This window comes from Dysosmobacter acutus (assembly GCF_018919205.1).
In the GTDB taxonomy this organism is placed as follows: Bacteria; Bacillota; Clostridia; order Oscillospirales; family Oscillospiraceae; genus Oscillibacter; species Oscillibacter acutus.
The window spans coordinates 1-114,941 of the sequence record NZ_JAHLQN010000001.1 but is presented as its reverse complement, the minus strand read 5'-3'; the positions used below and the strand labels follow the sequence as shown (position 1 = coordinate 114,941).

Genomic DNA, 114,941 nt, shown 5'->3' with positions numbered 1-114,941 from the left:
ATCAGGAGCTTGGGGATGCGGAAAAAGGCGTATTGCTCGGCGTCCATGCCGAGATGGTATGCAAAGATCGCCTGCGGCATATCTGACACCTCCGTTCTGCCACAGTTTTTATATATCTCTCAACGGCGGTCTGTGGTATAGTAAAAGGGAGCATTGACGCGCAATGCTCCCTTACCGTAACCGGACCTGCCGGTGGATTCTTATTCAGTTTGACTTAACACATCACTGTCAGCCGTTTGTCAAATAATTGTGTTTCCCGCATGGGGTTTTCCCTTGATTTTGCCCTTATCAGCTCACGCGGTCAAGGGTAACAGCGTATAAAAGAAGATAATTTCGGGTGGTTTTGATTTCTCAATAAACCCAGTGATTTCAATGCTTTGCGCCGTTTTTGACGGTTGCTTATAACCGCTAATACCGGGTGAAATATTTGGGTAGTGCGAATTCCGGTTTTCCCCCAGAATATAGATGGTCTCGTCGGACTGGAAGATGTGGTTGGGGCCCGGCATGGGCTCCAGGAGGCCGCCCCGCCTGGTGGCCAGGATGTTGATGTGGTATTTCTGGCGGACTGCCAGCTCGATGACTGACCTGCCCATCCAGGCGGAGGGGACGGCTGTCTCAAAGATGGAGTAGTCCTGCGTCAGCTCTATGTAGTCAAAGATGTGGTCGCTGCTGTAGCGGACCGCCGCCCATACGGCCATTTGCTTTTCCGGATACACCACATCGTCCGCACCGTTTCGCAGCAGGAATTTGGCGTGGACGTCCCGGGTGGCCCGGGAGAGGACAAAGGGGGCGCCCTGTTCCTTCAGCAGCGCGGTGGTCTCAAGGGAGCTCTGAAAGTCGTCGCCGATGGCCACGACGCACAGGTCAAAGTTCCGCACCCCCAGGGAGGCGATGAAGTGCTCATCCGTCCCGTCTCCGATCTGGGCGTTGGTCACATAGGGCAGCGCGCTGTTGACCCGTTTTTCATCCTTGTCCACGGCCAGCACCTCGTGGTGCAGGTCATTGAGCTTCTGGGCCATGTGGCGGCCAAAGCGCCCCAGGCCGATCAGCAATACGGATTTCATGAAACTGCTCCTTTCTTGTCATCCCACAGTGACCCGCTCCTGGGGGAACTGCGTCATGGGAACCGGGGTTCCGGAGGTCACGGCGTAAATCATGGTAAGCCCGCCCACGCGGCCGAAATACATCAGGATGATGAGAATCAGCCGGGAGGGGGAGGACAGCCCCGGCGTGATGCCCAGGGAAAGGCCCACGGTGCCGATGGCGGATGCGGTTTCAAACAGCGCGGCCATCAGCGGCACGCCGTCGATGATGGAGATCAGGACTCCACCCGTCAAAAACAGCAGCAGGTAGAGAAGCAAAATGGCCGCCGCGCTGCGCAGCGTCTCATCGGGAATCCTGCGCCCAAAGCACTGGGCGCTGCCCCGGCGCCGGAAAACCGCGTAGGAGCTGAGCAGCAGGACCGCCAGAGTGGTGGTCTTGAAGCCGCCCGCCGTGGAACCCGGCGAGCCTCCGATCAGCATCAGGAGAATCATCATCAGCTGGCCTGGCTGGCTCAGCCGCCCCAGGTCCACGGTGTTGAACCCGGCGGTTCGGGGCGTGACGGACTGGAAGAGAGAGGCCGCCGCCCGCTGGCCAAGGGAGAGATCCTGCCACTGGGGCTGGCGAAACTCAAAGAGGAATAAATAGAGAAACCCGCCTGTGATCAGGGCAAAGGTGGTGGTCAGAATCAGCCGGCTTTGGAGGCGGTAGGACCGGAGGCGCGGGCCGTGCTCCCTAAAGTCGTGCCAGGTGAGAAATCCCAGCCCGCCCAGCACGATCAGCGCGGCCACGGTGCAGCTGACCAAAAAGTCCCCCGTGTAGCCGGTGAGGGAGGAAAAGGCGCTGCCGCCTGCGCCCATCAGGTCGAACCCGGCGTTGCAAAAGGCGGAGACGGAGTGGAAGAGTCCGTACCAGAGGCCTTTAAAGAATCCAAACTCAGGACAAAAGCGCAGCGACAGCAAGACCGCGCCAGCCGCCTCGATCAAAAAGGCGGTTTTCAGGATAAACCGGGTCTGGCGGACAATGCCGCCCACCTGGGGCGCGGAGATGGACTCCTGCATGATCCAGCGCTGGCGCAGGCCGATTTTTTTCCCGGTGAAGATGGAGATGGCCACCGCCATGGTCACAACCCCCATGCCGCCGATCTGGATCAGCAACAGGATCACCGCCTGGCCAAAAGACGACCAGTAGAGGGCCGTGTCGTGCAGCACCAGCCCGGTGACGCAGGTGGCCGACGTGGCGGTGAACAGAGCGTCCAGGAAGGAGGCTCTCTCCCCTCCGCTGACGGCAAAGGGCAGCATCAGCAGCGCCGTGCCCGCAAGAATCAGGGTAAAAAAGCCAAGGATGATGATCTGGGCCGGCGTGACGCGGTCATTTTTCCAAAACGGCATGGGACTCCCTCCCGGATGATCCGGGTTTTGGCTCGCCCGGCTTCATGAAACGCATCCAATCTGAATTGTCCCCATTGTACCATCTGCCGGATGAGGATGTGGTTAAAGAAACCGGCAGGGCATTAATGCCGCATAAAGATTGATCTTAATGCAATCTTAATGGTTGGAGAAAAAAGAAAATGCGGCGCTGATGGGACGTGTGCTATACTGTAGGCGTAAGCATAAGGAGGTGTGAAATGGAGCAGAGAGGACCGGAGATTCAGGCCCCGGCCTGGGAGGATTGGCGGCTGGAGGGGCGCGGACCCGGAAAGCTGAAGATCTTTTTCGGCTATGCGGCCGGCGTGGGCAAGACTTACGCCATGCTGGAGGCGGCACACCGGGCCAGGGATGGGGGCGTGGATGTGGTGGCCGGGTACATCGAGCCCCACACGCGCCCGGAGACCATGGCTTTGCTGGACGGGCTGGAACTGCTTAAGGCAAGGGAAATTACCTACAGAGGCATCCGTCTGCGGGAGTTCGACCTGGACGGCGCTCTGCGGCGGCGGCCTCAGCTGATCCTGGTGGATGAGCTGGCCCACACCAACGCGGAGGGGTGCCGCCACGTCAAGCGGTACCAGGATGTGCAGGAGCTGCTGCGCGCCGGGATCAACGTCTACACCACCGTCAACGTGCAGCACCTTGAGAGCCTGAACGACGTGGTGGCCTCCATCACAGGCGTCACGGTGGCCGAGCGGATTCCGGACCACGTTTTTGACTCCGCCAGCCAGGTGGAAGTGGTGGATCTGGAGCCCGCCGATCTGCTGGAGCGGCTGCGCTCCGGGAGGGTTTACGGGAAACGCCAGGCCAGCAGCGCCATGGCCCATTTCTTTACGGAGAAAAACCTGGCGGCCCTGCGGGAGATCGCCCTGCGCCGCAGCGCCGACCGGCTGGAGAAGACCCCTGTTTCGGAGGGCGGGCGGGTCAAGGCCGGGGAGCACATCATGATCTGCCTTTCCGGCGCGCCCACCAACGCCAAGGTTATCCGCACCGCCGCCCGCATGGCGGAGGCATTTCACGGGGCGTTTACCGCGCTGTATGTGGAGACGCCGGCCCTTGCCGCGCAGAGCGAGGCGGAGAGCGGACAACTCCGGGCCAACCTGAGGCTGGCGGAGGAGCTGGGCGCCCGGATCACCACCGCCTACGGGGACGATCCGGCGGTGCAGATCGCGGAGTACGCCAGAATCAGCGGGGCCTCCAAAATTGTCCTGGGCCGGAGTCCTCAAAGGAAGAATCCCTTCTTTCCCGGCAAAAGCCTGATGGACCGGCTGGGAGAGCTGGCCCCGGACCTGGACATCCATATCATCCCGGACCAGCCCCGGCAGATGAGGCGGCGTCCCCCCAATCCCCACCGGGAGCGCTTTTCCCTGAAGGATGCGCTGAGGACGCTGGGCATTCTGGCCGTGTGCACCGCGGTGGGATACCTTTTCAAGGGGCTGGAGTTCACCTCAGCCAACATCATCATGGTGTATATCCTTGGGGTGCTGGTGGTTTCCATGGTCACCACAGGACGCAGCTACAGCCTGAGCGCCTCGGTTTTGGCGGTTTTGATTTTCAACTTCTTTTTCACCCATCCCTACTTTACGCTGATGAGCGACCCAAGCTATATTGCCACCTTTGGCGTCATGCTGACGGTGGCGCTCCTGAGCAGCTCTCTGACCACCCGGATCAAACGGCAGGCCATTTTGAGCGCCCGCAAGGCCTACCGCACGGAGGTGCTCCTTGAGACCAGCCAAAAGCTTCAGAAGGCGGAGGACGCCGAGGCCATTCTGGCGGTGAGCGCGGCGCAGCTGGGCAAGCTCCTGGAGCGGGATCTGGTTTTGTACCCGGTGGAGGACGGCAGAAAGCTGCTGAAGGCCAGGGCCTTCCCGATCTCCGGGGACAGCGACCTGAGCGGCTGCCTCACCGGCGCGGAGCGGGCCGTGGCCCAGTGGGTCATGCAGAACAACAAGCACGCCGGCGCCACCACCAATACGCTGCCCAGTGCAAAATGCCTCTACATGGCCGTGCGCGGCTCCGGACGGGCCCTGGCCGTGGTGGGGATTGCCATCGGGGCGGGGGAAAAGCTGGACACGTTTGAAAAAAACCTGATGGTGGCCATCCTGGATGAATGCGGCCTGGCGCTGGAAAAGGAGGAGATGACCCGGGCAAAGCAGAAGATCGAGGAGAGCGCCCGGCAGGAGGCGCTGCGGGCCAATCTGCTGCGGGCCATTTCCCACGACCTGCGCACTCCGCTGACAAGCATCTCCGGCAGCGCCGGAATTCTGATGGAGCGCAGCAGCATCCTGGACCAGGACAAGCGCAGGGAGCTGTACTGCTCCATCTATGACGACGCCATGTGGCTCATCAACCTGGTGGAGAACCTGCTGTCCATCACCCGCATGGAGGACGGCACCGTCCGGCTGAACATGCAGCCGGAGTTGTTGGACGAGGTGTTTCAGGAGGCCCTGGCCCACCTGGACCGCAGCGCGGACAAACACCATATCTCCGTGGAACTTGAGGACGACCTGCTGATGGGCGACCTGGATGCCCGGCTCATTGTGCAGGTGGTCATCAACATCGTCAACAACGCCGTCAAATATACGCCGGAGGGGTCCTGCATCGTGCTGAGCGCCAGACGGGCCGGGCAGGATATTGAGGTCCGGATCGCGGACGACGGGCCGGGCATCCCCGACGAGGCCAAAGGACGGCTTTTTGACATGTTCTACACGGCGGACAACGCCCGGGGAGACGGCAGACGGGGCCTGGGCCTGGGGCTCTCCCTCTGCAAATCCATCATCGCCGCCCACGGGGGCGCCATCTCAGTGACCGACAACCAGCCCCACGGGGCGGTATTTGGCTTTACACTGCATGCATCGGAGGTGAATGCGCATGAATAAACCGCAGATTTTGGTTGTGGAGGACGACATGGCCGTGGGCAACCTGATCGCAACCACTCTGGAGACCCAGAATTACCAGTACCACCGCGCCAGAAACGGAGCGGGCGCGGTGATGGACGCCCTCTCCTACCGGCCGGACGTGGTGCTGCTGGACCTGGGCCTTCCGGATATGGACGGCGTGGAGATCATCCGGAAGATCCGGGCCTGGAGCAATATGCCCATCATCGTGGTGTCCGCCCGCAGCGAGGACGCCGACAAGGTGTCCGCCCTGGACGCGGGTGCCGACGACTACCTGACCAAGCCTTTTTCCGTGGAGGAGCTGCTGGCGCGGCTGCGGGTGGCCCTGCGCCGGGTGCGCTACGACAGTGAGAAGATCAGCGAAGAAGCGGCCGCCTATGAAAACGGGGAGCTGAAGATCGACTATGCCGCCGGATGCGTCTACCGCGGCGGAGCGGAGATCCACCTGACGCCCATTGAGTATAAGCTCCTGTGCCTGCTGGCCAAGAACACCGGAAAAGTGCTGACCCACAACTACATCTTGGGCAAGGTATGGGGAAGCGCCTCCGCGTCCGATACCCCTTCGCTGCGGGTATTCATGGCCACGCTCCGTAAAAAGCTGGAGGCGGACCCCAGCCATCCCCAGTATATCCAGACCCACATCGGAGTGGGGTATCGGATGCTCCGTCAAAAGCCGGCGGGCGGCCGGGACGGGGGCGAATGAATTGAGCGGCCCCACCCTGCGCAAAGGGAGCCGCTTCAGCGCGTGAGCGGCTGATTGCCGGCACTGTGAAACCATGTCCAATCACGCGTTTGCTGAGCGCGTTTTTTACGTTGGATTCCCGGGTCGGCTGTTTCCGGCCCGGGAATCCAATTTTATCTTTTCAGAAAAAGCGGTTTTTTCTTTTGAAGAGTACCGTACAATAAATGGGAGCCGGGTTTGTACTCCGTGGCCAAAGACGGCCGCAGGCGCGTCCAGCCTGCAAAAAGAAGAATTTTACAGCTGTTTAGCGGGGAGAACAGCGGGAAAACAGTTGCACCAGAAGGCATTTTGGTCTATACTATTAAAATCTATTGGTATGAGTATTTCGCCCCGGGGCCTGCCTCTGGACGGAAATCAGGGAGAAAAAGAGATGAACAAAAAGATTTCCCGGCTGCTGGAGCCGAACATGAAGCTCTATTTCTTTGTCCTGCTGGCGTTTTCCGCGGCGGCGGTGGTGGTCAAGCCTGCGGTGGGCGTGATCCAGTGCGCCGTCACCGTGGTGCTGTATGTGTATTTCCGCAACACCAATCAAAAGCGCAAGCAGGGGATTTTGCAGTACATCGACAGTTTGACCGGCAGCGTGGAGACCGCCAGCAAATCCACGCTGATCAACTCCCCGCTGCCCATGATGGTCTACCGGCCGGATACCGGCGAGGTGATCTGGAGCAACGAGGGCTTTTTGCAGCTGGCCGGCGTGCGGGAGCACCTCTTTGAGATCAAGGTGGCCGACGCCGTGCCAAACTACTCCTCCCGGTGGCTTCTGGAGGGGAAGCAGGAGTGCCCGGAGCGGGTGGAGATGAACGGACGGCTGTTCCGGGTCTACGGCAATCTGGTCCGCACCGGAAAGGGCCAGGGCCAGGGACTGCTGGCCACTACCTATTGGGTGGACACCACCGATGCCGACCACATCCGGGACCGGTATACGGCCACCCGCCCGGTGGTCTCCATCATCACCATCGACAACTATGAGGACCTGATGAAGGCCTGCCCCGACGCCACGCGCAGCGCGGTGCTGGCCCAGATCGACGAGAAGATCAACACCTGGGCCTCCGCCGCCCGCGGCATGCTGGTGAAGGCGGACCGGGACCAGTATCTCTTCCTCTTTGAAGAGCAGTACTATGCCCAGTTTGCCGCCGACCGGTTTTCCGTGCTGGACGCGGTGCGGGAGATCAAGGTGGGGGACAGCTTTCAGCCCACCCTTTCCATCGGCGTGGGCCGGGACGGCGACAGCATGGCGGACCTCTACAAATACGCCTCCCTCTCCGTGGAGATGGCCCTCAGCCGGGGCGGCGACCAGTGCGCCGTGCGCAACAAGATCGACTTTGAGTTCTATGGAGGCCGCTCCAAGAGCACGGAAAAGAGGACCAAGGTCAAATCCCGGGTCATGGCCAATGCCCTTGGCGAGCTGATCGCCGACGCCAAGCAGATATACATCATGGGCCACGTCAACGCCGACATGGACTGCCTGGGCGCGGCGGCCGGACTTTGCAGCATTGCCCGCAAACGGGGCAAGCGGGCCCAGATCGTTATGGATGTGGAGCGCAACTCCGCCCGGCCCCTGTTGGCCCGCTTTCAGGACCTGCCGGAATATGAGGACGTCTTTGTCTCCGGCAGCGAGGCCTTTTTGAAGATGCAGGCGGGCTCGCTGCTGATTGTGGTGGACACCAGCCGCCCCGAGCGGGTGGAGCACCAGCAGCTGCTGGAATCCTGCAACCGGGTGGCGGTGATCGACCACCACCGCCGGGCCTCCAGCTACATCGAAAACGCGGCCCTCAACTTCCACGAGCCCTACGCCTCCTCCGCCTCGGAGCTGGTGACGGAGCTGCTGCAATACCTGATGGAGCCCACGGACCTTCTGCGGGCGGAGTCCGAGGCGCTGCTGGCCGGCATTGTGTTAGATACCAAAAACTTCACCATGCGCACCGGAGGGCGCACCTTTGAGGCCGCGGCCTTCCTGCGCCGCTCCGGCGCGGACACCGCCGAGGTGCAGCGCCTCTTCCAAAACGACCTCTCGTCCATGATCTCCCGCTACGCCATCATCCGCCAGGCGGAGCTCTACCGGGACGACATCGCCATCGCATCGGTGGAGGAGGATGGGGTGGAGCGGGTCACCGCGGCCCAGGCCGCCGACGAGCTGCTGACCCTCAAGGGGGTGCAGGCATCCTTTGTTCTCTATCAGGCCGGCAGCGACGTGTCCATGTCCGCCCGTTCCCTTGGTGAAATCAACGTGCAGGTGATTGTGGAGGCTTTGGGCGGCGGAGGAAACTCCACCACCGCCGGCGGCCGGATTGCCGACACGGATGTGGAGAGCGTGCATCAGCAGCTGATAGACGCCATTGACCAGTATTTCGAAAAATAAGGAGAAAACGCCATGAAAGTGATTTTACAGCAGGATGTGAAGGGCCAGGGGAAGAAGGGACAGCTGGTGGAGGTGTCCGAGGGCTACGCCCGGAACTTCCTCCTGCCCCGGAAGTTGGCAGTGCCCGCCACGGCGGACGCTATCAACACCATGAATTTGAAGGAGAAGGCCAAAAAGGCCGAGGAGGCCCGCCTGAAGGCCCAGGCCGAGGAGATTGCCGAAAAGCTGAAGGAGTGCCAGGTGCGCGTCACCGCCAAGGCCGGCAACGGCGGACGGCTCTTCGGCGCCGTCACCACCAAGGAGATCGCCGAAGCCCTTGCCCAGCAGTATCAGCTGGATGTGCCCAAGCAGAAACTGGCCTTAGATGAGCCCATCAAGAGCTTCGGTACCTTCCAGGTGAAGGCCAAGTTGGGCTATGAGGTCACCGGAACCGTCTACGTGCTGGTGACGGAGGAGAAGTAAGAAAGCCGCTGAAGCGTACTTACGCCGCCGATCAGGCGCGTGAAACCGGAGTTGGAGGTGAGGAGAAATGGCAATGGAGGAGCTGCTGCTGCGGCAGATGCCCCACTCCCTGGAGGGGGAGCAGGCGGTCCTGGGCTCCATGCTCATCGATTCAGGCTGTGTGAAGGATGTGATGGAGAAGCTGCGGCCGGAGGATTTTTACCTGCGGCAGAACCGGGAGATCTTTGAGACCATCTACTCCATGTTCATCTACTCCAAGCCCATCGACGGCATCACCGTGGCGGGGGAGATGCAGAAAAACGGCACCTTTGACCCTGACACCACCCGGGATTACCTGATCCAGCTGATGGACATCACCCCCACCTCCGCCAACGTGATGGAGTATGCGTCCATTGTCCGGGACAAGGCCCTGCTGCGCTCCGTGGCCACCGCGGCCTCGGAGATCACCGCCCTGGTCCAGGAGGGAACCGGCGAGGCCCGGGAGACGCTGGAGGCGGCGGAGCAGAAAATCTATGCCATCCGCCGGGGCAGAAGCGCCCAGGACATGGTTTCCATTGCCACGGTGCTGCCCGGCGTGCTGGACCACCTCTCGGAGATGAGCGAGGCCGGAGGGCAGAAGCTGCCGGGCCTCTCCACAGGCCTGAGCGCCGTGGACGCCAAAATTTCGGGCCTCAACAAGTCCGATCTGGTGCTGCTGGCGGCCCGCCCTGGCATGGGCAAGACCTCCATGGCGCTGAATATGGCGCTGAACGTGGCCAAGGCCTCGGGCAAGACCGTGGCCATCTTCTCTCTTGAGATGTCCCGGGAGCAGCTGGCCACCCGGCTTTTATCCAGCGAGGCGCTGGTGGAGAACACCCGGCTCATCACCGGAAGCCTCCGGGAGACGGATTGGGTGAAGATCGCCGACGCCGCCTCCGCCCTGAGCCAGACCGACATCCGCATCGACGACAACCCCCTTTTGACGGTGGCGGATATGAACGCCAAGTGCCGCCGGCTGGAGAACCTGGGCCTTGTGGTCATCGACTATCTCCAGCTGATGACCTCGGCGGGCAACAAGGGCTATTCAGGAGAAAACCGCCAGCAGGCGGTCTCCGATATCTCCCGTATGATGAAGATTATGGCAAAGGAATTGGATGTGCCGGTTCTGTGCCTGTCCCAGCTCTCCCGCGCCAATGAGAAGCGGGACGACAAGCGGCCCATGCTCTCCGACCTGCGCGAGTCCGGCGCCATCGAACAGGACGCGGACATTGTGCTCTTTTTGTTCCGGGAGGACTACTACAGCGAAGACAGCGACAAACACAACATCGCCGAGTGCATTGTGGCGAAAAACCGCCACGGCGAAACCGGAAAGGTGGAGCTGCGGTGGATGCCGGAGTACACCACCTTCGGCACGCTTGAAAACCGGTATGAGGAGTAAGGACGCTGAGCGGCTGATTCGGCTGGCCTGGCCCTGCCTGGACCGATGGCGGCCCGATATGGGCGGAGCCGTGGTCTGCGCGGTCTCCGGCGGAATGGACTCCATGTGCCTTCTCCACCTTTGCGCGGCCTGGGGCGCCGAACGGGGCGTAAAGGTCATCGCCGCCCACTTCCACCATGGTCTGCGGGGCGAGACTGCGGACCGGGACGAGGCATTTGTCCGCCGCTGGTGCAAAGAAAGGGAACTTCCCTTTACAGCGGGCCGGGGCGATACCGCCCAGTGGGCCAGAGAGCACAACCTGACGGTGGAGGAGGCGGGGCGGAACCTGCGCTACTCCTTTTTGCACCGCGCGGCGGAGGAGTCCGGCGCCGGGCTGATCCTCACCGCCCACCACGCCGACGACAACGCGGAGACCATTTTGCTGAATCTGTGCCGGGGCACCGGCCTTGCGGGGTTGACGGGCATTCCGCCCCGGCGGGGTAATATCGCCCGCCCCCTGATCGAGGCGACCCGGGAGGAGATCGAGGCCTATGCCGCCGCCTGGTCCATCCCCCATGTGGAGGACGAGACCAACGAGTCGGATTTTGCGGCCCGGAACCTGCTGCGCCACCAGGTGATGCCGGTTTTGCGGCGGATCAATCCAAGGGCGTCGGAGAACATGGCCCGCTGTGCCGCCATTGTCCGGGAGGAGAGCGACGCCCTGACCGCTCAGATGCAGCAGCTGCTTGGCAGGGCTCAGTATCAAAACGGCGGCGTCCGGCTCCCGGTGGGAGTGCTTTTGAGCGCGCCTGAACCGTTGCGGCCCCGGCTGCTGCTGGAGCTGTGGAAGGGACTAAAGGCCGGCCGCAAGGACCTGGGCAGCGTACATCTCCAGGGCATGATCGAACTTTCAGAGGGCGGGGAGATGGATCTGCCCCACGGATTTACCGCCGTCCGCCGCCAGGGGGTTCTGGAGCTGATGCCCAGGCGGCGCTCAGAGGGGGAGCGCCCTCTGAAGGTGGGCTCCACGCTGGAGTGGGGAGACTTTTTGATTACCTGCCGCACGGCGGAACCCGGTTTGCAGGGAAAGGGGTCACTGCTTCTGAGCTGGGACGGCGAGGCGCTGAGCGTGGGTCCCTGGCGCTCGGGAGACAGGATGGAGCTGCCCGGCACCCGGGGCAATCGCGGGGTGAAGCGGATTTTCGCGGACCGGGGGATTCCGCCCCGGCGGCGGGACCTGCTGCCCGCCTTTTATGCGGATGGACGCGTGGCCGCCATCTGGGGCCTGGGAGTCGACAAAGGCTTTCTGCCCCGGAAGGGCAGAGGGGCCGTGGAGATAGAAATCAAGGAGAAGGGGTACAAAACATGGGAAAAAGCATGATGGACCGGGATATCCTGAAGGTCCTGTTCAGTGAAGAGGAGATCCAGGCGCGGGTGGAGGAATTGGGCGGCGAGCTCTATGAGCGGTTTTGGGATAAAAATCCGCTGTTCCTTGGGGTTTTGAAGGGCTCGTTCGTCTTTATGGCCGACCTGGTCCGCGCCTGCCAGATCAAGAGCGACCTGGAATTTATCGCGGTCTCCTCCTATGAGAACGCCACCGTCAGCTCCGGACGGGTCCAGATCACCCGGGATTTGCAGCAGGACATCACCGGCAGGAACCTGATCGTGGTGGAGGACATCCTGGACTCAGGCAACACCCTGGCCTTTTTGAAGGACTATTTTATGACCAAGGGCGCGGCCTCCGTCACCATCGTGACGTTGTTAGATAAGCCCTCAAGGCGGACAAAGGCCATTAAGCCGGACCTGACCGGCTTTGTGGTGCCGGATGAGTTTGTGGTGGGCTATGGCCTGGACTACGCGCAGAAATACCGCAACGTCCCCTATATCGGCGTTTTAAAGCCGGAGGTATACAGCAATTGACGGCTTCACGCCGCAAAGAGGAGGAAACCCGGTTTGAAAAGCAATAAAACTTCCAATCTGAGCCTGATGCTTCTGCTGTTGGTGATCGTCTTAGGCTTTGCCTACCTGTGGAACGCAAACGATCAGCCGGATCCCCTGCAGTACTCCCAGGTGGTTCAGCTCTTCCAGCAGGAAAAGGTGGAGAGCTTCCAGATTGAGGATAACAGGCTGACCATGCAGCTGCGGGAAAAGGTCAACGGCAGCAACACTGCCGTGGTGGAGCTGTACGACTTTGACCTGTTCTACGACGATCTCAACGACCTGGTCCGGGACCAGTACGCAAGAGGCGTCATCACTACCTATCAGTATTACGCGGATCACTCCACCCCGTGGCTGGAGCTGCTGCTGCCCTATCTTCTGATGGCATTGATGATCGGCCTTTTGTGGTTCTTTGTGCTGGGCCGCACCGCCGGCGGTGGCGGCGGCGGGGATAAGATGGCCCGCTTCAGCTCCGCCCGGGTCAAGACCCTCCAGGACCGGGGCGGCAAGGTCACGTTTCAGGATGTGGCCGGCGCGGAAGAGGAAAAGGAGGAGCTCCAGGAGATCGTGGAGTTTTTGAAGGACCCGCAGAAGTATATCTACTTGGGCGCCCGGATTCCCAAGGGCGTGCTCCTGGTGGGTCCTCCGGGCACCGGCAAGACCCTGCTGGCCAAAGCGGTGGCCGGAGAGGCGGGCGTGGGCTTTTTATCCATCTCCGGCTCCGACTTTGTGGAGCTGTATGTTGGCGTTGGCGCCAGCCGTGTCCGGGACCTTTTTGAGCAGGCCAAGAAAACCGCGCCCGCCATCGTCTTCATTGACGAGATCGACGCCGTGGGCCGTCAGCGCGGCACAGGCCTTGGCGGCGGGCACGACGAGCGGGAGCAGACGCTGAACCAGCTGCTGGTGGAAATGGACGGCTTCGGCTCCAACGAGGGCGTGGTGGTGCTGGCCGCCACCAACCGCTCTGATGTGCTGGACCCGGCCCTGCTGCGTCCGGGCCGCTTTGACCGCCAGATCTATGTGGGGCTCCCCGATATCCGGGGCCGAGAGGAGATTTTGGAGGTTCACGCCCGCAACAAGCCCCTGGCGGAGGATGTGGACCTGTCCACGCTGGCCAGAGCCACCCCCGGCTTCACCGGCGCGGACCTGGAGAACCTGGTCAACGAGGCGGCGCTGCTGGCCGCCCGCCGGAACCAGAAGTTCATCCACATGCAGGAGATGCAGGAGGCCGTGATCAAGGTCATCGCCGGACCGGAGAAGAAGAGCCGGGTGATCCCGGACCACGAACGCAGGCTCACCGCCTATCACGAGGCGGGCCACGCGGTGGTCAGCCACGCGCTGCCCTACTGCGACCCGGTGCGTCAGATCAGCATCGTGCCCCGTGGAAGAGCCGGCGGCATGACCATCTACCTGCCCGAGGAGGACCGCTCCTATCTCTCCAAGAGCTACCTTGAGGACGAGATTGCCTCCCTTCTGGGCGGCCGGGTGGCGGAGCAGCTGGCCATAGGAGATATCTCCACCGGAGCCTCCAACGACCTTCAGCGCGCCTCCCAGATGGCCCACAAGATGGTGGCCTCCTATGGAATGAGCGAAAAGGTGGGGGCCGTTTCCTTTGAGTCGGGCCACGATGAGGTGTTCATCGGCCGGACCATGAGCCAGGGAAGGAGCTATTCCGAGCAAGTGGCCGCCGAAATCGACCAGGAGGTCAAGCGTATCATCGGCGCCGCCTACAAACGCTGCGAAGAAATCCTCACACGGGACCGGGAGAAGTTAGAGCGGGTGGCCCGTTACCTCTTGGAGCACGAGGTCATGGAGAGCGAGGAATTCGAGGCCGTCTACCAGGCTTTGCCGGAAGCCGACCCCTCGTAAGAATAAAAGGAAGCAGGCCGAAATAGCCTGCTTCCTTTTTTGCGCCCGGAATAGTCTGACGCACCGCTGCCGCCGGGGACTTTCTGCAGAGGCGATGTGCTGTCCCATGCGTATGCCGCCGGGCAATGGGCCCATTTGGTCCGGTAGGGATACGCGAAAATTAGAACTATTACACAGATGAAAAGCTGGAAACTTAGATTACATTGGGCGAAATGACGGAAAAGATTGTGCGCCGGTGAGAGACAAAAATCAGGGAATATTTGGTGCCGCGACGGCAAATGTATTTGATACAGAGACAAATGACTTTTAATCAAAGAGTAAATTGGAAGCACAGCCCGCAAAACAGCAAAATCTTTCTGTGGAAAATACCTCTTGAAAAGGGAGGAGGTTTCTCTTAGAATGCAATCACCCCCTTGGGGAAATCTGGATGCCGGCCGTCCTGGGGAAGAGAGGAATGCCGGCCAAATCAGGAGGAAAGAAGCATGAGAAAAGTTCTTGCACTGTCCCTGGCGCTGATGATGGCGCTGAGCCTGGCCGCATGCGGCGGCTCGGGCGGAAGTTCCGGCAGTTCTGATAAAGTGGTGAAAATCGGCGTCTATGAGCCCCAGTCCGGCGACAACGGCGCCGGCGGCAAGCAGGAGATTCTGGGCATGCAGTATGCCCACAGCGTGCAGCCCACCGTGGAGATCGGCGGGGAGACCTACGACGTGGAGCTGGTGATCGTGGACAACGAGAGCTCCAACGACAAGGCCGTGGGCGCCGCCAGCAAGCTGATCTCCAACGGCGTGTCCGTGGTGTTAGGGTCCTATGGCTCCGGCGTGTCCATCGCCGCGTCCGATACCTTTAAAAATGCCGGCGTGCCCGCCATCGGTGTCACCTGCACCAATCCCATGGTAACTGCGGGCAACAGCCATTATTTCCGTGCCTGCTTCATCGATCCCTTCCAGGGGCCTGTGCTGGCCAACTACGCCTATGGCAACTTGGGCGTGCAGAAGGCCTATTGCCTCTCCAAGTTGGGCGATGACTACTCCGGAGGCCTGGTCAGCTACTTTGCCGAGGCATTTGAGGCCCTGGGCGGCCAGGTGGTGAAGGCGGAGTTCCCCGACGGCAACAGCGACTTCACCTCTTATATCACCAGCGCGGTCAACGAGGGCTGCGGCGTGTTCTTCTCCCCCACCTCCACGGAGGCCGCGCAGCTGATCATCAACCAGGCTGCCAGCCAGGGCATGAAGATGCCCATTCTGGCCGGCGACACCTGGGATTCCAACGTGATTTTGGAGGCGGCAAAGGGCACCGACGTTCAGGTGACCGTCACCACCTTCTATGCCGACGGCACCAACCCCGAGTTTGAGGCCAGTTTCAAGGAGTGGATCAACAGCGATCCCACCAACCTGAAGAACAACAACGACAACGATACCCTGGCGGCCGTGTCCGTCATGGGATACGACTCCTACTTCCTGGCTCTGGCGGCCATTCAGGACGCCGCCTCCACCGATCCCGCCAAGGTGATGGAAGCGCTGCCCTCCGTCAGCTATGACGGCATCACCGGCCAGATCGCCTTTGATGAAAACGGCGACGCCATTGTCAAGACCGCTTACGTGAAGACCGCCGACAACGCCACTGGCGCCTGGATCGGCGGCGGCTCCGTGACCATCGACCAGTAATTTTGAAATAACACGCGTAACAGCGGCGGGGGCCGTTTCGACCCCCGCCGCCCAACGTCCCTATGCGTCATGGGCGTCAGAGACTTTACTCTCGCGAGGAGGAAGAGAATGAAATTCGTACAGGAAAACCTGCCGTTTTTGCTGGCAGGAATCTCCGTGGGCGGGCAGTACGCGCTGATTGCCATTGGCTACACCATGGTCTATGGCATTTTGCGGCTGATCAACTTTGCCCATGGCGATGTGTTTATGGTGGCGGGCCTGGCCATGATCTACCTGTCCAGCGCTATGCCGCTCTATGCCGCCATCCCCCTGGTGATCGCGGCGACGGTGGCGCTGGGCGTGCTGATTGAAAAGGCGGCCTACAAGCCGCTGCGCTCGGCGCCCCGGATGTCGGTGATGATCTCCGCCATCGGCGTCAGCTACCTTTTGCAGAACCTGGCACTGTACATCACCGGAGGCCTGGCCAAGGTCTACCCCAGCATCCCCTGGCTCTCGGACCGGGTGAGCGTGGCCGGCGCGTCCACCAGCCGGGTCACCATTGTGACGCCGGTGCTGACGATCGTGCTGGTGATTGGGCTGAACATGCTGATCCGCCACACAAAGATCGGCATGGCCATGCGGGCGGCCTCCAAGGACTTTGAGACGGCCCAACTCATGGGTATCCGGGTGGACCGGGTGATTTCCACCACCTTTGTCATCGGCTCCTTTCTTGCGGCCATCGGTTCACTGCTGTACTTTACCAACTATCAGTCCGTCATCCCCACCTCCGGCGCCATGCCGGGGCTGAAGGCGTTTGTGGCCGCGGTGTTCGGAGGCATCGGCTCCATTCCCGGCGCGGTGCTTGGTGCGTTTGTCATCGGCATCTGCGAAAACATCATCAAGGGCCTGGGCTGGACCACCTTCTCCGACGCCTTTACCTTCGCTCTGCTGATCATTGTATTGTGCGTCAAACCCACGGGACTGTTTGGCGAAAAGTCCACGGATAAGGTGTGAGGAGGGGTAAGATGCATCAGAAGACAAGAATTTACCGGACGCTTGCGGCCATCGCCGCGTTCTATATCCTCCTGTTCGTATTGGAGCGGGTGGTGCCCTCCTATTCCATGCTGTTCCCCGTGCTGAAAAAAACGGCGGTCTATGGCCTTGTGGCGGTGTCCATGAATTTGCTCAACGGCTTTACGGGCCTTTTTTCCCTGGGGCAGGCGGGCTTTATGCTCTTAGGCGCCTACACCTACGCCATTTTCATGATTCCGGAGGCATCAAGGGAGAGCGTCTACCGGATGTTCGGCGGCGAGCACTGGATCACCTTTTCCTTAAGCGATGTGTTCGGCTCCCAAGGGGCCGGGGCGGCTGTGGGCATGGTCATCGCGCTGGCCCTGGGAGGACTGGTGGCGGCGCTGTTTGCCTACCTCATCGGCCTGCCGGTGCTGCGGCTTAAAAGCGACTACCTGGCCATTGCCACACTGGGCTTCGCGGAGATCATCCGGGCCTTTTTCCAGTGGGATAAGTTGGGCCCGCTGACCAACGGCGCCAATGTGCTCAACGGCTTCCCCTACTTCAGCTCCGTGCTCCCCTTCTATCTGGTGGCCGGCGGGTGCATCGCGGTGATTGTTCTGCTCATCAACTCCACCTACGGCCGGGCGTTTAAGGCCATCCGGGACGACGAGGTGGCGGCGGAGGCCATGGGAGTCAACCTGGCCCGCCACAAGATGGCCTCCTTTGTCATCAGTTCCTTTTTCGCCGGTGTGGGCGGCGGCCTTCTGGCCATGTACCAGTGCATGGCCCAGGCCAACAACTTCAAGACCAACATGACCTACGAGATTTTGCTGATCGTGGTCATCGGCGGGATTGGGTCCATCAGCGGCTCCGTGCTGGCCAGCTTCCTATTCACCGCCTGCAACGAGTGGTGGCTGCGGTTTTTGGACGACGAGTCCCTGGGCATTCCGCTCTTTCGCGGAGGCTTCCGCAAGGTGGTGTTTGCCCTCATCATCATGGTGATCGTGCTCTTTTTCCGCAGGGGCATCATGGGCGATAAAGAGCTGCCCGATGTGCTGCGCGGGATGCGGGGTAAGAGACGTCCCCGGAAGGGAGGGAGCGCCCAATGAGTGAGAGGGTATTGTATGTGGAGAACGCCACCATGCAGTTTGGCGGCGTGGTGGCGGTGGACAATCTGAATCTGGAGGTTTATGAGGGGGAGATCGTGGCCCTAATCGGACCCAACGGCGCGGGAAAGACCACCGCCTTCAACGTCATCACCGGCGTATACGCGCCCACCAACGGCCGGGTGGAGTTCTGCGGCCGGACCATTGTCCGCAACCACCCCCAGGGCAAAATGCGGAAGACCTATGCGGGGATGAATCCGGAGCTGTATACCGGCGAATACAAATTGGAGCCGCTGAGCGGCGAGAGCGACGAGGCGCTGGAGTCGCGCAGGGCGCTGGAGCGCCAGCGGGATGTGGACGCGTTTACAGGCCGCGTCCTGTCGCCTACGCCGGATCAGGTGACCGCGCTGGGCATGGCCCGCACCTTCCAGAACATCCGGCTGTGGAAGAGCCAGAGCGTATTCACCAACGTGCTCATCGGCACCCACCTGCGCCGCACCAGCAACCTCTTCTCCGCCACCTTCCGCCTCAATCAGAAGGAGGAGCGGGCCCAGCGGGAGAAGGTGGAGCATCTTTTGGACATCGTGGGACTCTCCGATGTGAAGGACGAGCTGGCCACCTCGCTGCCCTATGGCAGGCAGCGGCGGCTGGAGATCGCCCGGGCCCTGGCCACGGAGCCGAAGCTCCTGCTGTTAGATGAGCCGGCGGCGGGCATGAATCCCCAGGAGACCGACGAGCTGACGGAGTTCATCGGCCGGGTCCGTAAGGAGTTTCACATGACCATACTGCTCATCGAGCATCACATGGACCTGGTCATGGATATCTCGGAGCGCATCTATGTGCTGGACTTCGGCAAGCTGATCGCCCAGGGCACGCCGGCGGAGATTCAAAACGACCAGCGCGTCATCGACGCCTATCTGGGGGTGAGTGAAGATGCTTGAGATCAAAGACCTGCACGTGTCCTATGGCGGCATCCGCGCCCTGCGGGGCGTCTCGCTGGAGGTGCCGGACGGGAAGATCGTCACCCTCATCGGCGCCAACGGTGCCGGCAAGTCCACGCTGCTGCGCACCATCACGGGCCTTGTAAAGGCGGAGTCCGGCTCCATCCGCTGGGATGGGAAGGAGCTCCGGGGCAAGCCCATTGACCGGATCATCGGCGAGGGCATTGCCATGAGCCCGGAGGGACGCCGGGTGTTTACCGACCTGACGGTGTTGGAGAATTTGAAAATGGGCGCGTACCTGCGCAATAACAAGGCGGAGATCGAGTTGGATGTCAACTGGGTCTACGAGCTCTTTCCCCGGCTGAAGGAGCGCTCCTGGCAGTTAGCGGGCACGCTGTCCGGCGGCGAGCAGCAGATGCTGGCCGTGGGCCGGGCGCTGATGAGCCGGCCCAGGCTGATGATGCTGGATGAACCCTCTTTGGGCCTTGCGCCGCTGGTGGTGCAGGACATCTTCTCCATCATCCGGGAGATCAACCGCCAGGGCGTCACCGTGCTGCTCATAGAGCAAAACGCCAATATGGCGCTGAAGATCGCGGACCTTGCCTACGTGCTGGAGACCGGCAACATCACCCTCAGCGGCACGGGAGCGGAGCTGCTGGCCAACGAGAGCGTGAAGGAGGCGTACCTGGGCAAGCGGCGATAAACGGCGGATGCGCCCCACCCCTTCGCATTAGAGCAGGAGAGAACGTTCCGGCGGACGCGCATATGCGCCGGGTTGAGGAGAAGTCGTATGAAAAAGAGACTTGTTTTGATTGCGGTCCTGACTCTGCTGCTGACCGCCTGCGCCCGGCAGCCCAGCCAGGGTAGCCCGTCTTCCGCGGGGGAAAGAGGCGGGGGGAGCAGCGCCTCCGAAGAGCAGGCGGACTCCTTTGGTACGCCGGAGAGTCTGGGCCGGGAGGAGACCGCCAGCCTCTCCATCACCTTGGAGGGACTGACTGAGGAGATACCCTCCACGCTGTTTATCGGGGATGGCTTTTCCCTCTATGTGCCCGATGAGGGCTGGGAGAAGACCTGGGTCAGCGGCTGGCAGTCCGTCAATCATCCGGATGTGGAGATTCGGGTGGAGACCCACACCGGCAAAAGCGTGGAGGAAGTGGCGGACTCCATCTCCGGCTATGCCCCCAGCCCGCTAAAGGATGAGGAGGGCAGCGCGGAGGGGGAACAATGCCTCTACCTCCGGATCATAGAGGGACCGGGCGATCGGGTCTATGCAGTTCTTGGCAAATATCCGCAGGAGGTGGAGGAGGGATTCGGCGCCCGGCTGGAGGCCATTGGCTGGAGCGTGGAGGCCAACGAATTCGCATCCACAGTCATAGAGTAATGGAATACCAGGTGAAAGGGAACGGTTCAGCCGTTCCCTTTTTTTGCGTTTGGACGGAATTCCATTTGACGTTCATGAAGTTTTTTTCCCAAATTGGAAAAGCCGCGCATGAAAACGGAAAAAGAAGAAACCCTAACCCATGAGCAAAAACAAAGGAGTGAACGATTTGGAAACCGCGATTCATAATACCTCTGAAATCGGCCGGCTGCGGCGGGTGCTGCTGCACCGTCCGGGACAGGAACTGGAAAACCTGATGCCCGAGTATATGGAGCGACTGCTCTTTGACGACATTCCCTACCTTCAGGAGGCCCAGCGGGAGCACGATGCCTTTGCCGACTGCCTGCGCCAAAGCGGGGCGGAGGTGGTGTACCTGGTGGACCTGGTGGCCGCCTCATTGACGGACGACGCGGTGAAGCAGGAGCTGGTGCGCCAGTTCTTAGACGAGGCGGAGGTCCGGGAGCAGCGGGCCCGGGAGATGCTATCGGAGCTGTTCCTCTCCCTGCCCAACCGGGAGATGGTCTCCCAGATGATGGCCGGCGTGAGAAAGTCCCAGCTGCGTGAGACGGACCAGGCCCGGCTGAAGGATTACCTGGCCGCCACGGCCGGGGACTATCCCTTTGTCATCGATCCCATGCCCAACCTCTATTTTACCCGCGATCCCTTTGCAACCATCGGCCGCGGCGTCTCCATCCACAAGATGCACACCAAGACGCGCAACCGGGAGACGCTGTTTGCCAAGTTTATTTTCAAATACCACCCGGAGTACAAGAGCGTGCCCCGCTGGTACGACCGGGGCGAGACCACCTCCTTGGAGGGCGGCGACATCCTGATCCTCTCCCCCGAGGTTTTGGCGGTGGGCATCTCCCAGCGGACCCAGGAGGACTCCATCGACGCCCTTGCGGACACGGTTTTGACCGACAGCCCCACCTTCAAAAAGATATTGGCCTTCAACATTCCCAAGACCCGTTCGTTCATGCATCTGGATACGGTCTTCACCATGGTGGACCGGGACAAGTTCACCGTTCACCCCAATATCCTCAACGACATCACCGTGTATGTGATGGAGCTGGACGAAAACCGCAAAATGAAGATCCGCCAGGAAGAGGGACGGCTGGAGGATATCCTGAAAGAACACCTGGGCCTGGACAAGGTCACGCTGCTGCGCTGCGGCGAGGGCGACGAGATCGACGCGGCCCGGGAGCAGTGGAACGACGGCAGCAACACCCTGGCCGTGGCGCCGGGCGAGGTGGTGGTCTACGCCCGCAACTATGTGACCAACCGGCTGCTGGAGGAGCACGGCATCAAGATCCACACCATCCCCAGCGCCGAGCTCAGCCGGGGCCGCGGCGGCCCCCGGTGCATGTCCATGCCCCTCTGGCGGGAGGACCTGTAGTAAGCGCTTGCCGGCATCGGTCTGAACGTAAAAAACAACAAAAGGAGAACCATACGATATGGCTGTGAATTTAAAGGGAAGAAGCTTTTTGACACTGATGGATTTTACCCCCGGTGAGATCCGCTATATGCTGGATTTGGGCCATGACCTGAAATCCAAGCGCAGGGCAGGCATCTGCGACCCCACGCTCAAGGGCAAGCACATTGTGCTGCTCTTTGAAAAAACCTCCACCCGCACCCGCTGCTCCTTTGAGGTGGCCGCCACACAGGAGGGCGCCCACGTCACCTACCTGGATTCCGGCAGCTCCCAGATGGGCAAGAAGGAGAGCCTGGAGGATTCCGCCAAGGTGCTGGGCCGCTTTTTCGACGGCATCGAATACCGGGGCTTTGACCAGAAGGTGGTGGAGGACCTGGCCAAATACTCCGGAGTGCCGGTCTGGAACGGCCTGACGGACCTGGACCACCCCACTCAGATTCTGGCGGATATGATGACCATTGAGGAGCACTGCGCCAAGCCTCTGAACAAGGTGAAGGTGGTCTTTCCCGGCGATGTGCGCAACAACATGTGCTACGCCTGGATGATCGGCGCGGCCAAGATGGGCATGCACTTCGTTGGCCTTGGCCCGGAGGAGCTGGCAAGGGAGATGGACCACCAGCTGACCAAGAAGATCTTTGAGGTGGCCCGGGAAAACGGCGGCCTCATCGAGATCACCGACGACATGGGATGCCTGAAGGACGCCGATGTGATCTACGGCGACATCTGGGCCTCCATGGGCGAGGAGGACCTGATTCCCAAGCGCTCGGAGCTGCTCTCCCCCTACCGGGTGACGGAGGAGACGCTGAAGGCCACCGGAAACAAGGACGTGCTCTATATGCACTGCCTGCCCTCCTTCCACGACTTTGAGACCAAACTGGCCAAGGAGTGGAAAGACAAGGGCGTGGACATTCGGGAGGTCACGGACGAGGTGTTCCGCGGCAGGCACTCCGTGGTATTTGACGAGGCGGAAAACCGGATGCACTCCATCAAGGCCGTGCTGGTGGCAACGCTGGCATAACCGGAAAGGAGGGGACTATGTCCCGATTCAAAATGCCCACGGCGTACACGATCCTCTTTTCGCTGATCATCGTGGTGGCCGTGGCGACCTATCTGGTGCCGGCGGGCCAGTACGACTACCAGGACGACGTGCCCGTGGCGGGCACCTACCACGCGGTGGAGCAAAATCCCCAGGGCGTGGGAGATGTGGTCCTGGCGGCCTTCAACGGGTTCTATGACGCGGTGGATGTGTGCCTGTTCATCCTGATGGTGGGCGGCTTTTTAGGCGTGGTGATGAAGACTGGCGCCGTGGATGCGGGCGTATCCAATGTCATCAAAAAGTTGGGCGGCCGGGAGAAGTGGCTGATCCCCATTTTGATGGTGCTCTTCGGCCTGGGCGGAACCTCCTATGGCATGTGGGAGGAGACCATGGCCTTCTACCCGCTGCTCATCCCCATTTTCCTGGCCGCGGGCTACGACGCGGTGGTGGGAATCTCCGTCATCCTCTTAGGAGCCGGAGCCGGTGTGATCTGCTCCACCGTAAATCCCTTTGCCACCGGCATCGCCGCCGGGTTTGCCGGCGTCTCCCTTGGAGAGGGAATTTTGCTGCGCATCGTCCAGTGGGTGGTCTTTGAGGGCGCGGCCATCTGGTATGTCATGGCCTACGCGGCCAAGGTCAAAAAGCACCCGGAGCTCTCCGTGGTGGGGCGGGGCCACGAGGTGCTGCACACAAAGGCGGAGGAGGCGCCGGAGCTCACCGGCAGGCGCAAGGGCATTCTGGTGCTTTTTATGCTCACCTTCCTTGTGATGATCTACGGCGTGATCCCATTCTCCGATATGGGGCTGCCCCTGCCGGAGCTGGGGTGGTGGTTCCCGGAGCTCTCCGGCCTCTTCCTGGTGTCCGCCATCCTCATCGGCCTCATCGACCGCATGGCCGAGAGCGCCATTGCCGAGGAGTTTGTCACAGGTTCCGCGGACCTTTTGGGCGTGGCCTTTATCATCGGCATCTCCCGCGGCATCACCGTGCTGATGAACGAGGGCCGCATCACCGACACCGTGCTCCACTGGGGCGAGGACGCCCTGACGGGCACGGGCTCGCTGGCCTTTATCCTGCTGGTCTTCCTGCTGTACCTGCCCCTCAGTGTGCTGATTCCCTCCTCTTCGGGCCTTGCCACGCTCTCCATCCCCATTGTGGCGCCTCTGGGCAAGTTCGCTGAGGTGTCCGGCGCCCTGGTGATCACCGCCTTCCAGTCCGCCTCGGGCCTTGTGAACATCATTACGCCCACGGCGGCGGTGGTGATGGGCGCGCTGGCCCTGGGCCGGGTGTCCTATGACAGGTGGGTCAAGTATGTGTGGAAGCTGATCGTGCTGTTCGTTCTTTTGACCATGGCATTTTTGGCCGTGGGCGCACTGCTTGGCATGTAACTTAAGGGCCGGCAAATCCATTGGATTTGCCGGCCCTTAAGTCTGCGGGAAAATCCGCTCCGGCGGGGGGAGCGTCCCGCTTTACAATATCTCTGCACAAATTTGTCAAAACGACGGTTGACTTTTCGGCGCAAACACATATAATAATCGCGAGTAAACGATATCCTGTTCACCGGAGTCTCCGGTTTGATTTTTTGCGGATGGATGGAGAGCGGCTATATGGATGAAGAAACGGTGAAAGAGCCGGAGCGGGAAAAGGAAACGGATCACAGGCAGTGGGAGACGGAGCAGCTTTTGAACTTCTGCTGCGAGATGGGCAAGCAGCTCATCCGCAACGGCGCGGAGATCTACCGGGTGGAGGAGTCCGCGGACCGGATGCTGAGCGCCTATGGGTACCGCGACACGGAGGTGTTCGCCATTCCCTCGTGCATCATCATCAACATCCAGGGAAACGAGCGGAACCACACCAAGTCCGTCCGCATCCGCAGCTCCTCCAACAACCTGGACCAGCTGGACAGGCTCAACGCCCTGTGCCGCCAGGTGTGTGAGAAAAAGCCCGCCGTGGAGGACGCCATGGAGGAGCTGAAGCGGATTGTGGGCGCACCGCCCTACTCCCAGCTGATCCGCTATCTGGCCTACGGATTTGTGGCCTCCTTTTTCACCCTCTTTTGGGGCGGAACGGCTCTGGACGCGCTGGCCGCCTTTCCCAGCGGACTGGCGGTGAAGGTCATTGTGGGCTATATGAGCAAGGTGAATGCCAACGTCTTTTTCACCAACGTGATCGCCAGCGTCTTTCTTGCCCTGATTCCCCTGACGCTGTACTATCTGGGCTGCCCCCTGCACACCGACAAAATCATCATCGGCTCCATCATGCTTTTGGTGCCGGGAATCGCCATCACCAACGTGATGCGGGATGTGCTCTCCGGGGATTTTCTTACGGCGCTGACCAAGTTCGCGGAAGTGATGATCGTGGCCATGGCCATCGCCATTGGAATCGCCATTCCGGTCGGAATCGGCAGGATGCTGTTTGGGGTGATTTGAGTTGGAGAGGTATCTTCCCTGCCTGTATGCGTTTTTGGCCTGTATGGGCTTTTGCTTTATTTTTGAGGTGAAAAAGCCGCTGTTCATCTTTTTAGCCAGCCTGACCGGGGCGCTCTCCTGGGCGGCGTTTCTGCTCTGCACCCACCTGGGTTCTGAGATCGGACAGTATTTCCTTGCCACTGTGGTGGTGTCCATCCTCTCGGAGGTCCTGGCCAGGATCATGAAGGCTCCGGCAGCGATTTTTCTCATCATCGGCATTATCCCGCTGGTGCCCGGCGGCGGACTCTACTATACCATGGACGCCCTGATCAACGGCGATATGCAGCTCTTTTTGGAAAAGGGAATGTCCACGGCGGCCTATGCCGGGGCGATTGCCGTGGGCGTCTCCATGGTCACCTCGGTGTTCCGGATTTTCTTTTGGAAAAGGCGGCCCGGACAGCAGGAATGAAATAGAGGAGCCGCCTCCCTTCGGGGGGCGGCTCCTTTTTCTTATCCCTTGGCATGGGCCGCGAAATAGGGGCGCAGCACCGACAGGCTTTCCTCCCGCAAAACGCCGGAGGTGACCTCCGGACGGAAGGGGGAGTGGTCAAACACCATCTTGCTGCAATTGCAGCCCTCCTCACCCAGAAGGCCGGCAAGATCCGAATTGCCGGCGCCGTAGACCAGCCGCCCAAGCCGCACCCAGACCAGGGCTCCGGAACACATGAAGCATGGCTCACAGCTGGAGTACAGCGTGTATTCGCGCAAATCGGTGATCCCGGTTTCTCCGCAGAATCTTCGGATCAGCCCCGCCTCCGCGTGGAACGTGGGGTCGGTGGCGGAGTAGATCTGGTTTTCATTGGTGTATACGACCTGTCCATCCTTGACCAAAACCGCGCCGAAGGGTTCGTTTCCGTGGGCCGCCGCTTTTGCTGAGAGCGCGATCGCCTGTTTCATAAAGAGCTTGTCTCTGTCCATATACATCCCTCCCAAGTGGATTCATTGTACCATACCCGTTTAAGCCCGGCAAGCGGCCAGAGGCTTAAGTTGCAAAGGACTGCCTTTTAAGCTATAATAAAACTGATTACTAAGTTCCTGCATTTGCCCCCACAGGGGGACGGCCGCCATAGCGGCGGCCGCACTGCGGAGGAATCAAGGGGTGCGTGATGGAGAGAAAAAAACTACTGCTGCTTGGTCAGACGGAAAAGCTTCGCACAATCCTCTTCGACTATGAACTGTGTGAAGGGATACAGAGAGATACGACGCCTTTTTCGGCGGTGGTTTTGATGCTTCCCGCGGCCGAGGAGGAGTTGTGGCTTCTGCGCAGCGGCAGCCACGATCTGCCGGTCCTGGTGGTAACCGAGCACCCAGAGGAGCGGGAAGAGGTGCGGATGCTGACCCTGGGGGTGGATGACTACATCCGTCTCTCGCCGGGGCTGGTGCGCTGCCGGGTGGATAAGGCCGTCCGGCAGTACGAGCAGAGGGGAGCCCTGCCGGAGAGCGTGGTGAGGGAGCTGCGCCACCGGGCGGAGCACGACGCGCTGACCGGAATTTACAACCAGACGGCCTTTTACCGCACCGCAGCCCAGCTGCTGCAGAACACCTCCGCCTCCTATGTACTGGTGCGCTGGAATATCGAGCGGTTTAAGCTGGTCAACGATATGTACGGCATCCAGGCGGGCAATGGGATTTTGTGCGCCATGGCGGAGGTGCTCTCCAGGGAACTGCCGGAGGGGAGCGTGTATGGACGGCTGAACGCGGATCATTTTGCCGCCTGCGTTCCCGAGGAGTCCCTGTGCCTGAAGGAATTGGTAGAGTCGCTGCAAAAACAGGTGGAGGTGTTCCACGTGCGGCAGGCGGTGACCGTCAGCGCCGGAATCTATCGGGTGGAGGACCCCTCCTTGCCGGTGGACCAGATGTGCGACCGGGCCAACCTGGCGCTTCAGACCATCAAGGGCAATTACAAGTGCCACATCGCCTGGTACACAGAGCAGATGTGGGAGGATATGCTGCGGGAGCAGGAGATTCGCTCCACCATGGAGGAGGCGCTGCACCAGCGCCAGTTCCAAGTCTATTTGCAGCCGGTCTACAGCCTCTCTGAGGGCAGAGCGGTCAGCGCGGAGGCGCTGGTGCGCTGGGTCCGCCCAGGGGGAGAGGTGGTCGGCCCGGATACCTTTATCCCGCTGTTTGAAAAGAACGGGTTCATCGCGGAGCTGGACCTCTATGTCTGGACGGAGGTCTGCCGGTACCTTCAGGAGCGGCAGCGCAGAGGTCTTGCGCCGCTCCCCATCTCCGTGAACATCTCCCGGGCCAGCCTGTATGTTCCAGAGACCTGTGGACGGATCTGCGACGTGACAGGACGATTTGGCATCGCGCCGTCCCTGTTCCGCCTGGAGATCACGGAATCGGCCTATGTGGAGGAACCGGAGCGGATTCAGGAGGCCGCGGAAGAGCTGCGCGGGAAGGGCTATCTGATTCTGATGGATGATTTCGGCAGCGGCTATTCCTCACTCAACACGCTGAAGGACCTTCCCATGGACATCATCAAGTTAGACACCAAATTCCTGGAGGGCTTTGAACGGGGCGGCCGCGTGGGAACGGTGCTGGTCTCCATTTTGCGGATGGCCCGGTGGCTGAACCTGCCTGTGATCGCAGAGGGCGTGGAGACGCAGGAGCAGGTGGATTTCCTTTACAGCGCGGGGTGCGACCGAATTCAGGGATATTGCTTTGCCCGGCCCATGTGCACCCGGGAGTTTGAAAAGCAGATTCTGATTCCGATTCCGGAGAGAAAGGGAAATGCCTTGCCCGGCCGTGTGAACCAGGCGGATGTCAATATCCTCCTGGGCGGCAATCCGGTGGTCAACCGGCTGTTGGACGGCGCTTTCGGCGGCGTGGCCTTTTGCGAGATGCACGACGGCTGCCTGGAGGTACTTCGGGTCAACGATGGCTTCTACCAGATCATGGGCTGCACGCCAAAGTCCTTTGCAAAGGACTCTGACAATCTGTGGGAGGTGCTGGCGGAGGAGGACCGGGAGATGTCCCGGGAGGCCTGCGCGGAGACCGTGCGCACGGGAAAGCCGGTGCGTCAGGTGGTCCGCTGCACAAACCGGGCGGGGAAGCTGCTGTGCCTGGACTCCATATACAGCTGTCTTGGCAGCGACGGTCAGCGTGCGCTGATCTGCGTGGCATTCAATGATATCGCCCAGCAGCTGAAGACCGAGCGGGAGCGTCAGGAGGCCCAGCAGCAGTTGATCTACCGGGACCAGCTGTCCCAGATCCTGTTGGCCGAGTCGGACACTCTCAGCTTTGACTACTCCATCCAAGAGGACGCCATGGTGTTCAACTTCCTCAACCGCAAGGGGGAGCGGGCCACCCGCCGGATCCGCCGCTATCTCGCCTTTGTGGAGCGCTCGTCCATCATCGAGCCGGAGTACCGCCACGTGGTGCGGGAGACCCTGGAACGGGGAGGGCGGCATCCCATGAGCGGCACCTTTGAATTCGTAAGCGACTATACCGGCCGGGGCTACCGGTGGTATAAGGCCACCTATGTCAGCATCGGGGACAGAGAGGGCCGGGTGTTCCGGATCGTGGGCAAGGCGGTGGACGTAACAGAGCAGAAGAGCATCCTGTGGCAGGAGGAGAATGGGTTCTCCCACGCCTTTGAGACCGGTCTCGTGGAGAGCTGCCTGGTGAACCTGAGCCGGGGCGTCATTGAAAGCTGCCGCAGTCAGAAGCGAAAGATCGACCAGGCGGTGGGGAAGGCGTTTACCTGCGAGAGCTTCGCGGCATACTGCAAAGGCCTGATCGCGGACGAGAGCCTGGGGCGGGAGACCTATGAGAGGATGAACCCCCAGGCGTTGAGCGCCGCCTATGGGAGAGGGGAGCAGACCGCCCAGGTGGAGTTTCCAATTCTGGAGAAAAGCGGCGAACTGTGCTGGATGCGGCTGGAAGTGCGGCTGATGAAGAATACGGCCACCGGTGACCTGATTGCAAGCTATCACCTCTGGGACATCAACACCCGGAAGGTCTCACAGGAGATTGTGGAGACGGTGGTGCGGCTGGACTACGACTTTCTGGCACGGATCAGCATTAAAAACCAGACCTACGCCCTCTATGGCGTCAAGGAGTGCGCGGGCGCCTGTCCCGCGGACAGCGGCGGATACGAAGCGGCGTGCCGGAAAAGCGCGGATACGTTCATCCACCCCGAGGACCGCACCTTCTTCCTGGAGCAGATGATGCTGCCCCACGTGCTCCACGAATTGGAGACGGAGGAGCGGTTTACCTTTACCTACCGCCTGATGGATCAGGATGGCTCTGTACGTCATAAGCGGATGACATTTTCCCATCTGGATCCCTCCTATCTGATTGCCACCAGAGCCGACGTCACACGGGAGACGGAGGAGGAGAACAGGAAGAACACGGAATTGCGCCAGGCGTTGGAGGAGGTCAGAAAGGCCGACGATGTAAAGGGGCGCTTTCTCTCCCGCATGAGCCGGGAGATCCGGGCGCCGATGGACGCCATATTGGGCATGGCCGAACTTGGACGCCGGCAGCCGGACCTGAGCGTCGCGGCCCGGGAGTATTTGAAGAAGATTCAGGAAACCGGCGAATACATGCGCGGGCTGGTCAACGACATCCTTGATGTCTACAGCATCCAAAGCGGAACCTTCCGCCTGCGCCTCCAGCCGGTCAAGGTCCGGGAACTGCTTGAGCAGCTGCAGGCGATGATCAAGCCCACCATGGTGGGCGGCGGGCTTCTGTTCACCATGAAGGTGGCGGGGCTGAGGCGGGAGACGGTTCTTGCGGACCCGTTCCGCCTTCAGCAGGCGCTGATGAATCTGCTGACCAACGCGGCAAAGCGCACGCCTTCCGGCGGACGGGTCTATCTGAGTGTCCGGCAGATGAGAGGGGAGGAGAGTCCGGTGCGGCTCCGATTCCGGATCCGGAATACCGGCGCGGGACTGGAGCCGGACTCCTGCCAGCCCTTAGAGCAGGAGGACGGCCTGGGTCTGACGCTGGTCAGGGAGATTGTGGATGCCATGGGAGGCACGCTGCGCACCGACCTCCAGAAGGACCGGGGGTGCTGCTGCACCGTCGACATTGCGTTCCAGGAGGCCCGGCAGCCCCAGGCGGCATCGGAGCAGCTGGCGGAGCCGGGGTTTGACTTCCGCGGTAAGCGGGCGCTGGTGGTGGAGGATATACCGCTGAGCGCCGAGATCACAGGGAAGCTGTTGGAGAGCCGCGGCTTTGCGGTGGAGTACGCCATGGACGGCCGGGAATCGGTGGAGAAGGTCGCGGCCGCCACATCCGGCTACTACGACGCGATTTTGATGGATATCCGCATGCCGGTGATGGATGGGCTGGAGGCAACGCGCCGGATCCGGGTCCTGCGCCGCTCCGACGCCCGGCGGCTTCCCATTGTCGCCATGACCGCCGGAGCCTTTGACAGCGATATACGGGCCTCTTTTGAGGCGGGGATGGACGCCCATTTGGAAAAGCCGGTGCAGCCGGAGCGGCTGTTCCAGACGCTTGGGGCGCTGATTTTCTCTCGTAAGACCGCCCGCGCCGCCGGGAAAAAGGGAAGCGCCGCCCACATCTACCAGATGCTGATGACAGACAGCCGCTCCCAGGTCTTTGAATACAGCGTGGACAATGACATTATGACCTATTCGGATATCGGCGAGGACGGGGTTCACAGCGTGCGTTCCGTACCCGACTTCTGCGCCTTTGTGGAAAACAGCGGGCGGTTCCGGGATGCGCAGAGCCTGCTCCGGACCATCTCAAACTTTGAACACGGCACCGGGCGCCATGAGCTGCTGTTCCAGGCGAGGCTGGATGAGAGCGGCTGGCGCTGGTACAGCGCCCGCTGCAAGTGCGTCAGGGACAGTCACGGCTGCCGGGTGGTGGGAAAAATAGAGGATGTGGACGAACAGACACGCCGCACCATTGCCCTGCGGGAGCGGGCGGAGTTCGACCAGGTCACCGGGCTCTACAACCGGGCCACCTTCCAGGAGATGGTGGAAAACGCCGTCAACGACAGCCGGGCGGAGGCGCTCAACGCCTTCATCGAGTTTGATCTGGACAATTTTAAGCAGGTCAACGACACCTTCGGCCATCTGGCCGGAGACGAGTTGCTGTGCGCTGTGGGCAAGGCCGTCACCAGCTGCTGCCGGCAGGAGGACATCGTGGGCCGTCTGGGCGGCGACGAGTTTGCCATCTGGATTGGAGATGTGGGGAGCCGGGAAAACGCCATGGCAAAGGCGCGTCAGGTAGCGGAAGCTCTCAGCCGGAACAGACAGGATATCTCCGCAAGCTTCGGCGTCGTGGTGGCGCAGGGGAAGAACAGCTTCCGGGAGCTCTTTCGCAAGGCGGATGCGGCCATGTACCAGGCAAAGCGTAACGGGAAAAATGAATGCTGCCTCTATGAGGAGCGGGATTGAAAAAAGGCCTCCGCTTTTATAGCGGAGGCCTTTTCCCTCTCCGTTCTGCCGCGCGTTCTGAGCCGCTGATTCCTTCACCCATCCGGACTGGTCCCCCGTTGTTAAAATCAATACGGCGGCGGAGCGCACAGAGCATTTGACAGGTGCCCGCGGGCGCGGCGGAGAGGCGTCTGAAACAGGGAAGGGCCGGACGATCGTCCGGCCCTTCCCTGTTGTTATGAAAAAACAGATGGGAAAATGAAGCGTTACTTGTGGTCCACAGAGGACATATACTTGATGAGCTCCACCACCTTGTTGGAGTAGCCGATCTCGTTGTCGTACCAGGAAACCACCTTTACAAAGGTGTCGGTGAGGGCAATGCCGGCGGTGGCGTCAAAGATGGAGGTGCGGGGATCGCCTAAGAAGTCGGAGGAGACCACGGCGTCCTCGGTGTAGCCTAAGATGCCCTTCAAACTGGTTTCGGAGGCCTTCTTCATGGCGGCGCAGATCTCCGCATAGGTGGCGGGCTTTGCCAGGTTGCAGGTCAAATCCACCACGGAGACATCCAGGGTGGGGACGCGCATGCTCATGCCGGTCAGCTTGCCGTTGAGCTCGGGGATGACCTTGCCCACGGCCTTGGCCGCGCCGGTGGAGGAGGGGATGATGTTGCCGGAAGCGGCCCGGCCGCCTCTCCAGTCCTTCTTGGAAGGGCCGTCCACCGTCTTCTGGGTGGCAGTGGTGGAGTGAACGGTGGTCATCAGACCCTCGGTGATGCCGAAATTGTCGTTGAGGACCTTGGCGATGGGGGCCAGGCAGTTGGTGGTGCAGGAGGCGTTGGAGACAAACTTCATCTCAGAGGTATAGGCCTCGTTGTTGACGCCCATGACGAACATGGGGGTGTCGTCCTTGGAGGGGGCGGACATGACCACGTGCTTCGCGCCGGCGTCGATGTGGCCCTGGGACTTCTCCTTGGTCAGGAAGAGGCCGGTGGACTCCACCACGTACTCCGCCTCTAACTTGCCCCAGGGAATCTCGGCGGGGTTCATGCAGGCGTAGACCATGACGCGCTTGCCGTTGACGGTGATGGACTCCTCGTCATAGCTGATGTCGCCCTGGAACTGGCCATGCATGGTGTCGTAACGGAGCATATAGGCCATATAGTCGGGGGTCATGCCCGGGTCGTTGATGCCCACAAACTCCACTCCGCCCTGCTGCAGTCCGGCGCGAAACACCAGACGGCCGATGCGGCCGAAGCCATTGATGCCGATTTTGATCGTACTCATAGAAACGAACTCCTTTCCATTATACCAGGATGCCGCCGGATGGCAAAAAAAGGACACTGTGGGTGGCATCACTAAAAAACGTTTGCGTAAACGATTACTGTAAAGATTGTATCATAGGGAAAAAATAGATTTCAATTGACAAAACGGACAATATTGTTGAAAAATTTTGTTGCTTATATATAGTATATTTGAGAATGAAACCGGAAAAGTGAAGGGTTGCTTGACACTCCCCGCTCTCCGCTCTATAATGGCAAAAAAGGCGGAGAAAAGGTTTGCGCAAAATCCGCCTTGTTGCGCAAGGAGAAGAAACGGATGAAGGTAACGATCAGTGACGTGGCAAAGCTGGCTGGAGTGTCCACCGCCACGGTTTCCCATACAATCAACCATACACGATATGTCTCCGAGGAGACCCGTGACCGTGTGATGCACGCCATTGCGGAGCTGGGATATACGCCCGACGCCTCTGCCAGAAGCTTCCGGACCGGAAAAAAACGCACCATTGGGTTTATTGTGCCCGATATTTCAAATAAATTCTTTGCAACTTTGGTGGAGACGCTGGAGGAGTACCTTGCCCAGCGGGATTACCATCTGGTGATCGCCAATACCAAGGAGAATATGGACCGGGAGGAGACCAACATCCGGCTGCTCTCCGCCGGCCTGGTGGACGGGCTGCTGGTGGCTTCCACCATGGAGGAGTTCGACCGGTTCGACCAGCTGATTCCCGCCGCCTTCCCGGTGGTGCTGGTGGACCGTGTGTTTCCGGTGAAAAAGTATGGCTCCGTCTCCGTGTCCAACTTTCAGCCCATCTACCGCAGCGTCTGCCGTCTGGCCGGGAAAGGCGACCGCAGGGTGGGCTTTATCGGCGGCCCTGAGCGGCTCTCCACCACCCAGGAGCGGCTCTCGGCCTATCGCCAGGCAGTGGCGGACTGCGGCCTGGCGGACGAGGAGCTGCTGGTGCAGTACGGCGACTTCAAGGACAACAGCACCCTGCGCTGTCTGGACGCGCTGCTCCAGCAGCAGTGTGACGGATTGATCGTGGCCAACGGCCTGATGGCCACGGAGATCATTATGTACCTTCAGCAAAAGGGGATTCAGATAGGGAACGGAATCGACCTGGTCAGCTTCATTGACTACAATTCCAGCTTCAACGAGGTCTATGCCAATGCCATGGACTCCATTGTCCAGCCGGTGGATGAGCTGGGCCGTGCTGCCGGTGAACAGATCCTCCGGCGGATTGAGGAGCCGGAGTCCCCCGTGGTAGAGCAGGTGCTCTCCAGCACCTACCACCCCCACACCATGCCCATCTCCTGGAACCACTCGGACCGGTGAGCCGCCCGCCCCGGAGGACCATTCCTCTGGGGCATTTCCTGCTTCGGGTATCCGGACCGGGAATGGAGCGCTTACCGTATCATACGTACACTGAAGCCAAATTTGTGAATGGAGGAGTACCATGCGCCAGCGTGTAGAGCACGATACCATGGGAGAGGTCCTGGTGGACGCCAACCGCCATTGGGGCGCCCAGACCCAGCGCAGCCTGGAGAACTTCCGCATCGGCACGGAGAAGATGCCCCGGGAGATCATCCTTGCCTTTGCGGCGCTGAAGGAGGCCTGCGCCCGGGCCAACGCCGATTTCGGGAAACTGAGCTGCCGGCAGGCGGAGGCCATCGCGGCGGTATGTGAGAAACTGCGCAAGGGAGAGTATGAGGAGGAATTCCCCCTCTTGGTCTGGCAGACCGGCAGCGGCACCCAGACCAACATGAACGTCAACGAGGTGATCGCCCACCTGGCCGCCCGGGAAGGGGTGGCGCTCCACCCCAACGACCACGTGAACGCCTCTCAGAGCTCCAACGACACCTTCCCCTCGGCGCTGCACATTGCGGCGGCGCTGGCGGTGGTGGAGCAGGTGCTGCCCGCGGCCGGGAGGCTGGAGGAGACCTTTGCCCGGCTGGAGCGGGAGAACGGGGATGTGATCCGCATTGGCCGCACCCACTTGCAGGATGCCACGCCCCTGCGCTTTTCCCAGGAGATCTCCGGCTGGCGGGAGCTTGTGGCGACGCCCTGCCGGATGCTGCGGGCCGCCCTGCCGGAGCTCTGCGCCCTGGCCATCGGCGGCACGGCGGTGGGCACGGGACTCAACGCGCCCCAGGGCTACGACCGGGCGGTGTGCCGGGAGCTGGCCGCCCTGACCGGCGTGGACTTTGTGCCGGACGAAAATAAGTTCCACGCCCTCACCAGCAAAGACGCCCTGACCTTTGCCCACGGCGCCCTGAAGGCCCTGGCGGCCAACCTGATGAAGATTGCCAACGACATCCGCTGGGAATCCAGCGGCCCCCGCTGCGGCATGGGGGAGATTCATATCCCGGAGAACGAGCCCGGCTCCTCCATCATGCCCGGCAAGGTGAACCCCACCCAGTGCGAGGCAGTGACCATGGTGGCGGTGCAGGTCATGGGCAACGACGCGGCCATCGGCTTTGCCGCCTCACAGGGCAATTTTCAGCTGAACGTATTTTTGCCCGTGTGCGCCTATAACTTCCTCCAGTCCGCCCGGCTGCTGGCCGACTGCATGGACTCCTTCCGGAAGAACTGTGTGGAGGGGATCACCGCCGACCGGGAGCGGATGGCCTATAACCTGAACAACTCCCTGATGCTGGTCACCTGCCTCACGCCGGAGATCGGCTATGAGCAGGCGGCCCGGTGCGCTAAGAAGGCGCTGCGGGAGGGGATCACGCTGAAAGAGGCGGTGGTGTCCTCAGGACTGCTCAGCGCCAAGGAATTTGACGAGGCCGTTCGGCCGGAAAAGATGGTGTGATATGTTGGGACTGCGGCCGTATCAGATCGGCGACGCCGCCTATGTGACCGGATGGGTCAAAGACCGGCGAACGCTGCTCCTGTGGTCGGGCCGGAGGTTTGCGGACGAGGAGCTCCCGCTGAAGCCGGAGCGGTTCCACGACCAATATCTGGCCCGGGCGGAGGAGCCGCTGTGGCCCATGACCGCCTTTGACGAGACCGGGACGCCGGTGGGCCATCTGAATCTGCGCTGGCCGGACGCCTCCGACCGGAAGACCGTGCGCATCGGGTTTGTCATAGTGGACGCGGCCTGCCGGGGGCGGGGCGTGGGCCGGGAGATGGTGTCCATGGCCTGCCGCTACGCTCTGGACTACCTCAGGGCGGAGCGGGTGACGCTTGGGGTGTTCGCGGATAATTCTGCGGCCCTCCGCTGCTATGAGTCCATCGGATTTGAACGGATCGGCAAGAGCGAGTACCCCATTGGGGAGGAACGCCTCCCGGGGATCGAGCTGGAATATAAACACAAGAAAGGATAGCCGCCGAAGGCGGCAGGTGCTGCAATGGATTATGCCAAGGAATCACTGAGACTGCACTATGAGTGGAAGGGCAAAATAGAGATGACCCCCCGGGCGGCGGTGGACAGCCGGGAAGCCCTGTCCCTGGCCTACACACCGGGGGTGGCCCAGCCCTGTTTGGAGATACAAAAGGACGTGGACAAGTCCTATGAGCTGACCCGCCGGTGGAACACGGTGGCCGTGGTCACCGACGGCTCCGCCGTCCTGGGACTGGGCGACATCGGACCCGAGGCCGGTATGCCGGTGATGGAGGGCAAGTGCGTTCTCTTCAAGGCCTTTGGCGGCGTGGACGCCATTCCCCTTTGCATCAGGAGCCACGAGGTGGATGAGATCGTCAACACGGTGGCGCTGATCGCCGGCTCCTTCGGCGGCGTGAACCTGGAGGACATCTCCGCGCCCCGCTGTTTTGAGATTGAGCGCGCCCTGAAGGAGCGCTGCGACATCCCCATCTTTCACGACGACCAGCACGGCACCGCCGTCATCACACTGGCCGGACTGACCAACGCACTGAAGGTGGTGGGGAAGAAGAAGGAGTCGGTCCGGGTGGTCATCAACGGCGCCGGCGCGGCGGCGATCTCCATCGCGCGGCTGCTGCTCAGCGCGGGGTATGGGGACATCATCCTCTGTGACCGGCGCGGCGCCATCCACGAGGGCCGGGAGCAGGGCATGAACTGGATCAAAGAGGAGATGGCCCGCCTCACCAACCGGGACAGGCGCTCCGGCTCCCTTGCGGACATGCTGGCGGGGGCGGACGTTTTTATCGGCGTGTCCGCGCCGGGTATGGTCACCCGGGAGATGGTACAGACCATGAACCGGGACGCCATTGTGTTTGCCTGCGCCAATCCCACGCCGGAGATTTTCCCGGACGAGGCCAAGGCCGGAGGCGCGGCGGTGACGGCCACCGGCCGCAGCGACTACCCCAACCAGATCAACAATGTGCTGGCCTTCCCCGGCATCTTCCGGGGTGCGCTGGACGCCCGGGCCAGCGACATCAACGACGATATGAAGATCGCCGCCGCCACCGCCCTGGCCGGTCTCATCGAGGAGGACCGGCTCTGCGCCGACTATATCATCCCCGCCGCCTTTGATCCCCGGGTCCGCCAGGCTGTGGCGGCGGCGGTGGCCCAGGCTGCCCGGGAATCCGGCGTGGCCCGGATCTGATCGCAGGAGCATGAAAGATTTCTACAAACGCCTCTGAGCTGCGCCCGGCGCTTCCCATTGGGGCGCCTTTGCGGCTGGCTCTGCATAAAAATGAATACAGCTAAATATACAGAAAATAGTGCATATCTCCGGGAGGTATGCACTATTTTCTATGAATTTTTTAAAAATATGCAAAATTATCCAGACAGACTCCAAAACATTGTGCAAATTGCGTATTGCATATTTATACACTATAGACGTATAATTCAAACATCATCAAACACGGAACAAAAACGGAGGCAATTGATTATGAGCAAGAAAGAGATCAAAAAGATCGTCCTGGCCTATTCCGGCGGCCTGGACACTTCCATTATCATTCCCTGGCTGAAGGAAAACTACAACAATCCTGAGATCATCGCCGTGGCCGCCGACGTGGGCCAGGGCGATGAGCTGGAGGGACTGGAGGAGAAGGCCATCAAGACCGGCGCCTCCAAGCTGTACATAGCGGACCTGGTGGACGAGATGGTGGACGACGTCATCATCCCCTCCCTGAAGATGGGCGCAAGCTATGAGCAGTACCTGCTGGGCACCGCCTTTGCCCGCCCCATTATCGGCAAGAAGCTGGTGGAGATCGCCAAGCAGGAGAACGCCGACGCCATTGCCCACGGCTGCACTGGAAAGGGCAACGACCAAGTCCGTTTTGAGCTGGCCATCAAGCGCTTTGCGCCGGAGATGACCATCATCGCCCCCTGGAGAACCTGGGACATCAAGAGCCGTGACGAGGAGATCGACTACGCCGAGGCCCACAACGTCCCCCTGAAGATCAACCGCGAGACCAACTACTCCAAGGATAAGAACCTGTGGCACCTGAGCCATGAGGGATTGGACCTGGAGGACCCCGCCAACGAGCCCCAGTATGAGAAAAAGGGCTTTTTGGAGATGGGCGTCAGCCCCGTCGACGCGCCCGACAAGCCCACCTATGTGACCATCGACTTTGAACAGGGCGCGCCCGTTGCCTTGGACGGCCAGAAGATGAAGGCCAGCGACATCATCCGCAAGCTGAATCAGTTGGGCGGCGAGAACGGCATCGGCCTTCTGGACATCGTGGAAAACCGCCTCGTGGGCATGAAGGACCGCGGCGTCTATGAGACGCCGGGCGGCACCATCCTCTATCACGCCCACCAGGCGCTGGAGATGATCACCGTGGATAAGGACACCGCCCACATGAAGACCAAGCTGGCCGTGGATTTCGCGGACCTCATTTACAACGGCAAGTGGTTCAGCCCCCTGCGGGAGGCCCTGAGTGCCTTTGCCGACAAGACCCAGGAGTACGTGACCGGCTCCGTGAAGCTGAAGCTCTACAAGGGCAACATCATCAACGCCGGCATCACCTCCCCCCACAGCCTCTACTCCGAGCAGCTGGTGACCTTCGGCGAGAGCGACTACGATCAGGGCCAGGCAACCGGCTTCATCAACCTCTGGGGCCTGCCCGACACGGTCCAGGCACTGCGGGAGCAGGGCAAGCTGTAAAAAATAGACGGTTACGCTGTTTTTCGGCATATGGGCCGCACGGCCCGTGCCTTGGATTTCAGCCGCAGGCATGGCAGTTTGATTGCGGAGCAATTAAAAACGCCTCTTCGCGCGGATTTTCCGCACACGATTTCAAACCACTGGGTGGAAACGGCGGGACGGCCTCCCGCCGTTTTCCCAGTTAAGGAGAACCGATATGAAACTTTGGTCCGGCCGGTTCGGCAAGGAGACCAACGAGTTGGTCAACGATTTCAACGCATCCATTCAATTCGACGCCCGGCTCTACCGGGAGGACATCCAGGGCAGCCTGGCCCACGCCAGGATGTTAGGGGACTGCGGCGTCATCTCCAAAGAGGACGTGGCCGCCATCACTGCGGGGCTTGAGTCCATCCTAAAGGACATCGAGCAGGGCAGGGTGGAGTTCACCGCCGACAACGAGGACATCCACATGAATGTGGAGGCCCTTCTGACAAAGCGCATCGGCGACGCGGGCAAGCGGCTTCACACTGCCCGCAGCCGCAACGACCAGGTGGCGGTGGACTTCCGTATGTACGTCCGCCGGGAGATTCCGGTGATGGTGCGGCAGGTGGCAGAGCTTCAGAGCGTGCTGTGCCGCCAGGCGAAAGCCCACCAGACCACGGTGATGCCCGGCTACACCCACCTCCAGCGGGCCCAGCCCATCTCCTTTGCCCAGCATCTGATGGCCTACGCCAACATGCTCTGCCGGGATGTGACGCGTCTGGAGGACTGCGCAAAGCGGCTCAACGAGTGTCCGTTGGGCTCTGGCGCCCTGGCCGGCACCACCTATCCCATCGACCGGTGGGAGACGGCCCGGGATCTGGGGTTTGACGCGCCCATGTCCAACTCCTTAGACGGCGTCAGCGACCGGGACTACGCTCTGGAGCTGCTGAGCGCCCTGTCCATCCTGATGATGCATCTCAGCCGCTTTTCCGAGGAGGTGATCCTCTGGTGCAGCTGGGAATTCAAGTTCATTGAGCTGGACGACGCCTACGCCACCGGCTCGTCCATCATGCCCCAGAAAAAGAACCCGGACGTGGCGGAGCTGGTTCGGGGCAAGACCGGCCGCGTCTACGGCGATCTGATGAGTCTTCTGACGGTGATGAAGGGCATTCCCCTGGCCTACAACAAGGACATGCAGGAGGACAAGGAGCCGGTATTCGACGCCATCGACACGGTGGAGATGTGCGTTCCGGTGTTTGCCGCCATGTTGGACACCATGCGGGTGATTCCGGAGAACATGCGCGCCGCTGCCGGCCATGGCTTCATCAACGCCACCGACTGTGCCGATTACCTGACCAAAAAGGGTATGCCCTTCCGGGACGCCTACACCGTCACCGGCCGTCTGGTGGCCTACTGCGGCCAAAACGGGAAGACCTTGGAGCAGCTGACCCTGGAGGAGCTGCGTCAGGTGTCGGACCTCTTTGACGGCGACGTCTACCAGGCCCTGAGCTTGGAGGAGTGCATGGGCCAGAGAAGCAGCTACGGCGGCCCCGCCGTCAGCGAGACGAGCCGCCAGATCGCAGCGGTGGAGGAATTCATCGCCGCCCGCCGCGGATAGAGAAAGAGGGAGACCATGACACAAAAACACTTTTTAAAGCTTTTAGACTTTACACCAGCTGAAATTCAGGAGTTTTTGGATACCGCCGCGGAGCTGAAGGCCAAGAAGAAGGCGGGCGTTCCCCACCGTATGCTGGAGGGGAAGAACGTGGCGCTGATCTTTGAGAAGACCTCCACCCGCACCCGCTGCGCCTTTGAGGTGGCGGCCCAGGACTTGGGCATGGGCAGCACCTACCTGGGGCCCACTGGCTCCCAGATCGGCGTAAAGGAGTCCATGGCCGACACTGCCCGGGTATTGGGCCGTATGTTTGACGGCATCGAGTACCGCGGCTTTGAGCAGTCCAGGGTGGAGGAACTGGCTCAGTACGCCGGCGTGCCGGTGTTCAACGGTCTGACCAACGAGTTCCATCCCACCCAGATTTTAGCGGACTTTTTGACCATCCAGGAGCACTTCGGCAAGCTACAGGGGATCAAGCTGGTGTACATGGGCGACGCCCGGTACAACATGGGAAACTCCCTGATGGTGGGCTGCGCCAAGATGGGGATGCACTTTGTGGCCTGCGCGCCCAAAAAGTACTTCCCGGACCAAGCGCTGATCGACGCCTGCCAGGCTGTGGCTTCCCAGACCGGCGCCAAATTGGAGTTCATGGAGGATCCCATGGAGGCCACTCAGGGCGCCCATGTGATCTACACCGACGTATGGGTCTCCATGGGAGAGCCGGTGGAGGTCTGGGCGGAGCGCGTCGCCGATCTGGGGCCCTACCAGGTGACCCAGACCCTGATGGACAACGCCGGCCCCCAGTGCCGGTTTATGCACTGCCTGCCCGCCTATCATGACCACAAGACCACGGTGGGCAGGGAGATGGGAGAGAAGTTTGGGCGTAGCGCCATGGAGGTCACCGACGAGGTCTTTGAGTCCCCCGCCTCCATCGTCTTTGACGAGGCGGAAAACCGCATGCACACCATCAAGGCCGTTATGGCCCTGCTGATGCAATAACCCTGTGAGGGGTCAGCTCTCCGTTTTTGATGAGGGAACCGGCTGCCGCGCAAGCGGCAGCCGGTTCCTTTTTGCGGGCCTCAGACATAGAGGCGGGACATTCTGCAGTGCGCTGCTGCGCGTAAACGATTGACTCTTGTGAGAATCACCATAGAATAAAAAAAGAATTGTGCGATTGAGAGAAAACGACGTATTTCAATTGACAAGAAAACGCCCAATTTGGTATGGTTATACAACAAAGGGAACTGGAAACGTTTCCGGTAACGTTACCAACGGTGGTGATCAAGTGACAATCAAAGACATTGCAGCGCTGTGCGGCGTGTCTGTCAGCACGGTATCCCGGGTGCTGAACAATCATCCCGACGTCAGCGCGCAGGTGCGCTCCCGGGTGATGGAGGTGGTCCAGGCCAACCACTACATCCCCAGCAACAGCGCAAGGGATCTGGTGCGCACCCGTTCTGACGCCATTGGGCTGGTGGTCCGGGGCACGGCCAATCCCTTTTTTGCCGAGGTCCTCAAGACCATGGAGGCCAAGGTCACCGAGGCGGGGTATACCATGGTGCTCCACCAGATCGGCACCTGCGACGACGAGCTCCAGGCCGGAGCCATGCTGGAGAGGGATAAAAAGCTGCGGGGCCTGCTGCTTTTGGGCGGGCGGTCCGACTATGCGAAAAACGATGTGGCCGCGCTGAATGTCCCCTTTGTCTGCTGCACCTATGACAACAGCTATGGGACGCTGGGGGAGGAGGAGTACTCCTCCGTGTCCATTGACGACGAGCAGGAGGCCTGCCGGGCGGTAAAGAGCCTGATCGGCAAAGGGCACCGGCGGATCGCCGCTCTCATATCGGCCCGGAATGACCGCTCCATCAGTGAGCTGCGCTACGGCGGCTACCGCCGGGCGCTTAAGGAGGCGGGCATTGCGCTGGACGAGACGCTGGTGGAGGAGACGGGCAGCTTCCAGATGCCGGAGGCCTACGAGGCCATGGAGCGGCTGCTGAAGAGAACCGGGGAGTTTACGGCCCTTTTCGCCATCTCCGACGCCATGGCCGTGGCGGCAATCAAGGCTTTGGACGATGCGGGGCGCCGGGTGCCGGAGGACTGCTCTGTCATAGCCATCGACGGCATCACCATGTCAGCCTACACGCTGCCGACCCTCAGCACGCTCATCCAGCCTGCGGACCAGATCGCCGCTGAGGCGGTGCGCATCTTGGTGGACCGGATCGAGGGCCGCGCCGCCGGCCGTCACGTGCAGGTGGCCACGATTCTGCGCCCTGGGCGTTCTGTTTGCGTAAATCAGGAATAAAATTGGTTTTTACATCGCAAGATGTGAAAATAGAAAAACGGAAAATAAGGAGATGTCTCTATGAAAAGAATGTTCACTCTCTTGCTGGCATTGGTCCTGTGTGCTTCTTTGCTGGCTGGCTGCGGCAATTCCGGCGGCAGTTCCAGTGGCTCCGGCAGCGGCAGCGGTTCCGGCGCGGCTTCGGACGGTCAGGTCTACTACCTGAACTTCAAGCCTGAGCAGGATGAAGACTGGAAGGCTCTGGCGAAGGCCTACACCGAGGAGACCGGAGTGCCTGTCACCGTGGTGACCGCGGCCTCCGGCGACTATGAGACCACGCTGATGGCCGAGATGGGCAAGTCCGAGGCGCCCACTCTCTTTCAGGTCAACGGCCCCGTGGGTCTGAAGAACTGGCAGGACTACTGCTATGACCTGTCCGACACGGCGAGCTACGGAGAGCTGACCAGCGATGACTTTGCCCTCAAGGGCGAGGACGGCAGCGGCGTCTACGGCATCGCCTATGTCATCGAGACCTACGGCATCATCTGCAACAAGGCCCTGCTGGAGCAGGCCGGCTACTCCGTGGAGGACATCACCAATTTTGAGTCTTTGAAGAAGGTGGCTGAGGACATCACCGCCCGCAAGGGTGAGCTGGGCTTCTCCGCCTTCACCTCCGCCGGCATGGACGGCAGCTCCGACTGGCGCTTTAAAACCCACCTGGCCAACCTGCCCATCTACTATGAATATGAGAACGAGGGCATCCACGCCGAGGCCATCCAGGGCACCTATCTGGACAACTACAAGGCCATCTGGGACCTGTATATCAACAACGCCACCTGCGCTCCCAGTGAGCTCTCCGCCAAGACCGGCGACGACGCGGTGGCTGAGTTTGTGGGCGGCCAGGCCGTGTTTTATCAGAACGGCACCTGGGCCTACAACGACGTGAAGGACCTGGGCGACGAGAACCTGGATATGCTGCCCATCTATATCGGCGTGGACGGCGAGGAGAACCAGGGCCTGTGCACCGGCTCTGAGAACTACTGGTGCGTCAATAAGGATGCCGCCCCTGAGGACATCCAGGCCACGCTGGACTTCCTCTACTGGGTGGTGACCTCCGAGACCGGAACCACCAGCCTGGCCGACGACATGGGCTTCGTCTGCCCCTTCAAGTCCGCCAAGACTTCCACCAACTACCTGGTGGGCATTGCCGATCAGTATATCGCCGACGGCAAGAAGCCTGTGGACTGGTGCTTCCCCACCATGCCTTCTGAGGAGTGGAAGAACGGCGTCGGCAGCGCTCTGACCGCCTATGCCGCCGGAACCGGCACCTGGGATGCTGTTGTGACCGCCTTTGTGGACGGCTGGGCCTCCGAATACCAGCTGGCCAACGGCTAAGTATGGATTCCATGGGGGAGCGGTTTTCGCTCCCCCATTTTCCCATGCCGCTTTTTGAAACGGCGCAAAATCTTCGCAACGGAGGGAGAAGCATGGAAAAAGCCTTAAAGAGATACTTCCCGATCTTTGTCCTGCCCACGCTGGCCGCTTTTATTGTGGGGTTCATCATCCCATTCGGCCAGGGGCTCTACCTGTCCTTCTGCAAGTTTACCACTGTCAACAACGCCTCGTGGGTGGGCTGGGGCAACTATGAAAAGGCCCTGACGGACGCCACCTTCTCCCACGCCTTCCGGTTTACTGTGGGCTTTGCCGTGGTGGCCACCGTGCTCATCAACGTGCTGGCCTTCATGATCGCCCTGGTGCTGACCCGGAATATCCGGGGCACCAACCTCTTCCGCACGGTGTTTTTCATGCCCAATCTCATCGGCGGCATTGTGCTTGGCTATATCTGGCAGATCCTGCTCAACGGCGTGCTGAGCCAGCTGGCCCAGCCCCTTCTGGCGCTGAATTCCACCGCGGGCTATTGGGGGCTCATCCTGCTCATGTGCTGGCAGCAGATCGGATATATGATGATCATCTATATCGCCGGACTCCAGAATGTGCCGCCGGAGCTGATGGAGGCGGCCTCCATCGACGGCGCCACGCCCTGGCAGACGCTGTGGCGGGTGAAGCTGCCCATGGTCATGCCCTCCGTCACCATCTGCCTGTTTTTGACCATCACCAATTCCTTCAAGCTCTTTGACCAGAATCTGTCCCTCACCGCCGGTGAGCCCGCCCACGCCACGGAGATGCTGGCGCTGAACATCTACTATACCTTTTACTCCCGCTCGGGTCCCATGTGGAAGGGCATCGGTCAGGCCAAGGCCGTGATCTTCTTCGTTCTGGTGGTGGCCATCGCCCTGATCCAGCTTCGGGCCACCCGCTCCAAGGAGGTGCAGCAATGAAAACGAGAAAAGGGTCTCTCTGGACGCTTTTTTTTACGGTGCTCAGCGCGCTGTATCTGTATCCCATCATCATGGTGGTGCTCAACTCCTTCAAGGAGGAGACGGCCATTACCACCGCCGGCGCCTTTGAGGCGCCCACGGCGGAGACCTTTGCCGGCCTTTCCAACTATATCAACGCCATTGCCTCCAAGGGCTTTTTGCAGAGCTTTGGCTACAGCCTCTTCATCACCGTCTCCTCCGTGGCGCTGATCCTGCTGTGCTGTTCCATGTGCGCCTGGTATATCACCCGGGTGAAGAGCCTTCTCTCCAGGGTGCTCTACTACCTCTGCGTCTTCTCCATGGTGGTGCCCTTCCAGATGGTGATGTTCACCCTCTCCTCCGTGGCGGATAAGCTGCACATCAATCTGCTGCTTTTTGATCTGCGATTCAATACGCCCTGGACCATCTGCTTCATCTACCTGGGCTTTGGCGCGGGGCTGGCGGTATTCATGTTCTCCGGCTTTATGAAGTCCATTCCCCTGGAGATTGAGGAGGCGGCCATGATCGACGGGTGCAACCCCATCCAGACCTACTTTCACATTGTGTTCCCCATCCTGCGGCCCACCATGATTTCCGTGGGCGTGCTGGAGACCATGTGGGTGTGGAATGACTACCTGCTTCCCACGCTGGTGCTGGACATCAAGAAATACCGCACCATTCCCATGCTGATCCAATATTTCCGGGGCAGCTACGGCCGGGTGGAGATGGGACCCATGATGGCCTGCATTGTGCTGACCATCCTCCCGGTGGTCATCGTCTACCTGTTGGGCCAGAAGCACATCATCAAGGGCGTCGTGGCCGGCGCGGTGAAAGGATGAGCGGGATGGAAGAGCCGATTCAGCGCCGCTGCGGCGTACTGATGCCCATTTCCGCCCTGCCGTCTCCCTATGGGATCGGTACGCTGGGCCGGGCGGCCTATGAGTTTGCGGATCAGCTGAAGGCGGCGGGACAAAGCTGCTGGCAGCTGCTGCCCGTGGGCCCCACCAGCTATGGAGATTCGCCTTACCAGAGTTTTTCCACCTATGCGGGCAACCCCTATTTCATCGACCTTGAAACGCTTTGCGAAGAGGGCCTTCTGGAGCGGCGGGAGGTGGAGTCCGTGGACTGGGGCGAGCGGCCCGACCGGGTGGACTATGCCGCCGTCTATGCCCATCGCTTTGACCTTCTGGCCAGGGTGGCGGAGCGGGGCTGGGAACGGGACCATGAGGCGGTGGAATCATTTGTGGAGGAGAACCGCCGTTGGCTGCCGGACTACGCGCTGTTCATGGCGGTGAAGCGCCACTTCGGCATGGTCGCCTGGACCGAATGGGAAGAGGAGGACATCCGGCTCCACCGGAGCGAGGCGGTGGAGCGCTACCGCGGCCTCCTGTGGGAGGATGTGCGGCTGTTCACCTATGCCCAGTTCCTGTTTTTCCGCCAGTGGAACCGGCTCAGAGAGTATGTCCACGGCCTTGGATTGCAGATCATCGGGGACCTGCCCATCTATGTGGCCATGGACTCGGCCGACGTGTGGGCGGAGCCGGAGTGGTTCCAGCTGGATGAAAAGAACCGGCCCACGGCGGTGGCCGGTGTGCCGCCGGACTACTTCAGTGCCGAGGGGCAGCTGTGGGGCAACCCCCTTTATAACTGGGACGCCATGAAGCAGGATGGCTTCGGATGGTGGATCCGGCGGATGGAGGGCGCGGCCCGCCTCTTTGACGTGGTGCGCATCGACCATTTTCGGGGCCTGGAGAGCTATTGGGCGGTGGCGGCGGATGCCGGGAGCGCCAGGGAGGGCCACTGGGTCAAGGGACCGGGCATGGACCTGGTGGGAGTGCTCACCGGATGGTTCCCAGAACTTAAAATCATTGCCGAGGACCTGGGTTTCCTGACGCCGGAGGTCCACCAGCTGCTTCAGGATTCCGGGTTGCCGGGGATGAAGGTGCTGGAGTTTGCCTTTGACTCCCGGGAGCCCTCCAACTATCTGCCCCACACCTATGCGCCTCACTGTGTCTGCTATGTGGGGACCCACGACAACGCGCCCGTGATGGCCTGGAAGGAAGAGGCGGAAGCGGACGATGTGGCCTATGCCCGGGAATACCTGGGGCTCAATGAGGAAGAGGGCTTTGTCTGGGGAATCCTCCGGGGCGGCCTGGGCAGCGTGGCGGAATTGTTTGTGGCCCAGATGCAGGACTACTTGGAGCTGGGCGCCGAATCAAGGATGAACACGCCTGGGGTTTTAGGCGGCAACTGGCAGTGGCGATTGCTGCCCGGTCAGTTTACCGATGCGATAGCAAGGAAGATGGCCCGATACGCAACGATGTACGGCCGCTGTCCGGTTGAACCTGACAAGCAAAAATAAATATAAGTGAAAGGCAGCTCCTCTTTGGGGAGCTGTCTTTTTGCATCCGCTCCGGATGAGGTGAAAATGGGCGCGCACATGGCGGAAAATGGGACAGCCTTTTTGGCCGGGGGACGGCGGGGCGCATACACTGTATGGGGAGCCTTCCCCACTTCTCCCGGCTTGACCGGGTGCAAAGGAGCGAACCATTTGATGAATATTTACCGACCGAAAGATAAATGTGATGAGTCCTGCTACCTGCCTCCCTGCCCGCCGCCCTGCTGTCCGCCGCCCTGCTGCCCGCCGCCTTGCTGCCCCGTTTCGGGCCCCACGGGGCCGACAGGTCCCACCGGCAGCAGAGGGCCCACCGGACCGACAGGCCCCACCGGCCCCACAGGAGGCACAGGTCTCCGTGGGGCAACCGGCGCTACGGGTGCTACCGGTCCCACGGGGCCGACAGGTACCACAGGACTGACCGGTTTTACCGGTCCCACGGGCGCGACAGGCCCTGAAGGCCCTGCTGGTCCTACCGGCCCCACGGGTGCGACAGGTCCTGCTGGTCCTACCGGCCCCACGGGCGCAACGGGTCCTGAAGGCCCCGCCGGAGCAGCCGGTCTTGCCGGCCCCACGGGCGCCACAGGTCCTGAAGGTCCCGCTGGTCCTACCGGTCCCGCCGGCCCCACGGGCGCGACAGGCCCTGAAGGCCCTGCTGGTCCTACCGGCCCCACGGGCGCCACAGGCACTGAAGGTCCTGCCGGAGAAGCCGGCCCCACCGGTCCTACCGGCGCAACGGGGCCTGAAGGTCCTGCCGGTCCTACTGGCGCGACAGGCCCTGAAGGTCCCACCGGCGCAATCGGCCCTGCTGGTCCCACCGGCCCCACAGGTGCACGCGGCCCCACTGGCCGTGGTGTCAGAGTAAACACCACTACCACCGGTGAGCCTGAAGAAGAGGCCAGTGTTATTGATGTGGGCGACGAAAATGAGGGGGTGCTGAATTTCCGCATTCCCAGAGGAGCGACCGGCGCAGAGGGTCCCGCCGGTGAACAGGGCCCCACCGGCCCCACGGGCCCCACCGGCCCCACGGGCCCCACCGGCCCCACGGGCCCCACGGGAGCCACAGGGGTGGGCGTCACCGGAGCAACTGGAGCAACCGGCCCCACCGGCCCTGCCGGTCCCTGCTGCTGCCATATATGCTGTGCCTATGTGACCCACTATACCTGCAAAAAAGCAGTGACCGTCCTTGACGGCACCAGAGGCGGAGTGAATCAGAATATCCCGCTTCCGTATTTCGCATCGGCCATTGCGATCAATCCCCAAACCGGTTACGCATATGTCAGCAGCTTTCAGGATGATGTTGTCATGGTGTTGGATGCGGCGTCGGGTAAAGTGATCGCATCGGTCTCTGTAAGCTCCCCGAACCAACTGGCCCTCAACCCCAATACGAACAGGGTGTATATTCCCAACACACAGCAGGACACGGTTTCTGTGATGGATGGAGTGACAAACCGGGCGATGGGGACAGTCGCGCTGCCGGCTGGAAGCATACCGATGAAAGTGGCGGTCAATCCCGCCACCAATACAATCTACTGCATTGGCCAGCAGAATCTCTATGTGATCGATGGCCGGACGAACGCGCTGACCGATACGGTCAATATTGTCTGTCCCACCAACCTCGCTGTCAATCCCCGCACCAACCTGGTCTATATCACGGCGGAAAACAGCATGCTGTATGCAGTTGACGGAGTAACCAACCGGATCACCGGCACGCTGGCGTCCGCTTTTTGCGGAGTGCCCCTTGCCCTTGCGGTGGCTCCGGACACAAACACGGTTTATGTGACGACAAGCGTTCACCCGGACCTGTACCGCATCAGCGGCAATACCCTCCAGGTGCTTGATGTGCGGCCTCTGGAAGGGGAAGCACGGGATATGGCCGTGGATTCCTGCGGGGGCCTGTTGTATATTGTCCTGGAGCATGCGGAAAAGGTGCTCCTCTATGACATGAGAAGCGGAACAGTCACGCGGTCCATTCCGGTCGACTGCCCCTATGCCATCGCGGCCTTCGCAATGCAGGGCTAAAAAGAGACAAATGGCCTTCGGGGCCAGGGACAGGCGGGAATTCCCCGCCTGTCCTTTCCAAAAATTGTCTCAAAGTGGAAGGAGTCGCTATGAATACCATCAGCCTTTGCATGATCGTAAAGAATGAGGAGGAAACCCTGCCCCGCTGCCTGGACTCTGTGGGAGACGCGGTGGATGAGATCGTGGTGGTGGATACGGGCAGCACCGACCGTACCAGAGAGGAGGCCCGGCGGTATACGGACCGGGTCTATGAATTCCCCTGGAGAGATGACTTTTCCGCCGCGCGCAATTTTGCCTTTGACCTGGGGCGTATGGACTACCTGATGTGGCTGGATGGCGACGATGTGCTGAAGCCGGAGGATCAAAGGGCGCTGACGCAGCTGAAAAGGGAGCTGGAGCCGGACACGGACGTGGTGATGCTGCCCTACCACACGGCCTTTGACGCGGCCGGCCGGCCCACCTTTACCTACTACCGGGAGCGTCTCATCCGCCGGGAGGCAAAGCTGCGCTGGGAGGGCGCGGTCCATGAGGTCATTGCCCCGGCGGGAAAGGTCGTCTACGGAGAGGCCGCCGTCACCCACCAAAAAATTGGACCCGGGGACCCGGACCGGAATCTCCGCATCCTGGAGGGCTTAATGGCCAAAGGGAAAAGGCTCTCGCCCCGGGAGCGCTTTTACTATGGCCGGGAGCTGACCTATCACCAGAGGGACCGGGAGGCGGCCCGGGTGCTGAAGGAATTCCTGGAGAGCGGGGAGGGCTGGGTGGAGAACAACATCCAGGCCAGCCGGGACCTGGCGGGGTGCTATGAGCGCCTTGGAGAGCAGGAACTCCGATTCCAGGCACTGGCCTTCGGCCTGCGCTTTGGTCCGCCCCGGGCGGAGAGCTGCTGTGAGTTGGGGCGGTTTTTTCAGGAGAGGGAGGAATGGTCCAGCGCCGTCTACTGGTATGAGCGGGCCCTGGAGTGTCCGATGGAGGAGCGCGGCGGCTTTACCATCCCGGAGTGCTACGGCTATGTGCCCGCGCTGCAGCTTTGCGTGTGCTGCTACCGAATGGGAGACGCCGCGCGGGCGGAGTCCTACAATGAGATGGCCTGCGGCATCAAACCGGACAGTGAGTCCTGCCGGCATAACAGGGCCTTTTTTGACCATCTGAAGGGCAAAAAAGCCTGAACGTGCGGATAGGAGAAAAAGACAGCTCCAAGAAAGGAGCTGTCTTTTTCACAGTCGATTTGATGCACACTGTTTTTTTAGGCTTTTTTCACCGCGTTGTGGCGGATGGGCTTCCACTCCACCCGGCGCACAAGGGCCGCAAGGGAGATGGGGACATAGGTCAGCATAAAGAAGGGGAAGGTGAAGAGATAGACGATCTTTTGCACCGGCTTGGCCTCAATGGCCTTCCACTCGCTCAAAACCGTGAGGCCGCCGCACAGCAGCATGCCCAAATAGAAGTTCACAAGCAGGAAGACCACCGTGTGGACCACCTCCCGGATGACCCAGCGGGTCAGGAAGTGGGGCAGGGAAAAGGCGGCGGCGACAATGACCCCGTTGAAGAGGACCAGCCCCACATTGAGCAGCATGGCCGGGGCAATGGTCATCAGCATGTCATAGCAGGAAAATCCACGGCGTCCGCCGTAAAGGATACCCCGCAGCAGCGCCCAGCTGTAGCGGCCGTCCACCTGGTAGAAGCCCTTGGACCAGCGCAGCCGCTGATCCCAGGACTGGCGCAAGGTGATGGGCTGCTCGTCATAGACCATGGCCCGGCCGCAGTAGCCGATCCGGCGGCCCCGGACGGCACAGTCCGCTGAGAACTGGATATCCTCCGTCAGCAGGTGGAAGGGCCAACCCCTGTTTTCCCGGATCAGACGGTCAGAGACCAGAAAGCCGGTGCCGGAGATGGCGCAGTTCAGACCCAGGGCACAGCGCACGGCGTTGAGAAACCGGGCTTCCCGCAAAAACCAGATGGAGTATCCGGCGGAAATCCAGCAGCTGCCGAAGTTCTTGGAATTGCGGTAGCTGGTGAGGGCGTCGTATTTGCCGGAGTCAAAGGTGCGGTTCATCTCCGCCACAAAGTTGGGGTCCACCAGATTGTCGGCGTCAAAGACAAAATATCCGTCGTAGTCCCGCCGCTCCCGGCACAGCCGGGCAAAGAACCAGTCCAGAGCATACCCCTTGCCCACCTCCGTGCGGCTGGAGCGCCGGTATACAATGGCGCCGGCGGCCTCGGCGATCTCGGCGGTGCGGTCTGTGCAGTTGTCGGCCACTATGTAGATGTCCAGCAGCTCCGATGGGTAGCGCTGGGCCTTCAGGCTGGCAATCAGGTCGCCGATCACATTTTCCTCGTTCCGGGCGGAAACCACCGCCGCGTACTTGTGGAGCCTGGCCCGGGGACGGATTTCCTTGCGCCGGCGCAGCCACAGGCCGATCAGAGTGTATACTGCCTGGTAGGCGTAGATAATCCCCAAAAAGAGAATGATCGACTCATTCAGGTGTCTTACAAAACGAAGCATCCTTATAAATTCCTTTCTTCCAATCAGCGATCTTCCACCCCTGCAAATCGGATTAATTATAGGCCGATTTGCAAAATAATCAAGGCATATTGTGACGAAAATCATAAAAATAGATGGCTAAATTTATGGAATTACGACAAAAACCGCCGCCGGCCCAGCCGACGGCGGTTTTGTTGTTTTTACCCCAAAAGGTTCAGGAAGATGGTGATGATGCTGGCATTGAAAAAGTCAATAAACAGGCTGCCCACCAGGGGCACCACAAAGTAGGCCTGGGGAGCCGGACCGTACTTATCCGTAACCGCCTGCATATTGGCCATGGCATTGGCAGTGGCGCCCATGCCGAACCCGCAGAAGGCGGTGGTCATGACAGAGGATTCGTAGTCCCGGCCCAGCAGGTTAAAGACCACAAAGTAGGCGTAGATGGCCATAAGCACGGTCTGGGCCAGCAAAATGACGATCATGGGCAGCGCCAGCTCCGCCAGTTCCCAGAGCCGGAGACCCATCAGGGCAAAGGACAAGAACAGGGAGAGGCATACGCTGCCGGTGATGGAGATCTCCTCATGGGGCATGTAGCCGCCGGTCGCGTCCCAGATATTGCGCAGGATAGCAGCGGCCAGCATGGCGCCGATATAGGGGGGAAAGGTCATAAACTGATCCAGAAAGCCGGAGATCAGAGTGCCCACTCCGGAGGCAATCCCCAAGAAGATGGCGGCTGAGGTGAACTTCTGGGTGGAGGTGAGGGCGGCATGGCGGGTGTCCACACCCACGCCCTCCACTTCGGGAAGGTCCCCGGCGGACTCGATGTCCTCCCCGGTGGAGTGGAGATCGTTCTGGGCAATGCGGCGCCGGGCCAGAGGGCCGCCCAACATGCTGCCCGAGAGCAGGCCGTAGGTGGCGGAGGCGATGGCCACCGTCTTGGCTCCCATGACGCCCATTTTATCCAGCATGTCGCCCATGGAGCCGGCGGTGCCGTGGCCGCCCACCATGGGGATGGAACCCATACACAGTCCCAGCCGGGAGTCCAGGTCAAAAACCGTGGCCAGCCCCACGCCCAGGAGGTTTTGCAGCACCACCATCACAATGGCGATGCCCAAAAAGATGAAGACCTGCTTGCCGCCCCGCTTGAGCAGACGGAACGAAGCGGTGAAGCCCACGCTGGTGAAGAAGATGGTCATAAAGAAATCCTGAAGTGTGGGGTCAAACACCACCTCCAGCACGCCGGTGCCGCGTAGCAACAGGTGGAGCAGCGCATAGATCAGGCCGCCCACCACCGGGGCGGGGATGCAGTATTTGCCCAACAGGGGGACTTTCCGGATGAGAAAGCTGCCAAGTGTGTAGACCAGCGCGGCGATAGCCAGTCCCTGAAACAGATTCAATTCAACAGTGAGCAATAGAGTACCTCCTTACAGATCAATCAGCCCGGCGGACGGCGGGCTGATGGCCGGAAAACGCAGAGAAAATCCACCGCAGGGCGCATTGCCCTGCGCGCTGCTCAAGCTCTCTGGTGGTTAGCCGGTGATTCCATGTGCGCCTGCTGGATGCCAAAATATAAAAACGCACAAAACCTACAATAAATTAGCATGTTTTCATCAAAAAGTCAATGCATCTACCGGAGTTTCTTCACGGTTTCGAGCCAAACGAAAAAACAGCTCCGGAGAATCCGGAGCTGTCTCAGCTGTGTTCCGTATAGGAGTCCACTGGCCGCCACTTGAGGGCGGAGCCGTCGCCGCACAGGGTGGTTTTGACCGAGTTATCCAGCGCCTCCACACTGTCGAACTTGACGGTGGCGTTTGCCGGCCGCTTGCCGTCATGGCCATAGGAGCGGTACCAGTTCCCGTCCGCGGGATTGTAGAGCAGGGGGGCATTCCACTGCCCGTTGACGACGCCGTCTGTTTTTTCACGGGCAAAGAGCCAGATATAGCCGAGCCGGTCCTCCGCGCCTTTTCCGGATTCGGAATAAAAGGGCTCAATCTGGTACTCCGTGCCGTCCACTGTCAGTGTGGGCCACCTGTTCCCATTGGCCGCATAGAAATAGGTGCGCAGGGAGTCGTTGCGGTTGAGCTCAGTGGAAGGGACGCCCGTTGGATTTAAGATAAAATCCCGGAAGTCCAGAATCAGTCCCTGGCTCACCGCGTGCTCAGAATCCTCACCGGTGCCGCCGTGGATGGAGCAGCTGACGCGGATGATGTCCCCCACCTCCACGGTGATCGTGCCGCCGGCCGGACAGACGATCCCAAGGGAGTCTTTGAGCTGATCCGCCTGTTCCCTTGTGAGGCCGTCGATCACCTGGGCATAACGCAGCTGACCCAACAGGGTCTGGCGGTTGGTAAGGCAGACAGCCTCCTTGGCCTGGTCGGACCGGGAGGAGAACGTGGGGATGGCAATGGCGGCCAGGACGGCGATAATAGCCACTACAATCAGCATCTCCATCAGGGTAAAGCCTGCTCTGCGGGAGCCTTGCTCCCGGAACCGATTGAGTCCAGCCATTTCATGACCCCTTCCCACGGTTGAACGCCGTTTTTGCCATTATAGCAGGAAACGGTTACATGGTCAATCCAAATTGGGAAGTGACAGACAAAAAAGTTACCGGCCGCAGTCGGCCTGACCGCCGCAGAGCATCTGCAGAGCGTGATTCAGGGTGGGCAGCACCGCTCCCAAGTTCTCCCGGACGGCCTTGGGACTGCCGGGCAGGTTGACAATCAGCGTTCTTCGCCGGATGCCCGCCTGGGCCCGGGACAGCATGGCCTTTGGGGTAAACCGCATGGAGGCAAAGCGCATGGCCTCCGGAATACCGGGACACAGCTTTTCGCATACGGCGGCGGTGGCCTCGGGGGTCACGTCCCGGGGCGCAAAGCCGGTGCCGCCGGTGGTGAGCAGCAGCTGCACCTGAGCGCTGTCACAGAGCCTGCGCAGGGCGGATTCAATCTGGGGCTGTTCGTCCGGCACCAGGTCCAGGGAGGCCACGGCGTAGCCTGCCTCCTCCAGCATGGATTGGACCAGGGGACCGGAGAGATCGGGGCGTTCGCCCCGAAAGCTCCGGTCGCTGACTGTCAGCACAGCGGCGGTAAACATGAGACATTCCTCCTCATCGAAGTGTGAGCACATGCTCCGGGGCGACGGAGACATAGAGCAGGTCTCCGGCGGCCCAGCGGCCCTTTTCCGCCTCCATGTGCAGCAGCGGCGCCTCCGGCGCGGCGGAGAGTGGCCGCAGGGTCAGAAGATCGGAAAAGGCCTCCGGCGCCGATTGCACCACAGAGCAGGCAAAGGAATTTTCCACGCCCTCCCGGGCCAGACGCAAATGCTGCATCCGCAGCCCCAGAGCGGTGGTTTCAGGCGCCGCCGGCGCGGCGCGGCGCAGGGTGATCCCCCACAGGGGAATTTCAACCTCCGTCCCCCGGGGGACGGCCCCCACCAGGTTTTCGCAGCCGGAGAGCCGGGCGGCGGAGACGGAAACGGGGTCGGCGAAAAACTCCTCCATGGGCCGCGCGCCGAAGGCGGCCCCCGACTCCATGACGCAGACCTGGCGGCAGCTGCGGCAGGCCTCCCCCTGGTCGTGGGTCACCCAGACCGAAGTGGCGGAAAAGGCGGTTAAGGCGCAGCGCAGCTCTTCCTCCAGCTGACGGCGGAGATAGAGGTCCAGGGCGGAGAGGGGTTCGTCTAACAAGATGGCCTCCGGTTCCGAGGACAGGATGCGGGCCAGAGCCGTGCGCTGCTGCTGGCCGCCGGAGATCTGGCTGGGCCGGTGCTCCGCCACGTCCTCAAGGTGAAACCGGCGCAGCAGCTCCGCCGTGGTCTCCTTCCGCCGCCCCTTCTGCGCGGCCACGGCGATGTTCTGGCGCACCGTCATGTTGGGGAAGAGGGCGTACTGCTGAAAGAGATATCCCACCTTCCGCCTCTGGGGCGGGAGGTCGATGTGTCCGGCGCTGTCGAAGAGGGTCCTGCCGTTTAAAATGATCTTCCCCTCATCCGGCCGGAGAATTCCGGCGATGCAGCGAAGCGTGACGCTCTTGCCGCAGCCCGACGCGCCCAGCAGCGCAAGCGGCGAGCTGCCGGTTTCGAATTGCACCTGGAGCTGAAAGTCCCCCAGACGCTTTTGAATGTCCACACTCAGCATGTCACCGCCCTCCCTTTCGCACCCGCCGGTCCCGGGATTCCAGCAGGTTGATGGCCAGCAGGAACACAGCGGAGATGGCGATGTTCACCAGCACCCAGCGTGTGGCTGAAACGTCGTCGTTGGTGCGCCAAAACTGGTAGACGGCTGTGGAGATGGTGGCGGTGCGGCCCGGGGTGTAGCCGGCAATCATGGAGGTGGCGCCGTACTCCCCCAAGGCCCGTGTAAAGGAGAGCACCATGCCCGCCAGAATGCCCTCACGGCAAAAGGGCATCCGGACGCGCCAGAAGATATAGGTGTTGGAGAGGCCCAGCGTCCGCCCCGCGTCGGAGAGGGTGGTGTCAAAGCTCTCAAAAGCGCCGCGGGCGGTGCGGTACATCAGCGGGAAGGAGACCACCACCGTGGCAAAGACGGCGGACCACCAGGTCATCACCATCTTGGTGCCGAAAACCTCCAGCACCCAAGCGCCAAGAGGCCTCCGGGGTCCCAGCAGGAGCAGCAGCAGCCAGCCCACCACCGTGGGAGGCAGCACCAGGGGCAGCGTGAGGAGCACATCCAGCGTTCCCTTCACCAGACGGGGGAGCTTCGCGACGTAGTAGGCGGAAAACAGCCCCAGGATAAAGACAGCCGCCGTGGAGATCGCGGCAATCCGCAGCGAGTTGTAAAGTGGAAACCAGTCCAAAGGAGCATCACCTCCGCAGTGATTTGAAAAGACCGGACAGCGCCTGTCCGGCTTTTGCCATATAGGATAGCAGATTACTGCATCATCGTAAAGCCCACGCTTTCGAAGACCTGGGCGCAGGGCTCGGTCCGCAGATAGTCCAAAAACGCCTTTGCCTCACCGCTGTGGGCGCTGCCGCGCAGCACGGCCGCGGGGTAGATCACCTGGCCGCACATCTCCTGCGTGGCCTCGTCCACCACCTCCAGACCTTCAGAGAAGGCGTCGGTGGCATAGATGATGCCGCAGTCCACGGCACTCTCCGCCACCTGGGTGGTGACCTCCTTCACATTGGAGCCATAGGTCAGCACCTGGGCGCCGTTCAGGGCGGCCTCGTCCAGACCGTAATAGTCAAAGAGCTTCAGCGTGTACTGGCCCACCGGAACATCGCTGTTGCCCACGGCCAGCAGGACGTCCCCGCTTTTGAGCAGCTCCGACAGCTCATCGAAGCTCCCGATGCCCTTGGGGTTGCCCTTGGGTACGGCCAGAGTCACCTTGTTCTCCAGCAGGTCGATGCGGGTTTGGGAGTTGATCATGTCCAGGCCGTCGGGATTTTTCTCCGCGTCATCCTTGAGAGAGCCGTCCAGGGCATTCATCTGGGTGGGGGAGGCGGAGATAAAGAGGTCGCAGTCGGCCCCCTCCCTGATCTGCTTGAGCAGTGTGCCGGAGGAGTCGTAGTTGGCAAGGATGGTGACGTTGGGCGCCTCCTCCCTGTAGAGATGGATGATCTGGTCAATGGTTTCGGTCATGGAGGCCGCGGCAAAGACGGTGAGCTCCACCGGATCGGCCTGGGAGGAATCCAGGGAACCGGCGCTTCCGGAGGAGCCGGCGGATCCTCCGCCGCTGCCGCAGGCGGTAAGGGAGAGAGTCAGGGTCAGGAGCAGTGAAAACAGCTTCTTCATAAAAAATATTCCTTTCTGATGCAATATGAACCGGGCCCGTATGAAAACGTGGTATTTACAAGAGAATAACGAATGGGTAAAGGGGCGCCGGAAACCCGGCGCCTTATTATTTGCCGAAGGGACAGTTGGGCCAGTGGCAGGGTCTGCAGCCAAGGCACAGCCCCCCGTTGCCCAGGGCCACGATGTCCGCCCGGGTCACGCGGACGCCTGCCGCCACCCGGGGCAGGACCAGGTCAAAGACCGTGGCGCCGGCATACATGACGCAGCCGGGCAGGCCCATCACCGGAAGGCCGTCGTCGTAATAGCCCAGCAGGAACATGGCGCCGGGCAGCACCGGCGCGCCGTAGGTGACGATCCGGGCGCCGGAGGCGCGGATGCCGCCCGGCGTGCTGTCGTCCGGGTCCACACTCATGCCGCCGGTGCACAGCAGCAGGTCGATGTCCAGCGAACGCATCTTGGCAATGGCCCCGGCCACCTGCTCCACGCCGTCGCCGGAGTTGATCTGGGCCACGGTTTCGATGCCGTAGGCTCTGAGCTTCTCCACCACCACCGGTGTGAACCGGTCCTCAATGAGGCCATTTTTCACCTCGCTGCCGGTGGTGACCACGGCGGCCCGCTTCAGCCGGTAGGGAAGCAGCTCCAGCAAGGGGGAGCCGCCGGCGGCCTCCTCGGCGGCGAAAAGTTTTTCCTCGGCGATCACCAGGGGGATCACCCGGGTGCCGCAGAGCTTGTCGCCCCTGCGGACCGCCGTGTTGCCGTGGCGGGTGGCCACCATGACGTCCTCCACGCTGTTGACATCGTTCAGCCGCCGTTCATCCACCCGGAAGAGGCCGTCGTATGCGGCGGTGAGTTCGATCTTGCCCTCCTTTGCCTCTGAGAGGATCATCCCCTCCCCCCGGCACAGGGCGGCCAGGCGCTCTGCCGCGTCGTTTTCGTGGACCATGCCCGGCGTCATCTCCCAGACGTACAGGTGTTCCTTGCCCATGGAAAGGAGCACGGGAATATCCGCCTCCGTCACCACATGGCCCTTGCGGAACCGGGCGTCCTTGTATTGGCCGGGGATGATCTGCGTAAGGTCGTGGCACAAAACGTGGCCCACAGCACGCCTCGTTTCAATCTGCTTCATATCCGCCCTCCAAACGTTCGATGGTGTCGCCGGGGCGCACCGTGCCCTCCCGGCGGACGACGGCAAAGATGCCCTCCGTGGGCATGACGCATTTTCCAGCCGCCTTCTTAATAGCGCAGTCGCCGTGGCACTCCTTGCCGATCTGGGTCACCTCCACCACCGCCTCCCCGATGCGCAGACAGGCGCCCACCGGAAGGGCTTTGAGGCAGATGCCCCTGGTGTTGATGTTCTCGGCAAAGGCGCCCGGGTCCAGAGTCAGGTCCGGGCGGCGCATGGTGTCCACGCTCTCCTCCGCCAGGAGGCTGATCTGCCGGTGCCAGTCTCCGGCGTGGGCGTCGCCCACAATGCCGTGGCGCAGCTTCAGCTGAATCGCGCCCACCGGGTGTTTCTGCTCGCCCTTGCGAAGGCTGATGTTTACGGAAACCACCTGAGCCATATTCATTCCTCCTCCCGCGCGCAGTAGTCCCCGCTCTTGCCTCCGGTCTTGCGTAGCAGGCGGATGGGGCCGATGACCATGTCTTTCTGCATGGCCTTGCACATATCATAAATCGTCAGCGCGGCCGCCGAGACCGCGGTCAGCGCCTCCATCTCCACGCCGGTGACGCCGTCGCAGGAGACATGGGAGCGGATCTCCACCCGGCAGGGGTCCTCCTCCAGGGAAAAGGATAGATCCACGCCGGTGAGGGACAAAGGGTGACACATGGGGATCAGCTCCCAGCAGCGCTTTGCGGCCATGATCCCAGCCACCTGGGCCACGGCCAGCACGTCGCCTTTTTTCACTGTGCCGGAGCGGATGCGCTCCAGCACCTCCGCGCTGACCGCCACCGCTCCGGCGGCGGACGCGGTCCGGTGAGTGAGTTCTTTTCCGGTCACATCCACCATGCGGGAGCGTCCCTGGCCGTTGAAATGAGTCAAGTCCGACATTGTTATCCTCCAATCTCATTCATGCATCGGGGCGTTTCGCTGCCATCCTCCGTCAGGTGATGACACCCCGGTTTGGAGGCGATGCCCCGGCGGATGGCCTCAAGGAGCGCCTTGCCGTGAAGTCCACGCAGCTCAAGCTCCTGCCGGGAGTGGAGACAGGCCTTGAGCCTCCCGTCGGCGGTGACGCGGATGCGGTCGCAGGTACCGCAGAACCGGTGGCTCATGGGTTCGATGAGGCCCACCGTGCCGGCCCAGCCGGGCACCTGGAACCGCCGGGCCACCCCTGAGTCCTTCAGGGGGATCAGGCCGCCGAAACGGCGAAGCACCTCGTCGGCGGAGAGGAAACGGGAGCTGTCCCATCCGGCGCAGGGGCCCATAGGCATCAGCTCGATGAACCGGACCTCCCAAGGGTGGGTGCGGGTCAACTCAATAAAGTCGGGGATTTCGTCGTCGTTGATGCCGCCCATCAGCACCACGTTCAGCTTCAGGCGGGGAAATCCCGCCTCCTCCGCAGCCCGGATTCCCTCCAGCGCCTGGTCAAGGAAGCCCAGGCGGGTGATCTCCTGAAACCGCCGGGGCCGCAGAGTGTCCAAGGAGAGGTTCAGCCGGTCCACGCCGGCGCGGCGCAGGGGACCGGCCAACTGGGGGAGGAGGCTCCCGTTGGTGGTCAGGCACAGCTCCTCCAGGCCGCTCAGCGCCGAGAGCCCCCGGCAGATGTCCACGATCCCGCGCCGCACCAGGGGTTCGCCGCCGGTGAGGCGGATTTTCCGGATGCCGCAGGAGACCGCGGCTCCGCCGATTTCCACGCACTCCTCCACAGAGAGGATATCGTTGTGAGGCCGCTTCTCCACGCCCTCCGGCGCCATGCAGTACTGGCAGCGGTAGTTGCAAAGGTCCGTAACCGACAGCCGGAGATACCGGATGTCCCGCATGTGTCCGTCCTTCACTGAACGTTCCTCCTCTCACGTTGTTTTTTAAAAAGTATAACCTTTCAAAGGGGGAAAGTCAAGAAATTCACCTGTCGCGGAGCAACCGGTTGAATGGATTTGGTTCATACAAAAAATTCGGAAAATTTGTTATAACTTTGTTTCAACTTTTTAACGCATTTTGTCGTCTTTTGTTGTAGAATAGAAAATAAGATCAAAAGAAGGGGAATCACATGGCGGGGAAGAGGAGATACTATCACAAGAGAACAGGGCGCTGGAGCATTCCGGCCGTTGTTTGCATATTGCTTTTGACAGTGGTGCTGACCACGCTGGTACAGGGAAGCGGCACCGCGGTTCCAACGGATCAGACGCAGCTTCCGGGGGCCGGGAGCACCGTGCCTCAGGCGCAGAAGCGGACCAAGCGGATCGTCACCATCGGAAAGCGGCAGCAGGCGAAGGAGACCGACTCCGTGCAGGAGGAGGTGCTACAGCAGGAGACGCTGCGGCCGGAGGAGAAGACCTGCGTGGTGGCGGAGAGCGCGGCGGTGGAGGACGACTATTTCTCCGACGCCATTTTTATTGGAAACTCCCGCACAGAGGGATTTATGCTGTACTCTGGGCTGAAGGGCAGCCAGTCTCTGACCACGGTGGGTCTGACGGTCAGCGAGGCGTTTAACAAAAAGACTGTCACCGTGAACGGGAAAAAGATGACGATGATGGACGCGCTGGCTACCAAGCAGTTTGCCAAGGCTTATATCATGCTGGGCATGAATGAATTGGGCTGGGTTTATCCGGAGCAATACCAGGAGCAGTACGGCCGGATCATCGACCGCATCCGGGAGATCAACCCCGACGCGCTGATCTATATTCAGTCCATCCTGCCGGTGAGCAAAGCCAAGGATGAGGAAGGCACCTATATCAGCAACGAACGGATCCGCATGTACAACGACCTTCTGCTGGAGCTGGCGGAGGAGAAGGACGCGGCTTACGTCAACGTGGCGGAGGCGGTGTCCGACGGGGAGGGAAATCTCCCTCCGGAGGCTTCCTTTGACGGGGAGCACCTGGTGCCGGAGTACTGCAAGATCTGGCTCGCCTATTTAAAAACACATACGATTGAGGGATTGGAAAAATGAAACGAACAGCAGCCCTGCTGGGTGCGGTGATACTGCTGCTGAGCGCCTGCGGCACGCAGCAGATCACCCTGGATATCCAGGCCACGGCCGACGAGCTGGCCCAAAGCAATCTCTTTGGCGGAGACATCTTTGCCATTGACAGCGATATCGCGGCAACCATGTACCCGGACCTGCCGGAAGGGACCTCCACGGCGGCCTATGCCAGCAGCGGCGCCTCGGCGGATGAGGTGGCGGTGTTTGAGGCCAGGGATGAGGATGGAGCCAAAGCAATCCTGGAGCAGGTCCAACAGCGCTTTTCCGACCGCCGGGAAAGTTATGCGGACTACATGCCGGACGAGGCGGAGAAATTGAAAAACGCCGTGGCCCGGCAGTCGGGCGTGTACGTGATCGCGGTGGTCTGCGCAGATGCCGACAGCGCCAATGAGCAGGTGGATGGATACTTGAAATAGAGACCTTGAAAAAGAGACAGCCGCCCTTTTAGGGCGGCTGTCTTTGCGGCTTTTTTTCTGACGCGAGGTACAGGGCAGGGGAGCGGGGGCCGCGGCCTGATGGGAAAAAGGTCTACAGCTCGGCAAGATCCGGAGTCTCGTCAATGAACTCTGCCTCCACTCCCAGGTTGCGGAAATAGGGGCACAGCGACATCAGGGCGAACTTCTCTGTGGAGTAGTGGGTGCCGCCCAACAGGGTGACATGGTGCTCCCTGGCCGCCTCATGGATGGCTTGGCTCCATTCCACGGTGGGGGCGGTGACGCCGGTCACCAGGACGTTAATCCGGTTTTCCCTTAGGAATCGGTAAGCGTCCGTGCTTCTGGAGATACCGGCCATGACGGCGAATTTGCCGTCGGTCAGCGTGTTGCTGCCATAGGAGTAACGGCTGACCCGGTGGCCCACCGTGGCGGCAAAGCGGTGCTCCAGCTCGTCCACGGTTTCAAATCCGGACTGGCAAAGCGCGCCCAAAAGAGCGCCGTTTTGAGGATACCAGGTGTCATAGGGGTTGGTGCCCATGGCGCGGGCCAGCGTGTTGCCGGGAGAGTAGGGGCCCGCCACATCAAGGGGGATGTGGAAGGAGAAAAAGCTGACCTGCTGCGCCTTCATCCGGTCCAGCAGCTCCTGGGGCACCATGCCATAGCCCTCCTGCAGGCTGGGCATAGGCGGCCGGGGATGGTGGCAGAACAGCATCACATGTTCCTCGCCGCGGGAGAGGATGTTCTCAATGACAGCGGGATTGGCAAAGGTTGCGGTGTAGACTTTGGAGATGTAGTCCGTGTTGTGCTCCTGTACGCCGATCTTGTCAAAAATGTCCGTGCACCGGTCCGGTTTGAACTGCTCAGTGAGGCGGTCGTATAGAAACTCCGCAGGAACCAGGTTTGGTTTTGCCATACTATTCACTCCCTTATTGAATTTATGAGTTATTATAGCATATACAATAAAAAAATCAAATATTATTTCATTGACATTAAAAATGTGATGCGCTATGATAGAATCCATAAGAGTTCAGAAGCCAATAAATGAGGTGATTCCCATCAATATACAAGTCGAAACAGAACAGCTGATGGAAGATTGGAAGCGGCTGCATCAGATTCCGGAAATTGGATTTCATGAATATCAGACCTCGGGGTATCTGCGGTCCAGGCTGGAGTCACTGGGGTTTGAAGTCCGTTCCATTGCCGGGACAGGCCTGCTGGCTGCCCTGCACGGGTCGGAGCCGGGACTGTCCATCGGGCTGCGGGCGGATATGGACGCCCTGGAATTCAACAACGAAGACGGCAGCAAAACCCTGTGCCATGCCTGCGGGCATGACGCCCACTGCGCCATGGTGCTGGCGGCGGGAGCCCAGGTGGCCAGACAGGGGATCCGCAGGGGAACGCTGTATCTGCTGTTTCAGCCGGCGGAGGAGACGATCTGCGGCGCCAGCGCCGTTGTCCGGGACGGGGGCCTGCCCCATCTGGACGGGCTGCTGGGCATGCACCTGCGGCCAAAATCCGAACTGCCCCTGGGCCAGGCCACGGCGCAGCTGATGCACCAGGCCACCATCCCTATGACGGTCACGTTTTACGGAAAGGCGGCCCACGGCGCCCGGCCCTTTGAGGGCGTCAATGCGCTGTCGGCGGCAGCGGAGACCATTGTCCAGGTGGACCGCTTGAAAATCCATACCGATCAGAGCTGGTCCGCAAAGGCCACCAATGCCCATTGCTTCGGCAACATGCACAACGTGATCCCCGAGCGATGCAGCGTGACCTTTGACCTGCGCGCCCAAAGCAACGCCCTGGGGGACCAGCTGACCCAAGCGGTGCTGGAATGTGCCAATCAAAGCGGGGAAAAGGTAGGCTGCCGCGTGAGTTGTGATAAAGTCCATGGTTATGCGGCGGAGTACGACCCCGGGCTGGTGGCGGTCTGCGAGGAGGCCATCCGGGAAGTGTTGGGCGATGTTGCGCCGCCGGTGCACACCTTGGGCAGCGAGGATTTCCACGCCTACCATATGGAGGGGGGAATCCCCGTGGCCTATATGGGCCTGGGGGCGGATCTGGTTCCCGGGCTCCACAGCCGGGACATGCGCTTTAACCCGGATTGCCTTCCCATTGGCGTTCAAATCCTCTGCCGCTGTGTCGGCAGGCTGCTGGAACTGAAGTGATCTCCTCTCTCTGACTCATATGGGAAAAGCGGGCGCCGACATTTGTCCGGCGCCCGCTTTTTTAGTCATTGCTGTAAAATCCATGTCAGACGAGCCAGTGGTCCGCGCTGGGGCAGGTCTCCGTAAGCACGCTGTGCAGACGGGAGAGGTTCTCGCTGAAGGCGGAATAGCGTTCCTTGCTGTCGGAGACATAGATGGAGGCCAGCAGGTTGATGAGAGAGATGGGCGCGGTCATGGAGTTGAGGAAAATGGCGTTTTTGGTGACGCTGGTCAGCACCACATCCGCAAACTGTGCGCCGGCAGCGGAGACGTTGTCGGAAAAACAGAGGATTTTGACGTCCTGGACGTCGTGGAGGTGGCGGGCCAGCGCGATGGGGAACTGGGTATAGGGCGCGTAGGAGAAGAGAATCAGCAGGTCGTCCGGCTGGAGCAGCGCCAGGTGGTACAAAAGGTCGGGAATGCTCTTTCCCCCTAAGTTGACCACATCCACGCCGAGGCGCTGGAACCGCTCGGCAAACACGTTGGAGACAATGGCCGCGTAGTCGTAGGCCAAAAGATAAATCCGGTCCGCGTTTTTCAGCAGTGACAGGGCCTTGGCAAAATCCGCCTCGCTGACATGGGCAAAGGTCTGCTTCAGCGCCTTGATCTCAGATTCGGCGATGGCGGCGCTCACATTGCTTTTCCCGTCATCCTTTAAGATGGCAGTTTTGATCTTCTCGTTGGGCGACATCCACTGGGTAATGTAGCTTTGCAGCTTGCTGCGCATGTCCAGAAAGCCGGAACAGCCGATCTGCCGGGAGAAGCTGAGGATGGTGGCCTCCGTGGTGCCGGTGGCGGCGGAGAGCTGTTTTAAGGTGAAAAAGCAGCTGGTGTCTGGATGCTGGAGCAGATAGTCCGCAATCCTTCGCTGGGTGCGGCTGAGGGATTCATAGGAGGCTTGAATGACGGAGAGGATATTTGTGTTGTTGTTCATCACTTTAATACCAATACCATAAATTTTGTAAAAGGATTTTGACCAATCATAGCATAATAGGGGAGAAGATGCAAGAAATTTTGTGATTTTCACACAAATAAATAAAAAATTATAAATAATTTTAGCGTATTTACTGGAATTTTAAATTAAAGCAAACAAGAGCATATGCTATATTTTTAAATAAAATTAAAGTAAATAATTGACTTTTAAAGAAGGATCGGGTATGATGCAAATAGAAGCTGCTGCTTCGAATCAGGAATAAGGAGTGAGAAAAATGAAGGATCGCTTCAACACGATCTGGGGAGCAATTTTCACAGGGCTATTTGTCCTGATCATGCTCCCGCTTCCCTGCTTTGTCAACGAGTCGTACATCCCGGGGCCCTTTGGCGTACCCAACTACATCTATGGGTGGCTTGCTGTGGGAGTCACCACCGTGATCTTGATTCTGATTTGGACCAGGATGGCGCTGAAAAGGCCTGAATATCACGAATTCGATGAGAAGGAGGACAAATAAATGCCTGAAGTAGCAGTCAATCCCGTGCCGTTTTTTGTGGTCATCGGCCTCTATATAGTGCTGATGGCGGGCATCGGCATCTATGCGACCCGGCATACCAACACCATGCAGGATTATTTCGTCCTCAGCGGCAAGGCCGGGTTCATTGTCAGCGGCATTGCCTACGCGACCACCCAGTACAGCATGGGCACCTTCCTGGGCACGCCCGGCACGATTTACGGCATCGGCTATGCCGGCATGGGCATCAATGTCCCCGGCGTCGCCTTCTCCCTGGTGATTCCCGCGATTTTCATCGGCCGCAGGCTGGTCACCCTGGGCCATCGGGAAGGCTTTTTGACCCTGTCCGACTATCTCTCCGACCGCTATGAGAACAAAAAGATGAGCGGCGTGCTGGGCGTCATGATGCTCTGCTTCCTGATTCCCATGATGGGTGCGCAGATTCTTGGCGCCGGCATTTTGGTCAATGTGTTCACCGGACTTCCCAATTGGGTGGGCATCGTGGGCATGGGCGTCATCGTCATCGGCTACTGCATGACCGGAGGCATGCGCGGCGCCATGATGACCGATGTGGTCCAGGGCGTTCTGATGTTCGGCGCGGCCATTGCCGCGTTTGTGATCTGCTTGGTGATGGGCGGCGGCATGAGCAGCCTCAATGAAAGCCTGGCCAAGATCGGCGAATCCTTTATGACCTTCCCCGGTGCCAACGGCGCCATGCCCTGGGGCTACTACGTCTCCAACATTCTGCTCTGGTCCTTCTTCACCATGGGCCAGCCCCAGCTGTTCACCAAGTTTTTTGCCATGAAGGATCACAAGACCATGTTCCGTTCCGTGATCCTTGCTACCGTGGGCATGATGCTGACGTGCACCATGTGCTCCTGGGCCGGTGTGCTGGGCTATCCGCTCATCGGTGAGCTGAGCAACCACGATTACATCATCCCCGTCATCATCCAGCGCGGACTGCCCCCTGTTGTGGCCTCCGTGTTCATTGCCGGCATCGCCGCCGCCGGTATGTCCACCATCGACGGCGTTCTGATCACTGCCACCTCCGCCGCCACCCGCGACATCTATCAGAAATTCATCAACCCCAAGGCCAGCGACGAGTTCATCATGAAGATCTCCAGGTATGTGACCATTGTGATCGGCGTCATTGTCATCATCTTCGGCTGCGCCCAGCCCGGCAGTATTTTTATCATCAACACCTTTGCCTTTGCGGGCATGGCCATGTTCATCGTGCCGGTGTTGTTCGGCATGTATTGGAAAAAGGCCACCTGCCCGGCCGCAATCGCGTCCATTGTCAGCGGCGTGGTCACGCTGATCGCCTGCACCAAGGTGCCTGCGCTCAAGGCCATGATCCACGGCTTCCACGCTGTGGTGCCCGCTGCCGTGGTGGCAGCGATTGTGATGTTTGTGGTCAGCCTGGCCACGCAGAAGTATGCTGCCTCGGAGGAGACCCTGAAGCGGCATATGCTCGTCAATTGATATGTTTCTGGAACGAATGACCACTGCGCAGGCGGAAGCCGCGCTGAAAAGAGACCCCATTGCCGTCCTCCCTCTGGGCAGCACAGAGCAGCATGGGCCCCAGTGCGCCCTGGGCACCGACTTCCTGGTCCCAAGAAACCTGGCCGAACGGGTGGAGGCCATGGAGGGCATGGAGAATGTGGTGGTCCTGCCCACCATTCCCTTTGGCGTGTGTGACTATCACATGAGCTTTTCCGGAACCATCAACATCGGCTACGAGGGCCTTTACATGCTGCTGAGCAAGGTGACGAAGGCCATGATGCAGCACGGGGTGCGCCGCTTTGCGGTCATCAACGGCCACGGGGGCAACACGCCGGCCATTGACCAGGCGGCGCTGGAGGTGTACCGGGCCGGAGGCATTCTGGCCAGCATCGACTGGTGGAGCGTGGTGGGCCAGATCGACCAGCGCTTTGCCAACGGGGGCCACGGGGACATCCTGGAGACCTCCGCCATGATGGCGGTGGACGAGCGCTGTGTGGATTTGAGCCTGTGCAGGGACATGAACCCGGGGCAGCCCACGGAGGAAATTTCCGCGAAGTACATCCAGGCCATTCACTTTCGGGGCGGCACAATCCGTCTGGCCCGTGACACGAGAGAGCTTGCGCCCAGCGGATGGTTTGGCCCCGGCGATCCCCGAGGCTCCACCCGGGCCCACGGCGAGGCAATGCTGGAGGTCTGCGCGGAGTATATCCGTGACTTTTTGGTGGAATTCCGCAATCTTCTGTAAAAATCCATGTGCGGGATGTGCAGGGAAGCCGGGTTCTGCCGGCTTCCCTGCACTGTCGAGTGTGCCTGCACGATGAGGTGAAAGCATGTATTTGGAATTTAAAATCGGCACGTCTCGGCAGGGCGTTGAGGTGGATGAAAAAAACCTCATGGGGGTGCTGGAGCCCAACAAGCTGCCGCCGGGGCCCTGCGGGGAGGAGGCGGTCAAAAACGCGCTGGCCGCGCCCATTGGGGCCCGGCCCCTCCGGCAGATCGTGCACAAGGGGGAGACAGTGGCCATTGTCACCAGCGACATCACCCGTCCCATGCCCACCTATGCGGTGATGCCCGCGCTGTTGGATGAGCTTTACGCGGGCGGTGTGGCGCCGGAAGACATCACGCTGGTTTTTGCCCTGGGGAGCCACCGCGGCCATACGGAGGAGGAAAAGAAGCACCTTGCCGGAGAGCGGGCCTGGGCGGAGATCGCCTGCGTGGATCTGAATGCGGCGGACTGTGTCCATATTGGGACGACCTCCCGGGGAACTCCGGTGGATATCGACCGTCGGGTGGCCATGGCCGACCGCCGCATCTGCCTGGGGAATATTGAGTACCACTATTTTGCCGGCTATTCCGGAGGTGCGAAGGCGATTATGCCCGGCGTGTCCACCCGGGCGGCCATCCAGGCCAACCACAGCGCCATGGTGCTGCCAGCGGCCCGCGCGGGCCGCCTGGAGGGAAATCCCGTGCGGGAGGACATCGAAGAGGCGGCGTCTATGGTGGGCGTGGACTTCATTCTGAACGTGGTGCTTGATCCCCGCAAGCAGATTCTGCGGGCCTTTGCCGGCGATGTGACGGCGGCCCACCGGACGGGCTGTGCTTTTTTGGACGCCATCTACCAAAAGAAAATCCGGAAAAAGGCGGATATTGTTTTGGTTTCCCAGGGCGGAGCGCCCAAGGACCTGAACCTGTATCAGACCCAGAAGGCGCTGGACAACGCCGCCCACGCAGTGCGGGACGGAGGAGTCATTATTCTGATCGGCTCGTGCAAAGAAGGCCTGGGAGAGGAGACCTTTGCCCGGTGGATGGAGTCCGCGCCCACGGCCCACTCCCTGATTGAACGGATTCAAAAGGAATTCCGGCTGGGGGGACACAAGGCGGCTGCCATCGCCATGGTGCTGGAAAAAGCGGACGTCTACTTGGTCTCCGAGCTGGAGGATCAGCAGGTGGAGCGACTTTTTTTAAAGCCCTTCCACACAGTGGCGGAGGCCTATCGGGCGGCAAGAGAACGGTACGGGGCGGAGGCGTCGGTGTTGGCCATGCCCTATGGCGGCTCCACACTGCCCCGGGCGGAGGAGCAGCATCCAATTATACAAAAGGAGAATTAAAATGGATTATGCAGCGGAATCACTGAAGATGCACTATGCGCTCCGGGGCAAGATTGAGGTAACTCCCCGGGCTGCGGTGGACAGCCGGGAGGCGCTGTCCCTGGCCTATACACCGGGTGTGGCCCAGCCCTGCCTGGAGATTCAGAGGGACGCCAGCAAGAGCTACGAGCTGACCCGCCGGTGGAATACGGTGGCTGTGGTGACGGATGGAACGGCGGTGCTGGGACTGGGTGATATCGGACCCGAGGCGGGCATGCCCGTCATGGAGGGCAAATGCGTTCTCTTCAAGGCCTTTGGCGATGTGGACGCCATTCCCCTTTGCATACGCAGCAAGAATGTGGAGGAAATTGTGGATACGGTGGCGCTGATCGCCGGCTCCTTCGGCGGTGTGAACCTGGAGGACATTTCCGCGCCCCGCTGCTTTGAAATTGAGGAAAAACTGAAGGAACGCTGCGACATCCCCATCTTTCACGACGATCAGCACGGCACCGCCGTCATCACCCTGGCCGGTCTGATCAACGCGCTGAAAGTGGTGGGCAAAAAGTTGGAGGATGTGAAAATCGTCACCAGCGGCGCCGGCGCCGCCGGTGTTGCGATCATCAAGCTGATGATGAGTCTGGGGCTGAAAAACGTGGTTATGACCGACCGCTCCGGCGCTATCTACGAGGGGCGGGACGGCCTGAATCCCATCAAGCGGGAGATGGCCCGCCTCACCAACCGCCGGATGGAAAAGGGAAGCCTGAGGGAGGTGATCCGCGGCGCGGATGTGTTCATCGGCGTGTCCGCCCCCGGGACGCTGACGGCCGACATGGTGAAGAGCATGGCCCGGGCCCCGGTCATTTTTGCCTGCGCCAACCCCACGCCGGAGATTTTTCCAGATGAGGCAAGGGCTGCCGGCGCGGCGGTGGTGTCCACTGGCCGCAGCGATTTTCCCAATCAGGTGAATAACGTGCTCTGCTTTCCCGGCATTTTCCGCGGCGCGCTGGATGTGCGGGCCAGCCGGATTACGGAGAGCATGAAGATCGCCGCCGCCTATGCCATCGCGGGACTGGTGGGAGATGAGGAACTGAGTGCCGAGTATATCCTGCCCCAGGCGTTTGACCCCCGGGTCAAGGAGGCCGTGGCTTTGGCCGCGGCAGAGGCGGCCCGCAGGGACGGCGTGGCAAGGATATAGTCGGAAGTTCGCGCATGAGCCCGGCATTTGCCGGGCTTTTTTATTGTGTACCGCGCGGAGTCGGAGGGTGGATTTGGTCAAATCGGCAAATCCACAACCGACGGTTTGTGCGGATTCGATAAGTATTTTTGTATAAAAAGAAATGTTTTTAGATGTTCTTGACAACGTTTTAGGAACGTGGTATCTTGAAAACAAGTTAACGACTAACACGCTAAAATTTGAATGGAAGAAAAAGAAGTGAAAATTTGAAATAAATCCTTATATATCAATAGTTTTATAGAATATTTTTCTTTTGGGTTTTGATATAAAAGTTAGCGACTAACCGTATAGGTGAGTGAGGGGGTAAAATGGCGCAATTGGAAAAAGTGAGCAAAGTCCGATTATACGAGCAGGTGCTGGAGCAGCTCAACGGGTTCATTGAGCGGGGCGAGTGGAAGCCGGGATGTAAAATCCCCTCTGAAAAGGAGCTTAGAAACCAGCTTGGCGTGGGCACCGCGGTGCTGCGGGAGACCTTTCGGATTTTGGAGTCCAAGAACATCATTGAGAGCAGACAGGGCCAGGGGAGATACCTGAGACATATACGGCCCGAGCTGGTGTCGGACGACCCGTTTCTCAAAAAGGCGCTGGACAAGTCCTCCCTGCTGGATGTGCTGGATATCCGGATCAATCTGGAGATTGCCGCGGTGGAGATGCTCATTACCCGCGGGACGGACGAGAAGATCGCCAAGTTAGAGGCGCACATGGAAAAGCAGAGCTGGGAAAACGCGGTGAGTCCGGAGAAATCCTTTGAGGCCTGCGTGGCCCGGGCCACCGGCAATGTGGTTCTAACCTCCATGATCATAGACCTCCTGAAGCTGACCAGGGAGCTGGAGCAGAGAAAATATCTTGGATACGAAAAGTGGCGGGCCCTGACCGACGAACACAAGCTGATTTTGCAGGCCATCAAAAACCGGGACCTGGTGGCGGGCCGGGCCGCCGTCTACCGCCACATCTACGGCATCAAGGAAAAGCTGATCGACGAGAGCATCGACGAATGAAAAGAATGGCGTAATGGAAAATAAAATCTGGTTGCTGTGCCCGTTTTGCAACAGCAAGACAAGGGTACAGGTGAGGCGGGACACGGTGCTTGAGAATTTCCCGCTCTTTTGTCCAAAGTGCAGGCATGAGTCCGTCATCACCGTGCGCGAAGGAAAAATCTTAGAACAACAGAAATAAAAAGAGCCAGACGCTGAGGCGCAGAGCCAACACCCACTTGTATGGGTGTTGGCTCTGCGCTCTTTTGCGGTCAAGGGAAATGAGCGCCGGTAAAAATGATCTTTTGGAGGGGATACCATGGCTGAAACACTGTTGGAGGTAAAGGACCTGAGCGTGGTCTACACAAGTGAGGAGGGGATTGCCCGCGCGGTCAACGGGATCACCTTTTCCATCGACCGCAGGCAGACGCTGGGCTTTGTGGGAGAGACGGGCGCGGGTAAGACAACCACAGGGCTTTCCATCATGCGGCTGCTGCCTGAGAAGGCGGGGCAGGTGGAAAAGGGCCAGGTCTTCTATCGGGGAGAGGACCTGCTCCGGCTGCCGGAGAGCGCAATGCGGGAACTGCGCGGCTCCCGCATTGCCATGATCTTTCAGGACCCCATCTCCGTGCTCAATCCCGTGATGACCATTGAAAGGCAGATTAAGGAGGTGCTGGAGGCCCATGACGACCACTCCGGCACAAATATGGAGCAGCGGGTGGACAATCTTTTGAAATTGGTGGGTATCCAGCCCGACCGAAAAAAGGATTACCCCCATCAGTTCTCCGGGGGGATGAAGCAGCGCATTGTCATTGCCATGGCGCTGGCCTGTGATCCGGAACTGCTGATTGCCGATGAGCCCACCACCGCCCTGGATGTCACCATCCAGGCCCAGGTGCTGGATCTGGTGGAGGAGCTGAAGGAGCGATTGGGAACCTCCATGATGATCATCACCCATGATCTGGGCATTGTGGCTCAGGTCTGCGACACAGTGGCTGTGGTGTACGCCGGCGAGATCGTGGAGCAGGGTACGGTCCGGGACATCTTTGAAGGACGGCGCCATCATCCCTATACGGAGGGGCTCTTCGGCGCGATTCCGGATATCAAATCAGAGGCAAGGCGTCTCAGTCCCATCGAAGGCGCCATGCCGGACCCTCTGGACCTGCCCACGGGCTGCAAGTTCCATCCCCGCTGCCGCTACTGCACCGAACGCTGCAAGACGGTCCATCCCCCGGTCTGCCGCGTTGGGACCCATGAGATCGCCTGTCATCGCTTTAAGGAGGAATGACGCTATGACCCTGCTGGAAACAAAGGATTTGAAAAAGTACTACGACGTGAAAAACGGAAAGCTCCATGCCGTGGACGGCGTCAGCATCTGTGTGGAGGAGGGCGAGACCCTGGGCGTGGTCGGCGAGTCCGGCTGCGGCAAATCCACATTGGGCCGGGTGGTCCTGGGCCTGGAGCGTCCTACCTCCGGAGATGTGCTCTTTCAGGGTAAGAGCATTGTCAGCTGTGGCCGCGCCGAGCGGAAGAAGCTGCGGCCCAATATGCAGATCATCTTTCAGGACCCCCTCTTCAGCCTGGACTCCCGCATCCAGGTCTTGGACCTCATCGCGGAACCGCTTCTCATCAACAAGGTGTATCGGACTCGATCGGAGGCAAATGACCGGGTGAAGGAGCTGATGGAGATGGCGGGCCTCTCGCCCCGCTTTGCCAGCATGTATCCCAACGAGCTGGACGGCGGGCGGCGGCAGCGGATCTGCGTGGCCCGGGCCCTGGCCCTGAATCCGAGGATGATCGTCTGCGACGAGCCGGTCTCCGCGCTGGACGTATCCATCCAGGCCCAGATTCTGAACCTGCTGATGGACCTTCAGGAGTCCATGCACCTGACCTATGTGTTCATCACCCACAATCTGGCGGTGGTCAAGCACATCTCCACAAAAATTGCGGTCATGTACCTGGGCCAGTGCATCGAGCTGGCCTCCTCCAGGGAGATTTTTGAACATCCCATGCACCCATATACCCAGGCGCTGCTGGCGGCAATCCCCATTCCGAAGCTGATGGAAAAGAGAGAGCGCACCTTCATCAAGGGAGAACTCTCCAACCCCATCAACCCCAAGCCCGGCTGCCGCTTCGCTCCACGCTGCCCCCATGCCTCGCAGCGATGCCTGCAAGGAGATGTGACGCTGAAGGACACGGGCGGAGGCCATCAGGTGGCGTGCTGGCTCTATGAATAAACGCCTGCGCGGCGCAGAGCAAATACGAAATTGAGACAACGGTAAGGAGAAGCTGCGATGTCAAGAAAAGAAAGTCTGCTTTATTCTGAAAAAACACTGGATGTGAGCCTTGAAAATCTGCGGGAGTTTGTGGCCCAGCCCAGCATCAGCTGTGAAGGGAAGGGGATGAGAGAGTGCGCCGGGCTGATACTGAGACATCTCAAGGAGTTGGACTGCACGGAGGCGGAGCTGATCGAGACTCCGGGCTATCCCGGCGTCTGGGGCTATTACGACGCCAAGGCGGCCAAGACGCTGGTGGTCTACGGTTATTTTGACTGCAACAGCGTGGGACAGGGCTGGACCGTGGAGCCCTTTGGCGGCGTGGTTGGCCCAAGGGGCGAATTCAAAAGCGTGCTTTTTGGCAGGGGCGTGCGGAACAAGGGGCCAATCCTGACCTTTATCAACGCTTTGAAGAAGATTGTGGCAGCCGACGGAACCCTGCCGGTCAATGTGATGCTGCTCATCGAGGGAGAGGAGTTCCTCTCCAGCAGGAACGTCCCCTTTATGCTGGAAAAGTATCAAAAACGGCTGGCGGCGGCGGATTACGGCCTGTGTACGGAGGCCGGAGTAACGCCTGCGGGCGTGCCCATCATCACGCTTGGTAACAAGGGCTTTATTCACCTGGATATGAAGGTCAGCGGTGAAAAGTGGGGCAGGGGCCCCCAGGGCTCTTTTGTCCACGGCTCGGCGCAGTGTGTGGTGGACAGTCCGGTCTGGCGGTTGGTGCAGGCGCTGTCCACCCTGTTTGATCCCGAAACCCAGGAGGTCACCGTTGAGGGATTCGGAGAGGGGCTGGCCCAGCCCACAGAGGCGGAGGACCGGCTCATCGACGAGCTGCTTGCCCAGTTCGACGGCCGGCCTCTGCAGGATGTCCTCCCATACATCTCCGGCCAGCCCGGAAGGGTTGAGCGATTCGTCTTTGACCTGGAGGGCAAGGAGCTTCTCAAGCGCTATCTGTTCCACCCCTCCTTCAACATCAACGGCCTGCGGGCGGGTTACACCGGCCCTGGAACACCGCTCTTCACGCTGCCCACGGAAGCGGTTGCCCGCTTTGACCTGCGCCTGCCTCGGAACATGACGGTGGAGCAGACGCTCTCCGCCCTGCGCGGCCATTTGGATGCCCACGGCTTTGCGGACATTGAGATGGACGTGATGGGAGGCTACGGCTCCACCAGCAGCGACCTGGAGGACGACCTTGTTCAGGCCGCGCTCCGGGCCCTGGAGGATTCTCCGGTCAAGCCCCTTATCTGGCCAAAAAAGAGCGCAAGCAACCCGGTGGGCGTCATCTCCGACAAGCTGGGCATCAAGGTGCTCACCGGTTTTGGAAACGGCATCACCATGGGCGGCAACGCGGGGCCTGACGAGTGTCTTGTCATCGAAAGCGGTGATGAGCGCCCCGGACTGCGGGAATTGGAGGCCTCGTTTATCGATCTGCTTTATAACTACGCGGAGAACTGACACAACGGGATGGAAAGGAGTGATCGTTTGGAAATCCAGCGCATTCAGGAGAGAATGAAGACACAGAAACTGGACGCATTGGTCGCCACTTCACACGACAGCGTCTTCTATCTGACCAAGGCCTACAAGATCCCGGCCAGATCCATCCCCACACGATTGAGCGCCGTTGTGATTCCCGCGTCGGGTCAGCCGGTTCTTGTTGCCTGCGCCATCACCGAGGCATTGGTGGAAAAGAGCTCCAAGGTCCGCGGCGCCGTGTTCTACAGGGAGTACATCGACTCTCCCATAGAGCTTGTGGCCAACGTCATCCGCTCCTATGGATTGATGAGCGGAAGAATCGGCCTTGAAAAGATTGCCCTCAGCGCCCGCTTTTACGATGAGCTGAGAGACTGTCTGCCCGATGCGGAGTTCGTTGCCGCGGATCAGATCACAGACTGGGTCCGCATGGTTAAGACACCAGAGGAGATTCGGCTCCTGCACAGCTCCGCTCTGGCCACCGACCGGGCCATCCGCCAGGCGTTTATGACCGCAAAGCCCGGGGAGATGGAAAAGAACGTGGAGAGCCGCATCGCTGTCGAGCTGCTGCGAAACGGAGCGGACCTGGTGGAGCACGTGACCTGCGGCGCGGGCGAAAACGCTGCACTGGCCCATCCTAAGGCGGAAATACGCCCCCTGGAGAATGGAGAGCTCATCCGCACGGATGCGGGAGGCATTTTTTCTGGATATATGTCCGACCTGGCGAGAACGGTTGTTGTGGGAGAACCCACCGGGGAGCAGAGGGAGTATTGGGAGATTCTCTATCATATCCAGGCTCAGATCATTGCCGCGGCCAGACCGGGGATCCGGGGCAGGGAGCTGCACAATCTCTGTCTGGAGCTCTTTGAACAGCATCGGCTGATTTACGCCTATACCATCACCGGCCACGGTCTGGGCCTGGGCCAGCACGACACGCCTATCATCGGCCCGGATTCGGACATTGCACTGGAGGAGAACATGGTCATCAATCTGGAGCCGGCCCACCGGAACCTGGGCGCAATCATGCACATCGAAGATACCGTCCTTGTCACGGCCGAAGGCGGCAGGATCCTGTCCAGGTCCGCCGACTGGAGCAGTCTGAAACTCTCATAAGCAAGGAGGCGGAGTCTTGAAACAGTCCATTGTCTACTTATGCAAGCGCATTGTTACGCTGCTTTTATCCCTGCTGGGCATTGCCGCCGTGGTGTTCTTTCTGGTTCGGCTGAGCGGCGACCCGGTGGCGCTTTACCTTCCCCTGGACGCCTCCGAGGCGCAGATCGCGGCCATGCGTGCCAGCCTGGGACTGGACCGTCCGCTGATCCAGCAGTTTTTCAGCTTTCTGGCGGGCATTCTCCACGGCGACTTCGGCGATTCCTTCAGCTATGGGCTGCCTGCTCTGGAGGTCATCAAAATGCCTTATCTCCAGACCCTGAAGCTTGTGCTGGTGGCGCTGTGCGTGGCGCTTGCCATTGCGGTGCCCGCCGGCATTCTGGCGGCCCGGAAGGCGGGAACCAGCACGGACAGCATTGTCTCCACCGTGTCTTTGCTGGGTCAGAGCATCCCTACCTTCTGGTGGGCGCTGATGCTGATTCTGCTGTTTGCCGTAAAGCTCCGCTGGTTTCCATCCTCCGGCGTGGGGACATGGAAGCACATGGTCCTGCCCGCCATCACCCTGGGAACCTTTGAGGCCGGCATGTACGCCCGGATCGTCCGGACCAGCGTGCTGCAGGTGATGGGTCAGGACTACATCCGCACTGCCAAGGCCAAGGGCCTGACGGAGCGCAGGGTGATCGCCCGGCACGTGATCCGCAACGCGGCGCTGCCCACCATTACGGCGGTGGGCATGCAGTTTGGTTCGCTGATGGGCGGCTCTGTGGTCACGGAGGTGGTGTTCGGCTATTCCGGCATGGGCCGCCTGGCGGTCAGCGCCATCTTCAACCGGGACTTTGCGCTGACTCAGACCTTTGTGCTGGTGTGCGCGGTCACCGTGGCCCTCGTGAATCTGATCGTGGATTTGGCCTATTCGGTGCTGGATCCCCGGGTGCGTATGGGGTAAGAGGAGGAGCTATGAAAAAACAGTCCAACAGGCTTTTGCAGCGGGCCCGGTATCTGGCAAGGCCGACCCACTATGTGGCCGCTGTCATTTTGATCGTGATTGTGCTCTGCGCCCTGTTCGCCGGCGCGCTTGCCCCTATGGACCCGCTGAAGCAGGATCTGCGGAACTGCCTTTCCGCGCCCAGTCTGGCCAACCTCTTCGGGACGGACCAGTTAGGACGGGATATTTTGAGCCGGGTCATCTACGGCAGCCGGGTGTCGCTCCTGGTGTGCCTGGCCAGCGTTCTCTTCGCCGGTGTCCTTGGCGTCCTCATCGGCGTGATGGCGGGCTATTTCGGCGGTGCGCTGGACCTTGTGACCTGCGCCGTCACCGACACCCAGATGTCGATTCCCTTTTTTGTGCTGGCGCTGACGCTGGCCTCTATTTTCGACCCCTCGCTCTGGAGCGTCATCCTCATCTTGTCCATCACCAGCTGGCCCCGATATGCCCGCATGGCCCGTTCCCAGGCGATCACGCTGCGGTCCATGGACTATGTCCGGGCGGCGGTTTCCATGGGGGCCTCTCCCGGGTGGATTCTCATGAAGCACATTGTGCCCAACGTGATGGGCATCATCACCACCCTGGCCACCACGGAGGCGGCCCGGATGATCCTGCTGGAATCCGCGTTGAGCTTCATCGGCATGGGCGTTCCGGCGGACAGCTCCAGCTGGGGGCTGATGACCTCCGACGGCCGCGCGGTCCTGGCCACCGCCTGGTGGGTGGCCACGATCCCGGGCCTGGCAATTTTTATCACCTGCGCATCCATCACTATCCTTGGCGATTTCATGCGCCGAGTCCTCAAAATGGAGTGACGCGGCAGATGTCTTTTTCAGTGAGCCACAACAACCAAATAAGATTGCGATTGATGAAAGGAGAAACCCTATGAAACGTATACAGGCATTGCTGTTGGCCGCTGTACTGCTGATCAGCGCTTATGCGCTGACGGGCTGCGGCGATCAGGCGCGGCAGGAAGGGGAGGAGAAAACCTCCGTAACCATCGCCGTCGGAGGGGGACCTGGCAGCCTGGATCCCTACACCGATGATACCCGCTCCATCCAGGATATCTACCGCTGCATCTTTGAAGGGCTGGTAAAAATCAGCAGCGACGGCGAGATTGCCCCCCTGCTGGCGGAGAGCTGGGAACAGATCGACGATACCACCGTCCGCTTTCATCTCCGTGAGGACGTGAAATTCCACAACGGGGAAGCGTTCAACGCAGAGACAGTCCGGTACAACGTGGAGAGAATCTGGGACACAGACCTCAATTCCATCAAGACCGTCAAGCTGGCGCCCCTGAAGACCGCCAATGTCATTGATGAGTACACCGTGGACCTGATTACCGACGAGCCCTATCCGCTGCTTCTGACCTATCTGGACGCTTTGTACATGGTGCCGCAGCAGTATTATGGGGACAGCGAGCTTTCCGTCCTCTCCCAGAATCCGGTGGGAACAGGCGCCTACAAGTTTGTCTCCTGGGTTCCGGACCAGAATATCATTCTGACGGCCAATGAGGACTATTGGGGCGACGCGCCCGCCATGAAGGACGTCACCTGGCAGATTACCCCCGAGGCATCCACCCGTGTGGCCGCGCTGCTGGCCGGTGACGTGGACATCGCCTACAACATCCCCTCTACCTCCATCAGCCAGGTCAGAACAGCCTCCGGCTACAGCACGGTGGACTCCCCCATGGCTATGGGACTGGTGCTGCATCTTCAGGCCCTGGACCCTGATGCCCCCACCTCGGACGTAAAGGTCCGCCAGGCCCTGAACTATGCCATCGACCGGGAGGCTCTGATCACCGGCGTTTCCCAGAGCCTTGCCACACCGCTCAGCGGCCAGATGGCCAGTGAAGGCGTTGTGGGCTACAACGAGGCCTGCAACCCCTATACCTATGACGCCGGGCAGGCTGCCGCGCTGCTGAGCGAGGCGGGATACGGCGACGGATTCAAGATCACGCTGAATACGCCCCAGGGCAGATATCCCAACGACAAGGAAATCGCGGAGGCAATTGCCGGCATGTGGAGGGAATTGGGCATCGATGTGGAGGTAAAGGTCTGGGAGTGGGGCACCTTCCTGGAGGGACTGAAGCAGAAGGAGGCCTCTGAGGGCGCGTGGCTGATTGGCTGGTACTGGTCTCCCGCCTTTGACGCCTACACCGCCAACTCCTACCTCATCTCCGATCAGGCCTATGCCATCTGGAAGAACGACAAGTTCGACGAGAACATGCGCTCCGCCGCTGTGACGGTTGACACGAAGGCCCACGAAGCCTATCTGCAGGAGGCGCTGCTGGCCATGAACGAGGATGCTGGCCTGGCCTTCATCTGTGAACCCCGCTCTGTGTTCGGCAAGGCGGACGGCATCTCCTGGACCCAGAAGTTGGATGACTCCCTGGATGTGAAGACCATTGTCGCGAACTGATTCGGCTGTCTTGACCGAACAATCTTCTGAAGAGAAAGGAAACAAGATGAAGCAGTTTATACCACCCAAAAAGGAAGGAAGCCCCTTTTCCATGTGCGTCTGGGCAGGCAATACGCTTTACATCTCCGGAAAGGTGGGAATCGATCCGTCAACGGGAACCATTCCCGATTCCGCAGAGGAGCAGACACGCTTTGCCATCTCCGGTCTGAGCTCTGTGCTGGAAGAGCAGGGCTGCACCCTGGCCGATGTGGTCAAGATCACCGCGATCCTGACGGATCAAAAGGACATCGCGCCGTTCAACAAAGTGTATTGTGAGCAGTTCGCCAAGAACCCACCCGCCCGAACGCTGATGGTGGTCGGCGCTTTGGCCGGTAAGGCCACCGTGGAGTTGGACGCGGTGGCGGTGAAGGACTGACCGGCGTTTTGGGGGATCAGCATGTCTGTGAAGAAGGGATTCCCGGTAAGTTCTTTATCCTGAAAGGCATGTTCCGCAAGACCTGCTGAGTGTATCAATGTACGAAGGAGGTGTAAGCATGTCTTCCCTCATGGACCGCGCCAAAGAGTTGGAAGAGAAGTTCATCACGATCCGCCGCATCCTCCATGAAAACCCGGAAACGGCATTTGAAGAGGTGGAAACCAGCCGCCTGATCGAGCGGGAGCTGCGCTCCTGCGGAATCGACTGTCAGCCGGGCGGGGACAAGACGGGGGTTGTCGGCGTCCTGAATGGGGCGTATCCGGGAAAGACCGCGGCGGTCCGGGCGGATATTGACGCGCTGCCGGTGCAAGAGCAGACGGGTCTGCCCTTTGCCTCCCGGAGAGACGGCATTTGCCACGCCTGCGGCCATGATCTTCATACTGCCGCGGTGCTGGCCGCCGCCCGGCTGCTGTCCGAGCGACGCGACAGGCTGCATGGAACGGTAAAATTTATCTTCCAGCCTGCGGAGGAGCAGCTGGCGGGAGCCCGGACCATACTGAAAAGCGGATGCTTGGAACAGCCCCGTGTGGAGGCCATATTCGGCCTGCACACCTGGCCGGAGCTGTCCGCCGGAGAGATCGGTGTCCGCAAAGGGGCGATGATGGCGGGATCGGACCGGTTCCGCATCCGAATCCACGCCGCCGGAGGCCATGGAGCCCATCCCCACAAAACCGCCGATCCGGTGGTGGCGGCCGCCTACCTCGTCACCCAATTGCAGACCATTGTCTCCCGGGAGCAAAAACCCACGGAGCCGGCTGTCGTGACGGTTGGAAAACTGGCGGCGGGAACTGCGGCCAATACGATCCCCACAGAGGCCGTGTTGGAGGGAACGATGCGGACGGTGTCCAATGAGGCCCGGCGGCGGATCCGTGACAGCATCCGGCGAATGGCCACACTGACGGCCCAGAGCCTGAATACAAGCGCGGATACCGAGTTCACGGAAGGCTGCCCGCCCCTGATCCCGTCAGAAGAACTCACCGGGCTGGTGGAGGAGTCCGCGGCCCGCCTTTTGGGCGGGGAGCACGTGCGTGAATTGGATTCTCCCTCAATGGGCAGCGAGGACTTTGCCTGCTACCTGCAAACTGTGCCCGGGACATTTTTCCGCGTCGGCACTGGCGATGAGCGGCCCGAAAGCCGTCTGTCGCTCCACAGCCCCCGGCTGGTGTTCAATGAACAGGCGATTTTGACCGGGGCGGTGACTCTGTGCGGCGCCACCTGCCTCTATACGGGCTCGGAGTTTGGGGCGCTTTTGTAACGCACTGCTCCCGCCGGGAGGCGGAACATGTTGAAAACAAATCAAAAGGATGTCCGGAACCAGATGGTTCCGGACATCCTTTGATAATAATTTGAATCGATCAGCGTTTGGAGAGCTTGTGAGCGGCTCGGTAATCATACAGACCCAAAAGAGGTCCAAACAGCAAGAGATTCAGACAGAGGGCAAGCTGCGTGTGGGCCGGACCAAGGGTGGCGGCGCTTTAGCAATACCGTTTATCAAGAATCTCAACGTGCCGCTCTTCGATTCGCTTTTGTACCCAGTCGCGATTCTGAGTGCCGCTGCGTGCGGCGAGCACCTTTGCCTCATCCTGTGTGCGGTATTTTTTAGCGGCCTCTAACACCTGGGGCGCGTCCCGCAGCGGAATGACAATTACGCCGTCTCCATCCGCAACGATGATATCGCCGGGAGCCACACTGATACCGCCGCAGGCAATGGGAACATTGATCTCACCCGGGCCATCCTTGTGCGGACCGCCAGGTGTGGAGCCAGTGGCATAGACAGGGAGCGTCATTGCGCGCAGTTCGTCCGCATCGCGGATTGGCCCGTCGAGGACCAATCCGCCAAGCCTACGCTGATATTGGGCATACGTGAACATGACCTCGCCCATCAGTGCGCGGGTTGAATCTTCATCATTTGAAACCACAAGGATATCCCCGGGCTGTGCCATATCAAGAGCTTGGTGGATCATGAGATTGTCCCCGCCTCTGCTTTTTACGGTCAAAGCAGGGCCTGCGATGATCCCGCAAGCGCCGCTCATCCGTTTGATGCGCGGATGCATCGCGCAGGAACGGCCCATTGTGTCGGCGATATTGGCTGCGGGGATGGAGGAAAATGCGGCGACCAGGGCTTTGTCCGGCAGGGGACGCCGCAGAAAAATGCGGTTTCCAATTGGCATGGTTTATATCCTCCTGTACCATTTGTGCTGCCCTTATGCAAAAGCCTATAGGGCTGCGTTCTTTTTCTTGCAAGCTTGCCGTGGGGGCAGAGGAAAGTCAGAAGAGCCAGTCAGCAAACGCGGGATAAAAACGGGAGAAGCACTCAGCATATTGGCAGGTTTTACGCCCGCCCATGCGTCGAAAATGATTCGCCCGCATCTGCGCTTTTGCAACATAGTTTTCAATAATGCCTTTTTGTGTTTCGTTGCAGAGCATCGCCTGCTGTTTGATGTTCCAGACATCGGTGATGTCAATGTAGATATCCGGCTGAAAGCCGCTCATATCCGGCATATGCGGCTCAAAACCAAACATGCATGTCACGGAAACCGGCGCTTGACCATCACGGAACCCGGCCGCTCCGGCCAGAATGCTTGCCTGCCACACCAGCTCGGCTGCCAAGCCGTGATCCTGATTCATCACATCCCGGTTTCTGTCGTGTGTGAGCAGGATAGTGGGAGCGAAAGCTCGTACCGAACCGGCGAGCCGTTCGGTCAGCTCCTGGCTCGCCGAAAGAGGATAATCAACAAGGTCCCAATACTCTGCCTCCTTTACACCGAGCGCATTGACAATGGCCTCGGCTTCAGCATGCCGCCGCTGTTTGGCATCTTCCCATGTGCGTGTCGGATCCTTCCACAAGGAGGTGGATTCGCCGCGCAGTCCATAGGATAGGATGATGACCTTCACCGGCAATCCCGCTGCTGCATATTTGGCAACAGTGCCTCCGCAGCGCCACACCAGGTCGCCGACATGGGCGGCCACCACCATAAGCCTGTCTTGATTCATTTGCACACATCCTTTCTCTCTCATTTCATGGAAGTCAATCTGTCAGTTGCCAGGTTAAGCCGTTTGCGTCTGAAAAGCTGCTGACAGTCCGACCGGTATCGGCAATGAACTTATTCTCGGTTTTGAATTTGATCCCTTGGGCTTTGAGACTGAGCGTGTCCTTCGGATCGGCGCGAAAGGCGATGTGGTGCACGCCCGTAAAGCCGCCGGCTTTGACGGGATGGATTTCAAGGACAACCTGATTTTCCCCCTCAAGGCTCATTTCGACGGAGCTGCGCGGCGCAGGAGCGCGGCGCAGGATTTTCAGTCCAAGCTTGCCAAGCATTGCGACGGTCGCATCCAAATCTTCGACTTTGATGTCGATGTGGTCGATCCTTGTAATCATGTCATTACACCTCCATTGTCCAACCGTAGGGATCGGGAACCAGGCCGCGCTGGATCTGCGTAAGCCGCTCAAAGAGCGTGAAAGTCACCGTGCCGATGCTGCCGTTACCGATGTTCATGTGGCATTCACCATAGGTCAACTCCCCCACTGGAGCGATGCAGGCACCAGTGCCGCAGCCAAATGCTTCCTGCAGCGTACCATCGGCATGGGCTGTCATAATTTCCTGAATAGAGATGCGGCGCTCCACCGTTTGATAGCCCAAATCTTTCGCAATAGCCAGCAGAGAACGGCGGGTAATGCCGTCGAGAATGGTGCCGCTGAGATCTGGGGTGATGAGTTCGCCCTTGATGACAAAGAAGATGTTCATTTGCCCCATTTCCTCAACATACCTGCGTTCAGCGCCGTCGAGCCAGAGAACTTGCGTATAGCCCTGCGCCTTGGCCTTTGCCTGCGCTGCAAAGGTGGAGGCGTAGTTTCCGGCACATTTCGCTGTTCCGGTGCCGCCCCTGACAGCGCGGGCCTGCTCCTTCTCCACATAGATACGCACGGGCTTGGGGCCCTTGGGAATATGAGGACGACCCGGCGTCAGCATGGCCATGCAGGTATAGTCCTTTGCCGGTCGCGCACCGAAGACCGGTTCGGTTGCAATAATCATTGGACGTATATAGATGGAATCCACATTGGAATCCTGAATCCAGTCCAGATCAGTTTTGAGAAGTTCCTTCAGATAGTCGAGGAGTTCCTCTTCACAGACCTGTGGGATACAGATTCGCTCGCAGGAGTGGTTGAGACGACGCATATGGTCCATCGGGCGGAACAGGAGCAAACGCCCATCTTCGGTGCGGTAGGCTTTCATGCCCTCGAAAATCTCCTGGCCATAGTGAAAGCACATTGTCGCAGGAGTTAAGGCAAGCGCGCCAAAGGGCAGGATGCGCGGGTCATGCCATCCCTCTGCTTCGGTGTAATCCATAAGGAACATGTGGTCAGTCAGAATGTTTCCGAACCCCTTGCTGTAATCCTGCGGCTTTGTTTTGGGGTACTGTGTACGGGTAATTGTAAGGGCCATGTTACTTCTCCTTTCTGGATGGCGCGGGGATATTTTCACCAGCTTCGTCTTCAAATTCGCGGCCCCAGCCGATGAATACGGAAAGAACCAGCACGGCAATGAGAACCCAGCTGTAGAACGCATAAGGGATGATCTGAGCTACGTTGTAGCCCTCTGCAAGAGCGCCCGACTCAGTGGCGAGATTAAAGGTCAAAAGCATACAGGTGCCGTAAGGCAATAAGCCTCCGAAAGCGACGGCGATTCCGTCCAATAAGTTGGAACCCCTGTGGCGGGCAATATTTTGCTGTTTGAGAATCCGCCTGACAACGGGGCCGGAGACAACCATGGAGCAGTTGTTCTTAGGGATAAAGGCCATTGTAAACATCACCAGGCCGATGCAGCTGAACTCAGCGGAGACAGGGGTTTTGCAATGCCGGCCAATGCCGCTGACGACTACGTCAAGCGCACCGGATTCGCTCAGCATTTGCATAAGAATAAAGAGCAGGAAGGAATAAACAGAGAGGCCGATCATACCGTTAATGCCCGCGATGACAACACCCGAGCTTGAAATCACACCCTCCTGCCAGTCCAACAGGCCGGAAACAAGTGCAACAGCAAGTGAGATCATCGTCGCGGTAAAAAGAGCGGAGAGCATTTTTGAGCCTCGAAGCATCATCACGATGAGAACGGCGGGGCCGATGAGCAGCAGAAGAGACTTTGCCGCGCCGGCGTCAAGCGTCACGATGGAGTCGGTCGGAGTAAAGGTGGAAATTCCGAACACAATGAACAGAACACAGGTAATGAGACCCGCAGTGATGGAATACTTTAGCCGGGTCTTCACGCAGATGGGGACATCCGTCTCCTGCGTAACGGCTGAAATGATTGTGGTGTCGGAGATAGGGGCAAGATTATCGCCGAAGTAGGCGCCGCCGACAATCGCGCCCATGACCAGAAGAGGATTGCAGCCAAGCATGACAGCGGCTGGGAAAAGCACAGGAGCGATGGTGTTGATGGTGCCCACAGAGGTGCCGGTCGCAGTGGCCAGCAGGCAGCCAATTAAGAAAATTGCAAGGGGGAAAAATTTCCCGCTGGCGCCAATGAGCTGGGAAAACCAGAGAATACCATTGGGCAGGCCTCCAATTGTCAGAATTTTTGCAAAGATACCGACGAAGAGGAAAATAGAGAGCATGGTTGCACACATTGAGCTGCTCAGACCGCGAATAATGACTTCCGTGAATTCCCGCTTGTCCTTCATCAGCAAAAAGGCTGCGCAGATCGCCGCAAAGCCCGCGATCCAAAACGCGTTGGTGGAGGTATTCCCGGTGGAAAAGAGGCCGACAATGCTTATGCCCATTACAATTAGCGGGATGAAAGCCCCGAAGTTTCCACCATGGAATAAAAGCTTTTTGCCGCCGTTGGTGTCGAATCCTGCCATAAAGTTTTTCTCCTTCCATAAAATATACCGGTGTTGTGAAGGCTCCACAACACCGGTATAACAGGAAAGAACAAAAATGTCAATAGCTCTACAACAATTTTAAAAATTGTTGTAGAAAAAACTTAATCTCTATTTTTGTCAAACACCCCGTATTTGATATTATATTTTTCCTTCCACTCCAGGTAGGTCATCTTCTCAATACCCAGCTTATGGCTGATAATTGTGATCATCAGCTCGGCGGCAAACTGGGCGGCCATGTTGGACGAGAAGATGTTCATGCTCTGTGAGCCTGCGGCAATAACGATGTCCGCGCCGTTAGCCATGGGAGAGGAGGCTCTGTCCGTGAAAATAATCAGTTTGGCGCCCTTGTCCCTGGCCATTTCCGCAACACCTTTGGACATTTTAAAATAGCGCGGAAAGGTAAAGAGCACAACACAATCTTCTTCGGTGAGGTTCATCATCTTGTCAACTGCACTGGAGTCTGCGGTCAGACTATCATGAACGTTCGGCATGATCAAGGAGAGCATCAGCTTGAAAAAACCGGCAATGTTGCTGCTTGCGCGAAAACCGCAGATCAGCTTTTGGCGGCTTGCAATGATCATGTCTGCAGCCTCCTCAAACTTGGAAAGGTCATTGTTTTCATAGACGCCGCGCAAACTGCCCACAGCGGTGGTAAACCACTGCTGTGCAAGATTCTCCACATTGCATGCATCACTTTGCAGCGGGTGGCGGTTCTTCAGCCGTTCCAAGGGAGATATATCCTCAATGGTACTGCTGCTGAGCATGTCCGTGGCTTTTTCCCGCAGGCGGCGCTGCATGTCGGAAAAACCGTCGAAACCGAGTGCGCGGGTCACACGGATAACAGAGGCATCGCTGACGCCGATCTCGCTTGCAACGGCCGTCGCCGTCATAAAGCACAGGCGGGATTCGTTTTCCAAAAGATATTCGGCAATCCGGTAGCCCGTCTTTGTCAGCTTGGTGTGAATCACTCTTTCCTCAAGCAATGAGACCATATCTAACCTCCATAAGACATCAATTTTTTTGATTGTTCCCATTATATCTTGGAAATTCTGCAAAGACAAGAGCCAGCCGCCCGCGCTGAAGTCGTTTGCATGCCGATTTTGCTCCCTTGGAAAAATACCTGCCGTGCCTTCTCGAACACAGACATATCAGAGACCGACCTCGCTGCCAATTCAGCCTTGAAAATGCCCTGTATTATTGCAAATACTGCAATATAGTGCGATGTGCTTTCACAAATACCGTTCCATCGGGCCTGTGGAGTTAAATGCTGATAAAAAAATTCCCCGGAAAGGCAAAGCTTTCCGGGGAAAATATCGCTTTTATCGCTTGGAGAACTGAGGTGCGCGTCTGGCCGCTTTGAGGCCGTATTTCTTGCGCTCTTTCATGCGGGGGTCACGGGTCAGGAAACCGGCCTTCTTCAGAATGGGGCGGTACTCCTCGTTGGCCAGCAACAGGGCCCGGGCAATGCCGTGGCGCAGGGCGCCGGCCTGGCCGGAGACGCCGCCGCCGGTGACGGTTGCCACAATGTCCATTTTGCCCACGTTGTCGGTGGCAGCCAGAGGCTGACGGACCACCATCTTCAGAGTGTCGAGGCCGAAATACTCCTCGATGTCACGGCCGTTGATGGTGATGGAGCCGGTGCCGTTGGGGAACAGATGGACGCGTGCGACAGAAGACTTTCTGCGGCCGGTACCATACAGATAAGGCTTTTTAGACTGATACATGACTTACTCCTCCTTATTCTACGGTCCAAACCTCAGGCTTCTGGGCCTGCTGTTCGTAGTTTTCGTCAGCGTAGATGCGCAGACGCTTCAGAGAATCCTTGGTCACGGTGTTGCGGGGCATCATGCCGCGGATTGCGACGCGCATGGCAGTCTCGGGCTTGTCCTGCATCAGAATGCGGTAGGGGGTCTCCTTCAGACCGCCCACCCAGCCGGAGTGGGTGCGGTAGATCTTCTGGGTCATCTTCTTGCCGGTCAGAACGGCCTTGCCCGCGTTGATGATGATCACGCAGTCGCCGCAGTCGGCATGGGGGGTGTAAGTGGGCTTGTTCTTGCCGCGCAGCAGATCGGCGGCGGCCACGGCGGTTTTGCCCAGGGGCTTGCCGGCAGCGTCCAGAATGTACCACTTGCGCTCAATGTTGGCCTTGCTTGCCATAAAAGTGGACATGGTTCTTCCTCCTGTATCTTGTAGTCGAGATCGGACTTTACAAATCAAAGGCTCCGGGGTTAAAATCGGAGCAAGACTATTTATAGCATATGGAGTTCAGCCTGTCAACTGAAAAATGATTTAGCATTGTGAAATCTTAAAAAAGCTCTCGTTATCTTGCGAAATCTCTTGTTTTCTTCCTATGCAATTTTAAATTTTTCAAGAAAGAAAATGCGGGCGCGCAGCGCCCGCAGGAATCCTTGCTATGTAATAGATTATAAAACCCACTGCAGAGCCAGCAGCAGCACCAGTCCCGGGAGCCCCAGCACCCCCACCGTCAGGGCGTTCCACAGGTTGAGCCCCAGGGCCAGCCCGGTGACGGCGGAGGTCAGGTTCACAAGATAGAGCGCCGCAAAGCCCAAAAAGGTGTTGACCAGGAGCTTGAGCGCCAGGCGCAGCGGAGCACGGAACAGCCGCAGCAGGGCCAGCGCCAGGAAAAAGCAGAGGAAGCCCAGAAGGACTTTTTGCGTCATATCCATTTTGCAGCCCCCTTTGTACGTGCGGCGGCAGCGGCCGCCGGACGCTGTTCCTTGATGACGCGGATCAGGTAGTTGTAGCGGGCTTTCAGGGCGTTGATCTGATAAATGCAGGACTCCACCAGCTCTGGATCCACGACCATGTCAAACTGCCGGTAAGCCAGAGCCAGATCCAGCTGTGTTTCATTGAGCTCCGAGCGCAGTTGGTTGAGCCGGGCGTCTTCTGGTGTGCGGGCGGACTTTTTTCCCACGATCCATCCCTCCTGTTGTATCAGTGTACGGAGAGTTTGGACAAATATTCCAATTTTTATACGCGGGAGTGAACTTGAATGGAACGAGAAGCGTTTATGCGCCAGGCCCTGGCCCTGGCCCGGGAGGCATCGGAAGCGGGCGAGGTGCCGGTGGGCTGTGTCGTGGTCCGGGACGGGGAGATTGTGGGCCGGGGCCGCAACCGCAGAGAGGAAAAACAGTCCGCGGCCTCCCACGCGGAGATGGAGGCCATTGCCGAGGCCAACAAAGCGCTGGGCTCCTGGCGGTTGGACGGGTGCGAACTGTATGTGACGCTGGAACCCTGCCCCATGTGCGCCGGAGCGATCCTCAACGCCCGGATCGCCCACGTCTGGTACGGCGCCCGGGACGAATCCTTTGGCGCCTGCGGCGGGGTGACGAACCTCTATATGGAGGAATTTCCCAACCGGCCGGCCCTGACCGGCGGGCTGCTGGCGGAGGAGTGCCGAAATTTGCTGTCGGCGTTTTTCCGGTCTCTGCGCCGATGAAAAAGGGTGGGATTCTCTTCCCGGAGGGAAGCATGGACTCATGGGAAAAAGAAATTTAGTGAATTGGATAGATTTAAGACTTTTGTAACAATTGAGGCTATTTTCCTTAACAAGGGTCCTGTATCTTAATACTTGCAAGAGACAAAACTTCTTTTCATCCAATCTTCCAAAAATAGAGAGCGGGACCGGCTAAAACCGGTCCCGCTCTCTATTTGCATTCTTTTTAAGAATGGGCGCGGCATCCTTGGGTCAGCCTATCGTCACAGAGGGCGCCGCCCGGTTCAAAATCACTCTGGCCGCCACGGCGCCGCCCAGGGCGTCCACCGCATCTTTGGAGAGCTCCTCCAGGGCGCGGGCCATGTCGTCATGCCTGCTGGCGTCCATGTACTCCATGACCACGATCACATGGCGGCTCCGCTCCGTGACCATGGTGCGCTGACCGTCCCGCCAGTTCCAGCAGCGGCAGACGGCGCCTTTGTTGTCCAGATAGCAGACCTCGCCGGGAAGGGTGGGGTCGTTTTCCTCCTCCCCCAAGGCCAGAAAGTCGTCTCCGCCGGCGCTGACGCTGAGGCGGAGGTCGCCGTCAAAGGCATCCACATCCTCGGCGCCGCATGGGAAGCCATAGGTGAGAGAAACAGTGTTGTAAAGGTCCACCAGAGGGTTGATGGGCCCGACGCCCTTGCCCTTGTCCACGCGGCGCAGCAGCGCCTCGATGGAGGAGCGCACGCCCTTTTTGGTCTTGAAACGGCTGTAGGCCTGACGCCAGGCGGCCACTGCCGGGCACTGGCTGAGCACCGGCTCCGTGATCCACTTTTTTGCCGTCTCATTGGCCTCGGCCAGCCGGGCTGCCAGCTCAGGCGCCTCATGCGAATTGTCAATGTCCCGCAGCACCAGCACGCCGATTTCGCTCTCCGGGAACAGGGACCAAAAGGGAGCTTCAATAATAAATTCAGACATCTGTGGAATCCTCCTCATGATGAACGGAACGGCTCAAACGGCGTCCGGGAGGGGAGAAGCCCTCCGGGCGGCAGAGCAGTAAAATGGATAGGGACAGCACCGCCCCGGCGAAGTAGAACAACGCCTCGGAAGTGATGCCGGGGCAGTCGGCCAAGGCGGTCAGACAAAAGACCACGGCCATCGCCGCGCACAGGGCCAGATGGCGGATCTGGGCGCAGACAAAGGCAAAGGCGGAGAGCTTATAAAAGGTGAGCAGCAAAAGGGCCAGGGCTAAAATTTCCACATAGTAGTGCTCCACCACCGGGTTGACGGAATAGCTGCGATACTTTAAAATCAGTTGAATGACATAGTATCCCACCGGTGCCAGCAGAAGGTTGGGGGGGATATCCACCTGGCGGATGGAGCCGGAAATCACGAAAAAGAGAGCGGCGGCGCAAAGGACCGTCAGGACGCCGGAAACCATGGCGGCGGAGTCGGAATAGGAGTCGCGCAGGGCGGCGGCCACAGTCCATACGCCGGAGGCGGCCAGCAAAAAATCCCCTGTGATCAGCAGCGCGGGCACCAGGTCGCCGCTGGTGGCAAAACGGGTGCAGAACCGGCAGGGCATGCTGTCCTTCGGCGTGGAGCGCAGCAGGAGAAAAAGGGCCGCGCCGGCCAGCGCGAAGAGGAGAAGCAGGGGCCAGAACGGTCCGTCCTTCGGCAGGCCGGTGCCCGGCTCATAACCGGTGCTGTTGCGGTAGAGCCGGAGAAAAAAACCGCAGACGCCGCCTGATATCGCCGTCAGCACCAGAGCGGGTTTTTGTTTCATACAAATCCTCCCCTGTGGGATTCCATTCAAATTGACAATCAGTATAACACCTTGGCCGGCATTTGTCCACCGAACATCTTTTGCCCCGGCGGTGAATAGAGATAGAGTCAAAGAAGGCGGAGCCTGTTCGCTCCCCTTCACGTTGGCGGATTTGAATGGGACAAGCTGCCGGACAACAAGAAAGGATACGCTATGAGACAGAATCTGATTGCATCGGTGGTCCTGATCGCCCTGCTGTTCACCATACCGCTTGTGTTCCTGCGTCCGGAAAAGGAACCGGAGGAGCAGGAGGCGGCGGAGATTTTTCCACAGGTGGAGCCGGGGGAGATGGACGCCGCCTCCACGCTGCAGGTGAAGCAGGGGGACACGGTGACGGAGATGAGCCTGGGGGCTTACCTCCAGGGCGTGGTCCGGGCGGAGATGCCCGCCTCCTTTGAGATTGAGGCGCTGAAGGCCCAGACGGTGGCCGCCCGCACTTACACGCTCTATAAGATCAGGACCGGGGGAAACCACGCCGACGCGGACATCTGCACCGACTCCAAGTGCTGCCAGGCCTGGATTTCCCGGGAGGCCGCCGCCTCCAACTGGGGCCGGTCCGCCTCGGCCAACGAGTATAAGATCGACACGGCCGTGGCGGAGACGGACGGCATGACCATGCTGTACGACGGAAGCCCGATTCTTGCGGTGTTCCACTCCTCCTCCGCGGGACGGACCCGGAACTCGGAGGATGTGTGGAGCAGTGAGCTGCCCTATCTGCGCGCGGTGGACTCCATGGAGGAGGGGGACGGAATCCCCAACTATTACAGCCGCGTGGAATTCACGCCTGAGAAATTCAAGGAGCTCTTTTTGGCAAAGCACCCGGAGGCACAGCTCACGGGGGACGCTTCCGGCTGGCTCACCAATTTCGTGATGGACAACCTCAGCGTGAAAACCGTGGATGTGGGCGGCGTCACCGTCCGGGGCACGGAAGTGCGCGGCATTTTCTCGCTGCGCTCCGCCGCCTTTGAAGTGTCGGTTGCGGACGGGAAGATGGTTTTTTATGTGACCGGATTCGGCCATGGCGTTGGGATGAGCCAGTACGGGGCCAACCAAATGGCCAAGGCGGGCAGCACCTATCTAAAGATTCTCACCCATTACTACACCGGCGTGTCGGTGGAGCCCTACGCACTGGGGTAGCGCTTTACAAAGCGGTGGGAATTGTGTAAAATGGTGCTGAAACAGGGAAGCGGAAAGGGGGCGGTTTTGTGAAAAAGAGGATGGGTGCGCTGATCCTTGCGCTGGCACTGTGTCTCCCGCTTGTGACGGTGTCCGCGGCGGACACGGTCTACTTCACCTCCATGAACGATTCGCTCATGGGCCTCTCAGACTCCGCCATGCCTTACTGGTCCGGCGGCTACCTGTATGTGCCCGCCTCCAATTTCAACGGTCGGGACATCAACGTCTACTACTCCCGCAGCGCCGACAAGCAGACCATTATTCTCTACTCCGGCAAGCGGGCGCTGAGCTTTGACCTGGGGCAGGACGCGACCTACGACAGCTACGGCAACATCTATGCTGAGCGGGCCCAGCTGCGGGGCGGAACACCCTATGTGCCCGTGGCCCGGGTGGCCTCCTTTTTCGATCTGACCTATACCAACACCAAGGTGGACCACGGCTATCTGGTCCGGGTCCGGGACGGCAACGCCATGTTGGACGACCGGGAGTTCATCGAGGCCGCCGGAGCGCTGATGGACAGCCGCTACAATGAGTACAAAAAGGCGGGCACGCCCTCCACGCCTGTGGTGCCGGAGCCGCCTGTGACAGGCACCGCCCCGGGCCAGACCGGAGAGGAGGACCCGGGCACGGTGGGAAACAGGCTCTACCTCTGCTTCCTTGTGACAGACGTGCCGGCGGCGGAGCAGCTTGTTTCCGTTTTAAGCGCCAACCAGGCCCAGGCTTCCTTTTACATTCAGGACTCGCTGCTGCCCTCCGCGGGGGATTTGGCGCGCCGGCTGACGGCCTCCGGGTTTTCCGTGGGATTGGCGGCGGACGGCGCCGGCGGCGCGGAGGAGGCCCTGGAGCGGCTGAGAGAGGGCAATGAGCTGCTGTTTCGCGCCTGCGGGATGAAGACCAGGCTGGCCCTGGTAACGGGCGCTTCCGCCCAGACGGCGGAGCGTATCGGCGAGGAGGGGTTCCTGCTTCTCCAGAGCCGGGTGGAGTACACGTCCCTCACCTCTTCCGCCCGGGCGTCCGCGCTGCAGCGCCGGATCGGCAGCCGCGGCGGCAATGTCACCGTCTACCTGGGCAGCCAGACCACGGCCGCGGGACTGAGGGCCTTCCTCTCTTTGGCCAGGGGCCAGGAGGACCGGCTGCTGGCCATGACGGAAACCACCTGATGGATTTACAGAATGTTCAACAAACTTGGAAAAAACCGGGTATAATCATACTGTTCAGCTGAGTTCAGCGGTTTGTGGAAACCGCCTAAATAAATGGAGGGAACAGCCATGGGACGCAACATACTGGTGGTGGAGGACGACCCCAATATTTCCGACCTCATTCGCATGTATCTGGTGAAAGAGGGGTTTGACGTGCGGATCGCCGGCGACGGCGGCCGGGCGCTGGAGGAATTTGCCAAAGGGGTGCCGGACCTGATCCTCCTTGACATCATGCTGCCGGTGATGGACGGATGGACGGTCTGCGCCAAAATCCGGGAGACCTCCAAGGTGCCCATCATCATGCTCACCGCGAAAAGCGAGGTCTTTGACAAGATTCACGGCCTGGAGATGGGCGCGGACGACTATATCATCAAGCCCTTTGAGATGAAGGAGCTGATCGCCCGGATCAACGCGGTGCTGCGCCGCACCGAGATTCCGGACGACACGAAAAAGCGTTTGGTATTTGATAAGCTGGTCATCAACCTGGACTCCTATGAGCTGATCGTGGATGGGAAAAAGGTGGACACGCCGCCCAAGGAGCTGGAACTCCTCTACCATCTGGCCGCAACTCCCAACCGGGTCTATACCCGCAACCAGCTGTTGGACGAGGTGTGGGGCTTTGACTATTTCGGCGACAGCCGCACCGTGGACGTGCACATCAAGCGGCTGCGGGAAAAGGTGGAAAACGTCTCCGACCAGTGGGCGCTGAAGACGGTGTGGGGCGTGGGCTACAAGTTTGAGCTGACCGGCGGCAAGCAGCCGTAAGCGGTTTTTCGACAATTTATAAGCGGAGGAGATCCGGTAGAGGATGGGTAAGCAGAAAAACAGAGCGGGCCAAGGCCTGTACTGGCGGCAGTTCCGGCTGACCGCCGGCATGGTGCTGCTGACGTTATTCCTGTTGGGCGCGTCTTTTTTCGCCCTGAGCTACAACTATGCCAGGGATGAAAAAAGCGCGGACCTCCAGGCCAAGGCCCAGACGGTGGCGGAGCTGTCCGCGGATTACCTGGAGTCCAACGTGGAGACCCAGGGCGAGGCGCTGCAGCAGCTGGCCACCTTTGCCGCCTCTGTCTCCGACGCCAACTTTCTGATCTGCAACGTCCGGGGCGAGGCGCTTTTGACCACTGACCGGTCCCTGGACGGGAAGACCGTGACCCTGCCCGCCGACATGGCCCAGCGCGTCCTGACCGACGGGCGGTACGCGGGCCGCAGCACCATCAATGGAACCTACGAAAAGTCCCGCATGGTCATCGCCGTGCCCGCCGCCTCCCGCTTAAGCGGCGACACGGTGGGAATTGTTCTGGCCGTCACCGACGCGGCGGCGGTCAACGGCATGTGGCGCAATTTCATCGGGTTGTTCTTCATGACCTCCATGGTGGTTCTGATGATCGCATTTGTGACCTCCTCCGTCACCACCATGCAGCAGATCAAGCCCATCCAGGACATGGTCCGGGCCACCCGCCAGTATGCGGAGGGGAATTTTGATATCCGCATGGAGGATTACGGCCGCACCGACGAGATCGGCGAGCTGGCAACCTCCTTCAACGCCATGGCCGAATCGCTACAGCAGACGGAGAGGCAGCGGCGTGAGTTCATTGCCAACATCTCCCACGAGCTCAAGACGCCCATGACCACCATCGCCGGCTACACCGACGGCATCCTGGACGGCACCATCCCGCCGGAGAACGAGCGGCAGTACCTTCAGATCATCTCCGACGAGAGCCGGCGCCTGAGCCGTCTGGTGCGGCGCATGCTGGACGTGTCCCAGCTCCAGTCCATGGACCCCCTGCGGCCCGGGGAGCACTTCGATATCTGCGAAAGCGCCAGGCGGGTGCTGATCTCCATGGAGCGGAAAATTACGGACAAGGGCCTGGACGTGGACGCGGATATTCCGGAGGAGCCCATTCTGGTGTTGGGCGACAACGACCTGATCACCCAGGTGATCTACAACCTTTTGGAAAATGCCACCAAGTTTGCCCGCCCGGGCACCAATTTGTACCTTGGTGTGAAGCTGCAGGACGCCAAGGCCCGGGTGACGGTGCAGAACTTAGGCGACACCATCCCGGCGGAGGAGCTGCCGCTGCTGTTCGAGCGGTTCCACAAGAGCGACAAGTCCCGCAGCGAGGATAAAGACGGCGTGGGGCTGGGCCTGTACATCGTCAAGACGATTCTGGAGCAGCACAGGGAGAAGATCAATGTAACCAGTGAGAATGGAGTCACCACGTTTTCCTTCTCACTGAACGCTGAGTAAGGGGCCGATATGGAGAATGAATTCAATCAGGTCCCGGCCTCCGGCCTGCCGGACGCGGGGCTGCCGGCGGCGGGGCCTGCCGGACCGCAGTGGGACCCCCGGGAGGTGGTGGAGTACTACGTGCCGGGAGGCGCCGAAGAGGTGGTGGAGCGGTACGTCAGCGGCTACACGCTGCCCCAGTACCGAAAACAGCCCATCCGCCGCCGGCGCGGCAAGAAGGGGTTTTTGATTTTTCTTGGCTGCATCGCGGCGCTGGCCGGGATGACGGCGGCCTATTATCTGATACCGGATCAGGTCTTTTCCGAGCGGCCCGGATTCACGTATGAAACGCCCGCCAAGGAGATCACCATGGACACCTATCCCACCGGGGGTGATGTGCGGCTGACGCTGCGCGCCTTCACCGGGGAAGTCCTCAGCGCCCAGGAGATCTACCGGAAGGTAAATCCCTCCGTGGTGACGGTCATGGTGCAGCTGGAGGACGGCATCGGCGTGGGGACCGGCGTGATCTTCACCTCCGACGGTTATATCCTCACCAACTATCATGTGGTGGAGGGGGGCAGCCACTGCACCGTGGCGCTGGACTACGGGCGGGTCATCGAGGCCAGATACGTGGCCGGGGACGCGGACAACGATCTGGCCGTGCTGAAAGCCGACGCGGAGGGGCTGAGCGCGGCGGAATTCGGCGACTCCAACGCCCTCATGGTGGGAGACCCGGTCTACGCCATCGGAAACCCCCTGGGCGTGGAGCTGCGGGGCACGCTGACCGACGGGATCGTCTCGGCCATCAACCGGGACGTGCAGGTCCAGGGGCGGACACTGACGCTGATCCAGACCAACGCGGCGCTGAACAGCGGCAATTCCGGCGGTCCGCTGATCAACTGCTGCGGCCAGGTGGTGGGCATCAACACCATCAAGATGAGCACCAACTACAAGACCACCATTGAGGGTCTGGGCTTTGCCCTGCCAACCAGCGTCATCACCTACATGGTCAACGACCTCATCCAGTATGGGGAGATCCGCTCCGAGCCCACCTTAGGCATCACCGTGCAGCCGCTGGCCACGCTGCTGCCGGACGGCAACCAGGGCATCGAGGTGGAGGAGGTTTCCCATGGGTCCGGCGCCCATCAGGCGGGACTGCGCCCCGGCGATATCATTGTGGAGGCGGAGGGGGAGAGGGTATCCACCAGCGCGGACCTGCTGCGCATCCGTCGGGGAATTCTGGCGGGTGAGAGCATGGAACTGCTCATCTGGCGGGACGGGGAGTATCTGAACCTCTCCGTGGTGCTGCTCTCCAAGTGACAAAAAAGAGCCGGACAAACTGTCCGGCTCTTTTCCATGGGCGGCGGTTTCCGCGTACAGGAGCTGCCCGCTGACAGGTGCCGCCCCGGCACCTATCAGGCAAAGAGGCGGACGCGCTTCCTTCACAGCCCGTCGGATTGGTATAGAAAGCAGCCCTCATCGTGGGAGTTGATCACGCCCATGGCCTGCAGGTACGAATAGACAATTGTGGTGCCCACGAACTTCATGCCCCGCTTGCGAAGGTCGGCCGAGATCCGGTCCGACAGGGTGGAGCTGGCCTTTCCCGTTTCATGGAGGACCCGGCCCTCCGTAAAGTGCCAGATGTAGTTGGAAAATGAGCCGTATTCCAGCTGGATGGACCGGAACACTCTGGCGTTGGTGATGGAGGCCCGGATTTTCAGCTGATTGCGGATGATGGATGAATCGGACAACAGACGCTGCACATCCGCCTCCTCATAGCCGCAGACCCTGCTTAGGTCGAACCGGTCAAAAGCCCGGCGGAACGATTCCCGCTTGTTCAGCACGCATTCCCAGGACAACCCGGCCTGGAAGCTCTCAAGGATGAGAAGTTCAAATAACCTGTGGTCGTCGTGGCTGGGAACGCCCCACTCCCTGTCATGATAGTCGATGTACGCCTGGTTCTTCAGGTTGCACCAGCCGCACCTGCAAACGTCCGGACTATCCATTCACGCACCTCCTTTGGAATTGCTTCATCCTATCACATCCGGTGATCCGGTTCAAGCGGCAGGGAAAAATCCCCACCTTGGCAGCCGGGCTGAAATCTGATATAGTTTAAGAAACGGAAAACCCAGGCCCTGTCCAAAGCCTGGACTGCGGAACCCGGAAAACGGCAATGAAATACAGCCGGCGGCCATGTTTTGGCCCCGCCTGCGGCATAAAAAGCCGCGGGATAAGTCGGTCCCGTTTCGGCGGCGACAAAGGAATCGGAAAGAGGGTAAGACGATGCGCTCATTTTTCCTGCGGCACCACAGGCTCCACGTATGGCTGCTTTCCCTGGCGGCATTTTTTCTGGCCTTTGCCGTGTGCCGGGAAAACCGGGCGCTGATGAACGCGATAGCCGAGCATGTCACCGCCCCGGTGAAATATGCCCTGGGCCGCATGTGGGGACTGGTCCCTTTTTCCGGCATGGAGCTGCTGGTGATCGTGCTGATTCTTTTCGCTGTGATCTACCTGATCCTCTGGGGCCGGGCCATTGTCCGGACACGGCCCCGCCGCCGCGCCGTGTATGGCGGCTTTATAGGGGCGCTGTGCACGGGGCTGACCATCTACGCCGTCTGCTGCCTCCTCTGGGGCGTAAACTATTATACCGACAGCTTTCAGGACAGGTCCGGCATCCGGGAACAGCCTGTTGCCATAGAGGACTTGTATCATGTAACGCGGTATTTTGCCGATCGCCTGATCGACACCTCGGATTTGGTGGAGCGCGACGAAAACGGAGTGTTTGCTGTGCCCCGGGACGCCATCTTTGCAGGCAGCACCTCGGTCTATGATGCGGTGGAGCAGCAGTTCCCCTTCCTGAAGTTCCCGGATCAGGTGCCCAAGCGGATGGCATTTTCGAAAGTCATGAGCGCCATGGACTTTACGGGGGTGTTCTGCCCTTACACCGGCGAATCCAATCTGAATGTGGACAGCCCCGCCTGTCTGCTGCCCTCCACAATTGCCCATGAACTGGCCCACCAACGGGGGATTGCCTCGGAGCAGGAGTGCAATTTCCTGGCCGTGCTGGCCTCCACCACCTGCGGCAGCGATGTCTACGCCTATTCCGGATGGCTTTTGGGGTATATCCACCTGGGCAACGCCCTGTACCGGGCGGACGAGACACTGTGGCGCTCCGTGTGGGAGACATTGCCGGATGGGGCGCGGGCGGACCTGTCGTTCAACAACAGCTACTGGGCCGGCTTTGAAGGACCGGCCTCCCGGGCCAGCCAGAAGGTATACGACAGCTTTCTCAAAAGCTATGGAGAGGCGGCGGGCGTCAAAAGCTACGGCACGGTGGTGGACCTGCTGGTGGTATATTATCAGGAACTTACATAAGTGTTGCAAAAACCATCAGTAATATTGGAGATTTGTGGTATACTAAAAACAGATAATAACCCGTGCATTCAAAATGAAAGAAGGAGAATGACCTATGAAGTTTTATGTCTGCGCCCATTGCGGCAATATCATTACCTATGAGCACTCCGCCGGCGTCCCCGTGGTCTGCTGCGGCGAGAAGATGCAGGAGCTGGTGCCCGGTTCTGTGGAGGCGGCGGTGGAGAAGCACCTGCCGGACATCGAGGTCAACGGCGCTGCGGTCACGGTGAAGGTGGGCTCCGTGGAGCACCCCATGCTGGAGGAGCACCACATCGAGTTCATTGTCCTTGAGACAAAAGAGGGCAGCCAGCGCAAGGAGCTGAAGCCCGGCGTGAAGCCGGAGGCCAGGTTTGCCCTCACCGAGGGAGACAGCGTGGTGGCCGCCTATGAGTACTGCAACCTCCATGGCCTGTGGAAGACGGAGGCCTGAGGCGAAAAGGGTCCGTCAGTCAGCCATTGGTAAAAAGGCGAGTGAAAAGCAGCTGCTTTTCACTCGCCTTTTTCATTTGAAGTCCGAAGGCGGAAAATTCGACCGCCTCCGTTCGTATCAGGGCCTCAGATATCCTGCCGTCCCTCCAGGGCCCGCATCAGCGTGGCGTCGTCGGCAAACTCCAGGTGCCCGCCCACGGGGATGCCGTAGGCCAGGCGGGTGACCCGCACGTCAAAGGGCTTGAGCAGCCGGGCCACATACATGGCCGTGGTCTCGCCCTCCGTGTCGGGATTGGTGGCCATAATGACCTCCTGCACGCCGCCCCGGGCGACGCGGTCCACCAGGGCCTTGATCTGCAGGTCGTCGGGCCCCACGTGGTTCATGGGGGAGATGACGCCGTGGAGCACATGGTAGTGGCCGTTGAACTCCCGGGAGCGCTCTATGGCGGCCACGTCCCGGGGGTCCGCCACCACGCAGATGAGGGAGCCGTCCCTCTTGGGCGAGGAGCAGATGGGACAAAGACCCCCGGCGGTGAAGTTGCAGCACTCCGGGCAGAGCGTCACGCTTTTCTTGGCGTCCACAATGGCGTCGGCAAAGGCCTGGGCCTCCGACTGGGGCAGGCTCAGGATAAAAAAGGCCAGGCGCTGGGCGGATTTGCCGCCGATCCCCGGCAGCCGGGCAAACTGCTCCACCAACTTTTCAAGGGGTGCGGGTAGATATTCCATGGGCGAATCGCTCCTTTTTCAGATTAGCCGAGGTCCATGGCGAACAGGGCCGCCGCGCCGCCGGTGTGGACGAAGACGATGTTCTCCACGCCGCCGAAAAACCCCTCGTGCAGCAGCCGCAGCATGCCGGCATAGGCCTTGCCCGTGTAGACCGGGTCCAGCAAGATTCCCTCGGACCGGGCCAGGTCCAAAATGGCCGGCGTATCCTCCGGGTTGGGGACAGCGTATCCGGCGCCGTAGTGATAGCGCATGGAAAAAGGACCTATGCTGGGCCTTTCGTCCAGGAGCGCCGCCGCATCCCGGGCAAGCCGGGGAACGATCTCCTCAAAGGGATCGCTGTCCACGCCCACGCCCAATACCGGCGTGCCGTTTAAATAGAGGGCGCTGCCTAAGAGCAGTCCGGCGGTGGTGCCGCCGGAGCCGGTGGCGCTGACGATGTGGTCCAGCCGGACGCTGGCTGCCGCGGACTGTTCCGCCATCTCCCGCACGCACTGGGCGTATCCCAAAGAACCCAGGGGCGTGGACCCGCCCACGGGAATCTCATAGCATTTGTGGCCCTGGGCCTCCAACTCCGAGGCCATGCGGGCGGTCTCAGCGTACACGTCGTCATAGCTGTCCGTATCCACAAAGTGGACCTGTGCGCCGAAGAGGTCGTCTAACACAAGGTTGCCCACATGGCCGCTGACACCCCGCTTTTTCAGCACCAGTATGGCCTGCATGTTCAGCCGGGCGGCGCAGGCGGCGGTCAGCATGGCGTGGTTGGACTGGGCGCCTCCGGCGGTAAAAACCACGTCGCAGCCCCGGGCCCTGGCGTCCGCCAGAAGGAATTCCAACTTGCGCACCTTGTTTCCACCCAGCGCCACGCCGCACAGGTCGTCCCGCTTGATCCAGAGGTTGACCCCTTCCCTGCGGCTGACGGTTTCCAGCTTATAAAAGGGGGTGGGGTAGACGCCAAGAGGGACGCGGGGAAGCTGCTGTAAGCCTTTCATCATACCCTCCAATCCCTCATTCACCCCGCAGCGCGCGGATGCGCCCGGGGATGTTCTCCGCCCTGTACACGGCGCTGCCGGCCACCAATACGTTGGCTCCGGCCTCGATGCAGGCGCGGCAGGTGTCCACGCCCACGCCGCCGTCCACCTCCAGCTCGCAGCCGGGATTGTGGCGGTCGATCAGCTGCCGGATGGCGCGGACCTTATCCATCTGGTCGGCCATGAAGCTCTGCCCGCCAAAGCCGGGCTCCACCGTCATCACCAAAATGAGTTCCACTTCCTTCAAAAAGGGAAGCACGGCCTCCGCGGGGGTCCCGGGCTTGAGCACCACGCCTGAGCGCTTGCCCTTGGCGTGGATTTTCGCAATGGCGCTGAGGAGGTTCTCCGTGGAGTCGGACTCCACATGCACCGTCACCAGGTCGGCGCCCGCGTCGCAAAAGCGCTCCGCATAGCGGATGGGCTCCACAATCATCAAATGGACGTCTAAGGGCAGGTCGGTGACCGGGCGGATACACTGGACCACCGGGATGCCGATGGAGATGTTGGGGACAAAGAGACCGTCCATCACGTCCACATGGACGTAATCGGCGGTTTCGATCCGGCGGATCTCCCGCTCCAAATTTGCAAAGTCGGCGGAGAGGATGGAAGGAGCAATTTTCACCATAACAATACACCACATTTCCTGATAAATGAGAGCAAAGCAAGAGGACCGGCTGTTGGCGGCCGTGGCCCCGGCGCCATCCGGCGCATAGGATACACTAAGCGGCGCGCCGCCTGATGCCTCAGCCCGCGCCTTGTCAGACCCCCGGTCGGCCGCAGCCGCTTTTTCAGATAGGGAGCCGGCAGGGAAACCTGCCGGCTTCCAGTGCAATTGTCTATACTATAGCAAACTCGTCTGTCAAACGCAAGGCGAAAAAAAGTGGCGTTGTTGCAAATGCATCTTTACATATTAGAATATTATGATATTTTAATATCATAGATTTTGAATAAAAACGACGGCCGTGAGAACGCTATTTTTATGGCAGATGGGCCGCGGCGGCTGGGCCGCAGATTGCAGCCGCCTCAGCGGCAATCTTTGCGCTGGCCAATCAATAAAGAGGAGCGGTGAAGCATGGAATCAGAGTACAAAAAGCGCTCGGAACTGCTGAAGGCGCTGAGTCATCCCGTCCGGCTCCGCATCGTCCACGGTCTGCTGAAAACCGGGTGCCACAACGTCAGCTGTATGGAGGAGAAGACGGGCATGTCCCAGTCCTGCATCTCCCAGCATTTGCAGAAGCTGCGCATGGCAGGGGCCGTAACCGCCCAGAGGACGGGCAACGAGGTATACTACAGCGTGTCGTCGCCTGTGGTGGCGGGTGTGGTGGCGGCGCTGTTTGAAGAGGAGGCGTCAAACTATGTTTTATGAAGTGGCGGTCATCGGCGCGGGACCGGCGGGCCTTTCCGCGGCTGTCAACGCCCGGCTGCGTGGCAAAAGCGTGGCTGTGGTGGGAAACAATCCGGAGGAGAACCCGCTTTGGAAGGCGCCAAGGGTGGACAATTACCTGGGCCTGCCGGAAAAGAGCGGCCGGGAGCTGATAGAGGAGTTCACCGCCCATGCGGAGCGCTCCGGCGCCCAGCTGATCCGGGGCAAGGTCCTCAATGTGGGAACCGATACGGAGCGGTGGTACCTGGGAGTGGGAACCGATATCATTGAGGCCGGCGCGGTGGTTCTGGCGGCAGGCGTGGCCCGGGGCCGGAAGTTTGAAGGGGAAGAACGGTTTGTGGGCGCCGGCGTCAGCTACTGCGCCACCTGTGACGGGATGCTGTACCGGGGAAAACGGGCCGCCGTGCTGGGATTTACCGCGGACGCGGAGCAGGAGGCGGAGCACCTGCGCGGCATCGGCGTGGATACGCTGTTTTTCCAAAGGCCCCGTCAGTGTGAGCTCCAGGGAGAACATAAGGTGGAGTCCATCCGCGTGGACGGCACGGAGTATGCGGTGGACGGTGTGTTCATCCTGCGGCCCACGGTGGCGCCAGCGGACCTGATTCCGGGCCTTGAGACGGCGGGCGGCTTTGTCACCGTGGATGAGGCCATGGCCACCAATCTGCCGGGCCTCTATGCGGCGGGAGACTGCACAGGCCTTCCTCTGCAGCTGGCAAGGGCTGTGGGGCAGGGGTTGGTGGCCGGTCAGAGCGCCGCCGCCTACTGGGATAAGATCACAAAGTCACAGGCAAGTGAATCAAAATAAATTTATTAATAAAAGGAGATCAGACGTATGGCATTGAAGCATTTGACGACGGCCACCTTTGACGCGGCCATTTCCAAGGAATCCCTTGCAGTGGTGGACTTTTGGGCCACCTGGTGCGGCCCCTGCCGCATGCTGGCTCCCACGGTGGAGAAGCTGGCCCAGCAGTATGAAGGCAAGGCCCTGGTGGGTAAGGTGGATGTGGACGCGGAGCCGGAGCTGGCCCAGCGCTACGGCATCATGAGCATCCCCACGGTCATTTTCTTCAAAAACGGGCAGGAAGTGGACCGGAAGGTGGGCGTGCAGCCTCTGAACGCCTTTGCCGGCGTGGTGGATCGGAACCTGTAAGAAAATGCCTCCGCTGAAAAAGCGGAGGCATTTTTGTGCCCTGAATGCGAATCTGCTTGTGTTTTCCCGCCGCAGCCGGTAAAATGGCCATAGCGGGCACAGGCGCATATCGGCGCCTGAAACAAAGCCCGCTTGCGGGGGAAGAGTATGGAGGTTTACACAGTCAATGCGTTTGCAAAGCGTTCCGGCGGCGGGAACGGCGCCGGAGTGGTGCCTGACGCCTCGGGGCTGACGGAGGAGCAGATGCAGTCCATTGCAAAGCTGTTGGGATTCAGTGAGACCGCCTTTGTGTCGCCCTCCGCCCGGGCGGATCTGCGCCTGCGTTTTTTCACACCGGCCGGCGAGGTGCCGCTTTGCGGCCACGCCACCATCGGAACCTTTTCCGTCCTGGGCGCCACCGGCAGGCTGGACCCGGGGGAGTACATTCAGGAGACCGGGGCGGGATGCCTGCGGGTGCGGCTGGGGGAGGACGGCACCGTGCTGATGGAGCAGTCCAAGCCCGTCTTTTCCGGCCAGGCGGACCGGGAGGCCATCGCCCGGTCCCTGTGCGGCAGCGCGGAGGAATTGCTGAACCCGGAGCTGGACGTGGAGATCGTCTCCACCGGGCTGCGGGACATTCTTGTGCCGGTTCGAAGCAGGGAGGTCCTGTGGCGCATCCGGCCCGATTTTCAGCAGGTGTCCCGTCTGAGCCGGGACTATGACGTGGTGGGCTACCACCTCTTTACGGAGGAGACCCTGGAGCGGGCGGCGGCCCACTGCCGGAACCTGGCCCCGCTGTACGGCATTCCGGAGGAGGCGGCCACCGGCACCTCCACAGGGGCCCTGTGCTGCTGTCTTTTCCGCCGTGGACGGATCGGAGCAGGGGTGCTCACAGCCTTTGAGCAGGGCTATTCCATGGACCGGCCCTCAGAGATACTGGCCTGTGTGCAGGTCCGGGAAAAGGAGATCCAGGAGGTCTGGGTGGGCGGCCGGGCCATGGACATCGAAAAGCGGGAGCTTTGATGATGTGTAAAGACAGGCGGATTTGACCGCCCCGTTTGGGCAAAGATACACTCAGCCGCCGAAAGAAGGAGATATAGCATGGACCTGACAAAGCTTTTGGAGACGCAGATCGGCTCCCTTTCCATAGGACGGCTGATTTCCGGTATAGTCACAGCCCTTGTCTGCCTGCTTGCCATCCGGGTGTTGAGCAGGCTGTCCAAAAAACTTTTGGAACGGACCCGGCTGGACGAGCGAATCCGCAAGTATGTGCTGAGCGCGGTGCGGGTGGTGCTGTGGATCGTCGCCATCATCATCGTAATGGAGTCCCTGGACATCCCGTCCACTTCCCTTGTGGCGCTGCTGTCCGTCACCTCCCTGGCCTTTTCCCTGGCGGCGGAAAATGTGCTGTCCAACATGGCGGGCGGGCTGGTGATCCTTGTGAACAAGCCCTTTAACCTGGGGGATTTCATTGAGGCCTCCGGCGTCTCCGGCACCGTGGCGGAAATTACCCTGAATTACACCAAGTTAGACACCATAGACGGCCGGCGGGTGCTGATGCCCAACAAGGAGCTTTCCGCCAGCCGTCTGACCAACTACACGGTGCTGGGCCGGAGGCGGGCTGAGCACAAAGTGACCGCGTCCTATGACGATAAGCCGGAGACGGTGTGTGAAGCCCTGCTGAAGGCCGCCGCCATGACGGAGTACGTACTGGAGGAGCCCGCGCCGTCGGCCCAGATCGAGAGCTACGGCGATAGCTCCATCGAATACAGCCTGCGCTGCTGGGCGGAGACGGAGCACTACTGGGCCATGTATTATGCCCTCCTTGCGAACGTCAAAAAGGCGTTTGACGACTCCGGCGTCACCATGACCTACAATCATTTGAATGTCCACCTGATGCGGGAGGGAGAATAACGGAGAAAGCGGAAAGGGGCGCGCCCCTTTCCGCTTTTGAACACCTACATCTCCTTCTCATATTTGAAGCGGTAGTAAATCCCCCATCCGTGGACCAGCAGGTAGGCAAAGACAAGGAGCAGCACCGCGGTGAGCTCCACCCCCATCAGTGCAAAGGACAGCATCACCGCCCCAAACACGAAGGTCATCCTGTCATAGGCTTTTGCCTTGGCGCGGGTTTCAATGGCAATGTTGCGTTCATCCTTCCGGTCGATCTCCAGCTGCCACGCGGCCTCCGGGGCGTTTTTCAGGGCCCGGCGGGAGATCAGGTTTCCCATGCCGTGACCAAACGTGCCGCAGCCCACTCCAATGCACACATAGGGCAGTGCGCGCATGGCGTGCTGCGGGGTGTCCAGGTACCTGATCAGCAATAGCCCCGCGCCCGCCAGCAATACGCCGATGAGTACAAGCACACAGTCCAGATTCTTTTTCACGGACAATCCTCCTCATAAATAAAAATCTCCTCAATCTGCATCCCAAAATAGCGGGCAATTTTAAACGCAAGGGTGATGGACGGATTGTACCGTCCGTTTTCAAGTGAGCCGATTGTCTGCCGTGAGACCTCCAGCGCCGCGGCCAGGTCCTCCTGGCGAATGCCTCGCTGCTTTCGGATCTGTTCCAGGCGGTTCTTCAATGTCATCCCCCTTCCTCATAATAACGGAAAGCAAACTTTCCATTCGTAGGATAACACGGCAGGAGCAAAATGTCAAGTGTACTTTCCGTAACGCTGTAAAAAACATGGTGCGTTTACACTCTGCATGTACGCTCCAGAGCTGAAAAGGAAGTCATCCGTATCCCGATGGCAATCAAAAAAAGGCAGGTTCCTTGGAAAATCCCAAGGAACCTACCTTTCTGCGCGATAGGAGCGGCTGACAGAGAGAATTCCATTTTGCGCGATCATATAGTATAGCCCATCAGCTGCGTCTCTTTTTCAGCCGCAGCTTCAGCCCGCCTTGTCCGCGGCGATCAGGAGCTTCAGCGCTTCCACGCCCACCCGGACGGCGGCGGAGGTGTCCGTACTCATGTCCTGGTCCAGTCCCGCGGCCTCCCGCTCCTGATTCCAGATCACATGGAAGCACGCCCCGCATCGCACGCCCAGCGCCGCAGCCACCACGAAGAGGGCGGCGGACTCCATTTCACTGGCCTTCACGCCCAGCCGCTTCCAGGATTCCCACTTTTGCACCAGCTCATAGGAGACCGGGGATTTGTCCGGGCTGTGCTGGCCGTAAAAGCTGTCCTTGCTTTGTACAACCCCTGCGTGGACCCGCTTGCCCATGGCGTTGGACGCCTGAATCAGAAAGCCGGCCACGGAGAAATCGGAGACTGCGGGGAATTCGATGGGGGCGTATTCCCGGCTGGTGTGCTCATAGCGGATGGCGCCGGTGGCCACCACAATGTCGCCGGAGCGGACGTCCAGATCAATGCCGCCGCAGGTGCCCACCCGGATAAAGGTGTCCGCGCCGCAGTTGTGCAACTCCTCCATGGCAATGGCGGCGGAGGGGCCTCCGATCCCCGTGGAGCAGACCGAGACCGGCTCGCCAAGCAGCGTTCCCGTGTAGGTGACAAACTCCCGGTTCTGGGCAATTTTCTTTCCGCCGTCAAACAGCGCCGCAATGGAGGCGCAGCGTCCCGGGTCACCCGGCAGGATGCAGTAGCGGCCCACGTCTCCGGGCGCGCAGTCGATGTGAAATTGCTTTTCCAATGTTTGCATAGTCTCGCCTCCGATTGATAGGATAGTTTTCAATATACCACATTCTTGGGCGCGCTTCAACGGATACGGCCATTTTGTAAAGAGGGACGATCCGGTTCCAAAGAAGGCGGGTCGGCATGAAAAGAGGAAAGGCCCGGCGCATCCATGAATGCGCCGGGCCTTTTGCAAAGCGATTAATAATTGGTGGCTTTGATCTGGAAATAGGCCTGGGGGTGCTTGCAGACGGGGCAGACCTGTGGAGCGGACTCGCCGATCTCCACATGGCCGCAGTTGCGGCAGAACCACATGACCTTTTCGCCCTTTTTGAAGACCTCGCCGTTCTTGAGGTTCTCCAGCAGCTTCAGATAGCGGTCCTCATGGGTCTTTTCAATCTTGGCCACGCCCTCGAACTGAGCGGCCAGCGCCAAAAAGCCCTCTTCCTCGGCGGTCTTGGCCATGTCCTTGTACATCTCGTCCCATTCCCAGTGCTCGCCGTCGGCGGCGTTCTGCAGGTTCTGGGCGGTGTCGCCCAAGGCACCCAAGGCCTTGAACCACAGCTTGGCATGCTCTTTCTCGTTGTCGGCGGTCTCCTGGAAAATAGCCGCGATCTGTTCATAGCCCTCTTTTTTTGCCGCGCTGGCAAAATAGGTATACTTGTTTCTTGCCTCGGACTCACCGGAAAATGCCTTGCGCAGATTGGCCTCTGTTTTGCTGCCCTTCAACTCCATAATCAAATGCTCCTTTCAGCTTTCTTATCTATGCGCAGAGTGCGGGAACCCGCTCCTCGTCACAACACTGTATTCTTTCCACCACAGCCGGAACAAATACCCAGAAACGTCAAACTGTGGCCCTTTACCTTGCAGCCCCAGCGCTCCGCCTCCCGGTCCAGGGCCGGATCGTAAGGCACGGGCAGGTCCAGCACTCGGCCGCAGGCGGTGCAGCAAAAGTGGGTGTGGGGCGCGACGGTGGCGTCAAACCGGTCCGCGCTGCCGCTGTCCAGCCGGCTCAGCCGCCCCTCCTCGGCCAACTGGTTTAGGTTTCGGTACACCGTGCCCAGGCTCAGCTGTGGAAGCTCTGACTTCAGCTGGTTGTAAATCATCTCCGCGGAGGGATGCTCACAGGAGGCGGCCACGGATTCATAAATGCGCTCCCGGCGGGCAGAGTATCTTTGCGGCCGCATGGCAGGTCCTCCTCTTAAATAATAATTATTATCATTAATAAACAGTATAGGCGATGAAAACAGAAAAAGCAAGGAAAATTTGTAAATTTTTCCGATCTAAATTTGTATAAACCGCAAATACTAACTTGCGGGTAAATCCACCCGTGTCTTAAAATAAGGAGGAAGAATGATGAAAAGCAAAATCCTGCCCCTGGTCTTTGCGGCTGTGATGATGGTTTCCATGACAGCCTGCGGAACTACGAATAATGCGGACAATCCCAATGCCGGACAGGGCTCCGGTTCCACCAGCGCAGGCGACAACTCCGCAGGCGGCGGTACCGACGACAGTCTGAACAACGGCGCCGCCGGCAATGAAGACGGAACTGGCGGCGGTATCCTTGGCAATGAGGACAACGGCAGCCAGAGCGGCGCCCTTGACAACAACGGCACTGTGAGCGGCGCCGACGGCAATGCCGCCGGCAGCGCCGGATCTGCCAGCGGCGCTGCCGCCCGGCGTGACGGCCAGCCCATTGTGCGCTCCGCCACCTATGAGCAGATGCTGCGCAATGCCCGGGTTCACGATACCGACGGCGATCTGACCGACGGTGAAAACGCGGTTACCCCCGGCATTAAGTATTAAACAAGCGGAAAAACGCCTGTGGAGCATATCCACAGGCGTTTTTTTCAATATAAATATTATATGAGAGGCAGGGAGTATACGGTTTCAGCAATCTGAACCTCCTCCGCTGTCATTCCCCGTACGATCAGCAGCCGGCAGGTGCTGCTTTTTTCCCTGCGATCGCCTCGCTCCAGAGCATGTCCGCAGACGGCCACCGACGCCATGGACAAAAGCACCAGACAAGCGCATAAAATAACCCGGACCTTCATAAAGTGAACGCCTCCTCAATGCATTCCGACTGTATCAACTATGTTAGTACAGTCAGTACAGAAAATCAAGAGGCAAACGGTCACAATTCAGTAACAAAAAAGGAGAGGAAATGTTTCCAGCTCCTTTTTCACAAAATCAGACGTACCACGTATCCCGCGTAGAGGAGCAGCATCATAGCGCCCTGGGTCCGGTAGAACCGGCCGGTGAGCAGCGGGGGCAGGATGGCGGTAATCACCAGCAAAAGGCAGGCCGGCAGGTCCAGAAGAACCGTCTGCGCCGATATGGCCAGCTGTCCGCCGGAGATGAGGGAGCAGACCGGGAGGATCATGGTCAGATCGATCACATTGGCGCCGATGATGTTGCCGATGGACATGGACGCCTCCCGCTTGACGATGGCGGAGACCGTGGTGACCAACTCCGGCAGTGAGGTGCCCACCGCCACCATGGTCACGCCGATGATGCTTGCGGGCACACCAAGAAAGACGGCGATGGCGCTTCCCTCATTGATGAGCAGCTCAGAGCCCACGATGATGCCCACCACGCCTAAGATGAATTTGCAGGTCATGATGAGGATGCGGCGCCGGGAGATGTCCCGGCGGCTGTGGGGATCCCGCTGGCTGATGCTCTGCTTGGCGTCTCGGATGTTGGCCCAGACGAATACGGCAAAGATCACCAAAAGGCCCATGGAGGGCAGCAGGGGCAGCGCCCCGCCCTGGCACAGGGCCAGCAGCAACGCCGCGGCGGCGGCCATCAGGATGGCCTTCAGGCTGAACTGAGCACGTTTGACGACCGAGGGGATGCAGACCACGGAAAGCCCCATAATCAGCCCAAGGTTGGCGGTGACGGAGCCAACGGCGTTGCCCACCGCCAGGTCCACCTCGCCCTGCAGCACGCCCATGACGGAGACCATCAGCTCCGGCAGCGTGGTGGCCAGGGAGACCACGGTGGCGCCGATGATGAACTGGGGAATGCCCGAGATCTCCGCCATCCAGACGGCGGCGTCCACAAAGTAGTCTCCGCCTTTTACAATCAGCAGCAACCCCAGTAAAAACAGCGCGGCGGTGACCAATCCTTCCATATAATCCCCCATTTTAATCGGACCGGCAGGCATCTGCCGAATGTCCGGCATTCAGCGGCAAAAGCGGGACGAGCGTCCCGCAAAGCGGCTCCATTATAGGACGGGAAGCCGGCGGTGTCAGTCGAAATTGGGCGCATTCGCCTATTTCCTCTTTTTGGGTTTTGCCCAGCCCTTTTTCCTCTTCAGCGGCTTTTGAGGCTGCTGGGCGGCGGGAGCGGACTTGCTCCCGCCCCGCTGCGGGATTGAGCCGCCGCCCTTTGTATCGCTCCGCCGTGGGCCTGTGCTGCTTTTCTTTGATTCATTTCGCCGTGGGCTGCTTCCGCGCTGCTTTTTATCACCCTGCCGCGGATTGGACGCACCCCGCGCTGACTCTCCCCGGCGCTGACCGCCGCCGCTCTCCACGGCCGGGCCGCGTCCGCCGTGCAGAGGACGGATCAGGCACTGGGGACCGTAGCCGATTAGGTCCTTGCGCCCGGCCCTGTGAAGCGCCTCCACCACCAGCCGGCGCATCTCCGGCTTGCGCCATTGAAGCAGCGCCCGCTGCAGCGCCTTGTCGTGGGGATCGGTGGCCACATAGACCGGCTGCATGGTCCGCGGGTCAATGCCCGTGTAGTACATGCAGGTGGAGAGTGTGCCCGGCGTGGGATAGAAGTCCTGTACCTGCTCCGGCTGGTGGCCGGTGGAGTGCAGGAACTCCGCCAGCTCCACCGCGTCGCTGAGGGTGCAGCCGGGGTGGGAGGACATGAGGTAGGGCACAAGGTACTGCTCCCGGCCCTCTTTGCGGTTGAATGTCCGGTACTTGTCCCAAAAGGACTCGAACACGTCGAAGTGGGGCTTTCCCATGTAGTCCAGCACATGGGCCACGCAGTGCTCGGGAGCCACCTTCAGCTGACCGCTGACGTGGTGGTTCACCAGCTCCCGGAAAAACTCGTCGTTGCGGCCCGCTAACAGATAGTCGTAGCGGATGCCGGAACGGACAAAGACCTTTTTCACACCCGGGACCGAGCGCAGCTCCTGGAGGAGCTTTGTATAATCCGAGTGGTCGGGATCGATGTTGCGGCAGGGCGTGGGGGCCAGGCAGCTGCGGTTTTTGCACATGCCCCGCTTGAGCTGCTCCTGGCAGGAGGGGTGGCGGAAGTTGGCCGAGGGGCCGCCTACGTCGTGGATATAGCCCTTGAACTTGGGGTCGCGGGTCATCTCCGTCACCTCGCGGATGCAGCTTTCATGACTGCGGGAGGTGATCATCCGGCCCTGATGAAAGGCCAGGGAGCAGAAGTTGCACCCGCCGAAGCAGCCCCGGTTGTGGGTGACGGAAAAGCGCACCTCCTCGATGGCCGGGACGCCGCCTTCCTGGTCGTACATGGGGTGGACCTCCCGGACATAGGGGAGCTCCGCCACCTCGTCCAACTCCCGGGTGGAAAGAGGCATGGCCGGCGGATTGACAATGAGCCATTTGGCGCCGTGGCGCTGAAGGATGGCTCTTCCGCGGATGGGGTCGTGCTCCTCGTACTCCACTTTGGTGGCCTGGGCGTAGGCACATTTGTCGGCGCACACCTCCTCATAGGAGGCGCAGGTGGTTTTGGAGAAGGGGCAGGGAGCGGGGGAGTCCGCGGCGTAGGCCGTTCCCCGCACGTCGGTGATTTCCTCCGCAGGCGTGCCTGCGGATAGACGCCCGGCGATCTCCCGGGTGGCCCGCTCCCCCATGCCGTAGACCAGCAGGTCGGCCTGGGCGTCAAAGAGGATGGAACGGCGGACCTTGTCGTCCCAGTAGTCGTAGTGGGCAAACCTGCGCAGCGAGGCCTCCAGGCCGCCGATGACCACCGGCAGACCGGGAAAGGCCTCCCGGCAGCGGTTGGCGTAGACGATGGTGGGCCGGTCGGGCCGCAGGCCCATCTTTCCGCCGGGGCTGTACTGATCCCGGCTGCGGCGTTTCCTTGCAGCTGTGTAGTGGGCCACCATGGAGTCGATGTTGCCGCCGCCGATGAACACGCCCCACCGGGGGCGGCCCATCCGCTGGAAGGCTGCGGCGCTGTGCCAGTCCGGCTGGCTCAGGACCGCCACCCGGTAGCCCTCCGCCTCCAGTACCCGGGCGATGATGGTGGTGCCGAAGCTGGGGTGGTCCACATAGGCGTCGGCCGTGACCACCAAGAAGTCATATCCGTCCCAGCCCCGCTCACGCATCTCCTGGCGGGAGACTGGCAAAAATTCACCCATAGTCCGATTCCTTTCCACATGTTCCGTGAAATTTCGATTCCTTTTGGTATATTAGCTGACAGATAATACAAAATATAATCAAATATCCTGCAAACGGATGTCTTTTTCCAAAATATCGCGTCCATCCTCCGTACAGCCGGTGCTTTGGAAGCCGTATCGGGTGAAGAAGCGATAGGCCTGTTGAGCCTGACGGCTCAGGGCAATCCGCAGTGTGTCCCGGTGCAGGGGACGGTAGAACTTCACCGCCTGGCCCAACAGCTGGATGCCGTATCCCTGGCAGCGGTACTCCGGCGTCATGTAGTAAAAACTGATCCAGCCGTGGTTTTGACCGGCCTCCTTCTCCGGATTCAGCTCCAGGCAGCCCACCGGGACGCCCTCCAGGCTGGCCACCAGGCAAGGCCGTTCACTTGCCTCCCGCAGCAGCACGTCACCGTCAAAATCCCCGGGCATGGAGGTCAGCTTCCAGATGTCGCACCCGCAGCGATGGAGGAACTCCCCCTGGGAAGCAAGGTCCAGGGCGCTGAAGGCAAGGCCCGGCTCAATGCCGTTGGGCCGCTTCCACCAGGTCTGTCCGGCAAAGGTGGAGATGTTCTTCACGTGGGAGTTGTCGTCCCGGAAAACCACCTGAATGTGGTCGCCTTCCGCCTCCAGCAGGGATACGGCGGTGTTGTCCCCGTGGGAAGTCTGGCCCAACTGCTCCAGAGTGAGTCCCTGGAGCGTGCCCAACAGGATGCGCAGCGCCATGCCGTGGGAAAAGACGGCCACGGTTTCATTAGGGTGGGCGGCAATGATCTCCCGCATGGCCCGGAGCATCCTGTCCCGAACTCCGGCCACCGTCTCCGCGCCCTCCACATGCCAGCGCTCCATGTGCTTGGTAAAATTGAGCATCTGCTCCGGCTCCTCCTGACCGATTTCACCCCAGGACATCTGCTCCCAGCAGCCGATGCCCACCTCCCGCAGGTCCTTTCGCTTATGCAGGGGCAAATGCCTGGGCACATAGACGGCGGTGGCGGTGATGCAGGTGCGGCGCAGGTCGCTGGAATAGACCGCGTCCACATGGATGTCCTGGAAGCGCTGGCGCAGCGCCTCGATCTGCTGGTAGCCCCGGTCGGTGATCATGCTGTCATACTGTCCGTGGGCGATTCGATACAAATTTCCCTCCGCCTCGGCATGGCGGATCAGATATAGCTTTGTCATGTGGATTCCTCTCAACTTATCAAAATGTCATTGTCCTTTATTATATATGGTGCGGCCCTTTTTCGCAAATAGAAAACAGAAAAGCAAGATTCCCTTTCCGTTGTGAAAAATCTGGAGAACTCCTCAGATTATTACAGTTGAAAGGGCGGGGAATCCGGAAAAAACCGGGCATACTATTCCCAAGCCAGTAAAGGAGTGGATGAATGATGAATACCACCGCATTTTGGTGTGGTATGGGTACCGGCATTGTGGCCGGCGCCGCTGTCGCTATGATGGCGGGTTCCAGGCAGCAGTCCATGAAGACACCGGTGGGGAAGGCTATGCAGAAGGCCGGCGTCGCCATGGACCATGCCATGGACAGTTTTATCACCGCGATGGAGAAGTAAGGAGCGGGAGGGCAAATGCCCTCCCGTCGTCTTTGAGGTTGCCAAGTCCCCATGGAAGATTCTGAAAAAAG

110 protein-coding genes and 1 pseudogene (1 of these 111 running past the window's edge) are annotated in these 114,941 nt (G+C 60.1%); 68 read left to right on the top strand and 43 right to left on the bottom strand.

Going from position 1 to position 114,941, the window contains the following annotated elements:
• The 3 genes and pseudogenes from KQI82_RS00555 to KQI82_RS00545 all read right to left on the bottom strand — a co-directional run.
• Window positions 1-80, bottom strand: partial view of a DUF6017 domain-containing protein gene (locus KQI82_RS00555; RefSeq protein ID WP_216557240.1) — the start only. 862 nt of this gene lie to the left of the window's left edge; 80 of the gene's 942 nt are visible here — the first part of the coding sequence; its start codon is at window positions 78-80; its stop codon lies beyond the left edge, outside the window.
• Window positions 81-440: 360 nt separating this feature from the next.
• Window positions 441-1,064: pseudogene (locus KQI82_RS00550) on the bottom strand (potassium channel family protein); the annotation flags it as partial.
• Between the two features lie 18 nt (window positions 1,065-1,082).
• Entirely contained in the window at window positions 1,083-2,432 is a 1,350-nt protein-coding gene (locus KQI82_RS00545) for a TrkH family potassium uptake protein (RefSeq protein ID WP_216557235.1), read from the bottom strand.
• A gap of 236 nt (window positions 2,433-2,668) precedes the next feature.
• Here KQI82_RS00545 and KQI82_RS00540 point away from each other — a divergent pair, with 236 nt between their 5' ends.
• The 19 genes from KQI82_RS00540 to KQI82_RS00450 all read left to right on the top strand — a co-directional run bounded on the left by KQI82_RS00540 (window position 2,669) and on the right by KQI82_RS00450 (window position 25,555).
• A complete protein-coding gene (locus KQI82_RS00540) occupies window positions 2,669-5,347 on the top strand; it encodes a sensor histidine kinase (protein ID WP_216557223.1) in 2,679 nt (892 codons plus the stop codon).
• The gene (locus tag KQI82_RS00535; RefSeq protein WP_216557220.1) at window positions 5,340-6,068 is read left to right on the top strand and encodes a response regulator; all 729 of its coding nucleotides are present in this window, start codon (window positions 5,340-5,342) and stop codon (window positions 6,066-6,068) included. Before KQI82_RS00540 ends, KQI82_RS00535 begins: the two co-directional genes overlap by 8 nt.
• 409 nt (window positions 6,069-6,477) lie before the next feature.
• Window positions 6,478-8,466: a DHH family phosphoesterase gene (locus tag KQI82_RS00530; RefSeq protein WP_216633578.1), complete on the top strand. Its 1,989-nt coding sequence runs from the start codon at window positions 6,478-6,480 to the stop codon at window positions 8,464-8,466.
• 12 nt (window positions 8,467-8,478) lie between these two features.
• On the top strand, window positions 8,479-8,928 hold the full coding sequence (gene rplI, locus KQI82_RS00525; protein ID WP_216557218.1) for a 50S ribosomal protein L9: 450 nt from the start codon (window positions 8,479-8,481) through the stop codon (window positions 8,926-8,928).
• A gap of 67 nt (window positions 8,929-8,995) precedes the next feature.
• Window positions 8,996-10,345, top strand: a complete 1,350-nt coding sequence (dnaB, locus tag KQI82_RS00520) for a replicative DNA helicase (protein ID WP_216557215.1) — start codon at window positions 8,996-8,998, stop codon at window positions 10,343-10,345.
• A complete protein-coding gene (gene tilS, locus KQI82_RS00515; protein ID WP_216557212.1) occupies window positions 10,335-11,705 on the top strand; it encodes a tRNA lysidine(34) synthetase TilS in 1,371 nt (456 codons plus the stop codon). Before dnaB ends, tilS begins: the two co-directional genes overlap by 11 nt.
• Complete coding sequence (gene hpt, locus KQI82_RS00510; RefSeq protein ID WP_277602898.1) at window positions 11,690-12,244, top strand: hypoxanthine phosphoribosyltransferase; 555 nt, start codon at window positions 11,690-11,692, stop codon at window positions 12,242-12,244. The genes tilS and hpt overlap by 16 nt, the downstream gene beginning before the upstream one ends.
• Window positions 12,245-12,310: 66 nt before the next feature.
• Window positions 12,311-14,131 (top strand): ATP-dependent zinc metalloprotease FtsH, encoded by a 1,821-nt coding sequence (ftsH, locus tag KQI82_RS00505; RefSeq protein ID WP_216633576.1) that lies wholly within the window; start codon window positions 12,311-12,313, stop codon window positions 14,129-14,131.
• Window positions 14,132-14,613: 482 nt separating this feature from the next.
• Window positions 14,614-15,795, top strand: coding sequence for an ABC transporter substrate-binding protein (locus KQI82_RS00500; RefSeq protein ID WP_216557210.1), 1,182 nt, complete (start codon window positions 14,614-14,616; stop codon window positions 15,793-15,795).
• A 108-nt stretch (window positions 15,796-15,903) separates the two neighbouring features.
• Entirely contained in the window at window positions 15,904-16,788 is an 885-nt protein-coding gene (locus tag KQI82_RS00495; RefSeq protein WP_216557207.1) for a branched-chain amino acid ABC transporter permease, read from the top strand.
• 11 nt (window positions 16,789-16,799) lie between these two features.
• Window positions 16,800-17,897, top strand: a complete 1,098-nt coding sequence (locus KQI82_RS00490) for a branched-chain amino acid ABC transporter permease (protein WP_216557204.1) — start codon at window positions 16,800-16,802, stop codon at window positions 17,895-17,897.
• Window positions 17,894-18,835, top strand: a complete 942-nt coding sequence (locus KQI82_RS00485; protein ID WP_216557201.1) for an ABC transporter ATP-binding protein — start codon at window positions 17,894-17,896, stop codon at window positions 18,833-18,835. The genes KQI82_RS00490 and KQI82_RS00485 overlap by 4 nt, the downstream gene beginning before the upstream one ends.
• Window positions 18,828-19,538, top strand: coding sequence for an ABC transporter ATP-binding protein (locus KQI82_RS00480; RefSeq protein ID WP_216557198.1), 711 nt, complete (start codon window positions 18,828-18,830; stop codon window positions 19,536-19,538). Before KQI82_RS00485 ends, KQI82_RS00480 begins: the two co-directional genes overlap by 8 nt.
• 87 nt (window positions 19,539-19,625) lie before the next feature.
• Window positions 19,626-20,216: a hypothetical protein gene (locus tag KQI82_RS00475; RefSeq protein WP_216557195.1), complete on the top strand. Its 591-nt coding sequence runs from the start codon at window positions 19,626-19,628 to the stop codon at window positions 20,214-20,216.
• Between the two features lie 139 nt (window positions 20,217-20,355).
• Window positions 20,356-21,609: an arginine deiminase gene (arcA, locus tag KQI82_RS00470; RefSeq protein ID WP_241426570.1), complete on the top strand. Its 1,254-nt coding sequence runs from the start codon at window positions 20,356-20,358 to the stop codon at window positions 21,607-21,609.
• 58 nt (window positions 21,610-21,667) lie between these two features.
• Window positions 21,668-22,663 (top strand): ornithine carbamoyltransferase, encoded by a 996-nt coding sequence (argF, locus tag KQI82_RS00465; protein ID WP_216557191.1) that lies wholly within the window; start codon window positions 21,668-21,670, stop codon window positions 22,661-22,663.
• A 17-nt stretch (window positions 22,664-22,680) separates the two neighbouring features.
• Entirely contained in the window at window positions 22,681-24,066 is a 1,386-nt protein-coding gene (locus tag KQI82_RS00460) for a YfcC family protein (RefSeq protein ID WP_216557188.1), read from the top strand.
• A 219-nt stretch (window positions 24,067-24,285) separates the two neighbouring features.
• On the top strand, window positions 24,286-25,107 hold the full coding sequence (locus tag KQI82_RS00455) for a threonine/serine exporter family protein (protein WP_216557185.1): 822 nt from the start codon (window positions 24,286-24,288) through the stop codon (window positions 25,105-25,107).
• Between the two features lies 1 nt (window position 25,108).
• Entirely contained in the window at window positions 25,109-25,555 is a 447-nt protein-coding gene (locus tag KQI82_RS00450; RefSeq protein WP_216557182.1) for a threonine/serine exporter family protein, read from the top strand.
• Between the two features lie 41 nt (window positions 25,556-25,596).
• Here KQI82_RS00450 and KQI82_RS00445 read toward each other — a convergent pair whose 3' ends face one another.
• Window positions 25,597-26,064, bottom strand: a complete 468-nt coding sequence (locus tag KQI82_RS00445; RefSeq protein WP_216557178.1) for a nucleoside deaminase — start codon at window positions 26,062-26,064, stop codon at window positions 25,597-25,599.
• A gap of 188 nt (window positions 26,065-26,252) precedes the next feature.
• On the opposite strand from KQI82_RS00445, the gene KQI82_RS00440 reads away from it, so the two are divergent.
• Window positions 26,253-31,526: an EAL domain-containing protein gene (locus tag KQI82_RS00440; protein ID WP_216557176.1), complete on the top strand. Its 5,274-nt coding sequence runs from the start codon at window positions 26,253-26,255 to the stop codon at window positions 31,524-31,526.
• 245 nt (window positions 31,527-31,771) lie between these two features.
• On the opposite strand, the gene gap is transcribed toward KQI82_RS00440, so the two are convergent.
• Complete coding sequence (gene gap, locus KQI82_RS00435) at window positions 31,772-32,788, bottom strand: type I glyceraldehyde-3-phosphate dehydrogenase (RefSeq protein WP_216557173.1); 1,017 nt, start codon at window positions 32,786-32,788, stop codon at window positions 31,772-31,774.
• A gap of 312 nt (window positions 32,789-33,100) precedes the next feature.
• Between gap and KQI82_RS00430 the strand changes: the two genes are divergently transcribed.
• From KQI82_RS00430 to KQI82_RS00365, 14 genes are all read left to right on the top strand, one after another.
• Window positions 33,101-34,117 carry a LacI family DNA-binding transcriptional regulator gene (locus KQI82_RS00430; RefSeq protein WP_216557170.1) on the top strand — a complete coding sequence of 339 codons (1,017 nt, stop codon included), beginning with the start codon at window positions 33,101-33,103 and terminating at the stop codon, window positions 34,115-34,117.
• A 121-nt stretch (window positions 34,118-34,238) separates the two neighbouring features.
• Window positions 34,239-35,597 carry a class II fumarate hydratase gene (gene fumC / locus KQI82_RS00425; protein ID WP_216557168.1) on the top strand — a complete coding sequence of 453 codons (1,359 nt, stop codon included), beginning with the start codon at window positions 34,239-34,241 and terminating at the stop codon, window positions 35,595-35,597.
• A gap of 1 nt (window position 35,598) precedes the next feature.
• The gene (locus tag KQI82_RS00420) at window positions 35,599-36,111 is read left to right on the top strand and encodes a GNAT family N-acetyltransferase (protein ID WP_216557165.1); all 513 of its coding nucleotides are present in this window, start codon (window positions 35,599-35,601) and stop codon (window positions 36,109-36,111) included.
• A gap of 24 nt (window positions 36,112-36,135) precedes the next feature.
• Window positions 36,136-37,311 carry an NAD(P)-dependent malic enzyme gene (locus KQI82_RS00415; protein WP_216557161.1) on the top strand — a complete coding sequence of 392 codons (1,176 nt, stop codon included), beginning with the start codon at window positions 36,136-36,138 and terminating at the stop codon, window positions 37,309-37,311.
• A gap of 288 nt (window positions 37,312-37,599) precedes the next feature.
• The gene (locus KQI82_RS00410; protein ID WP_216557157.1) at window positions 37,600-38,820 is read left to right on the top strand and encodes an argininosuccinate synthase; all 1,221 of its coding nucleotides are present in this window, start codon (window positions 37,600-37,602) and stop codon (window positions 38,818-38,820) included.
• Window positions 38,821-39,016: 196 nt separating this feature from the next.
• Window positions 39,017-40,399 (top strand): argininosuccinate lyase, encoded by a 1,383-nt coding sequence (argH, locus tag KQI82_RS00405; RefSeq protein ID WP_216557155.1) that lies wholly within the window; start codon window positions 39,017-39,019, stop codon window positions 40,397-40,399.
• 15 nt (window positions 40,400-40,414) lie between these two features.
• Window positions 40,415-41,395 carry an ornithine carbamoyltransferase gene (argF, locus tag KQI82_RS00400; protein WP_216557151.1) on the top strand — a complete coding sequence of 327 codons (981 nt, stop codon included), beginning with the start codon at window positions 40,415-40,417 and terminating at the stop codon, window positions 41,393-41,395.
• A gap of 286 nt (window positions 41,396-41,681) precedes the next feature.
• On the top strand, window positions 41,682-42,698 hold the full coding sequence (locus KQI82_RS00395; protein WP_216557148.1) for a LacI family DNA-binding transcriptional regulator: 1,017 nt from the start codon (window positions 41,682-41,684) through the stop codon (window positions 42,696-42,698).
• 60 nt (window positions 42,699-42,758) lie between these two features.
• Window positions 42,759-44,072, top strand: coding sequence for an ABC transporter substrate-binding protein (locus KQI82_RS00390; protein ID WP_216557145.1), 1,314 nt, complete (start codon window positions 42,759-42,761; stop codon window positions 44,070-44,072).
• Between the two features lie 92 nt (window positions 44,073-44,164).
• A complete protein-coding gene (locus KQI82_RS00385; RefSeq protein WP_216557142.1) occupies window positions 44,165-45,016 on the top strand; it encodes a carbohydrate ABC transporter permease in 852 nt (283 codons plus the stop codon).
• Entirely contained in the window at window positions 45,013-45,873 is an 861-nt protein-coding gene (locus KQI82_RS00380) for a carbohydrate ABC transporter permease (RefSeq protein ID WP_216557140.1), read from the top strand. Before KQI82_RS00385 ends, KQI82_RS00380 begins: the two co-directional genes overlap by 4 nt.
• Before the next feature lie 5 nt (window positions 45,874-45,878).
• Window positions 45,879-47,396: a 4-alpha-glucanotransferase gene (gene malQ, locus KQI82_RS00375; protein WP_216557137.1), complete on the top strand. Its 1,518-nt coding sequence runs from the start codon at window positions 45,879-45,881 to the stop codon at window positions 47,394-47,396.
• A gap of 945 nt (window positions 47,397-48,341) precedes the next feature.
• On the top strand, window positions 48,342-49,451 hold the full coding sequence (locus KQI82_RS00370) for a YncE family protein (RefSeq protein ID WP_216557135.1): 1,110 nt from the start codon (window positions 48,342-48,344) through the stop codon (window positions 49,449-49,451).
• 89 nt (window positions 49,452-49,540) lie between these two features.
• Window positions 49,541-50,620: a glycosyltransferase family 2 protein gene (locus KQI82_RS00365; RefSeq protein WP_216557133.1), complete on the top strand. Its 1,080-nt coding sequence runs from the start codon at window positions 49,541-49,543 to the stop codon at window positions 50,618-50,620.
• A gap of 77 nt (window positions 50,621-50,697) precedes the next feature.
• Here KQI82_RS00365 and KQI82_RS00360 read toward each other — a convergent pair whose 3' ends face one another.
• The 11 genes from KQI82_RS00360 to moaA form a co-directional block, all read right to left on the bottom strand.
• Entirely contained in the window at window positions 50,698-51,957 is a 1,260-nt protein-coding gene (locus tag KQI82_RS00360; protein ID WP_216557129.1) for a glycosyltransferase family 2 protein, read from the bottom strand.
• A gap of 179 nt (window positions 51,958-52,136) precedes the next feature.
• Window positions 52,137-53,348 carry a sodium/glutamate symporter gene (gene gltS, locus KQI82_RS00355; protein ID WP_216557124.1) on the bottom strand — a complete coding sequence of 404 codons (1,212 nt, stop codon included), beginning with the start codon at window positions 53,346-53,348 and terminating at the stop codon, window positions 52,137-52,139.
• Between the two features lie 280 nt (window positions 53,349-53,628).
• On the bottom strand, window positions 53,629-54,444 hold the full coding sequence (locus KQI82_RS00350) for a prepilin-type N-terminal cleavage/methylation domain-containing protein (protein ID WP_216557121.1): 816 nt from the start codon (window positions 54,442-54,444) through the stop codon (window positions 53,629-53,631).
• A 96-nt stretch (window positions 54,445-54,540) separates the two neighbouring features.
• Complete coding sequence (locus tag KQI82_RS00345; protein WP_216557118.1) at window positions 54,541-55,029, bottom strand: MogA/MoaB family molybdenum cofactor biosynthesis protein; 489 nt, start codon at window positions 55,027-55,029, stop codon at window positions 54,541-54,543.
• A 13-nt stretch (window positions 55,030-55,042) separates the two neighbouring features.
• Window positions 55,043-56,071 (bottom strand): sulfate/molybdate ABC transporter ATP-binding protein, encoded by a 1,029-nt coding sequence (locus tag KQI82_RS00340; protein WP_216557114.1) that lies wholly within the window; start codon window positions 56,069-56,071, stop codon window positions 55,043-55,045.
• Between the two features lies 1 nt (window position 56,072).
• Window positions 56,073-56,750, bottom strand: coding sequence for a molybdate ABC transporter permease subunit (modB, locus tag KQI82_RS00335; protein WP_216557111.1), 678 nt, complete (start codon window positions 56,748-56,750; stop codon window positions 56,073-56,075).
• Between the two features lie 74 nt (window positions 56,751-56,824).
• The gene (modA, locus tag KQI82_RS00330) at window positions 56,825-57,688 is read right to left on the bottom strand and encodes a molybdate ABC transporter substrate-binding protein (protein WP_216557106.1); all 864 of its coding nucleotides are present in this window, start codon (window positions 57,686-57,688) and stop codon (window positions 56,825-56,827) included.
• Window positions 57,689-57,794: 106 nt separating this feature from the next.
• Window positions 57,795-58,814, bottom strand: a complete 1,020-nt coding sequence (locus KQI82_RS00325; protein ID WP_216557103.1) for a molybdopterin-binding protein — start codon at window positions 58,812-58,814, stop codon at window positions 57,795-57,797.
• The gene (locus KQI82_RS00320; protein ID WP_216557100.1) at window positions 58,801-59,250 is read right to left on the bottom strand and encodes an MOSC domain-containing protein; all 450 of its coding nucleotides are present in this window, start codon (window positions 59,248-59,250) and stop codon (window positions 58,801-58,803) included. Before KQI82_RS00320 ends, KQI82_RS00325 begins: the two co-directional genes overlap by 14 nt.
• A 2-nt stretch (window positions 59,251-59,252) precedes the next feature.
• Complete coding sequence (gene moaC, locus KQI82_RS00315; RefSeq protein ID WP_216557096.1) at window positions 59,253-59,738, bottom strand: cyclic pyranopterin monophosphate synthase MoaC; 486 nt, start codon at window positions 59,736-59,738, stop codon at window positions 59,253-59,255.
• A gap of 2 nt (window positions 59,739-59,740) precedes the next feature.
• Window positions 59,741-60,685 (bottom strand): GTP 3',8-cyclase MoaA, encoded by a 945-nt coding sequence (moaA, locus tag KQI82_RS00310; RefSeq protein WP_216557093.1) that lies wholly within the window; start codon window positions 60,683-60,685, stop codon window positions 59,741-59,743.
• 281 nt (window positions 60,686-60,966) lie between these two features.
• Here moaA and KQI82_RS00305 point away from each other — a divergent pair, with 281 nt between their 5' ends.
• Complete coding sequence (locus KQI82_RS00305) at window positions 60,967-61,797, top strand: GDSL-type esterase/lipase family protein (RefSeq protein ID WP_216557089.1); 831 nt, start codon at window positions 60,967-60,969, stop codon at window positions 61,795-61,797.
• Complete coding sequence (locus tag KQI82_RS00300; RefSeq protein ID WP_216557086.1) at window positions 61,794-62,246, top strand: DUF4358 domain-containing protein; 453 nt, start codon at window positions 61,794-61,796, stop codon at window positions 62,244-62,246. Before KQI82_RS00305 ends, KQI82_RS00300 begins: the two co-directional genes overlap by 4 nt.
• A gap of 112 nt (window positions 62,247-62,358) precedes the next feature.
• Here the strand turns inward: KQI82_RS00300 and KQI82_RS00295 are convergent, their stop codons facing one another.
• Entirely contained in the window at window positions 62,359-63,177 is an 819-nt protein-coding gene (locus KQI82_RS00295) for a Nif3-like dinuclear metal center hexameric protein (protein WP_187333106.1), read from the bottom strand.
• Between the two features lie 172 nt (window positions 63,178-63,349).
• Here KQI82_RS00295 and KQI82_RS00290 point away from each other — a divergent pair, with 172 nt between their 5' ends.
• Entirely contained in the window at window positions 63,350-64,429 is a 1,080-nt protein-coding gene (locus tag KQI82_RS00290; RefSeq protein WP_216557083.1) for an amidohydrolase, read from the top strand.
• A gap of 85 nt (window positions 64,430-64,514) precedes the next feature.
• Here KQI82_RS00290 and KQI82_RS00285 read toward each other — a convergent pair whose 3' ends face one another.
• Window positions 64,515-65,402, bottom strand: a complete 888-nt coding sequence (locus KQI82_RS00285; RefSeq protein ID WP_216557080.1) for a MurR/RpiR family transcriptional regulator — start codon at window positions 65,400-65,402, stop codon at window positions 64,515-64,517.
• 274 nt (window positions 65,403-65,676) lie between these two features.
• On the opposite strand from KQI82_RS00285, the gene KQI82_RS00280 reads away from it, so the two are divergent.
• The 16 genes from KQI82_RS00280 (at window position 65,677) to KQI82_RS00205 (ending at window position 81,703) form a co-directional block, all read left to right on the top strand.
• Entirely contained in the window at window positions 65,677-65,916 is a 240-nt protein-coding gene (locus tag KQI82_RS00280) for a hypothetical protein (protein WP_187333109.1), read from the top strand.
• On the top strand, window positions 65,917-67,395 hold the full coding sequence (locus KQI82_RS00275) for a sodium:solute symporter family protein (protein WP_216557076.1): 1,479 nt from the start codon (window positions 65,917-65,919) through the stop codon (window positions 67,393-67,395).
• 1 nt (window position 67,396) lies between these two features.
• Entirely contained in the window at window positions 67,397-68,161 is a 765-nt protein-coding gene (locus tag KQI82_RS00270; protein ID WP_216557069.1) for a creatininase family protein, read from the top strand.
• Window positions 68,162-68,246: 85 nt separating this feature from the next.
• Complete coding sequence (gene larAH6, locus KQI82_RS00265) at window positions 68,247-69,524, top strand: nickel-dependent malate racemase, LarAH6 family (RefSeq protein WP_216557066.1); 1,278 nt, start codon at window positions 68,247-68,249, stop codon at window positions 69,522-69,524.
• 1 nt (window position 69,525) lies between these two features.
• On the top strand, window positions 69,526-70,698 hold the full coding sequence (locus tag KQI82_RS00260) for an NAD(P)-dependent malic enzyme (protein ID WP_216557063.1): 1,173 nt from the start codon (window positions 69,526-69,528) through the stop codon (window positions 70,696-70,698).
• Window positions 70,699-71,045: 347 nt separating this feature from the next.
• Window positions 71,046-71,735, top strand: coding sequence for a FadR/GntR family transcriptional regulator (locus KQI82_RS00255; protein ID WP_216557060.1), 690 nt, complete (start codon window positions 71,046-71,048; stop codon window positions 71,733-71,735).
• A gap of 13 nt (window positions 71,736-71,748) precedes the next feature.
• Window positions 71,749-71,913, top strand: coding sequence for a cysteine-rich KTR domain-containing protein (locus KQI82_RS00250; protein ID WP_216557057.1), 165 nt, complete (start codon window positions 71,749-71,751; stop codon window positions 71,911-71,913).
• A gap of 117 nt (window positions 71,914-72,030) precedes the next feature.
• A complete protein-coding gene (locus tag KQI82_RS00245) occupies window positions 72,031-72,999 on the top strand; it encodes an ABC transporter ATP-binding protein (protein ID WP_216557054.1) in 969 nt (322 codons plus the stop codon).
• Between the two features lie 4 nt (window positions 73,000-73,003).
• Window positions 73,004-73,948 carry an ABC transporter ATP-binding protein gene (locus KQI82_RS00240; RefSeq protein ID WP_216557049.1) on the top strand — a complete coding sequence of 315 codons (945 nt, stop codon included), beginning with the start codon at window positions 73,004-73,006 and terminating at the stop codon, window positions 73,946-73,948.
• Between the two features lie 57 nt (window positions 73,949-74,005).
• The gene (locus tag KQI82_RS00235; protein ID WP_216557045.1) at window positions 74,006-75,445 is read left to right on the top strand and encodes a M20/M25/M40 family metallo-hydrolase; all 1,440 of its coding nucleotides are present in this window, start codon (window positions 74,006-74,008) and stop codon (window positions 75,443-75,445) included.
• 9 nt (window positions 75,446-75,454) lie between these two features.
• Window positions 75,455-76,573, top strand: coding sequence for a M24 family metallopeptidase (locus KQI82_RS00230; RefSeq protein ID WP_277602897.1), 1,119 nt, complete (start codon window positions 75,455-75,457; stop codon window positions 76,571-76,573).
• Between the two features lie 16 nt (window positions 76,574-76,589).
• The gene (locus KQI82_RS00225; RefSeq protein WP_216557039.1) at window positions 76,590-77,516 is read left to right on the top strand and encodes an ABC transporter permease; all 927 of its coding nucleotides are present in this window, start codon (window positions 76,590-76,592) and stop codon (window positions 77,514-77,516) included.
• Between the two features lie 11 nt (window positions 77,517-77,527).
• Entirely contained in the window at window positions 77,528-78,367 is an 840-nt protein-coding gene (locus tag KQI82_RS00220) for an ABC transporter permease (protein WP_216557036.1), read from the top strand.
• Between the two features lie 70 nt (window positions 78,368-78,437).
• Window positions 78,438-79,973: an ABC transporter substrate-binding protein gene (locus KQI82_RS00215; RefSeq protein WP_216557033.1), complete on the top strand. Its 1,536-nt coding sequence runs from the start codon at window positions 78,438-78,440 to the stop codon at window positions 79,971-79,973.
• Between the two features lie 46 nt (window positions 79,974-80,019).
• On the top strand, window positions 80,020-80,388 hold the full coding sequence (locus KQI82_RS00210; RefSeq protein ID WP_216557030.1) for a RidA family protein: 369 nt from the start codon (window positions 80,020-80,022) through the stop codon (window positions 80,386-80,388).
• A gap of 118 nt (window positions 80,389-80,506) precedes the next feature.
• Window positions 80,507-81,703, top strand: coding sequence for a M20 metallopeptidase family protein (locus KQI82_RS00205; protein ID WP_216557027.1), 1,197 nt, complete (start codon window positions 80,507-80,509; stop codon window positions 81,701-81,703).
• A 220-nt stretch (window positions 81,704-81,923) separates the two neighbouring features.
• Here the strand turns inward: KQI82_RS00205 and KQI82_RS00200 are convergent, their stop codons facing one another.
• The 10 genes from KQI82_RS00200 to KQI82_RS00155 all read right to left on the bottom strand — a co-directional run bounded on the left by KQI82_RS00200 (window position 81,924) and on the right by KQI82_RS00155 (window position 89,263).
• Window positions 81,924-82,619, bottom strand: coding sequence for an RraA family protein (locus KQI82_RS00200; protein ID WP_216557023.1), 696 nt, complete (start codon window positions 82,617-82,619; stop codon window positions 81,924-81,926).
• 97 nt (window positions 82,620-82,716) lie between these two features.
• On the bottom strand, window positions 82,717-83,442 hold the full coding sequence (locus KQI82_RS00195) for a PIG-L deacetylase family protein (RefSeq protein ID WP_216557020.1): 726 nt from the start codon (window positions 83,440-83,442) through the stop codon (window positions 82,717-82,719).
• A gap of 34 nt (window positions 83,443-83,476) precedes the next feature.
• Window positions 83,477-83,827: a VOC family protein gene (locus KQI82_RS00190; protein ID WP_216557017.1), complete on the bottom strand. Its 351-nt coding sequence runs from the start codon at window positions 83,825-83,827 to the stop codon at window positions 83,477-83,479.
• Between the two features lie 4 nt (window positions 83,828-83,831).
• Window positions 83,832-84,893, bottom strand: a complete 1,062-nt coding sequence (locus KQI82_RS00185) for a branched-chain amino acid aminotransferase (RefSeq protein ID WP_216557014.1) — start codon at window positions 84,891-84,893, stop codon at window positions 83,832-83,834.
• Window position 84,894: 1 nt separating this feature from the next.
• Entirely contained in the window at window positions 84,895-86,307 is a 1,413-nt protein-coding gene (locus KQI82_RS00180; protein WP_216557011.1) for a Na+/H+ antiporter NhaC family protein, read from the bottom strand.
• Window positions 86,308-86,429: 122 nt separating this feature from the next.
• A complete protein-coding gene (locus tag KQI82_RS00175; RefSeq protein WP_216557007.1) occupies window positions 86,430-87,362 on the bottom strand; it encodes a MurR/RpiR family transcriptional regulator in 933 nt (310 codons plus the stop codon).
• Window positions 87,363-87,647: 285 nt separating this feature from the next.
• Window positions 87,648-88,052, bottom strand: coding sequence for a 30S ribosomal protein S9 (rpsI, locus tag KQI82_RS00170; RefSeq protein WP_187333114.1), 405 nt, complete (start codon window positions 88,050-88,052; stop codon window positions 87,648-87,650).
• Between the two features lie 13 nt (window positions 88,053-88,065).
• Window positions 88,066-88,497 (bottom strand): 50S ribosomal protein L13, encoded by a 432-nt coding sequence (rplM, locus tag KQI82_RS00165; RefSeq protein WP_216557004.1) that lies wholly within the window; start codon window positions 88,495-88,497, stop codon window positions 88,066-88,068.
• Window positions 88,498-88,751: 254 nt separating this feature from the next.
• Window positions 88,752-89,015, bottom strand: coding sequence for a pro-sigmaK processing inhibitor BofA family protein (locus KQI82_RS00160; protein WP_216557001.1), 264 nt, complete (start codon window positions 89,013-89,015; stop codon window positions 88,752-88,754).
• Complete coding sequence (locus KQI82_RS00155; protein WP_338148929.1) at window positions 89,006-89,263, bottom strand: DUF2508 family protein; 258 nt, start codon at window positions 89,261-89,263, stop codon at window positions 89,006-89,008. The genes KQI82_RS00160 and KQI82_RS00155 overlap by 10 nt, the downstream gene beginning before the upstream one ends.
• Before the next feature lie 78 nt (window positions 89,264-89,341).
• Here KQI82_RS00155 and KQI82_RS00150 point away from each other — a divergent pair, with 78 nt between their 5' ends.
• Entirely contained in the window at window positions 89,342-89,788 is a 447-nt protein-coding gene (locus KQI82_RS00150) for a nucleoside deaminase (protein WP_216556998.1), read from the top strand.
• A 249-nt stretch (window positions 89,789-90,037) separates the two neighbouring features.
• On the opposite strand, the gene KQI82_RS00145 is transcribed toward KQI82_RS00150, so the two are convergent.
• On the bottom strand, window positions 90,038-90,745 hold the full coding sequence (locus tag KQI82_RS00145; RefSeq protein WP_216556995.1) for a B3/B4 domain-containing protein: 708 nt from the start codon (window positions 90,743-90,745) through the stop codon (window positions 90,038-90,040).
• The gene (locus tag KQI82_RS00140; RefSeq protein ID WP_216556992.1) at window positions 90,738-91,553 is read right to left on the bottom strand and encodes a hypothetical protein; all 816 of its coding nucleotides are present in this window, start codon (window positions 91,551-91,553) and stop codon (window positions 90,738-90,740) included. The genes KQI82_RS00145 and KQI82_RS00140 overlap by 8 nt, the downstream gene beginning before the upstream one ends.
• Before the next feature lie 192 nt (window positions 91,554-91,745).
• Between KQI82_RS00140 and spoIID the strand changes: the two genes are divergently transcribed.
• From spoIID to KQI82_RS00115, 5 genes are all read left to right on the top strand, one after another.
• Entirely contained in the window at window positions 91,746-92,729 is a 984-nt protein-coding gene (spoIID, locus tag KQI82_RS00135) for a stage II sporulation protein D (protein ID WP_216556989.1), read from the top strand.
• Between the two features lie 68 nt (window positions 92,730-92,797).
• Window positions 92,798-93,928, top strand: a complete 1,131-nt coding sequence (locus KQI82_RS00130) for a hypothetical protein (protein ID WP_216556986.1) — start codon at window positions 92,798-92,800, stop codon at window positions 93,926-93,928.
• A gap of 108 nt (window positions 93,929-94,036) precedes the next feature.
• Window positions 94,037-94,732: a response regulator transcription factor gene (locus KQI82_RS00125; protein WP_216556984.1), complete on the top strand. Its 696-nt coding sequence runs from the start codon at window positions 94,037-94,039 to the stop codon at window positions 94,730-94,732.
• Window positions 94,733-94,775: 43 nt separating this feature from the next.
• Window positions 94,776-96,215: an ATP-binding protein gene (locus tag KQI82_RS00120; protein ID WP_216556982.1), complete on the top strand. Its 1,440-nt coding sequence runs from the start codon at window positions 94,776-94,778 to the stop codon at window positions 96,213-96,215.
• A gap of 9 nt (window positions 96,216-96,224) precedes the next feature.
• Complete coding sequence (locus KQI82_RS00115) at window positions 96,225-97,514, top strand: S1C family serine protease (RefSeq protein ID WP_216556980.1); 1,290 nt, start codon at window positions 96,225-96,227, stop codon at window positions 97,512-97,514.
• A gap of 122 nt (window positions 97,515-97,636) precedes the next feature.
• Here the strand turns inward: KQI82_RS00115 and KQI82_RS00110 are convergent, their stop codons facing one another.
• Complete coding sequence (locus KQI82_RS00110; RefSeq protein ID WP_216556978.1) at window positions 97,637-98,200, bottom strand: DNA-3-methyladenine glycosylase I; 564 nt, start codon at window positions 98,198-98,200, stop codon at window positions 97,637-97,639.
• Window positions 98,201-98,477: 277 nt separating this feature from the next.
• Here KQI82_RS00110 and KQI82_RS00105 point away from each other — a divergent pair, with 277 nt between their 5' ends.
• Together KQI82_RS00105 and KQI82_RS00100 are read left to right on the top strand one after the other, a co-directional pair.
• Entirely contained in the window at window positions 98,478-99,569 is a 1,092-nt protein-coding gene (locus KQI82_RS00105) for a DUF3810 domain-containing protein (protein WP_216556976.1), read from the top strand.
• A 94-nt stretch (window positions 99,570-99,663) separates the two neighbouring features.
• Window positions 99,664-100,038, top strand: coding sequence for a desulfoferrodoxin family protein (locus KQI82_RS00100; protein WP_216556973.1), 375 nt, complete (start codon window positions 99,664-99,666; stop codon window positions 100,036-100,038).
• 125 nt (window positions 100,039-100,163) lie between these two features.
• Here the strand turns inward: KQI82_RS00100 and recR are convergent, their stop codons facing one another.
• From recR to rpe, 3 genes are read right to left on the bottom strand one after another with little or no spacing between them, the layout of a single operon-like run.
• On the bottom strand, window positions 100,164-100,763 hold the full coding sequence (gene recR, locus KQI82_RS00095; protein WP_216556970.1) for a recombination mediator RecR: 600 nt from the start codon (window positions 100,761-100,763) through the stop codon (window positions 100,164-100,166).
• 23 nt (window positions 100,764-100,786) lie between these two features.
• A complete protein-coding gene (locus KQI82_RS00090; RefSeq protein WP_216556967.1) occupies window positions 100,787-101,755 on the bottom strand; it encodes a 1-aminocyclopropane-1-carboxylate deaminase/D-cysteine desulfhydrase in 969 nt (322 codons plus the stop codon).
• 13 nt (window positions 101,756-101,768) lie between these two features.
• Complete coding sequence (gene rpe, locus KQI82_RS00085; RefSeq protein WP_216556964.1) at window positions 101,769-102,416, bottom strand: ribulose-phosphate 3-epimerase; 648 nt, start codon at window positions 102,414-102,416, stop codon at window positions 101,769-101,771.
• Between the two features lie 447 nt (window positions 102,417-102,863).
• On the opposite strand from rpe, the gene KQI82_RS00080 reads away from it, so the two are divergent.
• The 5 genes from KQI82_RS00080 (at window position 102,864) to KQI82_RS00060 (ending at window position 106,218) form a co-directional block, all read left to right on the top strand.
• A complete protein-coding gene (locus KQI82_RS00080; RefSeq protein WP_216556961.1) occupies window positions 102,864-103,157 on the top strand; it encodes an ArsR/SmtB family transcription factor in 294 nt (97 codons plus the stop codon).
• Complete coding sequence (locus tag KQI82_RS00075; protein WP_216556958.1) at window positions 103,147-103,980, top strand: NAD(P)/FAD-dependent oxidoreductase; 834 nt, start codon at window positions 103,147-103,149, stop codon at window positions 103,978-103,980. Before KQI82_RS00080 ends, KQI82_RS00075 begins: the two co-directional genes overlap by 11 nt.
• A 27-nt stretch (window positions 103,981-104,007) precedes the next feature.
• Entirely contained in the window at window positions 104,008-104,325 is a 318-nt protein-coding gene (gene trxA / locus KQI82_RS00070; protein WP_216556956.1) for a thioredoxin, read from the top strand.
• A gap of 147 nt (window positions 104,326-104,472) precedes the next feature.
• Window positions 104,473-105,327 (top strand): PhzF family phenazine biosynthesis protein, encoded by an 855-nt coding sequence (locus KQI82_RS00065; protein ID WP_216556953.1) that lies wholly within the window; start codon window positions 104,473-104,475, stop codon window positions 105,325-105,327.
• A 78-nt stretch (window positions 105,328-105,405) separates the two neighbouring features.
• Complete coding sequence (locus tag KQI82_RS00060; protein ID WP_216556950.1) at window positions 105,406-106,218, top strand: mechanosensitive ion channel family protein; 813 nt, start codon at window positions 105,406-105,408, stop codon at window positions 106,216-106,218.
• Between the two features lie 44 nt (window positions 106,219-106,262).
• On the opposite strand, the gene KQI82_RS00055 is transcribed toward KQI82_RS00060, so the two are convergent.
• The 5 genes from KQI82_RS00055 to KQI82_RS00035 form a co-directional block, all read right to left on the bottom strand.
• Complete coding sequence (locus tag KQI82_RS00055; RefSeq protein ID WP_216556947.1) at window positions 106,263-106,691, bottom strand: hypothetical protein; 429 nt, start codon at window positions 106,689-106,691, stop codon at window positions 106,263-106,265.
• Entirely contained in the window at window positions 106,688-106,891 is a 204-nt protein-coding gene (locus KQI82_RS00050; protein WP_216633573.1) for a helix-turn-helix transcriptional regulator, read from the bottom strand. Before KQI82_RS00050 ends, KQI82_RS00055 begins: the two co-directional genes overlap by 4 nt.
• A 309-nt stretch (window positions 106,892-107,200) precedes the next feature.
• On the bottom strand, window positions 107,201-107,968 hold the full coding sequence (gene udp / locus KQI82_RS00045) for a uridine phosphorylase (protein WP_216556945.1): 768 nt from the start codon (window positions 107,966-107,968) through the stop codon (window positions 107,201-107,203).
• Between the two features lie 173 nt (window positions 107,969-108,141).
• A complete protein-coding gene (gene rbr, locus KQI82_RS00040; RefSeq protein ID WP_241426567.1) occupies window positions 108,142-108,675 on the bottom strand; it encodes a rubrerythrin in 534 nt (177 codons plus the stop codon).
• Window positions 108,676-108,734: 59 nt separating this feature from the next.
• Window positions 108,735-109,127 carry a Fur family transcriptional regulator gene (locus tag KQI82_RS00035; protein ID WP_216556942.1) on the bottom strand — a complete coding sequence of 131 codons (393 nt, stop codon included), beginning with the start codon at window positions 109,125-109,127 and terminating at the stop codon, window positions 108,735-108,737.
• A 166-nt stretch (window positions 109,128-109,293) separates the two neighbouring features.
• Here KQI82_RS00035 and KQI82_RS00030 point away from each other — a divergent pair, with 166 nt between their 5' ends.
• Window positions 109,294-109,746, top strand: a complete 453-nt coding sequence (locus KQI82_RS00030; protein WP_216556939.1) for a hypothetical protein — start codon at window positions 109,294-109,296, stop codon at window positions 109,744-109,746.
• Between the two features lie 56 nt (window positions 109,747-109,802).
• Here KQI82_RS00030 and KQI82_RS00025 read toward each other — a convergent pair whose 3' ends face one another.
• The 4 genes from KQI82_RS00025 to KQI82_RS00010 all read right to left on the bottom strand — a co-directional run bounded on the left by KQI82_RS00025 (window position 109,803) and on the right by KQI82_RS00010 (window position 114,484).
• Complete coding sequence (locus KQI82_RS00025) at window positions 109,803-109,994, bottom strand: hypothetical protein (RefSeq protein ID WP_216556936.1); 192 nt, start codon at window positions 109,992-109,994, stop codon at window positions 109,803-109,805.
• A 128-nt stretch (window positions 109,995-110,122) separates the two neighbouring features.
• Entirely contained in the window at window positions 110,123-111,073 is a 951-nt protein-coding gene (locus KQI82_RS00020) for a calcium/sodium antiporter (protein ID WP_216556934.1), read from the bottom strand.
• Window positions 111,074-111,214: 141 nt separating this feature from the next.
• Entirely contained in the window at window positions 111,215-113,287 is a 2,073-nt protein-coding gene (locus KQI82_RS00015; protein WP_216556931.1) for a YgiQ family radical SAM protein, read from the bottom strand.
• 78 nt (window positions 113,288-113,365) lie between these two features.
• Window positions 113,366-114,484, bottom strand: coding sequence for a bifunctional histidine phosphatase family protein/GNAT family N-acetyltransferase (locus tag KQI82_RS00010; RefSeq protein ID WP_216556928.1), 1,119 nt, complete (start codon window positions 114,482-114,484; stop codon window positions 113,366-113,368).
• A gap of 203 nt (window positions 114,485-114,687) precedes the next feature.
• On the opposite strand from KQI82_RS00010, the gene KQI82_RS00005 reads away from it, so the two are divergent.
• Window positions 114,688-114,870, top strand: coding sequence for a hypothetical protein (locus KQI82_RS00005; protein WP_216556925.1), 183 nt, complete (start codon window positions 114,688-114,690; stop codon window positions 114,868-114,870).
• Window positions 114,871-114,941: the final 71 nt, after the last annotated feature.

Coding starts and splice junctions, on each gene's coding strand:
- KQI82_RS00255 (WP_216557060.1), top strand. CDS start 71,046: ATGGCGCAATTGGAAAAAGTGAGCAAAGTCCGATTATACGAGCAGGTG.
- KQI82_RS00500 (WP_216557210.1), top strand. CDS start 14,614: ATGAGAAAAGTTCTTGCACTGTCCCTGGCGCTGATGATGGCGCTGAGC.
- KQI82_RS00090 (WP_216556967.1), bottom strand. CDS start 101,755: ATGATGAAAGGCTTACAGCAGCTTCCCCGCGTCCCTCTTGGCGTCTAC.
- KQI82_RS00485 (WP_216557201.1), top strand. CDS start 17,894: ATGAGTGAGAGGGTATTGTATGTGGAGAACGCCACCATGCAGTTTGGC.
- dnaB (WP_216557215.1), top strand. CDS start 8,996: ATGGCAATGGAGGAGCTGCTGCTGCGGCAGATGCCCCACTCCCTGGAG.
- KQI82_RS00390 (WP_216557145.1), top strand. CDS start 42,759: ATGAAAAGAATGTTCACTCTCTTGCTGGCATTGGTCCTGTGTGCTTCT.
- KQI82_RS00495 (WP_216557207.1), top strand. CDS start 15,904: ATGAAATTCGTACAGGAAAACCTGCCGTTTTTGCTGGCAGGAATCTCC.
- KQI82_RS00430 (WP_216557170.1), top strand. CDS start 33,101: ATGAAGGTAACGATCAGTGACGTGGCAAAGCTGGCTGGAGTGTCCACC.
- udp (WP_216556945.1), bottom strand. CDS start 107,968: ATGCAAACATTGGAAAAGCAATTTCACATCGACTGCGCGCCCGGAGAC.
- KQI82_RS00100 (WP_216556973.1), top strand. CDS start 99,664: ATGAAGTTTTATGTCTGCGCCCATTGCGGCAATATCATTACCTATGAG.
- KQI82_RS00120 (WP_216556982.1), top strand. CDS start 94,776: ATGGGTAAGCAGAAAAACAGAGCGGGCCAAGGCCTGTACTGGCGGCAG.
- KQI82_RS00345 (WP_216557118.1), bottom strand. CDS start 55,029: ATGTTTACCGCCGCTGTGCTGACAGTCAGCGACCGGAGCTTTCGGGGC.
- rbr (WP_241426567.1), bottom strand. CDS start 108,675: ATGGAGTTGAAGGGCAGCAAAACAGAGGCCAATCTGCGCAAGGCATTT.
- KQI82_RS00545 (WP_216557235.1), bottom strand. CDS start 2,432: ATGCCGTTTTGGAAAAATGACCGCGTCACGCCGGCCCAGATCATCATC.
- KQI82_RS00385 (WP_216557142.1), top strand. CDS start 44,165: ATGGAAAAAGCCTTAAAGAGATACTTCCCGATCTTTGTCCTGCCCACG.
- KQI82_RS00115 (WP_216556980.1), top strand. CDS start 96,225: ATGGAGAATGAATTCAATCAGGTCCCGGCCTCCGGCCTGCCGGACGCG.
- KQI82_RS00210 (WP_216557030.1), top strand. CDS start 80,020: ATGAAGCAGTTTATACCACCCAAAAAGGAAGGAAGCCCCTTTTCCATG.
- KQI82_RS00140 (WP_216556992.1), bottom strand. CDS start 91,553: ATGAAACAAAAACCCGCTCTGGTGCTGACGGCGATATCAGGCGGCGTC.
- KQI82_RS00445 (WP_216557178.1), bottom strand. CDS start 26,064: ATGGACAGAGACAAGCTCTTTATGAAACAGGCGATCGCGCTCTCAGCA.
- KQI82_RS00025 (WP_216556936.1), bottom strand. CDS start 109,994: ATGAAGGTCCGGGTTATTTTATGCGCTTGTCTGGTGCTTTTGTCCATG.
- KQI82_RS00260 (WP_216557063.1), top strand. CDS start 69,526: ATGGATTATGCAGCGGAATCACTGAAGATGCACTATGCGCTCCGGGGC.
- rplI (WP_216557218.1), top strand. CDS start 8,479: ATGAAAGTGATTTTACAGCAGGATGTGAAGGGCCAGGGGAAGAAGGGA.
- KQI82_RS00010 (WP_216556928.1), bottom strand. CDS start 114,484: ATGACAAAGCTATATCTGATCCGCCATGCCGAGGCGGAGGGAAATTTG.
- KQI82_RS00360 (WP_216557129.1), bottom strand. CDS start 51,957: ATGCTTCGTTTTGTAAGACACCTGAATGAGTCGATCATTCTCTTTTTG.
- KQI82_RS00245 (WP_216557054.1), top strand. CDS start 72,031: ATGGCTGAAACACTGTTGGAGGTAAAGGACCTGAGCGTGGTCTACACA.
- KQI82_RS00365 (WP_216557133.1), top strand. CDS start 49,541: ATGAATACCATCAGCCTTTGCATGATCGTAAAGAATGAGGAGGAAACC.
- KQI82_RS00415 (WP_216557161.1), top strand. CDS start 36,136: ATGGATTATGCCAAGGAATCACTGAGACTGCACTATGAGTGGAAGGGC.
- KQI82_RS00535 (WP_216557220.1), top strand. CDS start 5,340: ATGAATAAACCGCAGATTTTGGTTGTGGAGGACGACATGGCCGTGGGC.
- KQI82_RS00490 (WP_216557204.1), top strand. CDS start 16,800: ATGCATCAGAAGACAAGAATTTACCGGACGCTTGCGGCCATCGCCGCG.
- KQI82_RS00180 (WP_216557011.1), bottom strand. CDS start 86,307: ATGGCAGGATTCGACACCAACGGCGGCAAAAAGCTTTTATTCCATGGT.
- KQI82_RS00220 (WP_216557036.1), top strand. CDS start 77,528: ATGAAAAAACAGTCCAACAGGCTTTTGCAGCGGGCCCGGTATCTGGCA.
- KQI82_RS00125 (WP_216556984.1), top strand. CDS start 94,037: ATGGGACGCAACATACTGGTGGTGGAGGACGACCCCAATATTTCCGAC.
- trxA (WP_216556956.1), top strand. CDS start 104,008: ATGGCATTGAAGCATTTGACGACGGCCACCTTTGACGCGGCCATTTCC.
- KQI82_RS00160 (WP_216557001.1), bottom strand. CDS start 89,015: ATGGATATGACGCAAAAAGTCCTTCTGGGCTTCCTCTGCTTTTTCCTG.
- KQI82_RS00190 (WP_216557017.1), bottom strand. CDS start 83,827: ATGATTACAAGGATCGACCACATCGACATCAAAGTCGAAGATTTGGAT.
- KQI82_RS00295 (WP_187333106.1), bottom strand. CDS start 63,177: ATGGCAAAACCAAACCTGGTTCCTGCGGAGTTTCTATACGACCGCCTC.
- KQI82_RS00290 (WP_216557083.1), top strand. CDS start 63,350: ATGGAAGATTGGAAGCGGCTGCATCAGATTCCGGAAATTGGATTTCAT.
- KQI82_RS00035 (WP_216556942.1), bottom strand. CDS start 109,127: ATGCGGCCGCAAAGATACTCTGCCCGCCGGGAGCGCATTTATGAATCC.
- KQI82_RS00270 (WP_216557069.1), top strand. CDS start 67,397: ATGTTTCTGGAACGAATGACCACTGCGCAGGCGGAAGCCGCGCTGAAA.
- KQI82_RS00235 (WP_216557045.1), top strand. CDS start 74,006: ATGTCAAGAAAAGAAAGTCTGCTTTATTCTGAAAAAACACTGGATGTG.
- KQI82_RS00080 (WP_216556961.1), top strand. CDS start 102,864: ATGGAATCAGAGTACAAAAAGCGCTCGGAACTGCTGAAGGCGCTGAGT.
- KQI82_RS00240 (WP_216557049.1), top strand. CDS start 73,004: ATGACCCTGCTGGAAACAAAGGATTTGAAAAAGTACTACGACGTGAAA.
- hpt (WP_277602898.1), top strand. CDS start 11,690: ATGGGAAAAAGCATGATGGACCGGGATATCCTGAAGGTCCTGTTCAGT.
- gap (WP_216557173.1), bottom strand. CDS start 32,788: ATGAGTACGATCAAAATCGGCATCAATGGCTTCGGCCGCATCGGCCGT.
- KQI82_RS00065 (WP_216556953.1), top strand. CDS start 104,473: ATGGAGGTTTACACAGTCAATGCGTTTGCAAAGCGTTCCGGCGGCGGG.
- KQI82_RS00015 (WP_216556931.1), bottom strand. CDS start 113,287: ATGGGTGAATTTTTGCCAGTCTCCCGCCAGGAGATGCGTGAGCGGGGC.
- KQI82_RS00475 (WP_216557195.1), top strand. CDS start 19,626: ATGAAAAAGAGACTTGTTTTGATTGCGGTCCTGACTCTGCTGCTGACC.
- ftsH (WP_216633576.1), top strand. CDS start 12,311: ATGCTTCTGCTGTTGGTGATCGTCTTAGGCTTTGCCTACCTGTGGAAC.
- KQI82_RS00230 (WP_277602897.1), top strand. CDS start 75,455: ATGGAAAGGAGTGATCGTTTGGAAATCCAGCGCATTCAGGAGAGAATG.
- fumC (WP_216557168.1), top strand. CDS start 34,239: ATGCGCCAGCGTGTAGAGCACGATACCATGGGAGAGGTCCTGGTGGAC.
- spoIID (WP_216556989.1), top strand. CDS start 91,746: ATGAGACAGAATCTGATTGCATCGGTGGTCCTGATCGCCCTGCTGTTC.
- KQI82_RS00325 (WP_216557103.1), bottom strand. CDS start 58,814: ATGAAGCAGATTGAAACGAGGCGTGCTGTGGGCCACGTTTTGTGCCAC.
- KQI82_RS00540 (WP_216557223.1), top strand. CDS start 2,669: ATGGAGCAGAGAGGACCGGAGATTCAGGCCCCGGCCTGGGAGGATTGG.
- KQI82_RS00020 (WP_216556934.1), bottom strand. CDS start 111,073: ATGGAAGGATTGGTCACCGCCGCGCTGTTTTTACTGGGGTTGCTGCTG.
- recR (WP_216556970.1), bottom strand. CDS start 100,763: ATGGAATATCTACCCGCACCCCTTGAAAAGTTGGTGGAGCAGTTTGCC.
- KQI82_RS00285 (WP_216557080.1), bottom strand. CDS start 65,402: ATGAACAACAACACAAATATCCTCTCCGTCATTCAAGCCTCCTATGAA.
- rpsI (WP_187333114.1), bottom strand. CDS start 88,052: ATGTATCAGTCTAAAAAGCCTTATCTGTATGGTACCGGCCGCAGAAAG.
- KQI82_RS00030 (WP_216556939.1), top strand. CDS start 109,294: ATGATGAAAAGCAAAATCCTGCCCCTGGTCTTTGCGGCTGTGATGATG.
- moaC (WP_216557096.1), bottom strand. CDS start 59,738: ATGTCGGACTTGACTCATTTCAACGGCCAGGGACGCTCCCGCATGGTG.
- larAH6 (WP_216557066.1), top strand. CDS start 68,247: ATGTATTTGGAATTTAAAATCGGCACGTCTCGGCAGGGCGTTGAGGTG.
- KQI82_RS00320 (WP_216557100.1), bottom strand. CDS start 59,250: ATGGCTCAGGTGGTTTCCGTAAACATCAGCCTTCGCAAGGGCGAGCAG.
- rpe (WP_216556964.1), bottom strand. CDS start 102,416: ATGGTGAAAATTGCTCCTTCCATCCTCTCCGCCGACTTTGCAAATTTG.
- KQI82_RS00455 (WP_216557185.1), top strand. CDS start 24,286: ATGGATGAAGAAACGGTGAAAGAGCCGGAGCGGGAAAAGGAAACGGAT.
- argH (WP_216557155.1), top strand. CDS start 39,017: ATGAAACTTTGGTCCGGCCGGTTCGGCAAGGAGACCAACGAGTTGGTC.
- KQI82_RS00005 (WP_216556925.1), top strand. CDS start 114,688: ATGATGAATACCACCGCATTTTGGTGTGGTATGGGTACCGGCATTGTG.
- KQI82_RS00250 (WP_216557057.1), top strand. CDS start 71,749: ATGGAAAATAAAATCTGGTTGCTGTGCCCGTTTTGCAACAGCAAGACA.
- KQI82_RS00350 (WP_216557121.1), bottom strand. CDS start 54,444: ATGGCTGGACTCAATCGGTTCCGGGAGCAAGGCTCCCGCAGAGCAGGC.
- malQ (WP_216557137.1), top strand. CDS start 45,879: ATGGAAGAGCCGATTCAGCGCCGCTGCGGCGTACTGATGCCCATTTCC.
- KQI82_RS00410 (WP_216557157.1), top strand. CDS start 37,600: ATGAGCAAGAAAGAGATCAAAAAGATCGTCCTGGCCTATTCCGGCGGC.
- KQI82_RS00215 (WP_216557033.1), top strand. CDS start 78,438: ATGAAACGTATACAGGCATTGCTGTTGGCCGCTGTACTGCTGATCAGC.
- KQI82_RS00105 (WP_216556976.1), top strand. CDS start 98,478: ATGCGCTCATTTTTCCTGCGGCACCACAGGCTCCACGTATGGCTGCTT.
- KQI82_RS00340 (WP_216557114.1), bottom strand. CDS start 56,071: ATGCTGAGTGTGGACATTCAAAAGCGTCTGGGGGACTTTCAGCTCCAG.
- KQI82_RS00440 (WP_216557176.1), top strand. CDS start 26,253: ATGGAGAGAAAAAAACTACTGCTGCTTGGTCAGACGGAAAAGCTTCGC.
- argF (WP_216557151.1), top strand. CDS start 40,415: ATGACACAAAAACACTTTTTAAAGCTTTTAGACTTTACACCAGCTGAA.
- arcA (WP_241426570.1), top strand. CDS start 20,356: ATGAGCAAAAACAAAGGAGTGAACGATTTGGAAACCGCGATTCATAAT.
- KQI82_RS00150 (WP_216556998.1), top strand. CDS start 89,342: ATGGAACGAGAAGCGTTTATGCGCCAGGCCCTGGCCCTGGCCCGGGAG.
- KQI82_RS00075 (WP_216556958.1), top strand. CDS start 103,147: ATGTTTTATGAAGTGGCGGTCATCGGCGCGGGACCGGCGGGCCTTTCC.
- KQI82_RS00110 (WP_216556978.1), bottom strand. CDS start 98,200: ATGGATAGTCCGGACGTTTGCAGGTGCGGCTGGTGCAACCTGAAGAAC.
- KQI82_RS00480 (WP_216557198.1), top strand. CDS start 18,828: ATGCTTGAGATCAAAGACCTGCACGTGTCCTATGGCGGCATCCGCGCC.
- KQI82_RS00145 (WP_216556995.1), bottom strand. CDS start 90,745: ATGTCTGAATTTATTATTGAAGCTCCCTTTTGGTCCCTGTTCCCGGAG.
- modA (WP_216557106.1), bottom strand. CDS start 57,688: ATGAAGAAGCTGTTTTCACTGCTCCTGACCCTGACTCTCTCCCTTACC.
- KQI82_RS00280 (WP_187333109.1), top strand. CDS start 65,677: ATGAAGGATCGCTTCAACACGATCTGGGGAGCAATTTTCACAGGGCTA.
- KQI82_RS00460 (WP_216557188.1), top strand. CDS start 22,681: ATGTCCCGATTCAAAATGCCCACGGCGTACACGATCCTCTTTTCGCTG.
- KQI82_RS00175 (WP_216557007.1), bottom strand. CDS start 87,362: ATGGGAACAATCAAAAAAATTGATGTCTTATGGAGGTTAGATATGGTC.
- KQI82_RS00185 (WP_216557014.1), bottom strand. CDS start 84,893: ATGGCCCTTACAATTACCCGTACACAGTACCCCAAAACAAAGCCGCAG.
- tilS (WP_216557212.1), top strand. CDS start 10,335: ATGAGGAGTAAGGACGCTGAGCGGCTGATTCGGCTGGCCTGGCCCTGC.
- KQI82_RS00420 (WP_216557165.1), top strand. CDS start 35,599: ATGTTGGGACTGCGGCCGTATCAGATCGGCGACGCCGCCTATGTGACC.
- KQI82_RS00275 (WP_216557076.1), top strand. CDS start 65,917: ATGCCTGAAGTAGCAGTCAATCCCGTGCCGTTTTTTGTGGTCATCGGC.
- KQI82_RS00195 (WP_216557020.1), bottom strand. CDS start 83,442: ATGAATCAAGACAGGCTTATGGTGGTGGCCGCCCATGTCGGCGACCTG.
- KQI82_RS00060 (WP_216556950.1), top strand. CDS start 105,406: ATGGACCTGACAAAGCTTTTGGAGACGCAGATCGGCTCCCTTTCCATA.
- KQI82_RS00380 (WP_216557140.1), top strand. CDS start 45,013: ATGAAAACGAGAAAAGGGTCTCTCTGGACGCTTTTTTTTACGGTGCTC.
- argF (WP_216557191.1), top strand. CDS start 21,668: ATGGCTGTGAATTTAAAGGGAAGAAGCTTTTTGACACTGATGGATTTT.
- KQI82_RS00200 (WP_216557023.1), bottom strand. CDS start 82,619: ATGCCAATTGGAAACCGCATTTTTCTGCGGCGTCCCCTGCCGGACAAA.
- KQI82_RS00205 (WP_216557027.1), top strand. CDS start 80,507: ATGTCTTCCCTCATGGACCGCGCCAAAGAGTTGGAAGAGAAGTTCATC.
- rplM (WP_216557004.1), bottom strand. CDS start 88,497: ATGTCCACTTTTATGGCAAGCAAGGCCAACATTGAGCGCAAGTGGTAC.
- KQI82_RS00300 (WP_216557086.1), top strand. CDS start 61,794: ATGAAACGAACAGCAGCCCTGCTGGGTGCGGTGATACTGCTGCTGAGC.
- KQI82_RS00530 (WP_216633578.1), top strand. CDS start 6,478: ATGAACAAAAAGATTTCCCGGCTGCTGGAGCCGAACATGAAGCTCTAT.